Origin of the sequence: Duganella sp. CT11-25, assembly GCF_047302815.1 — a bacterium.
Lineage (GTDB): Bacteria > Pseudomonadota > Gammaproteobacteria > Burkholderiales > Burkholderiaceae_D > Rugamonas.
This window is the reverse complement of record NZ_JBKBFD010000001.1, coordinates 4,051,190-4,166,532: the sequence shown is the minus strand read 5'-3', so window position 1 is coordinate 4,166,532 and position 115,343 is coordinate 4,051,190. Positions and strand designations below refer to the sequence as shown.

At 67.0% G+C, this 115,343-nt stretch carries 66 protein-coding genes (2 of these 66 running past the window's edge); 33 read left to right on the top strand and 33 right to left on the bottom strand.

The features are described from left to right. The 6 genes from ACEN9F_RS17705 to ACEN9F_RS17680 form a co-directional block, all read right to left on the bottom strand. Positions 1-679, bottom strand: the 5' portion of a protein-coding gene (locus ACEN9F_RS17705) for a GlxA family transcriptional regulator (protein ID WP_413421779.1). Its footprint begins 302 nt before the window's first position; 679 of the gene's 981 nt are visible here — the first part of the coding sequence; it begins with the start codon at positions 677-679; its stop codon lies off the left edge, out of view. A gap of 89 nt (positions 680-768) precedes the next feature. Further along, positions 769-2,535, bottom strand: a complete 1,767-nt coding sequence (locus ACEN9F_RS17700) for a tetratricopeptide repeat protein (protein WP_413421777.1) — start codon at positions 2,533-2,535, stop codon at positions 769-771. Positions 2,536-2,645: 110 nt separating this feature from the next. After that, entirely contained in the window at positions 2,646-3,383 is a 738-nt protein-coding gene (locus ACEN9F_RS17695; RefSeq protein WP_413421775.1) for a hypothetical protein, read from the bottom strand. After that, on the bottom strand, positions 3,380-4,003 hold the full coding sequence (locus ACEN9F_RS17690; RefSeq protein ID WP_413421773.1) for a hypothetical protein: 624 nt from the start codon (positions 4,001-4,003) through the stop codon (positions 3,380-3,382). The genes ACEN9F_RS17695 and ACEN9F_RS17690 overlap by 4 nt, the downstream gene beginning before the upstream one ends. A 45-nt stretch (positions 4,004-4,048) precedes the next feature. After that, entirely contained in the window at positions 4,049-5,995 is a 1,947-nt protein-coding gene (locus ACEN9F_RS17685) for a phosphatase PAP2 family protein (protein ID WP_413421771.1), read from the bottom strand. 99 nt (positions 5,996-6,094) lie between these two features. Then, complete coding sequence (locus ACEN9F_RS17680; RefSeq protein ID WP_413421769.1) at positions 6,095-6,850, bottom strand: PEP-CTERM sorting domain-containing protein; 756 nt, start codon at positions 6,848-6,850, stop codon at positions 6,095-6,097. Positions 6,851-7,075: 225 nt separating this feature from the next. Between ACEN9F_RS17680 and ACEN9F_RS17675 the strand changes: the two genes are divergently transcribed. The 7 genes from ACEN9F_RS17675 to ACEN9F_RS17645 are packed head-to-tail and all read left to right on the top strand — an operon-like array spanning position 7,076 to position 16,798. After that, entirely contained in the window at positions 7,076-7,546 is a 471-nt protein-coding gene (locus ACEN9F_RS17675; RefSeq protein WP_413421767.1) for a (2Fe-2S)-binding protein, read from the top strand. A 1-nt stretch (position 7,547) separates the two neighbouring features. Then, entirely contained in the window at positions 7,548-9,710 is a 2,163-nt protein-coding gene (locus tag ACEN9F_RS17670; RefSeq protein ID WP_413421765.1) for a molybdopterin cofactor-binding domain-containing protein, read from the top strand. Then, positions 9,707-10,819, top strand: coding sequence for an alpha/beta fold hydrolase (locus tag ACEN9F_RS17665; RefSeq protein ID WP_413421763.1), 1,113 nt, complete (start codon positions 9,707-9,709; stop codon positions 10,817-10,819). The genes ACEN9F_RS17670 and ACEN9F_RS17665 overlap by 4 nt, the downstream gene beginning before the upstream one ends. 12 nt (positions 10,820-10,831) lie before the next feature. Beyond that, a complete protein-coding gene (locus ACEN9F_RS17660; protein ID WP_413421761.1) occupies positions 10,832-11,191 on the top strand; it encodes a hypothetical protein in 360 nt (119 codons plus the stop codon). 57 nt (positions 11,192-11,248) lie between these two features. Then, on the top strand, positions 11,249-12,469 hold the full coding sequence (locus ACEN9F_RS17655; protein WP_413421760.1) for a TolC family protein: 1,221 nt from the start codon (positions 11,249-11,251) through the stop codon (positions 12,467-12,469). Further along, on the top strand, positions 12,462-13,637 hold the full coding sequence (locus ACEN9F_RS17650; RefSeq protein ID WP_413421758.1) for an efflux RND transporter periplasmic adaptor subunit: 1,176 nt from the start codon (positions 12,462-12,464) through the stop codon (positions 13,635-13,637). Before ACEN9F_RS17655 ends, ACEN9F_RS17650 begins: the two co-directional genes overlap by 8 nt. A 14-nt stretch (positions 13,638-13,651) precedes the next feature. Beyond that, on the top strand, positions 13,652-16,798 hold the full coding sequence (locus tag ACEN9F_RS17645) for an efflux RND transporter permease subunit (protein WP_413421756.1): 3,147 nt from the start codon (positions 13,652-13,654) through the stop codon (positions 16,796-16,798). A 48-nt stretch (positions 16,799-16,846) separates the two neighbouring features. On the opposite strand, the gene ACEN9F_RS17640 is transcribed toward ACEN9F_RS17645, so the two are convergent. The 4 genes from ACEN9F_RS17640 to ACEN9F_RS17625 all read right to left on the bottom strand — a co-directional run bounded on the left by ACEN9F_RS17640 (position 16,847) and on the right by ACEN9F_RS17625 (position 24,688). Next, positions 16,847-18,910, bottom strand: a complete 2,064-nt coding sequence (locus ACEN9F_RS17640; protein ID WP_413421754.1) for a glycoside hydrolase family 97 protein — start codon at positions 18,908-18,910, stop codon at positions 16,847-16,849. Positions 18,911-18,923: 13 nt separating this feature from the next. Continuing rightward, entirely contained in the window at positions 18,924-20,429 is a 1,506-nt protein-coding gene (locus ACEN9F_RS17635) for a tryptophan halogenase family protein (RefSeq protein ID WP_413421752.1), read from the bottom strand. Positions 20,430-20,431: 2 nt separating this feature from the next. After that, entirely contained in the window at positions 20,432-21,796 is a 1,365-nt protein-coding gene (locus ACEN9F_RS17630) for an alpha-amylase family glycosyl hydrolase (RefSeq protein ID WP_413421750.1), read from the bottom strand. Positions 21,797-21,859: 63 nt separating this feature from the next. Beyond that, entirely contained in the window at positions 21,860-24,688 is a 2,829-nt protein-coding gene (locus ACEN9F_RS17625; RefSeq protein WP_413421748.1) for a TonB-dependent receptor, read from the bottom strand. A 228-nt stretch (positions 24,689-24,916) separates the two neighbouring features. Between ACEN9F_RS17625 and ACEN9F_RS17620 the strand changes: the two genes are divergently transcribed. Together ACEN9F_RS17620 and ACEN9F_RS17615 are read left to right on the top strand one after the other, a co-directional pair. Then, positions 24,917-25,570, top strand: coding sequence for a response regulator transcription factor (locus ACEN9F_RS17620; protein ID WP_413421746.1), 654 nt, complete (start codon positions 24,917-24,919; stop codon positions 25,568-25,570). Next, positions 25,563-26,951 (top strand): sensor histidine kinase, encoded by a 1,389-nt coding sequence (locus tag ACEN9F_RS17615; RefSeq protein WP_413421744.1) that lies wholly within the window; start codon positions 25,563-25,565, stop codon positions 26,949-26,951. The genes ACEN9F_RS17620 and ACEN9F_RS17615 overlap by 8 nt, the downstream gene beginning before the upstream one ends. 70 nt (positions 26,952-27,021) lie before the next feature. Here the strand turns inward: ACEN9F_RS17615 and acpA are convergent, their stop codons facing one another. After that, positions 27,022-29,160, bottom strand: coding sequence for an acid phosphatase (gene acpA, locus ACEN9F_RS17610; protein WP_413421742.1), 2,139 nt, complete (start codon positions 29,158-29,160; stop codon positions 27,022-27,024). Between the two features lie 149 nt (positions 29,161-29,309). Here acpA and ACEN9F_RS17605 point away from each other — a divergent pair, with 149 nt between their 5' ends. Both ACEN9F_RS17605 and ACEN9F_RS17600 read left to right on the top strand, forming a co-directional pair. Further along, positions 29,310-30,533 (top strand): cytochrome-c peroxidase, encoded by a 1,224-nt coding sequence (locus tag ACEN9F_RS17605; protein ID WP_413421740.1) that lies wholly within the window; start codon positions 29,310-29,312, stop codon positions 30,531-30,533. 50 nt (positions 30,534-30,583) lie between these two features. Then, complete coding sequence (locus tag ACEN9F_RS17600) at positions 30,584-33,244, top strand: polysaccharide deacetylase family protein (protein WP_413421738.1); 2,661 nt, start codon at positions 30,584-30,586, stop codon at positions 33,242-33,244. 1 nt (position 33,245) lies between these two features. Here ACEN9F_RS17600 and ACEN9F_RS17595 read toward each other — a convergent pair whose 3' ends face one another. Then, entirely contained in the window at positions 33,246-33,557 is a 312-nt protein-coding gene (locus ACEN9F_RS17595) for a cupin (RefSeq protein WP_413421736.1), read from the bottom strand. Beyond that, positions 33,554-34,138, bottom strand: coding sequence for a DJ-1/PfpI family protein (locus tag ACEN9F_RS17590; RefSeq protein WP_413421734.1), 585 nt, complete (start codon positions 34,136-34,138; stop codon positions 33,554-33,556). The genes ACEN9F_RS17595 and ACEN9F_RS17590 overlap by 4 nt, the downstream gene beginning before the upstream one ends. 92 nt (positions 34,139-34,230) lie before the next feature. Between ACEN9F_RS17590 and ACEN9F_RS17585 the strand changes: the two genes are divergently transcribed. From ACEN9F_RS17585 to ACEN9F_RS17555, 7 genes are all read left to right on the top strand, one after another. Then, entirely contained in the window at positions 34,231-35,208 is a 978-nt protein-coding gene (locus ACEN9F_RS17585) for a GlxA family transcriptional regulator (protein ID WP_413421732.1), read from the top strand. Positions 35,209-35,220: 12 nt separating this feature from the next. Next, a complete protein-coding gene (locus ACEN9F_RS17580) occupies positions 35,221-35,613 on the top strand; it encodes a hypothetical protein (protein WP_413421730.1) in 393 nt (130 codons plus the stop codon). Between the two features lie 505 nt (positions 35,614-36,118). Beyond that, the gene (locus ACEN9F_RS17575) at positions 36,119-49,849 is read left to right on the top strand and encodes a hypothetical protein (RefSeq protein ID WP_413421728.1); all 13,731 of its coding nucleotides are present in this window, start codon (positions 36,119-36,121) and stop codon (positions 49,847-49,849) included. 437 nt (positions 49,850-50,286) lie between these two features. Then, a complete protein-coding gene (locus ACEN9F_RS17570; protein ID WP_413421726.1) occupies positions 50,287-60,165 on the top strand; it encodes a beta strand repeat-containing protein in 9,879 nt (3,292 codons plus the stop codon). A 203-nt stretch (positions 60,166-60,368) separates the two neighbouring features. Then, positions 60,369-62,519 carry a peptidase domain-containing ABC transporter gene (locus ACEN9F_RS17565; RefSeq protein WP_413421724.1) on the top strand — a complete coding sequence of 717 codons (2,151 nt, stop codon included), beginning with the start codon at positions 60,369-60,371 and terminating at the stop codon, positions 62,517-62,519. Beyond that, entirely contained in the window at positions 62,492-63,856 is a 1,365-nt protein-coding gene (locus ACEN9F_RS17560) for an HlyD family type I secretion periplasmic adaptor subunit (protein WP_413421722.1), read from the top strand. The genes ACEN9F_RS17565 and ACEN9F_RS17560 overlap by 28 nt, the downstream gene beginning before the upstream one ends. Positions 63,857-63,878: 22 nt before the next feature. Beyond that, positions 63,879-64,664, top strand: a complete 786-nt coding sequence (locus ACEN9F_RS17555; protein WP_413421720.1) for a glycosyltransferase family 2 protein — start codon at positions 63,879-63,881, stop codon at positions 64,662-64,664. 5 nt (positions 64,665-64,669) lie between these two features. Here ACEN9F_RS17555 and ACEN9F_RS17550 read toward each other — a convergent pair whose 3' ends face one another. The 8 genes from ACEN9F_RS17550 to ACEN9F_RS17515 all read right to left on the bottom strand — a co-directional run bounded on the left by ACEN9F_RS17550 (position 64,670) and on the right by ACEN9F_RS17515 (position 73,701). Then, a complete protein-coding gene (locus ACEN9F_RS17550; RefSeq protein ID WP_413421718.1) occupies positions 64,670-65,584 on the bottom strand; it encodes an NAD-dependent epimerase/dehydratase family protein in 915 nt (304 codons plus the stop codon). Beyond that, positions 65,581-66,138, bottom strand: coding sequence for a dTDP-4-dehydrorhamnose 3,5-epimerase (gene rfbC / locus ACEN9F_RS17545; RefSeq protein ID WP_413421716.1), 558 nt, complete (start codon positions 66,136-66,138; stop codon positions 65,581-65,583). Before rfbC ends, ACEN9F_RS17550 begins: the two co-directional genes overlap by 4 nt. 10 nt (positions 66,139-66,148) lie before the next feature. After that, a complete protein-coding gene (locus ACEN9F_RS17540; protein WP_413421714.1) occupies positions 66,149-66,916 on the bottom strand; it encodes a hypothetical protein in 768 nt (255 codons plus the stop codon). Beyond that, complete coding sequence (locus ACEN9F_RS17535; RefSeq protein WP_413421712.1) at positions 66,916-67,533, bottom strand: hypothetical protein; 618 nt, start codon at positions 67,531-67,533, stop codon at positions 66,916-66,918. Before ACEN9F_RS17535 ends, ACEN9F_RS17540 begins: the two co-directional genes overlap by 1 nt. Before the next feature lie 7 nt (positions 67,534-67,540). Next, positions 67,541-68,866 carry a lipopolysaccharide biosynthesis protein RfbH gene (rfbH, locus tag ACEN9F_RS17530; protein ID WP_413421710.1) on the bottom strand — a complete coding sequence of 442 codons (1,326 nt, stop codon included), beginning with the start codon at positions 68,864-68,866 and terminating at the stop codon, positions 67,541-67,543. 10 nt (positions 68,867-68,876) lie between these two features. Beyond that, entirely contained in the window at positions 68,877-69,959 is a 1,083-nt protein-coding gene (rfbG, locus tag ACEN9F_RS17525) for a CDP-glucose 4,6-dehydratase (protein ID WP_413427092.1), read from the bottom strand. Continuing rightward, positions 69,956-70,729 carry a glucose-1-phosphate cytidylyltransferase gene (gene rfbF, locus ACEN9F_RS17520; RefSeq protein WP_413421708.1) on the bottom strand — a complete coding sequence of 258 codons (774 nt, stop codon included), beginning with the start codon at positions 70,727-70,729 and terminating at the stop codon, positions 69,956-69,958. Before rfbF ends, rfbG begins: the two co-directional genes overlap by 4 nt. A gap of 131 nt (positions 70,730-70,860) precedes the next feature. After that, positions 70,861-73,701, bottom strand: coding sequence for a glycosyltransferase (locus tag ACEN9F_RS17515; protein ID WP_413421706.1), 2,841 nt, complete (start codon positions 73,699-73,701; stop codon positions 70,861-70,863). Positions 73,702-73,804: 103 nt separating this feature from the next. On the opposite strand from ACEN9F_RS17515, the gene ACEN9F_RS17510 reads away from it, so the two are divergent. Beyond that, positions 73,805-74,290 carry a VOC family protein gene (locus ACEN9F_RS17510; RefSeq protein WP_413421704.1) on the top strand — a complete coding sequence of 162 codons (486 nt, stop codon included), beginning with the start codon at positions 73,805-73,807 and terminating at the stop codon, positions 74,288-74,290. Between the two features lie 9 nt (positions 74,291-74,299). On the opposite strand, the gene ACEN9F_RS17505 is transcribed toward ACEN9F_RS17510, so the two are convergent. From ACEN9F_RS17505 to ACEN9F_RS17480, 6 genes are all read right to left on the bottom strand, one after another. Beyond that, a complete protein-coding gene (locus ACEN9F_RS17505) occupies positions 74,300-74,860 on the bottom strand; it encodes a GNAT family N-acetyltransferase (protein WP_413421702.1) in 561 nt (186 codons plus the stop codon). Further along, on the bottom strand, positions 74,857-75,975 hold the full coding sequence (locus tag ACEN9F_RS17500; protein ID WP_413421700.1) for a DegT/DnrJ/EryC1/StrS family aminotransferase: 1,119 nt from the start codon (positions 75,973-75,975) through the stop codon (positions 74,857-74,859). Before ACEN9F_RS17500 ends, ACEN9F_RS17505 begins: the two co-directional genes overlap by 4 nt. Continuing rightward, entirely contained in the window at positions 75,972-76,859 is an 888-nt protein-coding gene (locus ACEN9F_RS17495) for a WxcM-like domain-containing protein (protein WP_413421699.1), read from the bottom strand. The genes ACEN9F_RS17500 and ACEN9F_RS17495 overlap by 4 nt, the downstream gene beginning before the upstream one ends. Before the next feature lie 26 nt (positions 76,860-76,885). Then, positions 76,886-77,761 (bottom strand): glycosyltransferase, encoded by an 876-nt coding sequence (locus ACEN9F_RS17490; protein ID WP_413421697.1) that lies wholly within the window; start codon positions 77,759-77,761, stop codon positions 76,886-76,888. A 21-nt stretch (positions 77,762-77,782) separates the two neighbouring features. Beyond that, the gene (locus ACEN9F_RS17485; protein WP_413421695.1) at positions 77,783-80,983 is read right to left on the bottom strand and encodes a methyltransferase domain-containing protein; all 3,201 of its coding nucleotides are present in this window, start codon (positions 80,981-80,983) and stop codon (positions 77,783-77,785) included. 251 nt (positions 80,984-81,234) lie between these two features. Further along, positions 81,235-96,138 carry a beta strand repeat-containing protein gene (locus ACEN9F_RS17480; protein WP_413421693.1) on the bottom strand — a complete coding sequence of 4,968 codons (14,904 nt, stop codon included), beginning with the start codon at positions 96,136-96,138 and terminating at the stop codon, positions 81,235-81,237. A gap of 207 nt (positions 96,139-96,345) precedes the next feature. Between ACEN9F_RS17480 and nudC the strand changes: the two genes are divergently transcribed. From nudC to ACEN9F_RS17465, 3 genes are all read left to right on the top strand, one after another. Then, positions 96,346-97,164 carry an NAD(+) diphosphatase gene (gene nudC, locus ACEN9F_RS17475; protein ID WP_413421691.1) on the top strand — a complete coding sequence of 273 codons (819 nt, stop codon included), beginning with the start codon at positions 96,346-96,348 and terminating at the stop codon, positions 97,162-97,164. 61 nt (positions 97,165-97,225) lie between these two features. Then, positions 97,226-97,792 (top strand): GTP cyclohydrolase I FolE, encoded by a 567-nt coding sequence (folE, locus tag ACEN9F_RS17470; RefSeq protein WP_413421689.1) that lies wholly within the window; start codon positions 97,226-97,228, stop codon positions 97,790-97,792. Between the two features lie 5 nt (positions 97,793-97,797). Then, complete coding sequence (locus ACEN9F_RS17465) at positions 97,798-99,111, top strand: thioredoxin family protein (RefSeq protein ID WP_413421687.1); 1,314 nt, start codon at positions 97,798-97,800, stop codon at positions 99,109-99,111. Positions 99,112-99,179: 68 nt separating this feature from the next. Here ACEN9F_RS17465 and ACEN9F_RS17460 read toward each other — a convergent pair whose 3' ends face one another. Then, a complete protein-coding gene (locus ACEN9F_RS17460) occupies positions 99,180-100,874 on the bottom strand; it encodes a M20/M25/M40 family metallo-hydrolase (RefSeq protein WP_413421685.1) in 1,695 nt (564 codons plus the stop codon). Positions 100,875-100,903: 29 nt separating this feature from the next. After that, on the bottom strand, positions 100,904-101,812 hold the full coding sequence (locus tag ACEN9F_RS17455; protein ID WP_413421683.1) for a LysR family transcriptional regulator: 909 nt from the start codon (positions 101,810-101,812) through the stop codon (positions 100,904-100,906). Between the two features lie 102 nt (positions 101,813-101,914). Here ACEN9F_RS17455 and ACEN9F_RS17450 point away from each other — a divergent pair, with 102 nt between their 5' ends. From ACEN9F_RS17450 to ACEN9F_RS17440, 3 genes are all read left to right on the top strand, one after another. Next, positions 101,915-102,913, top strand: a complete 999-nt coding sequence (locus ACEN9F_RS17450) for an aldo/keto reductase (RefSeq protein ID WP_413421681.1) — start codon at positions 101,915-101,917, stop codon at positions 102,911-102,913. 125 nt (positions 102,914-103,038) lie between these two features. Next, a complete protein-coding gene (locus ACEN9F_RS17445) occupies positions 103,039-103,398 on the top strand; it encodes a DUF4148 domain-containing protein (protein WP_413421679.1) in 360 nt (119 codons plus the stop codon). Between the two features lie 213 nt (positions 103,399-103,611). Further along, complete coding sequence (locus ACEN9F_RS17440) at positions 103,612-105,237, top strand: methyl-accepting chemotaxis protein (RefSeq protein ID WP_413421677.1); 1,626 nt, start codon at positions 103,612-103,614, stop codon at positions 105,235-105,237. Positions 105,238-105,240: 3 nt separating this feature from the next. On the opposite strand, the gene ACEN9F_RS17435 is transcribed toward ACEN9F_RS17440, so the two are convergent. The 3 genes from ACEN9F_RS17435 to ACEN9F_RS17425 all read right to left on the bottom strand — a co-directional run bounded on the left by ACEN9F_RS17435 (position 105,241) and on the right by ACEN9F_RS17425 (position 108,083). Then, positions 105,241-105,708, bottom strand: a complete 468-nt coding sequence (locus ACEN9F_RS17435; RefSeq protein WP_413421675.1) for a hypothetical protein — start codon at positions 105,706-105,708, stop codon at positions 105,241-105,243. Positions 105,709-105,739: 31 nt separating this feature from the next. Next, complete coding sequence (locus tag ACEN9F_RS17430; protein WP_413421673.1) at positions 105,740-107,317, bottom strand: methyl-accepting chemotaxis protein; 1,578 nt, start codon at positions 107,315-107,317, stop codon at positions 105,740-105,742. 145 nt (positions 107,318-107,462) lie between these two features. Beyond that, positions 107,463-108,083 carry an OmpW/AlkL family protein gene (locus tag ACEN9F_RS17425; protein WP_413421671.1) on the bottom strand — a complete coding sequence of 207 codons (621 nt, stop codon included), beginning with the start codon at positions 108,081-108,083 and terminating at the stop codon, positions 107,463-107,465. 171 nt (positions 108,084-108,254) lie between these two features. On the opposite strand from ACEN9F_RS17425, the gene ACEN9F_RS17420 reads away from it, so the two are divergent. From ACEN9F_RS17420 to ACEN9F_RS17385, 8 genes are read left to right on the top strand one after another with little or no spacing between them, the layout of a single operon-like run. Then, positions 108,255-108,758, top strand: coding sequence for a (2Fe-2S)-binding protein (locus tag ACEN9F_RS17420; protein ID WP_413421669.1), 504 nt, complete (start codon positions 108,255-108,257; stop codon positions 108,756-108,758). Next, positions 108,755-110,935, top strand: a complete 2,181-nt coding sequence (locus ACEN9F_RS17415; RefSeq protein ID WP_413421667.1) for a molybdopterin cofactor-binding domain-containing protein — start codon at positions 108,755-108,757, stop codon at positions 110,933-110,935. The genes ACEN9F_RS17420 and ACEN9F_RS17415 overlap by 4 nt, the downstream gene beginning before the upstream one ends. Before the next feature lies 1 nt (position 110,936). Continuing rightward, positions 110,937-111,335 carry a sulfur oxidation c-type cytochrome SoxX gene (gene soxX / locus ACEN9F_RS17410; protein WP_413421665.1) on the top strand — a complete coding sequence of 133 codons (399 nt, stop codon included), beginning with the start codon at positions 110,937-110,939 and terminating at the stop codon, positions 111,333-111,335. Beyond that, on the top strand, positions 111,332-111,772 hold the full coding sequence (locus ACEN9F_RS17405; RefSeq protein ID WP_413421663.1) for a SoxY-related AACIE arm protein: 441 nt from the start codon (positions 111,332-111,334) through the stop codon (positions 111,770-111,772). The genes soxX and ACEN9F_RS17405 overlap by 4 nt, the downstream gene beginning before the upstream one ends. Beyond that, positions 111,772-112,098: a thiosulfate oxidation carrier complex protein SoxZ gene (gene soxZ, locus ACEN9F_RS17400; RefSeq protein WP_413421661.1), complete on the top strand. Its 327-nt coding sequence runs from the start codon at positions 111,772-111,774 to the stop codon at positions 112,096-112,098. Before ACEN9F_RS17405 ends, soxZ begins: the two co-directional genes overlap by 1 nt. After that, the gene (gene soxA / locus ACEN9F_RS17395) at positions 112,095-112,844 is read left to right on the top strand and encodes a sulfur oxidation c-type cytochrome SoxA (protein ID WP_413421659.1); all 750 of its coding nucleotides are present in this window, start codon (positions 112,095-112,097) and stop codon (positions 112,842-112,844) included. The genes soxZ and soxA overlap by 4 nt, the downstream gene beginning before the upstream one ends. A 22-nt stretch (positions 112,845-112,866) precedes the next feature. After that, a complete protein-coding gene (locus ACEN9F_RS17390) occupies positions 112,867-113,175 on the top strand; it encodes a c-type cytochrome (protein ID WP_413421657.1) in 309 nt (102 codons plus the stop codon). Between the two features lie 9 nt (positions 113,176-113,184). Continuing rightward, positions 113,185-114,447 (top strand): FCSD flavin-binding domain-containing protein, encoded by a 1,263-nt coding sequence (locus ACEN9F_RS17385; RefSeq protein ID WP_413421655.1) that lies wholly within the window; start codon positions 113,185-113,187, stop codon positions 114,445-114,447. Here the strand turns inward: ACEN9F_RS17385 and ACEN9F_RS17380 are convergent. Then, on the bottom strand, positions 114,444-115,343 hold the 3' portion of the coding sequence (locus ACEN9F_RS17380; protein WP_413421653.1) for an Ig-like domain-containing protein. The gene runs 3,171 nt beyond the window's last position; the window shows 900 of its 4,071 coding nt (coding positions 3,172-4,071); its start codon lies off the right edge, out of view; the stop codon is at positions 114,444-114,446. The genes ACEN9F_RS17385 and ACEN9F_RS17380 overlap by 4 nt on opposite strands.

Genomic DNA, 115,343 nt, shown 5'->3' with positions numbered 1-115,343 from the left:
TGATATGGTCGGTCACGTACTTCAAGACCTTGGCGACCAGCGAGTCCTCGTCCGGGCCGACCGCCAGATAGGGGCTGTATTGCGATTGCCCGCCGTCGCGGCGGATGTAGACGATCAGGCGCTTCGCCACCTTCATCGCCAGCTCATGTCCCCAGTCCTCGGCAACCAGCGCCAGGCACAGGTCGATGCCCGCGGTGACGCCGCCGCACGTGAACAGATTGCCGTCGCGCACGAATATCTTGTCGGGCCTCACGTTTGCGTCGGGGAATTGGTTGGAAAGCCGCTCCGCATGATCCCAGTGCGTCGTGATTTCCCTGCCGGCGAGGAGGCCAGCGTGCGCGAGCAGGAACACGCCGTTGCAGACGGCGCCAAACCTGCCGGCGTTCCGCGCGCGTTCGCTCAGCCAGGCGATGAAGGCCGGCTCCGGCCGGTATTCGGGGAAGCGCGGCCCGCCGGCGACCAGCAGCAGGTCGCTCTCCGAGTGGAAGTTCAGGTAGTCGCAATGGACCTTGAACTCCATGCCACTGGAGCACATGACGCTGTCCGGACGGCCGCCGACCAGCGTCGTTTCGTAGTGGTCTTTCTTGGGCAGGAGGTGGTTCGCTTCGGCGAAAACGTCCAGCGGGCCCGCCACGTCAAGCGCTTGCACCCCGTCCAGTACCACCAAAGTGAGCTTCATCGTATCCTTCTTCTTTTCTCAAGTCACAGCAGCTTCGCCTGACAATGATAAAGCATACGTTGAGCACGCAGTTGCCCGAGCTGGTTTTCCTATTTCTTCGTCGGCATCACGAACTGGCTTTTTTCGGAGACCGGATCGGCCAGCCGCATGCTCTCCAGGTACTTGCGCGTGTTCTCGATGCCGGCGTTGTATTCCACGATCTGCATCAGGTTCTCGCCGGCCACGGTCCATTCCTTGAAGGCGTCGGGGGCGCCGGATTCGCGCCGCATCTCCGCCAGCACGTCGGCGAGCGTGACGCCTTTGCCTAGCCGCGCTTGCCAAGCCTGCGCCCATGTGGCCATGTCGGGATCGAGCGCGTTGTGCCCCAGCAGCGTCAGCGCATTGTCGGCCTCCTGCGTCTTGCCGGAATACGCAAACGCCAGCGCGGCCGCGCGCGCGTAGCGGTTGACCTCGTGCGCGTTGCGCCAGGCGGCGATGGCGGCCTCCAGCGTTGCCGGATCCGGCTTGTCGTTGACCGCCATCAGCGCCTGGTAGAGCGCATAGGCCGCCTCGGCGGAGTCGGGATCCAGGCTGCGCGCGCGCTGCAGGTGGCTGATCGCCGCCTGCAGATGCGAGGCCGCGTCGGCGTCCTTGCGTTGTCCCGCCAATCGCAAGTTGGCCGCGCCGAGCAAATAGAACGCCTCGGCGCCGGCCTTCTCCTTGCCGACCGCCTCGGTCAGATAGGGCAGCGCTTCCTCCGCCTTGCCCCAGTCGATCTGCGCCCTGCTCAAGGCGAGCTTGGCGATGTCGTGGTTCGGAACGCCGCCGGCATGCTGGCTGAGCGCCTTCAGCAGCGACTCGCCGCGCTGCTGGCCGGGGCAGGATTTCAGCGCCGCGTCGGCCAGCATGAAATCGGTGACGGCGTCGGGCAGGCTGGCGAAATCGATGCGTGCCGACGGCAGCGACGGCACTTCCAGTTGTGTGACCTGGATGCCTTGGTTCCGGTAGCGCCACATCGCCGTGTCCAGCTCGGGCAGCTTCTGGCCGAAGGCCTCGGTGTAGGCCTGGCCGGCCGGGACATCCAGATGCATCTGGTTCAGGTACTGGTCGCGCCGCGCCAGGTTGTCGCCGGACGACAGCATGTAGTGGGTGAGCAGCCAGGACTTGGTCAGGAATTCCAGCCGCACCGCCGGCGCCGCCGCGACCCCCGTGTCCTGGGACGCGGCCGGCTCCAACACGTCCTGGTATTTCAGGCGATAGCCGTGGCCGTTGTCGAGGAAGTAGATGTAGCGCGCCACGCTGGCCGGCACGCGGCCCAGCGACATCTGGTTGCCGGCGAAGCGCACGGTGGAAAAATACTGCGCGAAGCCGTCGACGTAGGCGGCCGGCGTGCGGATGTCGGTGTAGCGGTAGAGGAAGTGCCGCGCGTAGGCTTCGAAAATCTGGGACTGGCTGCTGTTGAGCGGATACTTGGCCAGCTGCTCCGGGCGCAGGCTGGCGATGCTGTCCAGGCGCACCGCGTAGCCCTGTACGCCATGGCCGCAGCTGTTGTAGAGGCCGACCGCCTCTTGCGGCGCGTCGGCGACGGCGTCGTTGAAGCTGCCGATGCGGTCGTGATAGTAGAGCGTGATTTTCTGGCGTGGGCTGACGGCGATGCGGTAGCCCTGGGTGTAGAGACGCAGCACATGATCGAGCTTTTCCAGGTTGTCCAGCAGCTGGCGCACGTCGTCGTTGCCGGTGTTGGAAAACACGATGAAGTGCTGGCTCTCGGCCTTCAACCACGGCGAGGCGTTTTTCAGCCCGCTGACGGTCACGCTTTGCTGCGCGCTGGCGCCGCTGCTCGCCAGGACGGCGAGCACGATCAGTTTTTTCATCATGGAATAGCCGTCTCTGTTGTGCGCCGGTGCCATGCCGGCGCTGTTTCCGCCAGTCTGCGTAAAAATTAGCCGGATGGCAATTCCAAAAATCACCAAATCACTGAATGATATTAATCAGGCAATGCGGCGGTGCTTGAGCAGGTCGGGCAAGGCTCCGCCTTGCACTGGGCTTTTGGGGGCTGGGGCTTAGGCGGCAGAGGTTTGGGCGGTTGCGGTACCGGTGGCTTGGGCGGTGTCGGGGCAGGCGTAGCGGCACAGGCCACGTTCACATTCAAGTTGCCGAGAAATTCCTTGCTGTCTTTCGCTGCTGGTTTTTCCTTGGTCTCCAGAAGCTTGGCGGTTATTTGCTTGATCACATCGGTGGTCACAGCGATGCCCGCGTCAAACAGCTTTTTGCGCGTGTCCGAGACGGCTTCCTTGACTTCGTTGGCCAGCGAGCCGGAGCCCAGCAAAGAATCGAAAAAGTTCAGCACCTCCTTAAGCGGTACCGCCGACGATTTCTGCTCTGTTTCCCTGTCCTTGGACTGCGCCATCAGGAAATTTTTTACCAAGACCGCGGTCTGCTCTTTCGACAACGTGTCGGACTGCGCTTCGTTGGGGACCGGGCCATTGGCGCGCGCGGGCGACGGCATCGCCACGGGCCGTTCGGTTGCTTGTTTCAGGCGGCGCAGTTCCAGATCGTATTTCATGACCATCCCCAGGCCGATCACGCAGAGGGACAAAATGACGAAGGTAAAAACGTAAAACAGGATGACCCGAAAATGGTGCTGGGCACGCCGCTCCCATTCCTCTTGCCGCTCCTCCTGCCTGTGCCGCTCTTCCCATTCCCTATACTGTTCCTCGTTCATTGAATAAAGCCTTGTGTGAGTTGATACATTTGATAGAGGAAGATGCCTATCCAGCCGGCGCAAAACGCCAGCACCAGATACATCATCGACAAGGTGACAGAGGGCTTGGAGAGCACCTGCGCCGCGACGATCGATTCAAATACCGAACGCGGTTTCGTCCCCATGCTGCGGGCCACGTAGCCGTGGCTTTCCTGCCAGGTCGAAGTGAACAGCTTGATCCTGGAGGGAAAAGTCTTGTCCGCTTTGAATATGGTCTCGACCTCGTTCAGCTTGGCCTCCCAATGTTCCTGCCAGTACTTGCTGCCGAGGGCGACGCGATACCAGAACACGCAGACGATAAAGCCGAGGATAGCGATGGGCAGCGACAGGTTTTTGTCGGTAGCGGTGACGTAGGCGTAAGCCAGCGCGGAATTGAGGATCAGGAAGTAATTGCAACGCTGCCAGAACAGGTTGATCTCAAGATTGCGCGTAGTGAGCGCCATTTTGTAGATTTCGCCGCTGCTGATCCTGGCGGGCGGCTCCGCTTTTTTTCGCTGAAAACGCATGGCGGCAATTGTTGTTATAAAAAACAATTCTAAGACATGATTTTCAATATGGCAATAAAAATTGGTAACTTGCAATAAAAAAGTGCCGGCGGACAGGCCGGCACTTTGGTGCGGACGGGTTTAGCCGCCGATGGTCAGCGACAAGGTGGTGGCGCTGTACACCGGCGCGACGTTGGCGTAGCCGTCCACCGTGACGGTGCTGAACTTGCCTTTCAGGCTGCCGGCCGTCAGCACGGTGATGCTGTCGCCCGCTTTCGGCTTGTAGCCGCTGGCGAACTTCACGCGCAGCGTGCCGCCGGCGATGGTGGCGGTGCCGGCCACCGTCATGCTGCCCTGGCCGCCGTTGCCGCCGATATCCAGCTCCAGCGTGGTGGCGCCGTTCAGCTGTGTGTACTTGCCGGCCAGCTTCAGCGCCGCCGGCGCGTTGGCGATCAGGGTGCCGCCGCTGACGTAGACGTCGCCATTGCCGAAGGCGGTGGCCGAGTCGCCCTGCAGCGCGCCGGCCGTCAGTTCGGTGCCGCCGCTCCAGCTGTTGGCGCCGGCCAGCTTGAGCGTGCCGCTGCCCTGCTTGACCAGCTTGCCTGTGCCGGCGATGTCGTTGCGCCAGCGGTCGACCGCGTTGAAGCCGCCCTTGCCGGCATCCATGACCAGCACCACGTTGCCGCTGAAGGCGCCGTAGCCGTCGGCCGCCGCGAACAGGTTCAGGCGTCCCCAGCCCTCGGCGTCGTCCATCACCGGATAGCCGGACGCCAGCGCGGTGGTCTTCAGCACCACGCGGCGCTGGGCGTCGGAGAGGTAGGGCTGGCGGGTTTCCAGCAGCACTTCGGCGCCCTTGGGCACCACGGCGGCGGCGTTGGTGGCGGCGATCGGCGCGAAGCCGTAGGTGCTGCGGCGCAGGTAGTTGGCCTTGTTGGTGGCGTAGTCGGCGAAGCGGTCGCTGGCCGGCGAGCCCGATTGCGCATAGGCGGCGAAGGTGTCGGCCGTGGTGCCGGTGGCGGCCATCAGCGTGGCGTGCGCCTGCGCGACGGCGGCGGCTTTCTTGGCGGCGTTGGCGGCGTCGGCCAGGTTGGCGGCGGCGCTGGCCTGGCCGAGGATGCGGCCGCTGAGCACGTCCAGCGGCGAGTGCATGCCGGCCAGGATGCGCGATTCGCCCAGCTCCAGGCCGCGGCTGAGCAGCTCCTGGTAGCGTTCCGGCAGCGCGTAGGCCATCGCCACCGCGTCGCGGGTCGCTTCGGCCGAGTGGCCGCTGGTGAAGCCGCCGTCGGTGGCCGGGGTGGAGCTCTTGGCCGGCACCAGCGCCGGCAGCAATTGCACGCTGCTGCTCCAGCGGTAAGGACGGGCGTATTTGTAGAAGCGCTTGGCCGGTTCGGTCGAGGCGTTGTTGCCGACCAGGTTGACCAGGTCGACCACGCTGCCGAAGCCGGCGTTGGCGCTGCCGGCCACGCCGGTGTTGTTGCCGCCGTCGTTGTACAGCACCGTGGTGGCGTCGGCCGCGACCGAGGTGATGGTGGTGGTCTGCTGCGCGGCCGCGCGCCAGGCGGCGGTCAACGGGCCCAGGCCTTCGGTCACGCTGTAGCCCTTGCCGCGGCGGTCGTCCAGGTAGGCTTGCGTGGCCTGCTCGGCGGTGCGGCCGGCGGTGGCCTTGACCACGTAGTCGATGTTGGCCGCGTGCACGGCGGCGTTGACGATGGTGCCGTCCGGGCTGCCGTCGTTCGGCACGCCGGTCCAGGCCGAGGCGGTGACGGCCGGGAAGGCGTCGACGGCCGGCGCGGTGACGCCGGCGTCGACGATCTCGGTCAGCGGTTTCCAGACCGACAGGAAGCCGCCCAGGACGCGCACGCCGGCGTTGGTGGCCAGGGTGGCGTAGCGGGCGTCGCCGCGCTGGTTGGTGGCGATGGTGTCGACAAAGGCGCTGGCGGCCGGCACGGCGGCGACGTCGGCCGCGCCCTGGTCGGCCGGCGCGGCCGGGATCACCAGGGTCTGGTCTTCGGAGCTGGAGCCGCAGGCGCTCAGGGCGAGCGCGATGCTGACGGCGAGGACGAGTGGGCGCGATGGAACGAGGTGCATGTCGAAATCCGTGGGTCGTTGAGAAGAGGCCACAGAGTAATGACGTCATATGACATGCCGGTTACGCAATCCTGCTGGCAGCGCTTCCACGCAAAAATATTATCGGGCGATACCGAAATGTCTGCGCCGCGTGAGACCGATCCATCCCAGGCCGGCCAGCAGCATGGCATAGGTGGCCGGCTCCGGTACGGCGGGCACCGGGCTGCCTGTCGTGGCCCAACTGCCGGCGGTGGCGGTGGCGGCTTGCCGCACGTCCCAGCAGCAGCGCGGGTGCGAGCTGGCCAGATCGGTGTAGTCGCCGTTGACGCTGGATCCGGACAGGCTCTGGTTGTAATAGGTCCAATACCAGAGCGGACCGGGTTGCACGGAAAATTCCCACGCATCGATGACGTTGTTGGCGCCCACGTGCAAGGATACCGACAGCGTGCTATCCCGACCCGGGTCGAAGGATGACGGATCGAAGTGCAAGGCCACGGTGCCGCTATCGCCCCACAGCGCCGAGTCGGCGTTCCAGGACACGCCTGGATTGTTCGCTCCATGTTGCTGTTCAAAAGCGGTCATCGAGTTCAGCAGGGCGCCGGTGTAGCCGCCGGTGGTATTGAAGGTGCTCCATCCGGCGGGCAGGACGACCGGCGCGGTGAAGCTGAAGGTCAGCTGCTGATCGCGCAAGGCTGCGGTGGCTGCGGCTGCCCTCGCGTCGGTGACGGCCGGGTCTTCATCCCACTGGTACAAGCTGACGCTGGCCTGGTCGTACTTGGCGCCCGTGTACGAGTAAGTAACCTGGGCCAACGCTGCCAGAGGCGCGCTCAAGGCAAAAGCAACGGCGGTCAAACTGATTTTGATGACTGGTTTCACGATGGCTCCTGTGGTTTCGGTGCACGTAAAACATTATTACTATTTTTATAAAACAATGTATAACTTATTAAAAAGATATTTTAATGCGTGTATGGGCGACAACAGATTTACAACTATTAGTTGTTTGTGTATCACCTTAGACCAGTGTTCTCCAGCGTACATATCTGGCTATAGTGCTGTATTGCCCACACTGGGCGAGTTGCGCAATTCGATAAGGAGCCGCACATGGTCAAGTTACAAATCAATGGGAAGACGCGAGAGTTCGACGTGCCGGGCGACATGCCCCTGCTGTGGGTGCTGCGCGACGAGGCGCACATGACCGGCACCAAGTTCGGTTGCGGCATGGCCCTGTGCGGCGCCTGCACCGTGCACGTGGACGGCGAGCCGACCCGTTCCTGCGTGCTGCCGATATCGGCGGTCGCCGGCAAGAAGATCACCACCATCGAAGGCGTGTCCGCCACGCCGGCCGGCAAGGCGACGCAGCAGGCGTGGCTGAAGGCCGAGGTGGTCCAGTGCGGCTACTGTCAATCGGGCCAGATCATGTCGGCCGCCGCGCTGCTGGCCAAGAACCACAAGCCGACCGACGCCGAGATCGACGATGCCATGTCCGGCAATATCTGCCGATGCGGCACCTACACGCGCATCCGCGAGGCGATCAAGGATGCCGCCCAGTCGCCACTGCTGAAAGGAGCCTGAGATGAACGCTCCTGACATCGCAGGCCGCCGCGGCTTCCTCAAAGTGGCCGCCGCCGCGGGCGGCAGCCTGATGGTCGGCTTCTGGACCCTGCCGGGCGAGGCCCTGGCCGCCGCTGCCGCCAAGGGCACCACCGCGCCCGCCGACCTGAACGCCTACATCGCCATCGGCGCCGACGACTCGATCACGCTGACCATGCCCAAGGTCGAGATGGGCCAGGGCACCTACACCTCGATCCCGATGCTGATCGCCGAGGAGCTGGAAGTGGACATGGACAAGATCGTGCTGCGCCACGCGCCGCCCGACGCCAAGGTCTACGGTGCGCCGTTCGGCGACCAGTTCACTGGCGGTTCGCTGACCATCCGCACCATGTTCGAGCCGATGCGCCAGACCGGCGCCGCCGCGCGCATGGTGCTGATCCAGGCCGCCGCCGACCAGTGGCGGGTGGCGCCGGACAGCTGCCGCGCCGAGCACGGCGAAGTGGTGCACGCGGCCAGCGGCCGCCGCATCAAGTACGGCAAGCTGGTGGACGCGGCGGCCAAGCTGCCGGCGCCCACCAAGATCGCGCTCAAGGACGCCAAGGACTTCAAGTTGATCGGCAAGCCTCTGAAGCGCCTGGACGCCAAGGGCAAGACCGACGGCAGCGCGCAATTCGGCATCGACGCCCAGGTCAAGGGCATGAAGGTGGCGGTGGTGGCGCCCAGCCCGGTCATCGGCGGCAAGCTCAAATCCGTCAACGACGCCAAGGCGCGCAAGCTGCGCGGCGTGCGCCAGGTGGTCAAGCTGGATAACGCGGTGGCCGTGGTGGCCGACAACTACTGGTACGCCAAGCAGGGCCTGGCCGCGCTGGACATCGTCTGGGACGAAGGCAAGTACGCCAAGCTGTCCACCGAGGACGTGCGCAACACCATGCTGGCCGCGCTGAAGAAGCCGGGCAAGGTGGCGCGCAACGACGGCGACGCATTGAAAGCCATCGCCGCCGACGGCAAGCGCATCGAGGCGACCTATCTGAATCCGATGCTGGCCCACGCGACGATGGAGCCGATGAACTGCACGGTGCACGTCAAGGGCGACGGCACGGCCGAGATCTGGACCGGCTCGCAGGTGCCGGCCCGCGCGCGCGACGACGCGGCCAAGGCGCTCGGCCTGGCGCCGGAGAAGGTCACGCTGCACAACCACCTGATCGGCGGCGGCTTCGGGCGCCGGCTGTACACCGACTATGTGGTGCAGGCGGCCGCCATCGCCAGGCAGGTCAAGGGCCCGGTCAAGCTGGTGTGGAGCCGCGAGGAAGACATCCAGCATTGCCTGTTCCGCGGCCTGTACGCGCACTCGGTGTCGGCTTCGCTCGACGCGGCCGGCAAGCCGGTGGCGTTCTCGCACAAGATCGCCGGGCCGTCGAACCTGGCGGCCTTCGCGCCGGGCTGGCTCAAGGACGGCCTGGATATCGACAACGTCGAAGGTTCGGACATCTTCTCCTACGATATCCCGAACATGCGCAGCGAGTACACGCAGGAAGACGGCCCGGTGCCGACCGCGTTCTGGCGCGGGGTCGGCCCGACCCGCAACATGACGGTGCTGGAGAGCTTCATGGACGAACTGGCGCTGCAGGCCGGCCAGGATCCGCTGGCCTATCGCCTGTCGCTGCTGTCCAAGGAGCCGCGCGCGGCCAATGTGCTGAAGATCGCCGCGCAGAAGGCCGGCTGGGGCGAGAAGCTGCCGGCGCGTTCCGGCCGCGGCATCGCGCTGATGCGCGCCTGGGGCACTTACCTGGCGCAGGTGGTCGATGTCAGCGTCAACGACGACGGCGAGGTGGCGGTCAAGCGTGTGATCTGCGCGGTGGACTGCGGCCAGGTGGTCAATCCGGACACGGTCGCGGCGCAGATCCAGAGCGGCATCAACTACGGCCTGACGGCCGGGCTGTTCGGCGCCATCACGGTCAAGGACGGCCGCGTGGAGCAGAGCAATTTCCACGACTACCGTATCCTGCGCATGAGCGAGGCGCCGAAGATCGAGGTGGAGATCGTCAAGAGCGGCGAGGCGCCGGGTGGCATCGGCGAGCCGGGGACGGCGGGCGTGGGCGCGGCGCTGACCAACGCGGTGTTCGCCGCCACCGGCGTGCGCGTGCGCGAAATGCCGCTGCGGCCCGAACTGCTGAAGAAGGCATGACGCGCCGCAGTCTGGGCGTGGCCCTGTTGCTGCTGACCTGCCTGTGCGCCGGCGCGCGCGCCGGCGGACCGGCCAGCCGCGCGGAGGCGGTGCAAATCATCGCCGAGATGCGCCGCGTGGTGGCATCGCAAGGCATCGAGCGCAGCCAGATGGTGCGCATCGGCGGCATCGACCAGGCCATCACGGTGCGCGGCGCCGACCGCCGCAATCCCATCCTGTTGATGGTGCACGGCGGCCCGGGCTACGTGGCCATGCCGACCAGCTGGTATTTCCAGCGCGGCTGGGAAGACTATTTCACCGTGGTGCAGTGGGACCAGCGCGGCGCCGGCAAGACCTACGCGGCCAACGATCCGGCCGCCGTGGCGCCGACCATGACGCGCGCGCGCATGCTGGCCGATACCGAGGAAATGGTGGCGTGGCTGCGCAAGGAGTTCGGCAAGGAGCGCATCTTCCTGCTGGCGCATTCCTGGGGCAGCTCGCTCGGCATCGAGGTGGCCAGCCGGCATCCGGACTGGCTGCACGCTTATATCGGCATGGGGCAGATCGCCAATTCGCCCGAAAGTGAGCGGCGCGGCTGGCGCTTCGCTCTGGACGCGGCCAAGCGCGAGGGCAACCAGCAGGCGGTGCACGACCTGGAGGCGATCGCGCCGTATGCGGAGCCGGGCCGGCCGGTGCCGTTGAAGGACCTGTATGCGCAGCGCAAGTGGCTGGGCTATTACGGCGGCGCGGTGCATGGCCGGCGTGGTTTCGACGCCGAATCGGCGGCGGTGAAGCTGGCGCCGGAATATTCGGACGCGGAGCTGCGCACGCTGTGGGAGGCGGGCGATTTTTCCGCCAGCCGCTTGCTGGCGGACGTGGTGGCCACCGATTTCAGCCACCTGACGCGGTTCGGCTGCCCTGTCATCATTTTCAATGGGCGGCACGACTACAACGTGTCCGCCACGGTGACGGCGGAATGGTTTGACAAGGTGCAGGCGCCGTCGAAGTCGCTGGTCTGGTTCGAGAATTCGGCGCATGAGATGTTCAACGAGGAGCCGGGCAAGATGCTGGTCTCGCTGGTGCGCTACGCCCGTCCGTTTGCCGAGCGTGCGGGCGATGTGGCGCCCTGATACAATGGCGTTGTGAAAAAAATACTGCTCATCCTGCTGCTGACGATCCTGCCCATCCAGTACTCCTGGTCGATGGCTGCCGTCTATTGCCAGCATGAGCCGGCCAAGGTGTCGCACTTCGGCCATCACGGCCATGCGCATGAGGCCCTGTCCGACGACGGCGCCGACAAGAGCAAGCCGTCCAAGGCACATGCCGATTGCGAGGTCTGTCATCACGCGGTGCAGGCTTCGGTGCCGGCCGCCGACGCGCCGCTGATGGCGGTTGTCGCGCGTGCCTATGCGCCGTCGCTGCCGTCGCAGTACCTGTCCCATATCTCCGAAGGGCCGCCCCGGCCCAACTGGCTGCTCGTCGCCTGGCGCGACGAGGCCTGATCTCTTCTTTCCTGTTTAAGCCTCGTCGAATTCCTTTCCCTTTGTTTGGAGAATTCGATGTTCAAGTATTTTTTGCCGCTATGCGTAGCGGCGTGGCCGGCCTATGCGCTGGCCGAAATCGAGCCGGCCGCGCCGCTGACGCTGCAAACGGCGCTGGCGCTGGCCGCCGGCGCCAACAGCGAGCTGTCCGCCGCGCGCCATGAAGTGCAGGCGGTGGAAGGCGCGGTACAGCAGGCCGGCCTGTCGCCCAATCCCTCGCTGTCGATGGAGCGCGTCGATACCCGTCGCGATACGCGGGAAACCACGCTGCAATTGAGCCAGCCGCTGGAACTGGGCGGCAAGCGCGCCGCGCGCGTGCAGGCGGCCGAGCGCGGACGCGACACCGCGACGGCGGAACTGGCCGTGAAACAGGCGCAGGTACACGCCGACGTCATCGCCGCATATTTTGCGGTGCTGGCCGCGCAGGAGCAGCTGCGGCTGGCGCGCGAGGCCGATGAGCTGGCGCAGCGCGCGGCGGCGGCGACCGGACGGCGCGTGGTGGCCGGCAAGGTGTCGCCGGTGGAGGAGACGCGGGCGCGGGTGGCCGCGTCCTCGGTGCAGCTGGAGCTGATGCGCGCCGCCAGTACGCTGGCGACGGCGCGCAAGCGGCTCGCCGGCCTGTGGGGCAATACCGCACCCCGCTTCGAGCGGGCCGAAGGCGCGGTGGATGCGTTGCCGGCGCTGCCAGACCAGGCCGCGCTGCAACAGCGGCTGGCGCGTTCGCCGGCGATGGCGCTGGCGCGCTCGCAGTTGGGCCGGGCGCAGGCGCTGGCGCAGGTCGAGCTGTCGCGCCGCACGCCGGACGTCACGCTCAATATCGGTAGCAAGCGCTCGGAGGAACTGGGGCGCACGCAGGCGGTGTTCGGCGTTTCCGTGCCACTGCCGTTCTTCGACCGCAACCAGGGCAACGTGCTGGAGTCGGCGCGCCGCGTCGACAAGGCGCGCGACGAACTGGCGGCGACGGCGCTGCGGCTGGACGCGGAACTGTCGCAGGCGCGCGAGGAGTTCGAGCTGGCGCTGCGGCAGGCGCACGCGCTGCGCAACGACATCCTGCCGGGCGCACAAAGCGCGTATGACGCGGCCAGCACCGGCTTCGAATACGGCAAGTTCGGCTTTCTCGACGTGCTCGACGCCCAGCGCACTTTGCTGCAGGCGAAATCCCAATATCTGAACACGCTGGCGGAGGCGCACCGCGCCATGGCCGCCATCGACCGCATTCTCGGAGTAAGCCATGAGTAAATTCGTGAGTAAAAAACAAACCATCGCCATCGCTGTCATGGCGGCGATCGGCCTGCTGCTGGCGGCGCTGCTGCTGATGCCCAAGCGCGAGGCCGCCCCGGCTTCGGAGCCGGAGCACGCCGAAAGCGCGCAAGAGGAAATCGTCAAGCTGGACGACGCGCAGGCCAAGGCGGCCGGCATCGTGCTGGCTGCTGCGGCGCCGGCCAAGATCGGCACCGCCATCACGCTGCCCGGCGAGATCCGCTTCAACGAAGACCGCACCGCGCACGTGGTGCCCAAGCTGGCCGGCGTGGTGGTCAGCGTCAGCGCCGAGTTGGGGCAGAATGTGCGGCAGGGCCAGGTGTTGGCCGTCGTCGCCAGCAGCGGCCTGTCCGACCAGCGCAGCGAACTGCTGTCGGCGCAACGCCGGCTGGCGCTGGCCGGCACCACTTTCGAGCGAGAACGCAGGCTGTGGCAGGACAAGATCTCCGCCGAGCAGGATTATCTGCAAGCCAAACAGGCGTTCAACGAAGCCGAGATCGCGGTGCAGAACGCGCGCCAGAAGCTCAATGCTTACGGCGCGGGGGCAGGCGCCGGCGGCTCGCAACTGAACCGGCTGGAGCTGCGCGCGCCGTTCGACGGCGTCGTGATGGAGAAGCACCTGGCGCTGGGCGAGGCGGTCAAGGAGGACGCCAATGTCTTCACCATCTCCGACCTGTCCTCGGTGTGGGCCGAACTTGCAGTGCCGCCCCGTGACCTGAATCGCGTGCGCGTCGGCGAAACGGTGCTGGTGAAGGCCGCCGCATTTGATGCGCAGGCCAGCGGCAAGATCACCTACGTCGGCTCGCTGCTGGGCGAGCAGACCCGCACCGCCAAGGCGCGCGTGGCGCTGGCCAATCCGGAGCGCGCATGGCGCCCGGGCCTGTTCGTCAATGTCGAGGTACAGGCCGGCCAGTCCGATGTCGCCGTCACGGTCGTCGCCGACGCCATCCAGACCGTGGAAGACAAGCCTACGCTGTTCGTCAAGACGGCAGGCGGCTTCCGCGTGCAGCACGTGGTGACCGGCCGCAGCGACGGCAGGCTGGTCGAGGTACTGCAAGGCCTGAAGGCGGGCGAGCGGTACGCCTCGGCCGGCAGCTTCGTCCTCAAGGCGGAGCTGGGCAAGGGCAGCTCCGAGCATGAACATTGAGGCGGGAGGACAGCATGTTTGAACGCATCATACGATTCGCTATCCACCAGCGCTGGTTGGTATTGCTGATAGTCGCCGCGATGGCGGCGCTGGGCGTCTACAGCTATCAAAAGCTGCCGATCGACGCCGTGCCGGACATCACCAACGTGCAAGTGCAGGTCAACACCGCCGCGCCGGGCTACTCGCCGCTGGAAACCGAGCAGCGCGTGACCTTCCCGCTGGAGACGGTGATGGCGGGCCTGCCCGGACTGGAGCAGACCCGCTCCCTGTCGCGCTATGGCCTGTCGCAGATCACCGTCGTGTTCAAGGACGGCACCGATCTGTTCTTCGCGCGCCAACTGGTCAACGAGCGTATGCAGCAGGCCAGGTCCGAGCTGCCGGACGGCGTGACGCCGGCGCTGGGTCCCGTGTCGACAGGGCTGGGCGAGATCTACCTGTGGACGGTGGAGGCCAAGCCGGGCGCGAAGAAGGCCGATGGCACGCCATACACGCCGACCGACCTGCGCGAGATCCAGGACTGGATCATCAAGCCGCAGTTGCGCAACGTGGCAGGCGTGGCGGAGATCAACTCCATCGGCGGCTACGCCAAGGAGTTCCAGGTCGCGCCGGACCCGGGCCGGCTGGCATCGCACGGACTGGCGCTGCCGGACATCGTCGCAGCGCTGGACCGCAACAACGGCAACGCCGGCGCTGGCTACATCGAGAAGCGCGGCGAACAGTTGCTGGTGCGCGCGCCGGGGCAAGTCAGGTCGCTGGACGACATCCGCAACATCATCCTCGGCAATGTCGACGGCGTGCCGGTGCGCATACAGGACGTGGCCGATGTCGACATCGGCCGCGAACTGCGCACCGGCGCGGCCACCGAGAATGGCGAAGAAGTGGTGCTCGGCACAGTGTTCATGCTGGTCGGGCAGAACAGCCGCGCCGTGGCGCTGGCGGTGGACAAGAAGATGGTCGCCATCAACCGCACCCTGCCCGCCGGCGTGCAGGCGGTGACGGTGTACGACCGTACCACGCTGGTCGACAAGGCCATCACCACGGTCAAGAAGAACCTGCTGGAAGGCGCGGTGCTGGTGATCGCGGTGCTGTTCCTCTTCCTCGGCAACCTGCGTGCGGCGCTGATCACGGCGATGGTGATCCCGCTGGCGATGCTGTTCACCTTTACCGGCATGGTCTCGTACAAGGTCAGCGCCAATCTGCTCAGCCTTGGCGCGCTGGACTTCGGCATCATCGTCGACGGTGCGGTGGTCATCGTCGAGAACTGCGTGCGGCGTTTGGCGCATGCGCAGGCCCGCCTTGGCAGGCCGCTGACCCGCACCGAGCGTTTCGACGAAGTCTTCGCAGCAGCCGGCGAGGCGCGCAGGCCGTTGCTGTTCGGGCAGTTGATCATCATGGCGGTCTACCTGCCGATCTTCGCGCTGGCCGGCGTTGAAGGCCGCATGTTCCATCCGATGGCGCTGACGGTCGTGATGGCGCTGGCTGGCGCGATGATCCTGTCGATCACCTTCATCCCGGCGGCGGTGGCGCTGTTCATCGGCGACAACGTCGTGGAGAAGGACCATCCGCGCATCACCGGCTGGTATGCAGTGGCTCTCGAACGCGTACTGGCCAACACACCGGTGGTGCTGACCTTTGCCGGAATCGCGGTGGCGTTGTCGGTGCTGCTTGCCACGCGCATGGGCAGCGAGTTCGTGCCCAGCCTGAACGAAGGCGACATCGCGATCCAGACGCTGCGCATACCCGGCACGGCGCTGGTGCAATCGGTGGAGATGCAGAAGCAGATCGAAGTGACCTTGAAGCGCAAGTTCCCCGAGATCGAACGGGTGTTCGCGCGCATCGGCACCGCGGAAATCGCCTCCGATCCGATGCCGCCGAATATCTCGGACGGCTACATCATGCTCAAGCCGGAATCGCAATGGCCCAAGCCGAGAAAATCGCGCAGTGGGCTGCTGGCGGAGATCCAGCAAACCGTCGAGCGTTTGCCGGGCAATTCCTATGAGTTCTCGCAGCCCATCCAGTTGCGCTTCAACGAACTGATATCGGGCGTGCGCAGCGATGTCGCCGTCAAGTTGTTCGGCGACGACATGGCGGTGCTCAACGAGACAGCGGGCCGCATTGCGGCTTCGCTGAACAAGGTGGAAGGCGCGACCGAAGTCAAGATCGAACAGACCAGCGGCCTGCCGATGCTGACGGTCGACATCGACCGCGGCAAGACGGCGCGCTATGGCCTCAACGTCGGCGACGTGCAGGAGACCATCGCCACGGCGGTCGGCGGCAAGCAGGCCGGCACCATGTTCGAAGGCGACCGCCGCTTCGACATCGTGGTGCGGCTGCCGGAAGCGATGCGCAACGACCTCGATGCGCTGGCGCGATTGCCGGTACCGCTGCCGCGCGCCTCCGGCGGCGCAGCCAACTTCATCCCGCTGGGCGAGGTAGCGACGTTCAGCATCGCACCGGGTCCGAACCAGGTCAGCCGCGAGGATGGCAAGCGGCGTGTCGTCATCAGCGCCAATGTGCGCGGGCGGGATATCGGGTCGTTCGTCGAAGAAGCGGAAGAACGTCTGCAGAAAGTGACGATCCCGCCGGGCTACTGGACCACGTGGGGCGGGCAGTTCGAGCAACTGCAATCGGCGTCGCGGCGCCTGCAGATCGTGGTGCCGGCGGCGCTGGTCCTGGTGATGGTGCTGCTGTTCGCGATGTTCGGCAATTTGAAGGATGGGCTGCTGGTCTTCAGCGGCATACCGTTCGCGCTAACGGGCGGCATTGCCGCGCTGGCGCTGCGCGGGATACCGCTGTCGATATCGGCGGCGGTTGGCTTCATCGCGCTGTCGGGCGTTGCCGTGCTCAATGGGCTGGTGTTGATCTCCTTCATCCGCAAGCTGCGCGAGGAAGGCCGCACAGTGGAACAGGCGATCCGCGAAGGATCGTTGGGCCGCTTGCGTCCCGTCTTGATGACAGCCTTGGTAGCATCGCTGGGCTTCATCCCGATGGCGATCGCCACCGGCACCGGCGCCGAAGTCCAGCGCCCGCTGGCGACGGTCGTCATCGGCGGCATCCTCTCCTCCACCGCCCTCACGCTGCTGGTGCTGCCGCTCCTGTATCGCATCGCGTACCTCAACTCCGGGGTCAGGTCCAGAATGCGGACACGGACTCTACCTTAGATGCGTTAAGGCAGAGGCTGTGTCCAGATTCTGGACCTGATCCCGGATTTAGTTGCTGATGGGCGTCAGGCGGATCGCCTGGCCGCCGCCGGGGGCGAGCTTGAGCTGGAGGATCGTTTTGGCGGTGACGATCTTCTTTTCGATGACGATGTCGAAGCGGTGGCTGGTGCGGTAGTCGGCTTTGTCGCCGTCGCGGTAGATCTCGGCGGTATAGCGCTTGCCGGGATCAAGGAAGGCAAGCGGCAGCGGCAGCGCGCGCGCCGAGCCGTCCGTTACCGAGCCGACGTACCAATCGTCCGAGCGTCGATCCTTGCGCGCGATGGTCGCATACTCGCCCATCGCGCCATTGATCACCCGCGTGTCCGACCAGTCGGTCGGCACGTCCTTGATGAACTTGAACGGGCCCGGATACTTCTCGTAGTTTTCGATCAGGTCCGCCGCCATCACGATGGGCGAATAGATCACCACGAAGCTGGCCAGCTGCTTGGCCTGCGTCGAGTTGATCGGCCGGCCCTTGACGCCTTCCAGGCTCAGGATGCCCGGCGTGTAGTCCATCGGCCCGCTTAGCATACGCGTGAAGACCAGGTTCACTTCATGATCGACGCTGTTAATCGGGTTGCCCCAGGCGTTGTACTCCATGCCGCGCGCACCTTCGCGCGAAACCCAGTTCGGATAGGTGCGGCGCAGGCCCGTGTCCTTGATCGGTTCATGCGTATCGATGGCCAGCTTGTAGCGCGCCGCCTCCGTCACCGCTTTCAGGAAGTGACGCGAGCCTTCCTGCGAATCGGTATAGCCGAAATGCGTCTTGCCGTCAGGGCCCGCAAATAGCGCCGCACCGGCATCGACTACGTAACCTGACTTGATGCTGTCAACGCCATGGCGAGCGTAAAGCTGGTAGCCGGCGTCCATCTGCTGTTCATAGCGCGCCACATTGCCGCCGGTTTCATGATGGCCGATCAGGCGCACGCCCTTGCTGATGGCGTAGGCGCTGGCAGCCGGCAGGTCGAAGTCCGGATACGACTCGGTGAAGCTGAACGCCGAGCCGCTGCCCGACCAGTTGCCGTCCCATCCCAGGTTCCATCCCTCCACCAGCACGCCCCGGAAGCCGTTCTTCGCGGCGAAGTCGATATAGCGCCTGGTGTTTGCCGTGGTGGCGCCATGCTTTGCGCCCGAGCCCCAGGTGCTTTTCTCCAGGTGCATCTCCCACCACACGCCGACAAACTTCGACGGCTTCACCCACGAGACATCACCCAATTTATTTGGCTCGTTCAGGTTCAGCACCAGATCCGACATATACAGGCCGCCCGCGCTGTCGGCGATCTGCATGGTGCGCCACGGGGTCGTGAACGCGCCCTGCCGCTCCACCGGCGCGCCAATGGCCGACGGCGTCAGGTGCGCGCGCAGCTTCTGGCCTTCCACCTTGCGCAGCCACATCGACGCATAATCGACCAGCGCCGCCTCGTGGAAGGCGATGTGCGTGCCATCCTTGGTGCGGATGGTCATCGGCGTGTTCGCCATCCCCACTTCGCTCAGCGGCGACTTGTGCGTCGCGTACTCCAGCGCCGCCTGTTCGCCCGCCTGCTGCCACCAGGCGGTGGCCGGCGACGCGACGACGAACTCTGTCAACTCGTCGCTGATTTTGGTTTCCTTGAGTTGCGGCTGGTCCGGAATCTCGTAGCGGAAGCCGACGCCGTCGTCGAACACGCGGAATACCAGCGCCATGCGCCGGTTCTCGAACGCTTTCTGCACCAGCTCCAGCCGCAGTTCCTTGTAGTGGTTGCGCACGTAGCGGCGCTCGCCCCACGGCTGTTCCCAGGTGTCGTCATGCTCAGTGACGAACTGCTTGTCCAGCGTGAAGCCGTTGTCCAGCTGCGGAGCGTTCGCCAGCAGGAAGCCCAGCCGCGACGGCGCGATCAGCTGCTTGCCGCGCCGCTGGATCTCGTACGCCAGCCGGCCGCCGTCACCCAGCTGCACGGCGACGCTGATGGCCTGGTTGGGTGAGGTCACGGTGGCCAGCACTTCATCGGCCCACACACTGCCGGAGCTGGCATACACGCCCAGCATCATGCAGGCGGCGGAGATCCAGCGGATTCGAACGGGATTGGTTTGCACTGATGGTTCCTTGTTATCTGGATGCGCAGCGCGCCGCGATGTAGGCGGCGTGCGACGGCATCTGGTTGACGCATTGTCCGATCACCGAGGCGATGTCGTCCAGGTATTCGGCGACTTCTCTTTCCGACAGCAGGTCGGCCAGCGGATGGTAGCCGTCGGCCTGGACACGCTGGCCATGCAGCACCTGCAGCCAGCCGACTTCGGCGAATAGTTCGTTGTCGACGCGGACGATGCGGCCGCGCGAGCGGTACAGCTCCATCTTCTCGCGCAGCGTGTCCGGCACGTCCATGGTGCGGCAGTAGTCCCAGAAAGGCGTGTCGTTGCGCTCCGTCGCGTGGTAGTGCAGGATCAGGAAGTCGCGGATGCGCTCCACCTCGAAATCGCACTGGCGATTGAACTCGGCGATGTCCGCCGCGCGGAAACCCTTGTCGGGGAAGAAGGTGATCAGCTTGGCGATGGTCGACTGGATCAGGTGAATGCTGGTCGATTCCAACGGCTCCATGAAACCGGACGACAGGCCGACCGCCACCACGTTCTTGTTCCACACCTGCTTGCGCTTGCCGGTGGTGAAGCGCAGCAGCTTCGGTTCCCCCAGCGCGCGGCCGTCCAGGTTGGACATCAAGATGGACGCCGCTTCGTCGTCGCTCATGAACTTGGACGAGAACACATGGCCGTTGCCGGTGCGGTGCTGCAGGCCGATGCGCCACTGCCAGCCGGCCGGCCGCGCGGTCGCGCGCGTGTACGGCGTCAGTTCGCCACCCAGCTCACACGGCACGGCATAGGCGCGGTCGCACGGCAGCCAGTGGGTCCAGTCTTCGAAACCGGTGTGCAGCGCCTGTTCGATCAGCAGGCCGCGGAAGCCGGAGCAATCGATGAACAATTCGCCGCCCAGCAGTTCGCCGCTCTCCATGCGCACCGCGTCGACGTGACCATCCGACGCGCGCACCAGCGTATCGACCACCTTGCCCTCGATGCGCACTACGCCATTGGCTTCGCTGTACTTGCGCAGGTAGCGTGCGTAAAGCCCGGCGTCCAGGTGGAAGGCGTGCACGATATCGCCCAGCGGCGAGTTGCCGTGCGAACGGTCGGCACGCATGAATTTATTCGCCTTGGCCGCCATGCGGTTGATCGAGTATTCTTCGATATCGGGCGCCTTGCCCGCCTGGTGCATGCGTAGCCAGTACTGGTAGAACGGCAGCGTCGCCAGGTCCTGGCCGAAGATGCCGAAGCCGTGCATGTAGCTGTCGCCGATCCGGCCCCAGTCGCGGAACTCGATGCCCAGCTTGAAGGTGGCCTTGGTCTCGCGCATGAACTCATCTTCGTCGATGCCCAGCACAGTGTTGAACAGCTTGATCATCGGGATGGTCGATTCGCCCACGCCGACGGTGCCGATATCTTCCGACTCGATCAGCGTGATCTTCACTTTGCCGCCCAAGACCCGCGACAGCGCCGCCGCCGTCATCCAGCCGGCCGTGCCGCCACCGACGATCACCACACTGCTGATGTTCCGTTGTTCCATTCTTAGTCTACCTTCACCAGGATACGATAGCTCCATGGCGCCAGGTCGAAGCGGCTATCGCCATCCACGCGCACCGTCTCCCCGGTGGTGAAATCGCGATAGCCGCCGACGTGCAGGTCGTCGCGGAAGCCGGCTTGCACCGGTTGTCCGCTCAGGTTGAACACCGCGAACACCTTATCTTTGGCGTTCTGCCGCACGAAGCTGAAGACCTGCTTCGGCGCGCTGTTCGGCACCTGCACCATGGTGGCGCCCCATTGTCCATTCCATAATGCCGTATTTTTCTTCTTCAGTGCCAGCAGCTTTTTATACAGCACGGCATATGGCGACGGCTGCCACTGTATCGCATCGCGCTCGAAGAAGGCCAGCCGCTTGCGGTTGCCGGCCTCCTGGCCGTTGTAAATCATCGGCATGCCTTCGCTGACGAAGGAGAACACGATGGCCGCATCCACCGCCGCGCCGAAGATCTCGAACTCGGTGCCGTCCCAGGCGTTCTTGTCGTGGTTGGTCGTGTACAGCATGCGGTAGGCCTGCTTGGGATAGAACTTCTGGTTCCAGGCGTAGTAGGTGTAGAGCGAGGTGGCGTCGGCCTTGCCCTCGGCGATGGCGCGCAGGCCTTCCCACCAGGTCCAGGCGTAGCTGGCGTCGAAGGCATAGGCATGCATGTCGCGGCTCTCCCACTCGGCCAGCATGAACACCGGCTTGATGGCGCGCAGCTCGCGGCTGGCGTTGTCCCAGAAGTCCTGCGGTATCAGGCCGGCGGCGTCGACGCGGTAGCCGTCGACGCCGGCCTCGCGCACCCAGTACGCCATCGCCTGCGTCATGTAGCGGCGCAGGCCGGGCTGGGTGTAATCGAGGTCGATGATGTCGTCCCAGTCGTACCACGGTGTCGGATGCGGATTGCCCTTACGGTCCTTCTCGTACCACTCCGGATGGCTGGTGCGCAGCACGTTGTCCCACGCGGTGTGGTTGCCGACCCAGTCGAGGATCACATGCAGGCCCAGGCCGTGCGCCGCCGCGACGAAGTGCTTGAACTCGTCCGGCGTGCCGAACTCCGGATTGACGGCCATGTAGTCGCGCACCGCGTAAGGGCTGCCCAGCGCGCCCTTGCGCTTGACCTGGCCGATCGGGTGGATGGGCATCAGCCACAGGATGTCGACGCCCAGTTCCTTGAGGCGCGGCAGCTGCTGTTCGGCGGCGCGGAAAGTGCCCTCGGGCGTAAACTGGCGGGTGTTGATCTGGTAGATGCTGGCGTTGCGGGTCCACTCGGCGTTCTGGAAATGGACATAGGGTTGCGGCTGATACGGATCGGCGGCGTTGGCCGCGCCAGCGGCGGCGAACATCAGCGCAAGGAATAGGGATTTGATCATGGGGGGCCAATAAAAAAAGCCGGATGCCCCGCGAGGGAACGGGGCATCCGGTAAAGTACTACCTTAGAACTTGACGTTGAGGCCAGCCGTGTAGGTCCGTCCGTAGACCACCGTATTGGTGATCTGGTTCGGATCCGAGGTGTATTCGCGGAACGGGGTATTGGTCCAGTTATGCCCTTGCAGGAAGACCGACACGCCTTTCAGCCAACCGCTCTGGAACTCGTAGGACGCCTGCAGGTCGACGATGGTCTCGCCCTTGATGAAGGTGAACTGCGAATCGCTGCGGTAGTCCAGGATCTGGCCGACAAAGCTGGAGCGGCGGTGCGCGGCCCACGCCAGCTGCAGGCCGTGGTTCTCGTAGTAGACGCGCACGCTGCTGACATCCTTCGACAGGCCCGGCAAGCTGATCTCGCTCACACTGCCGTTGAACACGGGGCTGTTCTGCGGCGAGACGAAGCCGCTGGTCGGCAGCCTCACCGAGCTGTCGGTGTGCGAGTAGTTGGCCGCCACGCCGAAACCGTCCAGCCACTGGGTCGCCAGCGAGAACGGCACGTTGAGCGCCAGCTCGTAGCCATGCATATTGCCGCCCGAGCCGTTCTGCGGCTTGGTCAGGAAGCCGACGGTGGAACCGGCATATGGGCCGGTGGCCGGCAGCGGCGTGTTGGCGCTGGTGTAGGGCTTGAAGTCGAACTGCTGCGGTGCGTTGATGATGTAGTTGTCCAGCTTCTTGAAGAAACCGGCCACGCTGATGTAGCCCTTCTTGCCGAAGTACTTCTCGTACGACAGGTCGAGCGAGCGCGCCGCGTAGGGCTTCAGTTCCGGGTTGCCGGCAAAGCCGGTCAGCGCCGGCGCTACCGAGGTGGCGTTCTGCACCGCGAAGTCCATGCTGGCCTTCATGTTGTCCAGGTTGGCGCGCGAGATCTGCTTGCCGGCGCCGAAGCGCAGCTTTTGCTCGCTGCCCAGGTCGAAGGCCAGGTTCATGCTCGGCAGCACGTTGGTGTAGCTGGTGCCGCCGGTGCGCACGCTGTACGGGCAGGTGTCGAAGGTGATGCCGGTGCAGCGCGCCAGGTCGACCTGGTTGCCCGACGAGTTCTGCTTGGTGTTGACCACCTGCAGGCCGATGTTGCCGCTGTACGGCAGCGCCATCAGGTTGCCATCCAGGTCGGCCATCGCATAGGCGGTGGTGACTTTCTCGCCGACCGACCAGTCGCGCGCCAGCACGGTGGCGTCGACCCAGCGGTTCAGTTCATAGATGGTGCCCAGCGTGCCGGTGGGATCGAACGACGCCACCATGATGCCCGAGGCGCCGGCCGCTTCCACCGCGGTGCCGGGGATGGCGGCGCTGGCGTAGCCGTCGCCGCCCTTGACCGAGAGCCGGCCTTCCTGGCCGGTGCGCGACTTGTCGCGCTTGGTGAAGTTGAGGCCGAAATGGGCGTTGGTCAGCGGGCCCCAGTCCAGTTCGCGGTGCGCGGTCAGGCGCGCGCTCTGGACGGTATCGTCGATGTTGGGCAGGCTGACATAGCCGGCCTGCGGCGAGTTCGGTCCGCCGCCCCAGCCGTCGACGTCGGTCAGCAGCGCCACCTTGCGATCCGAGTAATCCAGGCTGGGCTTGTATTTGACGTCGGCGAAGTTGCTGCCGTTGAAGCCGCTAAAGGTGACCGAACCCAACTGGCTGGCCGGCGTATTGCCCGGCTGGCCGGCGGTGGTTTCGTAGTTGGAGATGTTCTTCACGCCGTGCGAATACGACAGGTCGGCCTCGGCGCGCCACTTGTCGTCGAGCTTGAGTTCATTGTTCCAGCCGAAGGAGGCCAGGCGGTCCGTGTTCGAATACACGTGGTTGCGGACGTCGGCCTTGTAGTTGCTGATGGTGCCGCTGGTGGCGATGCCGTTGGCCACCACGGCGTTGGACAGCACGCCGTTCGGGTCGTACAGGCCGGTGCTGCCGGCCACCGAGCCTTCGATGCCGGTCTTCTTGGTGCTCTCGTCGCCGCGCGAGTAAAACACGTCGACGGTCGAGCGGAAGTTCTGGTTGGGCTTGTACTGCAAGGTCAGCGAGGCGCCGTCGCGGTCGTTCTTGCGGCGCGAGGTCTCGGCCAGGAAGCCGCTCGGCGCCTTGGCGATGCCGCCGTTGTAGGCCATGTCGGTGGTGCCGCCGCCCCAGCTGTCGAACTTCAGCTCGCCGCCGTTGTCCTGCTTGAACTTGGTCAGGCCCAGCGACAGGCCGATGGTGCGGTTGGCGAACTGGTCGACGTAGGTGAAGGTCACGCGGTGGCCCGAGCCCAGGTCCGAGCCGGAATCGTAGCCGATGCGCTCCTTGCGCGCGCTGGCTGCCAGCACGCGCTTGCCGAAGTCCAGCGGGCGCAGGGTGCGCAGGTCGATGGTCGAGGCCAGGCCCTGGCCCATCAGGCTGGCGTCCGGGGTCTTGTAGACCAGCACCGAGGCGGTCAGCTCGGATGGGAACAGGTCGAATTCGGGGCTGCGGGCGTCGCTGGTGGAGGCTTGCTCGCGGCCGTTGAGCAGGGAGCCGTTAAAGCTCGGCGACAGGCCGCGCACGCTGACGTCGGTGGCCTTGCCGTTGGTCTTGTTGCGCTGGGTGGTCACGCCGCTCAGGCGCGAGATCGACTCGGCCACGGTATTGTCGGGCAGCTTGCCGATGTCCTCGGCCGAGATGGCCTCGACGATGGAGCTGGAATTCTTCTTGATCGAAATCGCTTCCTCGATGCCGCGGCGGATGCCGGACACGGTGACGATGGCGATCTCGCCGTCGGCCTTTTTCTTGGCTTCGGCTTTGGTCTCGTCGGTATCGGCCTGCTGCGCGTGGACGGCGCCGGACAGGCTGAGCATCAGCAGCGTGCATGCCGCCGCCACCGGCTTGAGTCGGAATGTGGTCATATGTCTCCCTAAGAATTATTTTGATTGCGGGACTGATGATGTAATAGAAGAAAAACAGGGTCAATTGCTCAGTGCGGCGAAAATAAAGAAAGCCTGAAGATTGGCCGCCAAGTGCCTGATTTCGCGCCGAATGCCTTGTGGAATGCGGTTGTGGCGTTTTCCAGACGTCCGCGTAATTCAACTACAAAGCGCCAAAACCGCTGCTACACTGCGCACATGAAAATACTGATGATCGAAGACGACCTGGCCATCGGCCGGGCGCTGCTGGCGGTGTTCCAGGACGAGGGACACGCGGTGGTCTGGGTGCGCATGGCGGCCGGCGCGGTGGTCCGCGTGCAGGCCGAGCCGTTCGACGCCGTGCTGCTCGACCTCGGCCTGCCGGACGGCGACGGCGCCACGCTGCTGCGCGACATGCGGGCGCTGGGGCTGGGCTTGCCGGTGTTGATCATGACCGCGCGCGACAGCCTCGAAGACCGCCTCAACGGCTTCAACACCGGCGCCGACGACTATCTGATCAAACCGTTCGAGATCCCGGAACTGCTGGTGCGGCTGCGCGCCATCGTGCGCCGTGCCAGCGGCAATGTCGACGGCGCCGAAGCGCTATGGACCTCGGGCGAGCTGGTGCTCGACGAAAGCCGCATGCTGGTCACGCGCGCCGGCGCGGCGGTGTCGCTGTCGCGCACCGAGTTCGCGCTGCTGCTGACCTTGATGAAGGAATCGGGCCGGGTACTGACGCGCACCGAACTGGAGCAAGGCGTGCTGCCACACAGCGAAGGGCAGACGCTGGACGTGCACATCTCCAATCTGCGCAAGAAGATCGGCGACCGCGTGATCCGCACGGTGCGCGGGGTCGGCTACATGGTGCAGCGCGGCCATGAATAAGCCCTCGTCGCTGTTCCGCCGGCTGATGCTGGGTTTCAGCGGCGTCATCGCGCTGGTTGCGCTGGCCGGGTTCACCTATGTCGCCTTCGAAGCCAAGGCCACGCAGCGCAACCGCACCGCCACCGAAAACGCCGCGCACACGCGCGAAGTGCTGCTGCACATGACGGAGATCGCCGGCCGGCCCGAGCAGATGCGCAAGGCAGGCGCCGAGCTGGAGGCGGTGCGCAAGGAAATGTTCCGCGAGCTGGACTACCACTCGCGGGTGCGGCTCCGCGTCTGGAAGGATGGCGCGCTGGTATTCAACTCGCAGCCGGCGCTGCCGGACACCTTGCCGGCGCCGGGCAGCGCCGCCGCGCACAAGGCCAACGCCTGGGTCAGCGCGGTCGAGCGCGACGCCGGCAGCGGGCTGGTGGTCGAGCGCAGCCACGAGGTGGACGATGAATGGATGCTGAGTTTTTCCGGCGTCAGTTTTTTGCTGTCGTCGACGATCTTCAGCCTGCCCCTGCTGTTGTTGCCGGCCTGGCTGATCGTCGGCATCGGGCTGCGGCCGCTGCGTTCGATCGCCGAGCAGATCGAAGCGCGTTCGGTATTCGACCTGACGGCGCTGCCGGACTCCAAGTATCGCGAACTGTCGCCGCTGGTCACGGCGATCAACCGGCTGATGATGCGGCTCAGCCAGCGCATCGAGCGCGAGCATGAATTCCTCACCGACGCCGCGCACGAACTGAAAACGCCGCTGGCGGCGATCCAGATCAACGCCCACCTGCTGCTGAGCCGCAGCGTGGCCGAGAACGCCGAACGCAGCGCCGAAGCGGGGCAAGGCCTGCGCGACGGCGTCGCGCGCGCCACGCACATGGTGCATCAATTGCTCGCGTTCGAACGCGCGCGCGCCGAGCCGAACGCCGAACCCTTGCCGCAGACCGACCTGTGCGGCTTCGTGCGCAGCCGGTTGGCGTCGGCGGCGCCGCTGGCGTTGCAGAGGGGGATAGATATCGAATTCCAGTCGGAAGCAGCGTGCGGCATGCCGATGCACGCGGAAAGCATGGCGGCGCTGCTGGATAACCTGATCAGCAACGCCATCAAGTACTCGCCGGAATCGGGGCGGATCGCGGTGAAGCTGGCGGCGCGGGAACAGGGCTACCGGCTGACGATCGCCGACCAAGGACCGGGCATTGCTCCGGCCCTGCATCAAAAAGTATTCGAGCGCTTCTACCGCGTACCGGGCCAGGAGCAATCCGGCAGCGGCTTAGGGTTAGCGATCGCCGAACGCGCAGCCGAGCGCAACGACGGCCACATCACGCTCGCCAGCGACGGCGACGGCCTGACCGTCACCGTCGACTTCCCACTCCGGGGTCAGGTCCAGAACCCGGACACGAACTGAGCTGTATTGCCGCTCTAGCGTCGAGCTCGTGTCCGAATGTCGGCACTGACACCGGGGTTGGACACCGGGGTTACTCTTGCGGGGTGAGGGCGAGGGCGGCGCTGAAGTCGCCCATCGGCTTGGCGCCGTTGGCGGCTAACGCTTTGTCGCGCACGCTCAGGCCGTCCAGTACCGGCAGGTTGAAGCGGTGCGTGATGGCGCGCAGGATCGAGGCGGAGTCGTATTGCGTGTGATCCACTGTCCCTTTTTTCACGTACGGCGAGACGATGATCGCCGGTACCCGCGTGCCCGGACCCCAGCGGTCACCCTTCGGTGGGCTGGCGTGGTCGTAGAAGCCGCCGTTTTCATCGTAGGTGACGATGACCAGCATGTTCTTCCACTGCGGGCTCTTCTTCAGCTTGGCGATGACGTCGGCGATGTGGGCGTCGCCGTCCGCTACCGAGGCGTAACCCGCGTGCTGGTTCAGGTTGCCCTGCGGTTTGTAGAAGGCGACCGGCGGCAAGGTGCCGTTGGCGGCGTCGGCGATGAATTGCGTGTCGTAGTCCTTCAGGTGCGCCGCGCGGTAGGCCGGGTTCTTGACCGGATCCATGTTGGCGAAGTAGTTGAACGGCTGGTGGTGGAACTGGAAGTTAGGCGGATTGCTGATCGTGCCGCGCGTGGCGCCGGTGGTGGCGGCCGTGGTGTCCTTCCAGGCGCCGGCGTACCAGGCCCAGTCGATGCTCTTGCCGGTCAGCATGTCGCCGATGTTCTTCTGCGTCTGCGGCGGCAAGGTCGTGGCCTTGCTGGTGTCGGCGTACAGGTGGGTGGTGTCGTCGGCCGCGAAGCTGTTGCTGCTCGGCTGGAACGGCGGCTGCATGGTGTTGACCGCGTAGAACATGCCGGTCGCGTCGGCCGGCGTGATGGCGCCGTCGTTGGCGTAGGCCGGCGCGCCGTTCAGCACGCTGGTCGGCGCGGTGGCCGACGGCGTCAGGCGCACGAAGTTGCCTTTCGAGTCGACGTCGATCTTGGCGATCGAACCGGATGCGACCGATTTGTCGGCGTTCGGGTATTGCGGCGCGCAGGCACAGATCAGGTACTGGTGGGTCAGGAAGGAGCCGCCGAAGGCGCCGATGTACAGGTTGTCGGCCAGCGCGTATTGCTTGGCGATGTCCCACATCTTCATCTTGCTGCCATCGTAGTAGCCCATGGTCAGGCCGCCGGCGTCGGTGTAGGCCGCGAACTTGTCGTTGGCGCCGCCGTTGATCTGCATCTGGTTGTTGTAGAAGCGGTGCACCAGGTCGCGCGTGATGACCGATTGGGCCATCGCGATTGGGCTGTTGGCGTCGTCGATCTGGAACGGCTTGTTCGGCAGGTTGGCCGATTGCGCCTGCGTGATCACCACGCTCTGGCCGGCGGCGGCCATGCCGCCCCAGGTCGGCGGCAGCACCGGCAGCGTGCTGCCGTCGAAGTCTTTCTGCGGCACGTAGGCGGACGTCGAGGTCGGGTTCACGCCCGGCACGCCGTTGGCGCCGGGGAACAGGCCGTACAGATTGTCGAAGCCGCGGTTTTCCGCGTAGATGACGACGATGTTCTTGATGTTGTTGAGCGCCAGGCCGCCGGTCAGCGTGGCGGCGATGTCGGCCGGCGCGCTCTGCGTGCTGGCGGCGGCGATCAGGTCGGTGATGCTGGCGTTTTCCGCCTTCAGCCTGGCCTGGTCGTCGCCCGTGACCTTGTTGATGTCGGCCAGCAGATTGGCTTCGCTGACGCCGACCTTGGCGGCCAGCTGGCTGCTGGCGGCGTTGAAGTCGCCGCCGTTGGCGTCCATCAGCGTGGTCAGTTCGGTGGAGATGGCGTCGACGATGCCGGTATGGCCGCTCGGCGCGCGGAACAGCAGCTTTTGCGTGACCTTGGTGCCGGCGTCGCCGATGGCGTCGTGGCGGATGGCGTCGGTGCCGACGGTGACCAGCAGCGCGCCCTTGTCGACGCCGGTGACGGCGAAGCTGCCGTCGGCGCCGGTGCGCACGGTGCCGGAGTTGCTGTCGCAGGTCAGCTTGGCGGTGGCGCTTTCCAGGCAGACCACGGCGTTTTCATAATAGCTGCCGACCACCTGGCCGGTGATGCTCGGCACGCTGTCGGAGGAGCTGCCGCACGCGATCAGGCCGGCGCCCATGCCTAGCGATGCCAGCAGCAGCGGCAATGGCCGCAGTGCCAATTGCAATTTCGTTTTCATCTTCTTTGCCTTGTGGGTGGGGTGTGAAAACGGCTCATGCTATGGAGCAAATATGTCAGGACGATGAAATCAAAGCGACATAAAAGTATCGTTTTGTATCGCTTTCTAACAGTCATGTAGCGGTAACGTCATATTGCTAAGCTGCGTGCATGAAAACGATTTATGCACTGTTGATTGCCGCGCTGCTCGGCGCCTGCCATTCCGAACCGCCGCCGGCCGCCGCGGCGGCCGCCTACGCGCCCAGCCAGAAACGCCAGCCCACCGTGCCGGAGCTGACGGCGATGGGCCGCGCCATGTTCAGCGAACCGAGCCTGTCGGCGTCGGGACGCAGTTCCTGCGCCAGCTGCCACAGCCCGGACAACGCCTTCAGCCCGTCCAACCGGCTGGCCGTGCAGCTGGGCGGCGACGACATGGCGACGCAGGGCACACGCGCCGCGCCGTCGCTGCGTTACATCCAGAACGTGCCGCCGTTCACCGAGCACTATCACGACGACGACGGCGACGACAGCGTGGATGCCGGTCCGACCGGCGGCCACAACTGGGACGGCCGCGTGCAGTCGGCGCACGAGCAGGCGCTGGGCCCGCTGCTGTCGCCGCGCGAGATGGGCAACAAGGATGCGGCGGCGGTGCTGGCCAAGTTGCGCGGCGGTCCGCTGGCCGCGCAGTTCCGCCAGACTTTCGGCGCCGATATCTTCGACCGTCCGCAGGCGGCGATGCAGGGCGCGCTGATGGCGCTGGAAGTGTTCCAGGAAAGCCCGGCCGACTTCTATCCCTACACCAGCAAGTACGACGCCTACCTGCGCAAGCAGGCCACGCTGACCGCGCAGGAGCTGCGCGGCCTGTCGCTGTTCAACGACGAGACCAAGGGCAATTGCGCCTCCTGCCATATCAGCCGGATCATGCAGGGCGCCTTCCCGCAGTTCACCGACTACGGCTTGATCAACCTAGGCGTGCCGCGCAACGGCAAGCTGGCGGTGAACGCGAATCCACAGTATTTCGATCTCGGGCTGTGCGGCCCGGACCGCACCGACCTGCGCGAGCACAAGGAATACTGCGGCCGCTTCAAGACGCCGTCGCTGCGCAACGTGGCGCTGCGCAAGGTCTACTTCCACAACGGCAGCTTCGACAGCCTGGAGCAGGTGGTGCGTTTCTACGTCCAGCGCGATACGGCGCCGCAGAAGTGGTATCCGAAAAATCCCGACGGCAGCGTCCACAAGTTCGACGACCAGCCGGCCGGCATGGACGCCAACGTCAATATGGAAGCGCCATTCGGCGGCAAGCCGGGCGACAAGCCGGCGCTGGACGACAAGGAAATCGCCGACGTGGTGGCTTTCCTGAAAACGCTGACCGACGGCTACACGGTGAAAAATTAGCAAATGTGTCATAGAATGCTGATTCCGTTGCTCAAGAGAATCGCATTCATATGAAATACGCCAAGCATTTGACGATCGCCGCCGTGGTGCTCGCCGTGGCCGGCGCCGGCGCCTACGTCGCGCTGCGACCCAAGCCCGCCGCCGCACCGGCCGGTCCCGCCGTGGTGGCCGGCCCGACGCCGCAGGTCCTGCCGGAGTTGCACAATATGCTGGCGGCCTACCGCAAGATCATCGTGCTGTTCGCCGACGAGAAAAACTTGTCCGAGAGCGACCGCAAGGCCGCCGCGCAGGTCGGGCAATCGCTGTTCCATGAAAACCTGGAACGGCTGGCCGGCGTGCAGAAAATGCTGGAGCAAACCCAGGTGCTGCCGCAGTCGCAGCGCGACGCCGCCGACGATGCGCTGCTGTCGTACATCGAGTCGGCCGGCGACCTGTTCGACGCCGACCGGCTGGCCTTCCGCGAAGTGCTGATCACGCTGCAGAAGCTGGCCGCCGCCGACCAGACGCTGCCGGCGATCAAGCTGCACAAGCGCGTCAGCGAAGACCTGGCCGCGCTGGAAGATATCGAGAAGCAGTACGACAAGGAGTTGAACGGCATTTTCGCCCGCTTCGAGACCCGCGCCATCGTGCCCAAGCGCGAGCGCTGGGACGACTACGTCGCCCACCTGCGCAAGCTGTACAGCCGCGAGCAGATCATGAAGGACTACGGCGTCATCGTGCCGTATCCGGAGCCGCCGAAGACGGTAGAGCAGGAAGCGGAGACCAAGGAAATCTTCGGCAACGGCTTGCCGGCCAAGACCGTCGTGCTGACCTTCGACGACGGCCCGCACGGCACCTACACCGAGGAAGTCGCCGCCATCCTCAAGCAATACAATGTGCCGGGCGTGTTCTTCCAGGTCGGCCAGAACGTCGGCCGGCTCGACGCGCAGGGCAAGCAGACGCTGGGCAAGAACGCGGCCGAGAGCCGCCGCCTGATCGACGCCGGCCATACCGTCGGCAACCATAGCTTCAGCCACGCCCAGCTGTCCAAGCAAAAGGGCGACGCGCTGTACGGCGAGATCGCCAACGCCGACCAGATGCTCAAGGCCGCCGACCCGCGCCGCTCGCAGCTGTTCCGCTTCCCTTACGGCGCCCGCAACGCCGAGGGCATGGCGGTGCTGTCCAAGCTGGGCCTGCGCTCGGTGATGTGGAATATCGATTCGCTGGACTGGGCCGATCCGGTGCCGAGCTCGATCGCCAACCGCGTGCTGACCACGCTGGGCAAGGAGCAGCGCGGCATCATCCTGTTCCACGACATTCATGAGCGCAGCGTCAAGGCGTTGCCGATGGTGCTCGACAAGCTGATCGCCGACGGCTACAGCTTCGCCGGCTGGGATGGCCAGTCGTTCAAGGTGGCCCAGGGCAGCCGGCCGGAGCCGGAGAAGATCGCCGTCAGCACCGGCTACGCCAACAGCTATGCGGTGGTGATCGGCATCAACGATTACCAGAAATGGCCGAAGCTGCAATACGCGGTGCAGGACGCCAAGGCGATCCGCGATACGCTGGTCAACCGCTTCGGCTTCGCCAACGAGCGCGTGTTCACGCTCAGCAACGGCGAGGCCACGCGCAACAACATCCTGGCGCTGTTCCACGACAAGCTGGCCGACGCCCGCTTGAACAAGGACGACCGCATCTTCGTGTTCTTCGCCGGCCACGGCGCCACGCGCCAGCTCAGCTCGGGCCGCAACCTGGGCTACATCATCCCGGTCGATTCCGATCCGCAGCAGGTCAGCGTCGACGCCATCCCGATGACGGACTTGCAGAACATCGCCGAAAGCCTGAACGCCAAGCATGTGCTGTTCGTCATGGACGCCTGCTACAGCGGCCTGGGCCTGACGCGCGGCGGCGGCAACAGCGCCTTCCTGCGCGACAACGCGCGCCGCATGGGGCGGCAGATGCTGACCGCCGGCGGCGCCGACCAGATGGTGGCCGACGGCGGCCCGAACGGCCATTCGATCTTTTCGTGGACGCTGCTGCAGGCGCTGGGCGGCAAGGCCGACCTCAACGGCGACGGCCTGATCACGGCGACCGAACTGGCGGCCTACGTGGCGCCGGCGGTGGCCAGCGTCTCGCAGCAGACGCCGGCCTTCGGCAGCCTGCCGGGCTCGGAGGGCGGCGAGTTCGTGTTCCAGCTGCCGGCCGAGGCGGAATTCCTCAGCGCCCAATCGAGCCAGCTGTCGCCGGAGGCGATCGCCATGAACAGCAAGCTGGACACGGGCCGCAGCCAGCAGGCCGACGGCAACACGGTGGTGATCAAGAACCTGCAGGGCGGCGAGCAAAAGATCGCCGCGCCCAAGCCGGTCGATGCGTCCAACCGCCAGCTGGCGCAGCGCGCCAACGACAAGGGCTTGCAGCTGTATAAGGAGAAGCAGTACGCGCAGGCGGAAGCGGCTTTCACCGAGGCGCTGAAGTACCGCCCGGACTTCGGGCTGGCGGCCAACAACCTCGGCTTCGTCTATTACAAGCAGGAGAAATACGCGGAAGCGGCGCGCTGGTTCGAGAACACCATCCAGATCGACGCTTCGCGCGCCATCGCCTACCTGAACCTGGGCGATGCCCGCATGCACCAGGGTGACGGCGACAAGGCCAGGACGGCCTACACCAGCTTCATCGAACTGGCGCCCAACCATCCGAACGCCGCTTATGCGCGCGAGCAGCTGAAGAAGCTGTAAATCAGTCGCTGCCGGCCCGCTCGATGACCAGGATGCGGGCCTGGCCGCGCGGGTGGGCCGAGTGGGCGTCGCCTTCGGCGGCGAAGAACAGGTCGCCGGCCTGCAGCGTGACGACTTGTTCGGCGCCGTCCTGGCGGTAGTGCATGTCGACCACGCCGTCCATCACGGCGAATACTTCCTCGCCGTCGTTGACGTGCCAGCGGTAGGGCTGGTCGGTCCAGTGCAGGCGCACCGTGGCGTCCCGCATGGCGGCGATCAGCTCGGCGCCCCAGGCGCGCGCGGCGGTGAAGTCCTTGCTGCGCACCACCCTCATGCTTCATTCCAGTCGTATTCCATCTGGCGCGCGGTGCGCAGCGCCAGTTCGCGTCCGGCCAGCCGCTCGACCAGGTGCAGCGACATGTCGATGCCGGCCGAGATGCCGCCCGAGGTGACGGTGCGGCCATTGTCGATCCAGCGCCGGTCCTCGCGCACCCGGACCTGCGGCCAGCCGGCGCGCAGGTCGGCGACGTCTTCCCAGTGGGTGGTGACTTCCTGCCCGTCCAGCAGTCCGGCCTGCGCCAGCAGGAAGGCGCCGGTGCAGACCGAGGCCACCAGCTCGCAATCGGGCGCCATGCCGGCGATCCAGGCGATCACCTCCGGCTTGGCCAGCTCGGCCGTCACCACGCCGCCGGGGATGATCAGCACGTCGATCTTGCCGGCGCCGGCGAAATCGGCTTCAGGGTGGACGCTCAGTCCGGCGCGGGCACGCAGCGGCGCCTGGCTGGCGCCGATGGTGCGGACCTGGAATAGTTCGCCGCCGCCAACCCGCTCGGCGCAGGTGAAGACTTCATACGGTCCGGCGAAGTCGAGAACTTCAACATTGTCGAATACATAAATGCCTATGGTGCGTGTCATGCCGTGCTCCTGTGATGGGGATGAATAGGGATGAGGCATCGTCGCACGAAGGCGGTTGACACAAATGACATCGATGGTGGAATATCTGCCAGATGAAACCCATCGATATCTGGCTGCTGGTCTTTCCCGGCTTTGTGCTGCTGGACGCCACCGGTCCGGCCCAGGTCTTTTCCACCGCCAACGACGAAGCGCGCGATGCCGGCCAGGCCGAGCCTTACCGCATCCACGTGATCTCGCCCGATGGCGGCGCGGTGGCGTCGACCGCCGGCGTCACGCTGCTGACCGAAGCGCTGCCGGACCCGGCGCAGCTGGCCGGCGCCACGCTGGTCGTGTCCGGTGGGCGCGGCCTGGAAACCGGCGCCAGCGCGGCGCTGGATCCGGCCGTGGTCGGCTGGGTGCTGCGCGCGGCCGGCCAGGTGGCGCGCTGCTGCGCGGTCTGCACCGGCGCCTTCGTGCTGGCCCGCGCCGGCCTGCTGGACGGCCGCCGCGCCGTCACCCACTGGATGGATGCGCAACAGTTGCAGATCCAGCATCCCGCGATCGAGGTCCAGGACGACGCCATCTATATAAGAGACGGCGCGTTCTACACCTCGGCCGGCATCGCGGCCGGCATGGACCTGGCGCTCAGCCTGGTCGAGGAAGACCGGGGCCGCGCCGCCGGCCTGGGCGTGGCCAAGCGGCTGGTGGTGTTTTTCAAGCGTCCCGGCGGCCAGCGCCAGTTCAGTTCGGAGTTGCTGGCCCAGGCCGATCCGCAAGGCTTGCACGGCCAGTTGACCGGCTGGCTGCGTCCGAGGCTGAAGCAGCAGATCGACGTCGAGCAGATGGCGGCCGCGTTTGCCTTGTCGGTGCGCACGCTGCACCGCCGCCTGCAGCAGGAAGCGGGCATGTCGCCGGCCCAGCTGCTGCTGCGCCTGCGCATGGAAACGGCCTGTGCGCTGCTGGAGCGGCCCGGCATGACGGTCAAGCAGGCCGCCAGCCAGAGCGGCTTCGGCAGCGAGTACAATCTGCGGCGCGCCTTCGCCGCGCAGTTGGGCGTGGTGCCCAGCGAATATCAGGCGCGCTTTGGATGAATCGGAACCGTGATGCTGGAATTTGAAAAGTGGGTCGCCCGCGTGCTGCTGTTGAACAGCGGCTTGGCCTTGGCCGTCAGCCTCGGCCTGCTGGGCCAGCCGCTGGAAGGCGCGGCCGCGTCGTGGGTGTTCGGCGCCGCGCTGCTGGGCTTCCTGGCCGCCGTGCTGTCGCTCAAGCGCTGGCGCAGCGGCTTGTGGGGCGGCCTGCTGTATTACACGCTGCAGCTGGTCAGCTACTTCCCGGCCGCCGGCGGCTGGGCGTTCAGCGTCAAGGCCGGCGTCAGCGTCGGCCTGGTGATGCGCTTCCAGTCGGGCGTACTGGTCATTAATATGGTCGCGCTGGCCCTGCTGGCGGCGACCGCCGCGGTGCTGGCTTGGCGGCTGCGCCGTCCCGAACCCGCCTGAATTGTCAAATTGGCAGCGGTTAACCCCGCTGTTCCGTCATCCGCTTGTCACAGCTTCCCGTCAAAATAGCCACACGGATACATTTCCGCCGTCTCGGCTTGCCAGTAAATCTATTGATTTGAATTAATGGCATTTTATAAAACGCAACTTTTTTAATATATAAATATTCCAGCAAAAGTGGTTGCGTAGGAGAGACATCGAGTCAAAAAAGTTCTTTTGGGAAATTAGGTCAGATATAATGAACGATCAAAAATCCCGGCCCAAGTCACGTCCGGGAGCTGTTACAAAGTGTTGCAGACGTTAATTTGTTGCTATAAAAATAGTTTACTTAATGGAAGCATGGTTCCCGTCGTTATATACACGGCGGACTGCATTTTTTCTGGCAGTGCGAACAATAATATTGCCATTTAAGTAAAAATCCAAACAGGGCTCGGGCGTCGGATCAGGCTGATAGCCGGGGTTGCTTTCTGAGCAAAATACTAGTTGTACCTCCAGGAGAAATAGAATGAGTTTCGCTACCGGCCTAACCACCGCGCAGATCGCGGGTTTGAGTACTGATCTGATTGTTTCGTTGACCACGGCCGATATCGCGGCATTCAACTCGGATCAGCTGGGGGCGTTCACCACCGGTCAAATTCCTGCATTTACAACCGCTCAGCTGGTTGGCGGCATCACCACCACCCAGGCTACCTTCCTGACTTCGCTGCAAGTGAGCGTGCTCGGTTCCAACCAGCTTGGCGCGCTGCAAACGGCCAGCTTCGGCGTGTTGAGCACCGCCGACATCGCGGCGCTGGCAACCGGCGCCATCGCCGGCATCACCACCGCCCAGATCAAGGCCCTGAGCACCAATCAAGTCGTGGCGCTGACCACCGGCCAGGCGGCGCAACTGAGCACCGCCCAGGTGGTGTCGTTGAGCACCACCTCGATCGCCGCGCTGGAAACGGCGGACCTGGCGGCGATCACCACCGCATCGATGGCGCAACTGAACAGCGCGCAAGTGTCGGCCCTGAGCACCGCGCAGATCAATTCCTTGTCGACCGCCGCCGTGGCCGCGCTGAGCACCGCCGGCATCGCCGCGCTGGACAGCGAACAGGCCATCGCCCTGACTTCGGCGGAAATCGCCAGCATGAGCACCGCGCAGATCGCCGCGCTGTCGACCAGCGCGCTGAGCGCCATTGAAACGGCCGACCTGGTCGGTCTGAGCACCAACGACGTGGTGGCCTTGCGCACCGCGCAGGTAGCGGCCCTGGCCACCGGCCAGGTCGCGACGCTGTCGACCAACCAGGTGAGCGCGCTGGGCACCGCCGCCATCGCCGCACTGAACTCCGCGCAAGTGGTCGCGCTGACCACCGCCCAGGCCAGCATCCTGAGCAGCGCGCAAGCCGCCGCCCTGACCACCAACGCCGTTGGCGCGCTGGAAACGGCCGACCTGGCCGCGCTGTCGACCGCCGCCATCGCCGCCCTGAGCGTGGCGCAAGTCAAGGCGCTGGACTCCGAACAAATCGTCGCCCTGACCACCGCCGCCGCCGCCACGCTGAGCACCGCGCAAGTGGCCGCGCTGTCGGCCAGCCTGGTCGCCGCGCTGGAAACGGCCGACCTGTCGGCCATCAAGACCGCCGCCATCGCCGTGCTGAGCACCGCGCAGGTCGCCGCGCTGACCACCGCCCAGATCAACTCGCTGCCGACCGCTTCGGTGGCCGCGCTGAGCACCGCCGGCGTGGCCGCGCTGGGCACCGACCAGGTCGTCGCATTGACCTCGGCCCAGTTCGCCAGCCTGAGCACCGCGCAGGTTGCCGCGCTGTCCGTCAACGGCGTCGCCGCCATCGAGACCGCCGACCTGGCGGGCCTGAGCACCAACGATATCGCCGCCCTGCGCACCAGCCAGGTCGCCGCGCTGACCACCGGCCAGATCGTCGCCCTGTCGACCGCCCAGCTCAGCGCCCTGAGCACCGCCGGCGTCGCTGCCCTGAGCACCAATCAAGTCGTCGCGCTGAGCACCGCGCAGGCGAGCACCCTGAGCGCCGCCCAAGCGGCCGCGCTGAGCACCAACGCCGTCGCCGCGCTGGAAACGGCCGACCTGGCCGCGCTGTCGACCGCCGCCATCGCCGCCCTGAGCGCTGCGCAAGTCAAGGCACTGGGCACCGACCAGATCGTCGCGCTGACCACCAACGACGCCGCCGCGCTGAGCACCGCGCAAGTGGCCGCGCTGTCCGCCAACGCGGTTGCCGCGCTGGAAACCGCCGACCTGTCGGCGATCAAGACCGCCGTCATCGCCGTCTTGTCGTCGGCGCAGGTCGCCGCGCTGACCACCGCCCAGATCAACTCGCTGGCCACGGCCTCGCTGGCCGCGCTGAGCACCGCTGGCATCGCCGCGCTGACCACCAACCAGGTCGTCGCGCTGACCTCGAACCAGATCGCCAGCCTGAGCACCGCGCAAGTCGCGGCGCTGACCAGCAACAGCATCGGCGCGATCGAGACCGCCGACCTGGCCGGCTTGAGCACCAACGACATCGCCGCGCTGCGCAGCGCGCAGTTGAACGGCCTGACCACCGGCCAGGTGGCCGCGCTGTCGACCAACCAGGTTGTGGCGCTGACCACGGCCGGCATCGCCGGCCTGGACACCGACCAGATCGCCGCGCTGACCACCGCCCAAGCGAGCGTGCTGAGCACCGCGCAAGTGGCCGCGCTGTCGACCAACGCGGTCGCCGCGCTGGAGACCGCCGACTTCGCCGCGCTGTCGACCAATGCGGTTGGCGCGCTGAGCGTCAACCAGGTCAAGGCCCTGACCACCAATCAAGTGGTGGCACTGACCACCGGTGAAGCCGCATCGCTGAGCACCGCGCAAGTGGCCGCGCTGTCGGCCACCGCCGTCGCCGCGCTGGAAACGGCCGACCTGTCCGCCATCAAGACCGCCGCCATCGCCGCGTTGTCGTCGGCGCAGGTCGCCGCACTGACCACCGCCCAGATCAACTCGCTGGCCACGGCCTCGCTGGCCGCGCTGAGCACCGCCGGCATCGCCGCGCTGACCACCGACCAGGTCGTCGCGCTGACCTCGAACCAGATCGCCAGCCTGAGCACCGCGCAAGTTTCCGCGCTGACCAGCAACAGCATCGGCGCGATTGAAACCGCCGACCTGGCCGGCTTGAGCACCAACGACATCGCCGCACTGCGCAGCGCCCAGCTGGTGGGCCTGACCACCGGCCAGGTCGCGACGCTGTCGACCAACCAGGTTGCCGCGCTGACCACGGCCGCCATCTCGGCGCTGAGCACCAACCAGATCGTCGCGCTGACCACCGCGCAGGCGAGCGTCCTGAGCACCGCGCAAGTCGTCGCACTGGGCACCAACGCGATCGCCGCGATCGAAACCGCCGACTTCGCCGCATTGTCGAGCAACGCGGTTGCCGCGCTGAGCGTCAACCAGGTCAAGGCCTTGACCACCAACCAGGTGGTGGCGCTGACCACCGCCGAAGCCGCCGCGCTGAGCACCGCGCAAGTGGCCGCTTTGTCGACCGATGCGGTCGCCGCGCTGGAAACGGCCGATCTGTCGGCGATCAAGACCGCCTCGATCGCCGCGCTGACCACCGCGCAAGTCGCCGCGCTGACCACCGCCCAGGTCAACAATCTGGCCACGGCCTCGCTGGCCGCGCTGAGCACCGCCGGCATCGCCGCGCTGACCACCAACCAGGTCGTCGCGCTGAGCTCGGCTCAGATCGCCAGCCTGAGCACCGCGCAAGTCGCGGCGCTGACCAGCAACAGCATCGGCGCGATCGAGACCGCCGACCTGGCCGGCCTGAGCACCAACGACATCGCCGCGCTGCGCAGCGCGCAGTTGAACGGCCTGACCACCGGCCAGGTGGCCGCGCTGTCGACCAACCAGGTTGTGGCGCTGACCACGGCCGGCATCGCCGGCCTGGACACCGACCAGATCGTCGCGCTGACCACCGCCCAAGCGAGCGTGCTGAGCACCGCGCAAGTGGCGGCCCTGAGCACGGGCGCGGTCGCCGCGCTGGAAACGGCCGACTTCGCCGCGCTGTCGACCAATGCGGTTGGCGCGCTGAGCGTCAACCAGGTCAAGGCCCTGACCACCAACCAGGTCGTGGCACTGACCACCGCCGAAGCCGCGTCGCTGAGCACCGCGCAAGTGGCCGCGCTGTCGGCCACCGCCGTCGCCGCGCTGGAAACGGCCGATCTGTCGGCCATCAAGACCGCCGCCATCGCCGCGTTGTCGTCGGCGCAGGTCGCCGCACTGACCACCGCCCAGATCAACTCGCTGGCCACGGCCTCGCTGGCCGCGCTGAGCACCGCCGGCATCGCCGCGCTGACCACCGACCAGGTCGTCGCGCTGACCTCGAACCAGATCGCCAGCCTGAGCACCGCGCAAGTTTCCGCGCTGACCAGCAACAGCATCGGCGCGATTGAAACCGCCGACCTGGCCGGCTTGAGCACCAACGACATCGCCGCACTGCGCAGCGCCCAGCTGGTGGGCCTGACTACCGGCCAGGTTGCCACGCTGTCGACCAACCAGGTTGCCGCGCTGACCACGGCCGCCATCTCGGCGCTGAGCACCAACCAGATCGTCGCGCTGACCACCGCGCAGGCGAGCGTACTGAGCACCGCGCAAGTCGTCGCGCTGGGCACCAACGCGATCGCCGCGATCGAAACCGCCGACTTCGCCGCATTGTCGAGCAACGCGGTCGCCGCGCTGAGCGTCAACCAGGTCAAGGCCCTGACCACCAACCAGGTGGTGGCGCTGACCACCGCCGAAGCCGCCGCGCTGAGCACCGCGCAAGTGGCCGCGTTGTCGACCGATGCGGTCGCCGCGCTGGAAACGGCCGACCTGTCGGCGATCAAGACCGCCTCGATCGCCGCGCTGACCACCGCGCAAGTCGCCGCGCTGAGCACCGCCCAGGTCAATAATCTGGCCACGGCCTCGCTGGCCGCGCTGAGCACCGCCGGCATCGCTTCGCTGACCACCAACCAGGTCGTCGCGCTGAGCTCGGCTCAGATCGCCAGCCTGAGCACCGCGCAGATTTCCGCGCTGACCAGCAACAGCATCGGCGCCATCGAAACCGCCGACCTGGCCGGCCTGAGCACCAACGACATCGCCGCGCTGCGCAGCGCGCAACTGGTGGGCCTGACCACCGGCCAGGTCGCCACGCTGTCGACCAACCAGGTTGCCGCGCTGACCACGGCCGCCGTCGCCGGCCTGACCACCAGCCAGATCGTCGCCCTGACCACCGCGCAAGCGAGTGTGTTGAGCACCGCGCAAGTGGCCGCCCTGAGCACGGGTGCGATTGCCGCGCTGGAAACGGCCGACTTCGCCGCGTTGTCGACCAACGCGGTTGGCGCGCTGAGCGTCAACCAGGTCAAGGCCCTGACCAGCGACCAGGTGGTTGCCCTGACCACCGCCGAAGCCGCCGCGCTGAGCACCGCGCAAGTGGCCGCGCTGTCGGTCACCGCCGTCGCCGCGCTGGAAACGGCCGACCTGTCGGCGATCAAGACCGTCGGCATCGCCGCACTGACCACCGCGCAGGTCGCCGCCCTGACCACCGCCCAGATCAACAATCTGGCGACGGCCTCGCTGGCCGCGCTGAGCACCGCCGGCATCGCCGCGCTGACCACCAACCAGGTTGTCGCACTGACCTCGGCGCAACTGTCCAGCATGGGCAGCGCGCAGATCGTCGCGCTGACTTCCGGCAGCATTGCCGCCATCGAGACCGCCGACCTGGTGGGCCTGAGCACCAACAACGTCGCCGCGCTGCGCAGCGCCCAGCTGGTGGGCCTGACCACCGGCCAAGTCGCCTCGCTGTCGACCGGCCAGGTTGCCGCGCTGACCACGGCCGGCATCTCGGCGCTGGGCACCGATCAGATCGTCGCGCTGACTACCGCGCAGGCGAGCGTGCTGAGCACCGCACAAGTGGCCGCGCTGTCGACCAACGCGATCGCCGCGCTGGAGACCGCCGACTTCGCCGCGCTGTCGACCAATGCGGTTGGCGCGCTGAGCGTCAATCAGGTCAAGGCCCTGACCACCAACCAGGTGGTGGCACTGACCACCGCCGAAGCCGCGTCGCTGAGCACCGCGCAAGTGGCCGCGCTGTCGGCCACCGCCGTCGCCGCGCTGGAAACGGCCGACCTGTCGGCGATCAAGACCGTCGCCATCGCCGCACTGACCAGTGCGCAAGTGGCGGCACTGACCACCGTCCAGATCAACACTCTGGCCACGGCCTCGCTGGCCGCGCTGAGCACCGCCGGCATCGCCGCGTTGAGCACAGACCAGGTCGTCGCGCTGACCTCGAGCCAGATCGCTAGCCTGAGCACCGCGCAAGTCTCCGCGCTGAGCAGCAACAGCATCGGCGCCATCGAGACCGCCGACCTGGCCGGCTTGAGCACCAACGACATCGCGGCGCTGCGCAGCGCCCAGCTGGTGGGCCTGACCACCGGCCAGGTCGCCACGCTGTCGACCAACCAGGTTGCCGCGCTGACCACGGCCGCCATCTCGGCGCTGAGCACCAACCAGATCGTCGCGCTGACCACCGCGCAGGCGAGCGTACTGAGCACTGCGCAAGTCGTCGCGCTGGGCACCAACGCGATCGCCGCGATTGAAACCGCCGACTTCGCCGCATTGTCGAGCAACGCGGTCGCCGCGCTGAGCGTCAACCAGGTCAAGGCCTTGACCACCAATCAGGTGGTGGCGCTGACCACCGCCGAAGCCGCCGCGCTGAGCACCGCGCAAGTGGCCGCGCTGTCGACCGACGCGGTCGCCGCGCTGGAAACGGCCGACCTGTCGGCGATCAAGTCCGCTTCGATCGCCGCGCTGACCACCGCCCAGGTTGCCGCGCTGAGCACGCTGCAGATCAACACCTTGGCGACGGCCTCGCTGGCCGCGCTGAGCACCGCCGGCATCGCTTCGCTGACCACCAACCAGATCGTGGCGCTGACCTCGGCGCAACTGTCCAGCATGGCCAGCGCGCAGATCACCGCGCTGTCGAGCAACAGCATCGGCGCCATCGAGACCGCCGACCTGGTGGGCCTGAGCACCGCCAACGTCGCCCTGCTGCGCAGCGCGCAGCTGGCCGGCCTGAGCACCGGCCAGGTCGCCTCGCTGTCGACCGGCCAGGTCGCCGCGCTGTCGACCGCCGGCATCTCGGCGCTGGGCACCGATCAGATCGTCGCGCTGACCACCGCGCAGGCCAGTGTGCTGAGCACCGCACAAGTGGCGGCGCTGTCGACCAACGCGATCGCCGCGCTGGAAACCGCCGACTTCGCCGCGCTGTCGAGCAACGCGGTTGCTTCGCTGAGCGTCAACCAGGTCAAGGCGCTGACCACCAACCAGGTCGTGGCGCTGACCACCGCTGAAGCTGCCGCGCTGAGCACCGCGCAAGTGGCCGCACTGTCGACCAACGCCATTGCCGCGCTGGAAACGGCCGACCTGTCGGCGATCAAGACCGCTTCGATCGCCGCGCTGACCACCGCGCAAGTCGCCGCGCTGAGCACCGCCCAGATCAATAATCTGGCCACGGCCTCGATCGCCGCGCTGAGCACCGCCGGCATCGCTTCGCTGACCACCGCCCAGATCGTCGCGCTGACCTCGGCGCAACTGTCCAGCATGGCCAGTGCCCAGATCGTCGCACTGTCGAGCGGCAGCATCGGCGCCATCGAGACCGCCGACCTGGTAGGTTTGAGCACCGCCAACGTCGCCCTGCTGCGTAGCGCGCAGCTGGCCGGCCTGAGCACCGGCCAGGTCGCCTCGCTGTCGACCGGCCAGGTCGCCGCGCTGTCGACCGCCGGCATCTCGGCGCTGGGCACCGACCAGATCGTCGCGCTGACCACCGCGCAAGCCAGTGTCCTGACCACCGCGCAAGTCGCGGCGCTGGGCACCAACGCGATCGCCGCGCTGGAAACCGCCGACTTCGCCGCGCTGTCGAGCAACGCCGTCGCCGGCCTGAGCGTCAACCAGGTCAAGGCCTTGACCACCAACCAGGTGGTGGCGCTGACCACCGCCGAAGCCGCCGCGCTGAGCACCGCGCAAGTGGCCGCGCTGTCGACCGACGCGGTCGCCGCGCTGGAAACGGCCGACCTGTCGGCGATCAAGTCCGCCTCGATCGCCGCGCTGACCACCGCGCAAGTCGCCGCGCTGAGCACGCTGCAGATCAACACCCTGGCCACGGCTTCGCTGGCCGCGCTGAGCACCGCCGGCATCGCTTCGCTGACCACCAACCAGATCGTGGCGCTGACCTCGGCGCAACTGTCCAGCATGGCCAGCGCGCAGATCACCGCGCTGTCGAGCAACAGCATCGGCGCCATCGAGACCGCCGACCTGGTGGGCCTGAGCACCGCCAACGTCGCCCTGCTGCGCAGCGCGCAACTGGCCGGCCTGAGCACCGGCCAGGTCGCCTCGCTGTCGACCGGCCAGGTCGCCGCGCTGTCGACCGCCGGCATCTCGGCGCTGGGCACCGACCAGATCGTCGCGCTGACCACCGCGCAGGCCAGTGTGCTGAGCACCGCACAAGTGGCCGCGCTGTCGACCAACGCGATCGCCGCGCTGGAAACCGCCGACTTCGCCGCGCTGTCGAGCAACGCGGTTGCTTCGCTGAGCGTCAACCAGGTCAAGGCCCTGACCACCAACCAGGTCGTGGCGCTGACCACCGCTGAAGCCGCCGCGCTGAGCACCGCGCAAGTGGCCGCACTGTCGACCAACGCCATTGCCGCGCTGGAAACGGCCGACCTGTCGGCGATCAAGACCGCTTCGATCGCCGCGCTGACCACCGCGCAAGTCGCCGCGCTGAGCACCGCCCAGATCAATAATCTGGCCACGGCCTCGATCGCCGCGCTGAGCACCGCCGGCATCGCTTCGCTGACCACCGCCCAGATCGTCGCGCTGACCTCGGCGCAACTGTCCAGCATGGCCAGTGCACAGATCGTCGCACTGTCGAGCGGCAGCATCGGCGCCATCGAGACCGCCGACCTGGTAGGTTTGAGCACCGCCAACGTCGCCCTGCTGCGTAGCGCGCAGCTGGCCGGCCTGAGCACCGGCCAGGTCGCCTCGCTGTCGACCGGCCAGGTCGCCGCGCTGTCGACCGCCGGCATCTCGGCGCTGGGCACCGACCAGATCGTCGCGCTGACCACCGCGCAAGCCAGTGTGCTGACCACCGCGCAAGTCGCGGCGCTGGGCACCAACGCGATCGCCGCGCTGGAAACCGCCGACTTCGCCGCGCTGTCGAGCAACGCCGTCGCCGGCCTGAGCGTCAATCAAGTGAAGGCGCTGACCACCAACCAGATCGTGGCCCTGACCACCGCCGAAGCCGCCGCGCTGAGCACCGCGCAAGTGGCCGCGCTGTCGACCGATGCGGTCGCCGCGCTGGAAACGGCCGACCTGTCGGCGATCAAGACCGCCTCGATCGCCGCGCTGACCACCGCCCAGGTTGCCGCACTGAGCACGCTGCAGGTCAACACCCTGGCCACGGCCCAGCTGGGTGCCCTGAGCACCGCCGGCATCGCCGCGCTGACCACCAACCAGATCGTCGCGCTGACCTCGGCGCAACTGGTGAGCATGACTTCGGCGCAGATCGTCGCGCTGTCGAGCAACAGCATCGGCGCGATTGAAACGGCCGACCTGGTGGGCCTGAGCACCAACGCCGTCGCCGCGCTGCGCAGCTCGCAACTGGTTGGCCTGAGCACCGGCCAGGTCGCTTCGCTGTCGACCGGCCAGGTCGCCGCGCTGTCGACCGCCGCCTTGTCGTCGCTGGGCACCAACCAGATCGTCGCGCTGACCACCGCGCAAGCCAGTGTGCTGACCACCGCACAAGTGGCTTCGCTGGGCACCAACGCGATCGCCGCGCTGGAAACCGCCGACTTCGCTGCGCTGTCGAGCAACGCTGTCGCCGGCCTGAGCGTCAACCAGGTGAAGGCGCTGACCACCAACCAGATCGTGGCCCTGACCACCGCCGAAGCCGCCGCGCTGACCACTGCACAAGTGGCCGCGCTGTCGACCGATGCGGTCGCCGCGCTGGAAACGGCCGACCTGTCGGCGATCAAGACCGCCTCGATCGCCGCGCTGACCACCGCCCAGGTTGCCGCACTGAGCACGCTGCAAGTCAACACCCTGGCCACGGCCCAGCTGGGTGCCCTGAGCACCGCCGGCATCGCCGCGCTGACCACCAACCAGATCGTCGCGCTGACCTCGGCGCAACTGGTGAGCATGACTTCGGCGCAGATCGTCGCGCTGTCGAGCAACAGCATCGGCGCGATTGAAACGGCCGACCTGGTGGGCCTGAGCACCAATGCCGTCGCCGCGCTGCGCAGCTCGCAGCTGGCCGGCCTGAGCACCGGCCAGGTCGCTTCGCTGTCGACCGGCCAGGTCGCCGCGCTGTCGACCGCCGCCTTGTCGTCGCTGGGCACCAACCAGATCGTTGCGCTGACCACCGCGCAAGCCAGTGTGCTGACCACCGCACAAGTGGCTTCGCTGGGCACCAACGCGATCGCCGCGCTGGAAACCGCCGACTTCGCCGCGCTGTCGAGCAACGCCGTCGCCGGCCTGAGTGTCAACCAGGTGAAAGCCTTGACCACCAACCAGGTGGTTGCGCTGACCACCGCCGAAGCCGCTGCGCTGACCACCGCACAAGTGGCCGCGCTGTCGACCGACGCGGTTGCCGCGCTGGAAACGGCCGACCTGTCGGCGATCAAGACCGCCTCGATCGCCGCGCTGACCACCGCCCAGGTCGCCGCCCTGAGCACGCTGCAGGTCAACACCCTGGCCACGGCGCAACTGGGTGCCCTGAGCACCGCCGGCATCGCCGCGCTGACCACCAACCAGATCGTCGCGCTGACCTCGGCGCAACTGGTGAGCATGACCTCGGCGCAGATCGTCGCGCTGTCGAGCAACAGCATCGGCGCGATCGAGACCGCCGACCTGGTGGGCCTGAGCACCAACGCCGTCGCCGCGCTGCGCAGCCAGCAGCTGGCCGGCCTGAGCACCGGCCAGGTCGCTTCGCTGAGCACCGGCCAGGTGGCCGCGCTGTCGACCGCCGGCATCGCGGCGCTGGGCACCGACCAGGTCGTCGCGCTGACCACCGCGCAAGCCAGTGTGCTGAGCACCGCACAAGTCGCGGCGCTGGGCACCAACGCGATCGCCGCGCTGGAAACCGCCGACTTCGCCGCGCTGTCGACCAACGCGGTTGCCGCGCTGAGCGTCAACCAGGTGAAAGCCTTGACCACCAACCAGGTGGTGGCGCTGACCACCGCCGAAGCCGCCGCGCTGAGCACCGCGCAAGTGGCCGCGTTGACCACCAACGCCATCGCGGCGCTGGAAACGGCCGACCTGTCGGCGTTCAAGGTTGCCTCGATCGCCGCGCTGACCACCGCGCAGGTCGCCGCACTGAGCACGCTGCAGATCAACACCCTGGCCACGGCCTCGCTGGCCGCGCTGAGCACCGCCGGCATCGCCGCGCTGAGCACCAACCAGGTTGTCGCGCTGACCTCGGCGCAACTGGCCAGCATGGGCACGTCGCAGATCGTCGCGCTGACCAGCAACAGCATCGGCGCGATTGAAACCGCCGATCTGGCCGGCCTGAGCACCAACAGCATCGCCGCCCTGCGCACCAGCCAGCTGACCGGCCTGGCGACCGACCAGATCGCGAATCTGTCGACCAACCAGGTGGCCGCGCTGAGCACCGCCGGCATCGCCGCGCTGAGCACCAGCCAGGTTGTCGCGCTGACCACCGCGCAAGCGAGCGCGCTGAGCACCGCACAAGTGGCGGCGCTGACCACCAACGGCATTGCCGCGCTGCAGACCGCCGACTTCGCGGCCTTGTCGACCAATGCGGTCGCCGGCCTGAGCGTCAACCAGGTCAAGGCGTTGACCAGCGACCAGATCGTCGCCTTGACCACCGCCGAAGCGGCCGCGCTGAGCACCGCGCAGGCAGCCGCGCTGACCGTCGGTTCGGTGGCCGCGCTGGAAACGGCCGACCTCAACGCGTTCAAGACCGCCGCGATCGCCGCGTTGACCACCGCGCAGGTGGCCGCCCTCGGCACCGCCCAGGTCAACACGCTGGCCACCGCGTCGCTGGTCGCGCTGAGCACCGCCGGCATCGCCGCGCTGACCACCAACCAGGTTGTCGCGCTGACCTCGGCGCAGATCTCCAGCCTGAGCAGCGCGCAGCTGAACGCACTGACCAGCAACGGCATCGGCGCGATTGAAACCGCCGACCTGGCCGGCCTGAGCAGCGCCGACATCGGCACGCTGCGCACCAGCCAACTGGCCGGTCTGTCGACCGACCAGGTGGCGGCGCTGTCGACCGCGCAAGTGGCCGGCATCAGCACCGCCGGCATCGCGGCGCTGAGCACCAACCAGATCGTCGCGCTGACCACCGCGCAAGCCAGCGCGCTGACCGCCGCCCAGGCCGCAGCGCTGACCAGCAACGGCGTCGCCGCGCTGGAAACGGCCGACCTCGCCGCATTGTCGACCGCCGCCATCGCCGCGCTGAGCGTGACGCAAGTCAAGGCGCTGAGCACTAACCAGGTGGTGGCGCTGACCACCGCCGAAGCGGCTGCGCTGAGCACCGCGCAGGTTGTGGCGCTGACCGTCAACGCGGTGGCCGCGCTGGAAACGGCCGACCTGGCGGCGATCAAGACGGCCGCGGTTGCCGTACTGACCACCGCCCAGATCGCCGCGCTGACGACGGCGCAAGTCAACACGCTGGCGACCGCCACCGTGGCCGCGCTGAGCACCGGCAGCATCGCCGCGCTGAGCACCGACCAGGTGGTGGCGCTGACCTCCGGCCAGATCGGTACGCTGAGCACGACGCAAGTCGTGGCGCTGACCACCAACAGCATCGGCGCGATCCAGACCGCCGACCTGGCTGGCCTGAGCACCAACGACGTCGCGGCGCTGCGCACCAGCCAACTGGCCGGCCTGGCCACCAACCAGCTGGTCTCGCTGTCGACCAGCCAGATCGCCGCGCTGGGCACGGCGGCCTTCGCGGTCGGCCTGAGCACCAGCCAGATCGGCGCCCTGACCACCGCGCAGGCGGTGTCGCTGAGCACCACGCAAGTGGCGGCGCTGTCGACCCGCAACCTGGTGGCCTTGTCGACCGCCGCCGTGGCCGCCCTGACCACCCAGGAAGTGGCTGCGCTGAGCACCGCTCAGGTGGCCTCGCTGACCTCCGACCAGGCGGTGGCGCTGACCTCGGCCCAGGTGGCGTCGCTGAGCACCGCCCAGGTGGCCAATCTGTCGACCACCGCGATCGCCGCGCTGGATACGGCCGACCTGGTGGCGTTGGGCACCAACGCGATCGCCGCGCTGACCACCAAGCAGATCCGCAGCCTGACCACGGCCGAGGTCGTATCCATGACGACCAACCAGATCCACGCGCTGAGCACGGTCCAGTTCCACGCCATGACCTCGGCGCAATCGTCGGTCATGACCGTGGCGCAGATCAACGCGCTGAAGTCGCTGACCCCGATCGTGCTGGACCTGAACGGCGACGGTGTCCAGACCGTGGGCCTGGGCAACGGCGTGCAGTTCGACCTGGCCGCCACCGGCACCAAGGTCAACACCGGCTGGATCGCCGGCGGCGACGGCTTGCTGGCACTGGACCGCAACCATGACGGCGTGATCAACGACGGCAGCGAACTGTTCGGTTCGGGCACGACGCTGGCCAACGGCCAGAAAGCCGGCACCGGTTACGAGGCGATGGCTGAGCTGGACACCAACGGCGACGGCACCATCGACGCCAAGGACGGCGCCTTTGCCGACCTGCGTGTCTGGGTCGACGGCAATGCCGACGGCGTCAGCCAGGCCGACGAGCTGAAGTCGCTCGACCAGCTGGGTATCACCAAGCTGAACCTGGACGTGAAGAAAGATGTCACGGTCAACAACGGCAACGTCATCGGCCTGACCTCGACCTTCGAGACGGCCGACGGCGCCACCCACGCCGCCGCCGACGTCTGGTTCGCGGTCTCGCCGGTCAACAACCTGAGCAGCAATGTCAGCGGCCTGGCCCAGGCGCTGTCCTCGTTCTCCGGCGACAGCACGACGACGGCCGCGCCTAAGCTCGATATCCCGGGCAACGGCACGACCGGCGGCGCGGCCCAGTTGGCCGACGCGCTCAAGCAGTACGGCGCCGATGGCAAACCGGTGCTGGGCGGCGAGAGCATGACGTCCAGCGACAGCGCCCTGCGTCTCAAGGCATTGCAGTCGGGCACCTCGCACGGCTTCCTGGCTGTACCAAGTAAGTAAGCCGTCACTTCGGCCGCAAGCGGCGGCGGAGCGTAATCGCTCCGCCGCCCGCTGCAAAAGATTGCAACTAAGCAAATATGGCCCGCTTTTTGCATTGCTTGAAATAAACAAAAAGACTTAATGCAGTTAGGAAAAAAGTCGCTTTGTACGTATAGGCCCGCTAGCCCCTCCAAATTTCGCCCCTGATTAACTGAAACTATGTGCATGTCGGACGCCATTGGAATGTTAACCAGAGGAAAAAATCATGACTGGCGGATCCTAAAGTTGCCCTGAATATTGACGTTAAGAACTAAAGCGCGTGGCTTCGTCGTTCCTCGTGCCAATAATTCCGCAAGAAATACCGAAACAACCAATTCAAGCTGGAGCCGCAGGGAACAATCCCGCTGGCTCCAACACCTGTCTGTCTAGAACTGTGTAGTGCCCCAAGGAGAATGGAAATGAGCCTGATTACAAGCATGAGTACCGACCAGATTGCCGCGCTGACCACTGCGACCATTGCCGGTCTCGCGACTGCGGATCTCGTTGCACTCAATTCCGCTCAAACGCGGGCGCTCACCACCGACCAGGTGTCCGTGCTGACCACCGTCCATATCGGCGCGCTGACCACCAAACAGCTGACCAACGGCTTGACCACCGACCAGGTGGTCGCGCTGTCGGCCAACCAGGTGGGCGTGTTCAATTCCGCCCAACTGAACGCGCTGGCCACGGCGTCGATCGCCGCCATCGAGACCGGCGACTTCGCCGCCTTGAAGACCGCCGCCATCGCCGGCCTCGCCACCGCGCAATTGGCCGCGCTGACCACCGACCAGATCGTCGCGCTGACGACCGCGCAAACCGCGGCACTGAGCAGCGGCCAGATCGCCGGCCTCAGCACCAAAGACCTGGTCGCCATTGAAACCGGCGACTTTGTCGCATTGAAAACGTCCGCGATCGGCGCCCTGAGCACCGCCCAGTTGGCGTCGCTGAGCACCGACCAGATCAGCGTGATGACCACCGGCCAGGTGGCGTCCCTGAGCACCAGCGCGTTGGCCAGCGGCTTGACGACCGACCAGGTTGTCGCCATGACCTCGAACCAGCTGGGTACCCTGAGCACCGCGCAATTCAGCGTGCTGGGCACCGCCGCCGTCGCCGCCATCGAGACCGCCGACATCGTCGGCCTGAAAACCAGCATCATCGCCGCGCTGAAAACCTCGCAGCTGGCAGCCCTGACCACCGACCAGCTGTCGAACCTGACCACCAACCAGGTCACCGCGCTGACCACCGGCAGCATCGCCGCACTGAGCACCGACCAGGTGGTGTCGCTGTCGGCTACCCAGGCCGCCGCCCTGAGCTCGGCCCAAGTCGCCGCCCTGAGCACCAGCGCCGTCGCCGCGCTGGAAACGGCCGATATCGCCGCGCTGAAATCGGCCGCCATCGCCGCCCTGACCACCAACCAGGCCAAGGCCCTGACCACCGATCAAATGGTGGCCCTGTCGTCGGCCCAGGTCGGCGCCCTGAGCAGCCAGCAAGTGGCCGCCCTGAGCAGCGCCGCCGTCGCCGCGATTGAAACGGCCGACATCGGCGCGCTGAAGACCGCCGCCATCGCCGCCCTGACCACCCAGCAAACCGCCGCGCTGGGCACCGACCAGATTTCCGTGCTGAGCACCGCGCAAGTGGCCGCGCTGAGCACCGCCAACCTGGCCTCGGGCCTGACCACCGACCAGGTCGTCGCCATGACCTCGAACCAGCTGGGCGCCCTGAGCACCGGCCAGTTCGCCGCGCTGGGCACCGCCGCCGTGGCCGCGATCGAGACCGCCGACATCATCGGCCTGAAAACCAGCATCATCGCCGCGCTGAAAACCTCGCAACTGGTAGCGCTGACCACCGACCAGCTGTCGAGCCTGAGCACCGGCCAGGTCACCGCGCTGACCACCGGCAGCATCGCCGCGCTGACCACCGACCAGGTCGTCGCACTGTCGTCGAACCAGATCGGCGTACTGAGCAGCGCCCAGATCGCCGCCTTCAGCACCAACGACATCGCCGCGATTGAAACGGCCGACATCGGCGCGCTGAAATCGGCCGCCATCGCCGGCCTGAGCACCAACCAGACCAAGGCCCTGACCACCGACCAGGTCGTTGCCCTGTCGTCGAACCAGATCGGCGCCCTGAGCAGCCAGCAAGTCGCAGGCCTGAGCAGCGGCGCGATCGCCGCCATCGAGACCGCCGACATCGGCGCCTTGAAAACCGCCGCCATCGCCGCCCTGACCACCCAGCAGACCGCCGCGCTGGGCACCGACCAGATCACCGCGCTGAGCACCGCGCAAGTGGCTGCGCTGAGCACCGCCAACCTGGCCTCGGGCTTGACCACCGACCAGGTCGTCGCCATGACCTCGAACCAGCTGGGCGCCCTGAGCACCGGCCAGTTTGCCGCACTGGGCACCGCCGCCGTGGCCGCCATCGAGACGGCCGACATCGTCGGTCTGAAAACCAGCATCATCGCCGCGCTGAAAACCTCGCAGCTGGCAGCGCTGACCACCGACCAGCTGTCGAGCCTGAGCACCGCCCAGGTGTCGGCCCTGACCACCGGCAGCATCGCCGCACTGACCACCGACCAGGTCGTCGCTCTGTCGTCTAACCAGTTCGGCGCACTGAGCAGCGCCCAGATCGCCGCCTTCAGCACCAACGACATCGCCGCGATTGAAACGGCCGACATCGGCGCGCTGAAATCGGCATCGATCGCCTCCCTGACCACCAACCAGACCAAGGCCCTGACCACCGACCAGGTGGTGGCCCTGTCGTCGGCACAGATCGGCGCCCTGAGCAGCCAGCAAGTGGCCGCCCTGAGCAGCGCCGCCGTCGCCGCGATTGAAACGGCCGACATCGGCGCGCTGAAGACCTCGGTCATCGCCGCCCTGACCACCGCGCAAACCGCCGCGCTGACCACCGACCAGATCTCGGTACTGACCACCGCGCAAGTGTCGGCCTTCAGCACCGCCGACCTGGCCTCGGGCCTGACCACCGACCAGGTCGTCGCCATGACCTCGAACCAGCTGGGCGCCCTGAGCACCGGCCAGTTCGCCGCACTGGGCACCGCCGCTGTCGCCGCCATCGAGACGGCCGACATCGTTGGTCTGAAAACCAGCATCATCGCCGCGCTGAAAACCTCGCAACTGGCAGCGCTGACCACCGACCAGCTGTCGAGCCTGAGCACCGCCCAGGTGTCGGCCCTGACCACCGGCAGCATCGCCGCGCTGACCACCGACCAGGTCGTCGCACTGTCGTCGAACCAGTTCGGCGCACTGAGCAGCGCCCAGATCGCCGCCTTCAGCACCAACGATATCGCCGCGATTGAAACGGCCGACATCGGTTCGCTGAAATCGTCCGCCATCGCCGCGCTGACCACCAACCAGACCAAGGCCCTGACCACCGACCAAGTCGTTGCCCTGTCGTCGAACCAGATCGGCGCCCTGAGCAGCCAGCAAGTGGCCGCCCTGAGCAGCGCCGCTGTTGCCGCGATTGAAACGGCCGACATCGGCGCGCTGAAGACCTCGGTCATCGCTGCCCTGACCACCGCGCAAACCGCCGCGCTGACCACCGACCAGATCTCGGTACTGACCACCGCGCAAGTGTCGGCCTTCAGCACCGCCGACCTGGCCTCCGGCCTGACCACCGACCAGGTCGTCGCGATGACGTCGAACCAGCTGGGCGCCCTGAGCACCGCGCAATTCAACGCGCTGGGCACCGCCGCCGTGGCCGCCATCGAGACGGCCGACATCGTCGGCCTGAAAACCAGCATCATCGCCGCGCTGAAAACCTCGCAACTGGCAGCGCTGACCACCGACCAGCTGTCGAGCCTGAGCACCGCCCAGGTATCGGCCCTGACCACCGGCAGCATCGCCGCGCTGACCACCGACCAAGTCGTCGCACTGTCGTCGAACCAGTTCGGCGCACTGAGCAGCGCCCAGATCGCCGCCTTCAGCACCAACGATATCGCCGCGATTGAAACGGCCGACATCGGTTCGCTGAAATCGTCCGCCATCGCCGCGCTGACCACCAACCAGACCAAGGCCCTGACCACCGACCAAGTCGTTGCCCTGTCGTCGAACCAGATCGGCGCCCTGAGCAGCCAGCAAGTGGCCGCCCTGAGCAGCGCCGCCGTCGCCGCGATTGAAACGGCCGACATCGGCGCGCTGAAGACCTCGGTCATCGCCGCGCTGACCACCGCGCAAACCGCCGCGCTGACCACCGACCAGATCTCGGTACTGACCACCGCGCAAGTGTCGGCCTTCAGCACCGCCGACCTGGCTTCCGGCCTGACCACCGACCAGGTCGTCGCCATGACGTCGAACCAGCTGGGCGCCCTGAGCACCGGCCAATTCGCCGCACTGGGCACCGCCGCCGTCGCCGCCATCGAGACGGCCGACATCGTCGGCCTGAAAACCAGCATCATCGCCGCGCTGAAAACCTCGCAACTGGCAGCGCTGACCACCGACCAGCTGTCGAACCTGACCACGGCGCAAGTCTCGGCCCTGACCACCGGCAGCATCGCCGCGCTGACCACCGACCAGGTCGTCGCATTGTCGTCGAACCAGTTCGGCGCGCTGAGCAGCGCCCAGATCGCCGCCTTCAGCACCAACGACATCGCCGCGATTGAAACGGCCGACATCGGTTCGCTGAAATCGTCCGCCATCGCCGCGCTGACCACCAACCAGACCAAGGCCCTGACCACGGATCAAGTGGTGGCCCTGTCGTCGAACCAGATCGGCGCCCTGAGCAGCCAACAAGTGGCCGCACTGAGCAGCGCCGCCGTCGCCGCGATTGAAACGGCCGACATCGGCGCGCTGAAGACCTCGGTCATCGCCGCCCTGACCACCGCGCAAACCGCCGCGCTGACCACCGACCAGATCTCGGTACTGACCACCGCGCAAGTGTCGGCCTTCAGCACCGCCGACCTGGCTTCGGGCCTGACCACCGACCAGGTCGTCGCCATGACGTCGAATCAGCTGGGTGCCCTGAGCACCGCGCAATTCAGCGCGCTGGGCACCGCCGCCGTGGCCGCCATCGAGACCGCCGACATCGTCGGCCTGAAAACCAGCATCATCGGTTCGCTGAAAACCTCGCAACTGGCAGCCCTGACCACCGACCAGCTGTCGAACCTGACCACGTCGCAAGTCTCGGCCCTGACCACCGGCAGCATCGCCGCGCTGACCACCGACCAGGTCGTCGCACTGTCGTCGAACCAGTTCGGCGCGCTGAGCAGCTCGCAGATCGCCGCCTTCAGCACCAATGACATCGCCGCGATTGAAACGGCCGACATCGGCGCGCTGAAATCGGCATCGATCGCCGCCCTGACCACCAACCAGACCAAGGCCCTGACCACGGACCAGGTGGTGGCCCTGTCGTCGAGCCAGATCGGCGCCCTGAGCAGCCAGCAAGTGGCCGCCCTGAGCAGCGCCGCCGTCGCCGCGATTGAAACGGCCGACATCGGCGCGCTGAAGACCTCGGTCATCGCCGCGCTGACCACCGCGCAAACCGCCGCGCTGACCACCGACCAGATCACCGCGCTGAATACCGCGCAAGTGTCGGCCTTCAGCACCGCCGACCTGGCCTCGGGCCTGACCACCGACCAGGTTGTCGCCATGAGCTCGAACCAGCTGGGCGCTCTGAGCACCGGCCAGTTCGCCGCGCTGGGCACCGCCGCCGTGGCCGCCATCGAGACCGCCGACATTGTCGGCCTGAAAACCAGCATCGTCGCCGCGCTGAAAACCTCGCAGCTGGCAGCGTTGACCACCGACCAGCTGTCCAACCTGACCACGGCGCAAGTCTCGGCCCTGACCACCGGCAGCATCGCCGCGCTGACCACCGATCAGGTCGTCGCCCTGTCGTCGAACCAGATCGGCGCGCTGAGCAGCTCGCAGCTCGCCGCCTTCAGCACCAACGATATCGCCGCGATTGAAACGGCCGACATCGGCGCGCTGAAATCGGCCGCCATCGCCGCCCTGAGCACCGCTCAGACCAAGGCGCTGACCACCGACCAGGTCGTCGCACTGAACAGCAACCAGATCGGTTCGCTGAGCAGCCAGCAGGTTGTCGCCCTGGGCAGCGCCGGCATCGCCGCGATCGAGACCGCCGACATCGGCGCCTTGAAAACCGCCGCCATCGCTGCCTTGACCACCAGCCAGACCGCCGCGCTGAGCACCGACCAGATCACCGCGCTGAGCACCGCGCAAGTGTCGGCGCTGAGCACCGCCGACCTGGCCTCGGGCCTGACCACCGACCAGGTTGTCGCCATGAGCTCGAACCAGTTGGGCGCCCTGAGCACCGGCCAGTTCGCCGCGCTGGGCACCGCCGCCGTGGCCGCCATCGAGACGGCCGACATCGTCGGTCTGAAAACCAGCATCATCGCCGCGCTGAAAACCTCGCAACTGGCAGCGTTGACCACCGACCAGCTGTCGAGCCTGAGCACCGCCCAGGTCTCGGCACTGACCACCGGCAGCATCGCCGCGCTGACCACCGACCAGGTCGTCGCACTGTCGTCGAACCAGCTGGGCGCGCTGAGCAGCTCGCAGATCGCCGCCTTCAGCACCAACGACATCGCCGCGATTGAAACGGCCGACATCGGCGCGCTGAAATCGTCCGCCATCGCCGCCCTGAGCACCAACCAGGCCAAGGCGCTGACCACCGACCAGATCGTCGCACTGAACAGCACCCAGGTCGGCTCGCTGAGCAGCCAGCAGGTCGTTGCCCTGGGCAGCGCCGGCATCGCCGCGATCGAGACCGCCGACATCGGCGCGCTGAAAACCACCGTCATCGCCGCGCTGACCACGCAGCAGACCGCCGCGCTGACCACCGACCAGATCACCGCGCTGAACACCGCGCAAGTGTCGGCACTCAGCACCGCCGACCTGGCTTCCGGCCTGACCACCGACCAGGTTGTCGCGCTGAGCTCGAACCAGCTGGGCGCCCTGAGCACCGCGCAATTCAACGCGCTGGGCACCGCCGCCGTGGCCGCGATCGAGACCGCCGATATCGTTGGCCTGAAAACCAGCATCATCGCTTCGCTCAAGACCGCGCAACTGGCGGCCCTGACCACCGACCAGCTGTCGAACCTGACCACCAACCAGGTCACCGCGCTGACCACCGGCAGCGTCGCCGCCCTGACCACCGACCAGGTGGTTGCCTTGACGGCCAACCAGGTAGGCGCGCTGAGCTCGGCTCAAGTGTCGGCCTTCAGCACCAACGCCATCGCCGCGATTGAAACGGCCGACGTCGGTTCGCTGAAAACCGCCGCCATCGCCGGCCTGACCACCAACCAGGCCAAGGCGCTGACCACCGACCAGGTTGTCGCACTGTCGTCGAACCAGATCGCATCGCTGAGCAGCCAGCAAGTCGCCGGCCTGAGCAGCGCCGCCATCGCCGCCATCGAGACCGCCGACATCGGCGCCTTGAAAACCGCCGCGATCGCCGCGCTGACCACGCAGCAGACCGCCGCGCTGACCACCGACCAGATCGCCGCGCTGAACACCGCGCAAGTGTCGGCCTTCAGCACCGCCGACCTGGCCTCGGGCCTGACCACCGACCAGGTCGTCGCGCTGTCGAGCAACCAGCTGGGCGCCCTGAGCACCGCGCAATTCAACGCGCTGGGCACCGCCGCCGTGGCCGCCATCGAGACGGCCGACATCGTCGGCCTGAAAACCAGCATCATCGGTTCGCTGCGTACCGCGCAACTGGTGGCGCTGACCACCGACCAGCTGTCGAGCCTGAGCACCGCCCAGGTCACCGCGCTGACCACCGGCAGCATCGCCGCGCTGACCACCGACCAGGTCGTCGCCCTGTCGTCGAACCAGATCGGCACGCTGAGCAGCGCCCAGATCGCCGCCTTCAGCACCAACGACATCGCCGCGATTGAAACGGCCGACGTCGGCGCGCTGAAATCGGCATCGATCGCCGCCTTGAGCACCGCCCAGGCCAAGGCGCTGACCACCGACCAGATCGTCGCCCTGAACAGCAGCCAGATCGGTTCGCTGAGCAGCCAGCAGGTCGTCGCCCTGGGCAGCGCTGGCATCGCCGCCATCGAGACCGCCGACATCGGCGCCTTGAAGACCTCGGTGATCGGCGCGCTGACCACCAGCCAGACCGCCGCGCTGGGCACCGACCAGATCACCGCGCTGAGCACCGCGCAAGTGGCGTCGCTGAGCACCGCCGACCTGGCCGCCGGCCTGACCACCGACCAGGTCGTCGCGCTGTCGAGCAACCAGCTGGGCGCCCTGAGCACCGCGCAATTCAACGCGCTGGGCACCGCCGCCGTGGCCGCCATCGAGACGGCCGACATCGCCGGCCTGAAAACCAGCATCATCGGTTCGCTGCGTACCGCGCAACTGGTGGCGCTGACCACCGACCAGCTGTCGAGCCTGAGCACCAACCAGGTGAGCGCGCTGACCACCGGCAGCGTCGCCGCGCTGACCACCGACCAGGTCGTCTCGCTGTCGTCCACCCAGGTAGGCACGCTGAGCTCGGCTCAAGTGTCGGCCTTCAGCACCAACGCCATCGCCGCGATTGAAACGGCCGACGTCGGCGCACTGAAGTCCGCCGCCATCGCCGGCCTGACCACGGCGCAGACCAACGCGCTGACCACCGACCAGGTCGTCGCCCTGTCGTCGAGCCAGATCTCATCCCTGAGCAGCACCCAGGTGGCGGGCCTGAGCACCGCCGCCATCGCCGCGATCGAAACGGCCGACATCGGCGCGCTGAAAACCGCCGCCATCGCCGTGCTGAAGACCGCGCAAATGGCGGCGCTGACCACCGACCAGATCACCGCGCTGAACACCGCGCAAGTGGCTTCGCTGAGCACCGCCGACCTGGCCTCCGGCCTGACCACCGACCAGGTCGTCGCGTTGTCGAGCAACCAGTTGGGCGCCCTGAGCACCGCGCAAGTGAACGCCTTCGGCACCGCCGCCATCGCGGCGATCGAGACGGCCGACATCGGCTCGCTGAAAACGGCGATCATCCAGTCGCTGCGCACCGCGCAACTGGCTGCGTTGACCACCGACCAGGTGTCCGTGCTGTCGACCAACCAGATCGCCGCCCTGACCACGGCCAGCCTGGCCAGCGCGCTGAGCACCGACCAGATCGTGGCGCTGACCACGGCCCAGGTTGGCGTGCTGAGCTCGTCGCAAGTGGCGGCGCTGTCCACCGCCTCGATCGCGGCGCTGGGCACCGAAGACATCACCGTGCTGAAGACCGCCGCCGTGGCCGCGCTGCAGACCGCGCAACTGGCCGCGCTGACCACCGACCAGGTGGTTGCCCTGTCCAGCTCGCAAGTCGGCACGCTGTCGAGCAGCCAGGTCAAGGCGCTGACGACCAACCAGCTGGTGGCCATCGAGACCGCCGACCTGGTGGGCCTGAAGACCGCCGCGATCGCCGCGCTGAGCACCTCGCAGCTGGGCAGCCTGACGACCGACCAGATCCATTCGCTGACCAGCTCGCAAGTCTGCGCGATCACCAGCGCCCAGGTGCCTGGCCTGACGACCGACCAGGTCGCCGCGCTGAACTCGCCACTGGGTACGCCGATCGTGCTGGACCTGAACGGCGACGGCATCAACACCCTGGGCCTGTCGGCTGGCGTCAACTTCGACCTGCTGGCTAACGGCAACAAGACCAACGTCGGCTGGGTGGGCGGCGGCGATGGCCTGCTGGCCCTGGACCGCAACGGCGACGGCGTGATCAACGACGGTAGCGAACTGTTCGGCTCGGGCACCACGCTGGCCAACGGCAGCAAGGCCACCCAAGGCTACGCCGCGCTTGCCGAGCTGGACACCAACGGCGACGGCGTCGTGGACGCGAAAGACAGCGCCTACGCCGACCTGCGCGTGTGGGTGGACGGCAACGCCGACGGCGTCAGCCAGTCGGACGAGCTGAAGTCGCTGGAAGCGCTGGGCATCACCAAGCTGAACCTCGATGCCAAGCAGAACGTCTCGCTGAACAACGGCAACTTCGTCGGTATCACCTCGACCTACGAGACCGCCGACGGCGCCAGCCACACCGCGGCCGACGTCTGGTTCGCGATGGGCAACACGGCGAGCAACCTGACCAGCTCGGTCAACAGCCTGTCGGCAGCGATGTCCAGCTTCGACGCCGCCGCGGCCGCCGCGGCCGCCAACGCGACCAAGCTGGAAATGCCTACCACCACCAGCACCGCGGTGGCGGCGATGGCCGATGCGATCAGCAGCTACGACAACAAGCTGACCGCGGTGACCAACTCGGCCGCCAGCGAAGACACGCTGCGCCTCAAAGCGCTGCAAGGCAACCAGAACCAGGGCATCCTGGCTGCAAGGTAAGCCGCGCTGAGCTGCTTGCTTGACGGAAGTCAGGACGGCAAGACCTTCGGGTCTTGCCGTTTTTTTTTGAGCGGCCGAACAGCGGGGTAAAACAGGCGGTGTTTCTACAACACAAAAGGCTCCGGCAAGCACTGCGCTGGGTTAGAATCCGAAGGCTGGCACGATAGTGCGCCTATGCAAGCTTTTATCCCTTATTCAGGCCTATGCAAGATAAATTCCCCCATACCGCGATCCAGTGTCTGACTGCCATCGCCCAGCACCATGGTCTGCAAATCAATCCGGAACACCTGATCGACGAGAACGCGCTGCGCGCGGAAGAACCGAGCACCGGCGCGTTGCTGCGCATCGCCTCCGACATCGGCCTGAAGGCCAAGGCGGACCAGCTGACCTGGTCGCGCCTGATGGCGCAGGGCGGCGTGTTCCCGCTGATGGCGCGCCTGGTCAACGGCAATATGGTGATCGTGGTCGGCGTCAAGCCGGGCGAGAACGGGGCGGAAGACCAGGTCGCCGTGCTCAACCCGGTCAACGCCAACGCCAGCGTGACGCTGGTGGCGCGCAGCGATTTTGAAAAGCACTGGCAGGGCGACGTGCTGTTCATCAAACGCCAGCACAAGCTGACCGATCCCAACCAGCCGTTCGGCCTGCGCTGGTTCATCCCCGAAATCCTGAAGCAGAAGGCGGCCTTCCGCGACATCTTCATCGCCGCCATCGCCATGCAGATGCTGGCGCTGGCCTCGCCGATCTTCTTCCAGCTGGTGATCGACAAGGTGCTGACGCACCAGAGCGTGACCACGCTGCAGGTGCTGGCGGTCGGCATCGTGCTGGCCCTGCTGTTCGACGCCACCTTCGGCTTCCTGCGGCAGACGCTGACCCTGGCCGTCGGCAACAAGATCGACATGACCTTGACGCGGCGCGTGTTCGCGCACCTGCTGTCGCTGCCGATCGACTTCTTCGAGACCACCAGCGCCGGCGTGGTCACGCGCCACATGCAGCAGCTGGAAAAGATCCGCAACTTCCTCACCGGCCGCTTGTTCGTCACGGCGCTGGACCTGATCGCGCTGCTGGTGTTCCTGCCGGTGCTGTTCAGCTACTCGTTCAAGCTGGCCTGCATCGTGCTGCTGTTCGCGGCGCTGATCGGCGGCGTGGTGCTGGCGATGGTGCCGACCTTCCAGCGCCGCCTCAACGCGCTGTATTCGGCCGAGGGCCAGCGCCAGGGCATGCTGGTCGAGGTGATCCACGGCATGCGCACCGTCAAGGCGCTGGCGATCGAGCCGTCGCAGCGCCGCGTCTGGGACCAGCGCTCGGCCGAGGCCATCACCATGCACTTCCGCGTCGGCCAGATCTCGATCGCCGGCAACGCCATCACCGACTTCCTCGGCAAGCTGCTGCCGGTGATGCTGATCATCATCGGCGCCGCCGACGTGTTCGACAGCACGCTGTCGGTCGGCGCGCTGATCGCCTTCCAGATGCTGTCGGGCCGCGTCACCCAGCCGCTGATCTCGATCGTCGGCCTGGTCAACGAGTACCAGGAAACCGCGCTGTCGGTGAAGATGCTGGGCGAGGTCATGAACCGCGCCTCGGAAGGCCGCGCCGGCGCCAACGGCCTGCGTCCGGTGCTCGAGGGCGAGATCAAGTTCGACGCCGTCACCTTCCGCTATCCGGGCGCGCAGGCGATGGCGCTGAACAAGGCCAGCTTCACCATCGAGCAGGGCACGGTGGTCGGCATCGTCGGCCGCAGCGGCTCCGGCAAGACCACCTTGACCAAGCTGATCCAGGGACTCTACCCGGTGCAGGAAGGCATCGTCCGCTTCGACGGCATCGATGCGCGCGAGATCGAGCTGTCGCACCTGCGGCGCCAGATCGGCGTCGTGCTGCAGGAAAACTTCCTGTTCCGCGGCACCGTGCGCGAGAACCTGTCGGTGACCAAGCCCGACGCCACCTTCGAGGAACTGGTGGCGGCCGCCGCGGCGGCCGGGGCCGACGAATTCATCGAGCGCCTGCCGCAGGGCTACGACACCGTGCTGGAAGAGAACGCCTCCAACCTGTCCGGCGGCCAGAAGCAGCGGCTGTCGATCGCCCGCACCCTGGTGGCGCGGCCGCGCATCCTGATCCTCGACGAGGCGGCCTCCGCGCTGGATCCGGAAAGCGAAGCCATCTTCATCAGCAACCTGTCGAAGATCGCCGTCGGCCGCACGGTGGTGATGATTTCGCACCGCCTGTCGACGCTGGTCAACGCCGATAAAATCATGGTCATGCAGCAGGGCACGCTGGTCGATGCCGGCCGTCATGAAGAACTGCTTACCCGTAGCGAAACTTACCAGCACTTATGGAACCAGCAAACAAGTCACCTGTAACCAAGCGCCGCGGCAAGGACCAGACCGAGATCGAGTTCCTGCCGGACGCCGACGCCATCGAGCGCGGTCCGCTGCCGAGGTTCGTGCGCATCACGCTGCACGTGCTGCTGGGCGCCTTCGTCACCTTCATCCTGTGGGCCAGCTTCTCGCCGGTCGAGACCATCGTGGTGGCGCACGGCCGCCTGGTCAATCCGCTGCCGAACATCGTGGTGCAGCCGCTCGACACCTCGATCATCCAGAGCATCGACGTGCGCGTCGGCCAGGTGGTGAAAAAAGGCCAGGTGCTGGCGACGCTGGACCCGACCTTCACCGCCGCCGATGAAACCCAGCTCAAGGTGCGGCTGGACAGCCTGGACACCCAGGCCGCCGGCCTGCGCGCCGAGCTGGCCGGCAAGCCGGGCGCCAGCGTCGGCGGCGGCTCCAGTGCCGACGCCCTGCTGCAGGCCCAGCTGTCGACCGAGCGCAAGGCCAACTTCGAGGCCCAGAAGACCAAGATGGACCAGAACATCGCGCGCCTGAAGGCCGGCCTGGAAACCAACAAGCACGACCAGACCATCCTGGCCCAGCGCGTCAAGTCGCTGCGCGAGGTGGAAGCGATGCAGGAGCAGCTGATGGCCGAGCAGTTCGGCGCCAAGATGCACCTGCTGGAAGCGCGCGACCGCCGCCTCGAAGTCGAGCGCGACATGGACCTGCAACGCAACAAGGCGATCGAGATGGCCAGCGAGCTGGCCTCGGCCCAGGCCGAGCGCGCCGCCTTCGACAAGAGCTGGCGGCAGAAATCGATGGAAGACCTGCTGAGCGCCTCGCGCGAGCGCGACGGCATCACCGAGCAGCTGGCCAAGGCCGACAAGCGCCACAAGGCGGTGCGGATGGTGGCCCCGGCCGACGCCGTGGTGCTGGAGATCGGCAAGCTGTCGGTCGGCTCCATCGTGCGCGAGGCCGAGCCGTTGTTCACCCTGGTGCCGCTGGGCGCCGACCTGGAGGCCGAAGTGCAGATCGACTCGGTCGACATCGGCTTCATCAAGACCGGCGCCGACGTCCACCTCAAGGTCGACGCGTTCTCGTTCCAGAAGCACGGCATGTTGGTCGGCAAGGTCCGCACCATCAGCCAGGATTCCTTCAAGCGCGACAGCGCCGACAAGAACGGCGGCGGCCTCGACGCCTATTACCTGAGCCGGATTCCGTACAGCGGCACGCTGAGGAAGCTGACGCCGGGCACCCAGCTGCTGCCGGGCATGACGGTGTCGGCGGAGATCGTGGTCGGCCACCGCACCGTGATGTCCTACCTGATGTATCCGCTCACGCGCGCGCTGGACGAATCGATACGCGAACCCTGATCAACCCGCCGGAGCCCCGCCCGTGTTCACCATCATCATCCCCACCCACGACCGGCCGCTGCTGCTGACCCGCACGCTGCAATCGCTGGCCGCGCAGACCTGCCAGGACTTCAAGCTGGTCATCGTGTCCGACACGGCGGGCTATCTGCCGCCGTACCAGGAGCTGGCCAAGTTCGACCAGCGCTTCGACTATGTGCTGCGCTGCAGCGGCACGCCGGGGCCGGCCGCCAGCCGCAACCTGGGCCTGGCGATCGCCGACGCCGAATACATCCTGTTCCTCGACGACGACGACACCTATCGCCCGGACCACCTGGCCAGGCTGAAGGCGCGCCTGCTGCGGGACAAGCCGGAACTGCTGTTCTGCGACTTCCAGATCCAGAACGAAGACCGCACGGTGTTTCCGCCGACGCCGATGCCGGGCGGCCAGCCGGTGTCGATCGCCGACGTCAGCTTCGACAGCGTGTACGTGCGCAACCGCATCCCGAACAGCTGCGTGGCCTACCGCCGCGACGTGCTGGCGGGCGTGCGCAACGAGACCGACCTGATTATTTACGAAGACTGGGATTTCCTGCTGGCCGCCATGCACGGCCGCACGCTGGTGCACTACGCCACCGACGGCGTGGTGATCCACAAGAGCCAGGCGACGGCGCCGGAGAATATGCGTCGCGGCAATTCGCGCGACGACAAGATCGTCGAAGTGATGCTGCAGCTATACCGCAAGCATCCGGCGCCCAACCCGGAAACCCGGCAGGCCCGGCAGGCGCTGATGGCCAGCGCCGGCGTGGTGCTGGACCTGGCGTACTTCTAGGCGCTTCAAGCGGCGTTGTGGAATAGCGCCAGGCCTTGCGCCAGGCCGACCTTCGGCTGCCAGCCGGGCACGCTACGATAGCTGTGCCACGGCACCATCACCTCGCGCTCGCGGTACGGGCGCCCGCCCCACGCGATGTCCAGCGGCTTGCCGCTGACTTGCGCATACAGCGCGGCGACCTCGCGCAATGGCAGCGGAGCGCCGCACGACACGCCGTACTCCGCCATCGCCTCCCGCTGCCGGCCGTCGGCCAGCTGTTCATACGCCATCAGGAAGGCGTCGATGACGTCGTCGATATACACCAGGTCGACCAGTTGCTCGCCCGGCGACATGCCCAGCGACGTTCCTTCCAGCGCCACCCGCTTGAGCAGGTTCAGCACCTTGGGCCGGGTGTCGCCGGCGCCGTAGGTGTCGAACAGCTTGAGCGTGACCACGCGCAAACCGTGCACCTCGACGTAGTAGCGCAGCAGCGCGCTGAAGGCTTGCTTGGTGGCGGCGTACAGGCAGACCGGGTTGTAGTCCGCGTCCTCGTAGTGCTCCCACGAGGTGCCGGTGTTGATCAGGTGGCGCACGCCGCAGGCCGCCATCGCTTCCACCAGCTGGGTGGAGAACAGCAGGTTGGAATTGATCAGGCGGTCGACGTCTTCCGGCTTGTGCACGGCCAGGAACAGCGAGGCCAGGTGGAACACCGCTTGCGGCGCGGCGGCGCGCATGATCCCGATCAGCTGCAGCGTGCCGCCGTCGTGGCGGTGCAGGCGCAGCCGCGGGCCTTCGGCCGGCAGGCCGGCGGTGGACGAGCCGGCGCGCAGCAACAGGTGGACTTCCCAGCCGTCGGCCAGCAGGCGGCGCGCCAGCGCGGCGCCGACGAAGCCGGAGGCGCCGGTCAGCAGCGCGCGGCGCGGGGCGGCGACGGCGCTCATGCCGGCGCGCCCTGGTAGACGAACGGCGAGTCGAAATCGGCCAGCGCCGGGAAGGTGCGGTCACGCGGCGACATGACCGGATCCTGCGCCGGCCATGGAATGCCGGCCGAGTTCCACAGCACGCCGCCGTCGTTGTCGGGCGCGTACGTCGTGGTGACCTTGTAGACCATCAGCGACTGCTCGCTGAGCGAGCAAAAGCCGTGCGCCAGCCCGGCCGGCAGGTACAGCATGTGGCCGTTCTCCGCGCTCAGCTCCAGCGTGATGTGCCGGCCGTAGCTTGGCGAGCCGCGCCGCAGGTCCAGCGCCGCGTCCAGCACCGCGCCCTGCACGCAGTACACCAGCTTGGCGTGGTCGTGCGGCGGGGTCTGGAAGTGCAGGCCGCGTATCACGTTGCGCTGCGAGGTCGAGTAATACTCTTCGGCGAAATCGGTGGCCAGGCCGTGCTGGCGGAAGATATCCTCATGGAACACTTTGACGAAGCTGCCGCGCTCGTCGCGGCGGATGTCGGTGATGATCTGGAAGCAGCCGGGGATGGCGGTGGGAACGATGTTCATGGTGGCGGTATCAGGTCCGTGGGTAGGCTTCGTCCAGCCGCACCAGCGCGCGCGAGATCACCTGGTCGGGACCCCAGGCGGCGATGCGCTTGGACAGCAGGAAGGCTTGCAGGCGCTCGCAGCAGAAGGCCATGCTGCGGTCCGTATAGCCGGGCCGCTGCACATAGTGATGGCGGTAGTAGCGCGACATCACCAGCTCCAGGTCGTGCACGATCTCGACGAACCATTGCACCGGGATATAGGCCACGGTGGGCGCGGTGATGAACGATGGGTTGCTGAGGAAGTTGGCCGCTTCCAGATTGGTGATCACGCCGCAATCGACGGCGTCGCCAAAGAACATCAGCATGTCGCGCGCCGTGCCGTTGGCATCGTATTGCTGCAGCACGCTGCCGGCAAAGGTCACCGAGATCGGCACGATGGGGGTCTTGCCGTCGCCGTAGAAATGCTCCGGCTTGACTTGCGCCAGCAGGTCCGGGTGGGCGTGATAGTTGAAGCCGGTCAGCACGCCGATGGGATCGGTCAGCGCGAAGCGGCGGTAGTGGCAAAAGCCGACGAAGCCTTGGGCGCCATCGGCGATCAGGCGGCGGCGGATTTCAAACAGCGCCAGGTACTCGCCCAGGTAGCGGTTGGCCATCGCCTTCTCCGGCGTCAGCAGCTTGCTCATGGCCAGCCCGGTGTCCGGCACGTAGTCGCCGGAGCCGACCATCGTCATGAACTCGGGCATCTTCCAGTTGAACGGCGCATGGGCGATGCAGTAGTAGTGCATGGTGTCGTTCATCACGCGGGCATGGCTTTAATCAGGTAGTGGGATGGCTGGACCGCTTCCATCAACAGTTCCGGGGCGACGTCCGTTTGCGCCGCCTGCGCGCGCAGCGCGGCCTCGACGTCGGCCGGCAGCGGCGCCGGATTGAGCAGGATGCCGTTGACCACGCGGAAGCCGCTGCGTTCGAACAGGGCCAGCATGGTGGCGATCTCCAGCCGGTGGCGCGCCGGCGTGTCCGGCTGCTTCCAGTGGGCGCCGTTGACGATGCGGGCCAGCACGCAGGCGTCGTACTGGATCACCTTGCGCACCTGCGCCAGCACGCGCAGCGGCTGTTCGAACTGCTCCAGCGTGCCGTCGAAGAACCAGCCGTCGGCCCATTCCAGCTGCCGGTAGAAAGCCTCGCCGGCGGTGTCGAGGTCGGCCTGGTAAACCCGGTCCGCATACGCGCGCGCCTGCTGGGCGCCGGCCGGATCGGCATCCACCGCCAGTATCGACGAGGCCGGATATATCGCGCGGTAGTGGCGCGCCAGTTCGCCGTCGCCGGCCCCGGCCTGCACCAGCAGGCGGGCGTTCGGCGGCAGCAGGTTGGCGAACGGCGCGACGTAGGCCGCGGCGGAATCCGCTTGGCTCATGACGGACTTAGAAATTGACGCCGAAGAAGGCTTCCAGCTTGTCGACCGCGAAGTCCAGCATCTCGCGCGTCAGGCCCGGGTAGACGCCGATCCAGAAGGTGTCGTTCATCACGCGGTCGGTGTTGGTCAGCTCGCCGGAGATGCGGTAGTTGCGGCCCTGCATGTACGGCTGGCGCGTCAGGTTGCCGGCGAACAGCAGGCGGGTGCCGATCTTGTGCTGGTCCAGGTAGGTCAGCAGGTCGACGCGGGCGATGTTCGCCTCCGGCTTCAGGGTCATCGGGAAACCGAACCACGACGGGTCGGAATTCTCGGTGGCCTGCGGCAGGATCAGGAACTCGCTACAGGACTGCAGGCGCTCGGTCAGGTAGGCGAAGTTGTCCTTGCGGGCCTGGATGAAGCCGGGCGCGCGGTCGATCTGCGCCAGCCCGCAGGCGGCCTGCATGTCGGTGATCTTCAGGTTGTAGCCCAGGTGGCTGTAGGTGTACTTGTGGTCGTAGCCGGCCGGCAGCGTGCCGAAGCACTGGCAGAAGCGCTTGCCGCAGGTGTTGTCCTTGCCCGGCGGGCAGTAGCAGTCGCGGCCCCAGTCGCGGAACGATTCGGCGATCAGCTTCAGTTCCGGGTTGTTGGTGAACACGGCGCCGCCCTCGCCCATCGTGATGTGGTGGGCCGGGTAGAACGACATGGTGCCGATGTCGCCGAAGGTGCCGACCATCTTGCCGTCGTAGGTCGAGCCCAGCGCGTCGCAGCAATCCTCGATCAGCCACAGGTTGTATTTCTTGCAGATGGCGCAGATCACTTCCAGGTTGTACGGATTGCCCAGCGTGTGCGCCAGCATGATGGCCTTGGTCTTGGGCGAGATCGCCGCTTCCAGCTGCGTCACATCGATGTTGTAGGTGCCCAGCTCGACGTCGACGAACACCGGCACCGCGCCGAACTGGATGATCGGGTTGACGGTGGTCGGGAAGCCGGCCGCCACGCCGATCACTTCATCGCCGGGCTGGATCGCGCGCGGGCCCAGCTTCGGCGAGGTCAGCGTGTTGAAGGCGACCAGGTTGGCCGAGGAGCCGGAGTTGACGGTGATCAGGAACTCGACGCCGATCAGCTTGGCCAGCCTGGCTTCGAACTGGTCGTTGAAGCGGCCGGTGGTCAGCCAGGCGTCCAGCGAGGCTTCGACCATCAGTTCCATTTCCGGCGCGCCGACCACCTTGCCGGCCGGCGGGATCACGGTCACGCCCGGCTCGAAAGGCTTCGGTACGCTGGCCAGCGCGCCGTATTCGGCCACCAGCTTGTTGATCTGTGCGCGGAGTTGTTCTTTGGTTTGTGCTTCACTCATGATTGCTGCCTTAGATATGTGCGGTGTTTTGATAGGTGTCGATCTGGCCCAGCGTCAGCGCGCGCATGTCGGCGCCGGCGGCGTGGGCCTGGTGCCATGCGACGATCATGTCGATGGTGTGTCCCAGGTGCCAGCGCGGCTGCCAGTCGAGGCGGCCGCGGGCCTTGGAACAGTCCAGCTTGAGATAGTGGGCTTCGTGCGGCTGCACGGCGGCGGAGCCGTCCAGCTCCCAGGCCGCGCCGTCGCCCCAGCTGGCGCACAGGCGCGCGATGATCCATTCGACCGGGCGGGCGTCGATGTCGTGCGGGCCGAAGTTGAAGCCTTCGGCGAACGCGGCGCCGTGCTGGTACAGGTGCTCGGCCAGCGTCAGGTAGCCCGACAGCGGCTCCAGCACGTGCTGCCACGGACGGATCGCGTGCGGGCTGCGGATGCGCACCGGCTCGCCGGCGGCGATGGCGCGCACCATGTCCGGGATCAGCCGGTCCTCGGCCCAGTCGCCGCCGCCGATGACGTTGCCGGCCCGGCCCGAGGCCAGCGCGACGCCGTGCTCGGCGTATTTCCCGGGATTGAAGAAGGACGAGCGGTAGCCGGCCGTGACCAGCTCGGCGCAGGCCTTGCTGTTGCTGTACGGGTCGTAGCCGCCGAAGGCTTCGTTCTCGCGGTAGCCCCAGGCCCATTCCTTGTTCTCGTAGCACTTGTCGCTGGTGACGTTGACCACCGCCTTGACGCCGGGCGTGTTGCGCACCGCTTCAAAGAAGTTGACCAGGCCCATGACGTTGGTGGCGTAGGTCTCGACCGGATGGGCGTACGAGTAGCGCACCAGCGCCTGCGCCGCCATGTGGATGACGATCTCGGGCCGGGCCTTCAGCATCGCTGCGCGCAATGCGGCGCCGTCGCGGATGTCGCCGATGACCGAGGTCATGCCGGCGCCGACCCGGGCCGTCTCAAACAGGCTGGGCTTGCTTGGCGCATCCAGCGCGTAGCCGGTCACGTGCGCGCCCAGCTGCTGCAACCACAGGCTGAGCCAGCTGCCCTTGAAGCCGGTGTGTCCGGTCAGGAAAACGCGCTTGCCTTGCCAGAACGACGGATTCATGGCCAGCGCTTCCACGGCGCCTTGCCGCTTTCCCACAGCTCTTCCAGGTGGATCTTGTCGCGCAGCGTATCCATCGGTTGCCAGAAGCCGTGGTGGAAGAAGGCATCCATCTGGTTGTCCAGGGCCAGCGTTTCCATCGGCTCTTTTTCCCAGATGGTGGCGTCGTTGTCGATGTAGTCGATCACTTTCGGCGACAGCACGAAGTAGCCGCCGTTGATCCAGGCGCCGTCGCCGCGCGGTTTTTCCTTGAAGCTGACGATGCGCTGGCCGTCGATGTCGATGGCGCCGAAGCGGCCCGGCGGCAGCACGGCCGACATGGTGGCCAGCTTGCCGTGCGCCTTGTGGAAGGCGATCGAGGCGGCGATGTCGATGTCGGCCACGCCGTCGCCGTAGGTGAAGCAGAACGCCTCTTCGCCCTTCAGGTGTTCGCGCACGCGCTTCAGGCGGCCGCCGGTCATGCTGTCGGCGCCGGTGTCGATCAGGGTCACGCGCCACGGCTCGGCGTGCCGTTCGTGCACTTCCATGCTGTTCTTCTGCAGGTCGAACGTGACGTCCGAGGTGTGCAGGAAGTAGTTGGCGAAGAATTCCTTGATGATGTAGCCGCGGTAGCCGCAGCAGATGACGAAGTCGTTGATGCCGTGAGCGGAATAGCTCTTCATGATGTGCCACAGGATCGGCTTGCCGCCGATCTCGACCATCGGCTTCGGCTTGACGGTCGTTTCCTCGCTGAGTCGTGTGCCCAGGCCGCCTGCCAAAATCACTGCTTTCATGCTGTCTCCGGGTTGGTAATGAGTATGCTCGCAGACTGCATTGTCAGCCACTGCCGTTGTATTTTAAACGAAAAGAACCGTGTGTTTGGCCCCTCAGCTAGGCTGATGACGCTTTTCAGCGTGGAATTTTTCTAGGGCTGGGCCAGTAGCAAATGGTAACCCTGCCGCAGCGTCTGCTGGAGCGCCTCGTTCTGCTGCGGATCGCCTGCCGCCAACTGGCTGTAATGGGCGTTGACCAGCGCCGACAGCGCGTCGAGGCGGGCCGCCAGCAGCGCCTTGAACTTCGGCGTATCGGTCAGGAAATGCTGTCTGGTGTGGGCCTCATACAACAGGTGCAGCCGCTCCAGCGCGGGCGCCAGCAATTCCGGCAGCGCCGGCGGGCGCGGGGCGGCCGCGCCGGGCGCGGCGGCGGCCGGCTGGTAGCTCGACAACGGGGCCGGCAGGTAGGCGCATTCGCGGCCGGCCAGCGCGGCCAGCGCGGTGGCGACGCCGGACAGCGCGCGGTAGCGGCGGCCCTGGTAGTGGCCGAAGGCGGCGCCCAGGTGCGCGCGCCGCAGCAGCAGGCCGGCCGGCTGGCACAGGGCGTCGCCGGCGCCGCGCTCGTTGGCCAGCAGCAGCGCCGCCAGCGAGGCACCGCCGACTGCGGTTTCCACCGGCAGCAGCGGTGCGGCCGGCAGCGCGGCGCCGTCGGCCGCCAGCGGCTGGCGCCAGCAGGCCACCAGGCCGATGCCGGGATAGGTTTGATAGAAATGCATCATCCGGCTGATCTTTTCCGCATGCAGCAGGTCGCCGGCCGGGGCCACGGCGATGTATTCGCCCAGCGCCAGGGTCAGGCAATGGTCGAGGTTGTCTTCCGCGTCCAGCGCCGGCGCGCGGTTGTAGCGCAGCCGCGGATGGGCCGCCAGCAGCCTGGACAGCTTCCGGCGGCGGCCCTCGCCGGCGCCGCTGTCGCTGACGATGATTTCGCAGCGGCCGTAGTGCTGGCCGAGCGCGCTGCGGACCGTGCGCTCCAGCGCCTCGGGGCTGTCGTGGTCGCCGGTCGGGACCAGGATGCTGACCAAGGGCAGCGTGATGTCGTCGCTTGCCGTGGCCGTGTCCGGTTGCAGGGTGCCGCGCGCGACCTGCAGGTACAGCTGCTCCAGCCCCGCGACCAGCTTCGGCGTATCGAACAGCGGGCCGCGGTCGCGGTTTTTGGCGAGGCGGCGGCGCAGCCGCGCCAGTTCCTCGGGGCGGTTGGCGAGGCGCACCGCCTTGTCCTCGTAGGCGCGCGCCGAGCGGGTCACCAGTTCCGGCAGGCCGATCGCGTGCAGCAGGCTGCCGCCGAGCCGGCCGGCATAGCTGCGGCCGGCCTGGGTCAGCATCGGCACGCCGGCCCACAGGGCGTCGCCGGCGCCGGCGCCGCCGCTGGACGGCAGCGTGTCCAGGCACAGGTCGGCCAGCTGCAAGCGCGCCAGGTAGTCGGCTTGCGGCAGGTGCGCGGCGAAGACCAGGCGGTCGCTGGCGACGCCGTGGCGCAGCGCGGCCACGCGCAGGTTGTCGCGCACCGGCTCGCTGTCGGCGGCCAGCCACAGCACGCCGCGCGGCACGCGCTGCAGGATGCGCATCCATGCGGCGAACTGCGCCGGCGCCAGCTTGCGGCTGCTGTTGAAGCTGCAAAACACGAAGGCGTGCTCCGGCAGGCCGCAGGCGGCGCGGGCCGGCGCCGGGCCGACGGCGCGGCGGCGGTCGTGGATTTGCACGCTGTCCGGCAGGTACAGCGGCTGTTCGGTAAACGACGGCGTCAGTTCGGGCGGCAGCACGAAGGCGTCGGCCAGCACGTAGTCGACGGCGGCCATGGCGCTGCTGCCGGGGTGGCCCAGCCAGGCGATCTGCACCGGCGCCGGACGGTGCGCCAGGATGCCGGGGCGGCCGTCGGCGGCCAGGCCGTGCAGGTCGACCAGGATATCGATCTCGTGGGCGCGGATGGTTTGCGCCGCCTGCAGGTCGCTCATCACGGTCAGCGGAATGTGATGGTCCATCTGCGGCGCCACCCGCGCGCGCAGGCCGCTGCGGTCTTCCTCGTTCCAGCTGAAGCCGTAGACTTCAAACCGCCCGCGCCGGTGCAGGCCGTACAGTTCGGCGCTCAGGCGCGAGGCCGCGTGGGCGCTGAAGTCGGACGACAGATAGCCGATGCGCAGCTTGCGGTGCACATAGCCCTGCTGGTCGGCCAGCGGCGGCAGCGGCGCGGCGCGGTTGACGGCGTGGCGTTTGGCGGCGGCCAACTGCAGCGCCGGGTCGTCGCTGATGCACAGCATGGACGCGGCCGAGGCGGCGTCGCCGAGGTCGGCCTCGGCCAGGCCCGGCAGCGGCGCGCAGACCGGCCAGGCGCACTGCTGCTGGCGCAGGCTGATCCATTGGGCCGCGACCTCGGGCTGCTTGGGATCGAGCAGCAGGCTGCGGGCACAGGCGTCCTCGGCCTCCGGGTAGTGGCGGCGCAGCGCGGCCACGCGGGCCACGCTGTTGAGCGCCTGGATCTGCTGCGGCCGGCTGGCGGGGTGGTCGGGATCGATCTGCGCCAGCGCCGCGCGCCAGGTGGCCAGCGCGGCCTCGTGCTGGCGCAGGCGTTCCTGCAGGGTGCCCAGCGTCATGCGGGCGTCGATGAAATCGGGCTTGATGGCCAGCGCCGCGCGCAGCGACTGCTCGGCTTCCTGCTGCTCGTCGGACTGGATCTGCAGCACGCCCAGGTTGTACCAGGCGGCGAACAGCAATGGCGATTCGGTGCAGCGCAGCCACAGGTGGTACAGCTCGGCGGCGCGGGCGGCCTGGCCGGCGTGGCCCATCAGGCCGGCCAGGCCGATCAGCTGCATGATGGGCAGGACGCCGCGCTTGGCCAGCACAAAGGCCACCTTGGCCGCTTGCGTCAATTCATTGGCGGCAAGGGCGCGGTTCAGTTCCTGCAGTTGCGATTCATCGCTGGGGCGGCTGGCAGTCATAGCTGGTATTGTCGGCTGAATCCGTCTAGGATTCAATCTGGAATTGCGTGTCGCGCAGGCTGCGGCGCCCCGGAGACGATTTCAATACGAAAGTGAGACACTCATGCGGCAAAGACCATTCGAAATCCTGGGCCTGCAGCAGATCGCCGTCGGCGCCAGCTCCAAGGAGCCGCTGCGGCGGTTGTGGGTCGACATGCTGGGCTTGACGCCGGGCGGCTATTTCGTCAGCGAGCAGGAAAACGTCGACGAGGATATCGTCTTGATAGGCTGCGCGCCGTTCCAGGTCGAGGTGGACCTGATGCAGCCGCTGGATCCGGCGCGCACGCCGTGCGTGGACAAACCCTCGCTCAACCATGTCGGCCTGTGGGTGGACGAGCTGGCGGCGGCGGTGACGTGGCTGACGGCGCACGGCGTGCGGTTTGCGCCGGGCGGCATCCACAAGGGGGCGTCCGGGCACGACCTGATATTCCTGCATCCGGAAGGCAATGAAGAGTTTCCCATCGGCGGCGCCGGCGTGCTGATCGCGCTGGTGCAGGCGCCGGAAACGGTGAGCGAGGCCTACCGCACGATCGCGGCGGCCTCTTACTAGCCGGCGGCCTTAGAACTCGACCGTGGCGCCGTTCGGCAAGAACTTGCGATATTGGGCCATGGCGCCGTGGATGGCTTCGTTGCTCATCTCGTAGTGGTACTCGGTGTCGAACTCCGCCACCTGCACCGCGCCAAAGCGCAGATGGAAGCTGATCACGCCGTCGTTGCCTTTGCTGACCTGGAAGTGCGCGCGCTGGAAGCCCAGCTGCAGCGCGTAGTCGTAGATGATCAGCGCCGACTCCACCCCGAAGCCGGACGGCGCCTCGTCGCTCTTGATCCAGGAGCCCCAGCAGAAGGAATCGCCTTGCTGGTCGTACAGGCGCACGGTGCCGACCGGCTGGCCGCCGTCCAGCTTGCAGATGATGAAGTAGATCTGGCTGTCGTCGGCCGCGTAGCGCGCCAGCCAGTCGCGCTGCTGCCGCACGTCGGACGAGGTGGCCGACAGATAGCGGTTTTTTAATTCGTCGGTGCGCAGCGAGAGGATGAACTCGGCATCTTCCTGGGTGGCGTCGCGAAACATCAGTTTATGGCCGCGCACCGCCTTCGGCTTGACATAGCGCGGCGCGCTCATGCTGTCTCCAGCGCGGCCACGGCGGCGCGCACGGCGGCCACCACCTGTTGCGCCTCGGCCAGCGTCATGGTCGGCCCCATCGGCAGGCTCAGCACCTCGCGGTGGATCGCTTCCGCGATCGGGAAGGCGCCGGCGCGCAAGCCCAGTTCCGCGTAGGCGGGTTGCAGGTGCGGCGGCAGCGGGTAGTGCACCAGCGTGCCGACGCCGGCTTCGGCCAGCCTGGCCGCCAGCGCATCGCGCCGCGCATGGCGCACCACGTACAGATGCCACACCGGCGCGGCCCATGGCGCGACCTCCGGCAGGCGCAGGCCGGGAATGCCGGCCAGGCCTTCGGTATAGCAGGCGGCGATGGCGGCGCGGGCGGCGTTCTGCTGGTCCAGCACCGGCAGCTTGACCGAGAGGACGGCGGCCTGCAGCTCGTCGAGCCGCGAATTGAAGCCGGCCAGCTCGTTGTGGTATTTCTTTTGCGAACCGTAGTTGCGCAGCGTGCGCAGCGTCTGCGCCAGCGCGTCGTCGTCGGTGGTGATGGCGCCGGCGTCGCCGAGGGCGCCCAGGTTCTTGCCCGGATAGAAGCTGAAGGCGGCGGCATGGCCCAGCGCGCCGGCCTTGCGGCCGTGGTACAGCGCGCCGTGCGCCTGGGCCGCGTCCTCGATCACCTTCAGCTTGTGCTCGCGCGCCAGCGCCATCAGCGGTTCCATGTCGGCCGCCTGGCCGTACAGGTGGACCGGGATGATGGCGCGGGTGCGCGGCGTGATGGCGGCGGCTACGCGCTGCGGATCCAGGTTGTAGGTGCCTTCCACCGGCTCGACCGGCACCGGCGTGGCGCCGCAGTGCGAGGCCGCCAGCCAGGTGGCGATATAGGTGTTGCTGGGCACGATGACTTCGTCGCCCGGCCCCACGCCATAGGCCTTCAGCAGCAGGAAGATGGCGTCCAGGCCGTTGGCCACGCCGATCGCGTGGCGCGTGCCGCAATAGGCGGCGTAAGCCTGCTCGAAGGCCTCGACTTCCTTGCCCAGCACGTACCAGCCGGAATGCAGCACGCGCCGCATGGCCTGCTCGATGTCTTCCTGCTGGGTCAGATTGATGGCCTTCAGGTCGAGAAAGGGGATCGTCATGCTTGCTCCTGGGAGAGGGCGGCGCGCTTCTCGGCGACGAATTCGTCGTAGTCGCGGATATAGTCGTCGGCCGCGTAATAATCGGAAGCGAATACCAACAGCACGGCATCGCTGGAATACTTGTACTGGATGCCCCAGGTCATCGGCGGCAGGTAGACCCCGAGGTCGGGCGAGTCGAGCTGCACCTCGCAGCGCTGGTCCAGGTCGTCCACCACCACCGCGCAGCTGCCCTTGACGCAGACCAGGAACTGGTGGCACTGGCGGTGGGCGTGCTCGCCGCGCGTCTTGTCGCTCGGCACGTTCATCACCAGGAAGTAGCGCTTGGGCAGGAACGGGATCTCCTTGTCGAACTCGCCCACCGACAGGTCGCCGCGCGGATCCTGCAGGAACTTGAAGCGGTGCAGCGTGACGCCGCCCACGCCCAGCGGCACCACCGAGGGTTGCTGCGGGAAGGTGGCGCGCTGGTGCCAGGCCATGGCGGGGGCGCCGCTGGCGTTCTGCACATAATCGGTGATGCGGGCCGGCGAGCCGCTGACCACGGCGTACGGCGGCACGTCCTGCGCCACCACGGCGCCAGCCGCCACCACCGCGCCCTGGCCCAGGCGCACGCCGCGGCAGATCAGGGCGCCGGCGCCGACGCGGGCCTGGGGACCGATGACGATGCCGACCTGCGCCTGCGGGCTTGCCGGCGCCTCGAGCGTGACGCCGGGGCCGAGTTCGGCGCCGGCTTCCAGCCGCACGCCCGGCCACAGCTGGGTAAAGCCGTGCACGCGGCAGTGCTCGCCCACTTCGGCGCCCGGATAGGCGACCACGAAATCGCCCAGCATGGCGCTGGCGGCGACGGCGGCGCCTGGGTGCACGCGGGCGGTGTCGGAATGGGACATGCTGGCTCCGGCGGTTGAGGGTGGGGTCACAGCAGCTTGCCGCGGTAGGCGGTGTAGCGCTCGAAGGCCTCGCCCATCTGCGGGAACACGCCGCCCAGGCGCTGGTTCACCGACACCAGCACCTCGTGCATGGCGAGCAACTCGTCACTGGTGATGGCGCCCGTCTCATGGGCCGAGACCGCCAGGTCGATGTAGTCGGAGAAGTTGTAGCCGAAGTGGGGATTGGAATGGGCGTTCGAATTCGACTGCAGGCGCTGGTCGTGGCGGAAATAGCTGAGTTCCTCGTCGACGTAGAACAGGGCGCCGTTCTCGGTGAAATTGATGTAGCTGGCGATGTCGGCCAGGCCCTTGGTGAAGTCATGGCTGCCGCGCTTGAACAACTGGTGCCAGCCCAGTTCCCACAGGCGGGCGCGGCGGAACATCACCGTGGCCAGCTCGCCGATATGGTTGGTCAGGTTCATCGCCATGTGGCGGTGCATATCGAGCCCGCTCATGTGGCCGCTGGCCTGGTAGGGGCGGCGCGTCTCCACCCGCATGTTCGAGATATCGATCACCTGCGAGGCCGAGAACACCAGCTGGATGTCCGGCGCCGACTGGAAGGCGGCCACCATGCGCTCGACGCAGAACGGGTGCAGCAGGTCGTCGTCGTACAGGGGCTTGATGAACTCGCCCTTGCCGGAGTAGAAGGCCGAGATCACGTTCTGCTCGCGCAGCGCGGTCGAGCGCTGGTAGATCACGCCCGGGAAGCGCTTGCAGATCTCGTGGATCTCCTCGGTCGGGCAATTGTCGCTGACCAGGATCTCGGTGTTCGGATAGGTCTGGCCGATCGCCGAGCGCAGGCACATCTCGAAGTGGGCCGGCTTGTAGGAGGGAATGACGATGCTGACTAGTGGAAAACTCATGACTCTCAAGCTCCTGAAGACTTAGGCCGCGACCGCGGTGATGATGTATTGCCAAGGCAGCGCGTCCTCGACCGCGACCACCGGATCGATGCCGCTGGCGCCGGCCATCATGCGGATCGCGGGCAGGTATTTCTCGCGCGCCGGCTCGTCGACGATGCGCGCGCTGCCGCCGCTGATCTGGAAGCCGGCCTGCTGGAACATCTCCAGCATCACGCCGCGGGTGAAGATGCGCTTGCGCGCCTTCTCGATGCCGCCGGGGCCGTAGCGCAGGTCGCCGGCGTTCAGGCGCGCCTGCAGGCTCCAGTGCTGGAAGTTGCGGATGGTGGCGACGATCTTGCCGCCCGGCGCGATGTTGGTGCGGATCTTCTGCAGCACCGTCCACGGATCGTCCATGTGCTCCAGCGCTTCGTCCAGCACCCAGCAATCGGCGCCGCGCACGTGGTCCCACAGGTCCGGGCCGGCGTGTTCGATGTCGAGGTTGAAGACGAAGTCGCAATGCGGACGGGCGGCCTGGGCCGGCGCCGGATCGGCTTCGACGCCGGTGTAGTTGCAGATCGGGTTGCGCTGCTTGTAGGCCTTGGCGAAGGCGCCGTCGCGGCAGCCCGCCTCGACGATCCGGCGCGCCTCCAGCGGCACGAACTGCAGCAGGTCGGTGTTGACCACGGCGGTGGCGCTCGGCAGGTCGTAGTGGTAGCCGCCGGTGCGGATCACGGTGCCCTGCCACGGGTGCTTGATGTAGTGCGGCGTCTTGTCGCCCTCGAAGTCGTCGCGCACCCACTGGATGTGCTTGAACAGATGGGTATTGCCGCTGTGGTTCAGGGCCAGCATGGTGGCGATCATCGGCGCGCCGTGCTTGATCGGCAGCGGCCACTGGCGCACCACCTCGATATTGGTCAGCATGCACGCTGGGTGCAGGTAGTTGATGGCGCCGTCCGGACGGTCGTAGCCCTGCTCGTTGACCGGCTGCGTGCTGCCGACGCCGTACATGCCGGGCAGCAGGTGCTCGTGCAGCGCTTCCAGGAAGCCGGCCTTGAGGATCTCGACGTCGGAATCGAGGAACAGCACCTCGCCCGACAGGCCGAGGTGGTTGATGGCCCAGGTCAGGCCGGGGCCGTGGTGGATGTTGTAGCCGAACGGGATGAACTCGACGTTGTCGTAGCCGTCGGTGATGGCGCGGATCTTTTCCGCCACGTCCGGGTTCGAGCCGTCGATGATGTAGACGCGGTTGGTGTAGAACTGGCGCAGCGTGCGCAGCAGCGCCTCGATCAGGTCCGGCGCGTTGTAGGACACGGTGACGATCGGGATCTGGTCGATGCGCACCGGCGCCGGCGGCGTCTCTTCCGACGGATGCACGGCGTGCTCGGGCACGGCCAGGCGCGGCGCGGCCGGCTTGGCGACCTTCTGCAGCACGGTCTCCAGGTTGCGCACGAAGCGCGGGCTGTCGAACAGCGCGCAGGTCATGCGGTTGGCCATCAGCTGGCGCTTCATCGAGGCGATGCGGGCCGGATCGGCGGCCAGCGCCACGGCCTTCTCTTCGTAGTCCTCGAAGTTATAGGTGATCAGCTGCGGCAGGTCGACCGCGCGCAGCAGGCTGCCGGCCATGCGCGACGAGAAGGTCTGGCCGGCGCAGGTCAGCAGCGGCAGGCCGGCCCACAGGGCGTCGCTGGCGGTGGTGCCGGCGTTGAACGGGTAGGTGTCGAGGAACAGGTCGGCCAGCTGGTAGCGCGCCAGGTATTCGGCCGGCACCGCGCGGCTGTTGAAGATGATGCGGTTGCGGTCGATGCCGGCCTGCTCGGCGTAGCGGTACAGGTTCTCGCGCACTTCCGGATAGTCGGCCACCAGCCACAGCACGCTGTTCGGCACGCGGCGCAGGATGTTCATCCACACGCTGAACAGGTCGGGCGTGAACTTGAAATTGTTGTTGAACGAGCAGAAGACGAACGCATCCTCCGGCAGGTTGACCGAGGCGCGGCTCGGCTTGGCCGCGATCAGGCGCTGGCGGTCGTTGATCTGGAAGGTGTCCGGCAGGTACAGCGGCTTCTCGGTGAAATGCTCGGCCATCTCCGGCGTGATCAGGAACTCGTCGGCCAGCACGTAGTCGACGCCCGGCAGGCCGGTGCTGCCCGGGAAGCCGAGGTAGGTCAGCTGCACCGGCGCCGGGCGGAAGGCCAGGATGTTCGGGCGCGCGCCCAAGGTCAGGCCGTGCAGGTCGACCAGGATATCGATTTCGTGGGCGCGGATGGTGCGCGCGGCCTGCTCGTCGGTCATCGCATCGATGCGGATGTAGTGGTCCATGGCCTTGACCACGCGGGCGCGGATCGGCGAGCCGTCCTCGCGGCTCCAGCTGAAGGCGTAGACCTCGAACTTGCTGCGGTCGTGCAGCTCATACAGCTCGGCGGTCAGGATCGACACCGCGTGCGAGCAGAAGTCCGACGACAGGTAGCCGATACGCAGGCGGCCGTGGCCATAGCCGTGGGCGCCGGTCAGCGGGGCGACGGCGGCGTTGACCTTTTCGTTGACGAAGCGGCGCGCGGCGGCCAGCTGCTGGGCCGGATCGCCGGACGCGCTCAGCATCGCCAGCGCCGAGGTGCCTTCCATCATGGTGGCGACCGAGATGTGTTCCAGGCCGCTGTAGACCGGCCACTCGCACTGCTTCTGGCGCAGGTGGACCCAGTGGGTCATCACGTTGGCCTGTTGCGGATCGACGCGCAGGCTCATGGCCAGCTTCTCTTCGGCCTCCGGGTAGCGCTTGCGGATTTCCAGCAGGCGGCCCAGGTTGTTCAGGGTTTGCACGTACAGGGTCGGATTGGTCTTGACGTCCGGCTCGATGGGATCGGTCAGGATGGTGTTCCACATCGCCAGCGCGTCGTCCGGGCGGCCGGTGCGTTCCAGCAGCGTGCCCAGGTTCAGGCGGGCCTCGATGAAGTGCGGATTCTGCGCCATCGCCTTGCGCAGCACCGCCTCGGCGCCGGCATCGTCGCCGGCGTTGGACAGCACCACGGCCAGGTTGAAGCAGGCGGCATAGATCAGCGGCGATTGGGAATGGTCGATCCAGGCGCGGTACAGGGCGATGGCGGCCGGCAGCTGGCCGCTTTCCTGCAGCACGGCGGCGGCGCCGAACAGGTCGCCGATCGACAGCGAGCCTTTGACGGCCATGGCCATGACGGTGCCCAGCGGGCTGTTATCGGTGGGGACGGATGCGGCAGGTGCTTGTGCGGTCATAGCTGAGCTTTGAGTTGGATCGGTCCGGCATGCGGCAAACGGCCCGCAGCGCCCTGAAAGGTAGGCACTATCATACCTTTTTGTCGCAGGGTAAGGTGCAACTTTTGGCTCTGGAGCAAGACCGTAAACCTCCGCCTGCTCAAGCGATAGGCAACTCCGGGGTCAGGTCCAGTTTCCGGACACGGGCTCTACCGTAGCGACGCTACGGTAGAGCCCGTGTCCGGAAACTGGACCTGACCCCGGAGTCGGGGTTAGCGGTTGGGGACGCTGAACCAGTTGCCGCCGTGGTCGGCGCCCGGGACGGCGTCGCGCTGGCTGGCGCCGAAGCCGGCCGCGCCTTGCAGGCCGTGCGCGCCGCGGTATTGCCTGAGCGCGTCGGCCAGCGCTTGCGCGCTGGTGTCGGCGGCCGCGGCCTCGCTTGCCGGCGGCGTCGTCAACTGTTGCGTCTGCGCCGCAGTCGGGACGGCGCTGGCCGCGCTGAAGCCGGCGATGGCGTTGCTCAGGCCGCTGACTTGTTGTTGCAAGGTGGCAGCCGTTGTTGCCGTATCTGCCGGTTTTTGCGCCAGGAACCAGACGTCGGCGCTGTCGTGCACGCTGCCGTCGGTGCTGGTGTAGCTCGACGTCAGGCCGATGGCGTTGCCGTTTTGTAGCGTCAGCGCCTTGTCGGCGCCGGTGCCGATGGCGGCGATCTTCAGCTGTTCCAGCGTTTTCAGCTCGTCCGCCTGGCTGATGCCGTCGGAGTTGCCGTCCACCCACACGCGCAGCGCGCCGTAGGCCGCGTCGGCGCTGGTGATGCTGCCGTCGCCGTTGCTGTCCAGCGCGGCCAGCGCGGCGTAGCCGTCGGCCGCCTTGCCGCCGCCGGCCAGCGCGGTGGCGCTGCCGAACAGCTCGCTGCCGTCGTTGATGATGCCGTCACCGTTGCGGTCCAGGGCCAGCAAGCCGTCGGTCGGGGCGACCCAGCCGGTGTTGACCGCCTGGCCCTGCGCCCGGATGTCGAAGCGCACGCCGGCCGCGATGCTGAGCGTGCTGACGCCGTTGCCGTCCAGGTCGAGCACCAGCGGCGTGGCGTAGTTGACCGACGAGGCGTTGAACGCCATCGTCTGCGTGACCGTCATCGCGGCGATCTGGGCGCCGGTGAAGGCGTCCGCCTGCGCCACGCTGAGCGCGGCCAGGCCGGCCGTGGCCAGCGCCGGTACCTGGGTGGCCGTGAAGGCGGCGATCTGGTCGTTGGTGAAGACGATCAGCTGGCTGGTCTTCAGGCCGGCGACCTGCGCCGTCGTCAGGCCGGCGATCTGGTTGGTGGACAGGTAGCCGACCTGCGCGTTGGTCAGCGAACCGAGCTGGCTGGTGCTCCAGGCGGCGATCTGCGCGGTGCTGAAGCCGTAGATCTGGGTCGCATCCAGCGCGCCGATCTGGGCGTTCTTCAGCGCCCCCATCTGGGTGGTGGTCAGCGCACCCGATTGCTGGCTGGTCAGCGCGGTCAGCTGGGTGACCGACAGCGTCTGGATCTGTGCCGTGGTCAGCGACTGCAACTGGTCCGAGCCGAGCACGCCCATCTGGTCGACCGTCAGCGCGGTGATCTGGCTGAGCTTGATCGATGCGATCTGGTCGGTGCTCAGCGCCTGGACCTGGGTGTTGGACAGCGCGGCCAGCTGGGTGGTGTTCAGGTAACCGATCTGCGCGGTGCGCAGCGCGGCGATCTGGCTGGTGCTCAGCGCGAACATCTGGTCGGCCGTCATCGCGCCCAGCTGGACGCTGGTGAGCGCCTGGACCTGGGCGGTATTCAGGCCCGGCAGCTGGCCCAGCGTGAGGCTGGCGATCTGCAGGCTGCCGAGGGCAGCGATGTCGGCCGTCAGCAGCGCGCCCAGTTGCTGCGTCGACAGCGAAATCACGGCGTTGACGCTCAGCGCGGCGGCCTGCTGCGTGCTCAGCGCCTGCAGCTGGTCGCTGCTGAGCACCGTCATCTGGCCGGCGTCGATGGCGGCCACCTGCGCCGTCTTCAGGCCGCGCACCTGGGCCGTGGTCAGCGCCACCGTCTGCGCGGTGGACAGGCCGGTGAACTGGCCGGCCGTCAGCGCCGCCAGGTCCTGGGTGTCGATGGCGGCGATCTGGTCGCTACCGAAGGCGGCGATCTGGTCGGCCGTCAGCCACGGCATTTGCGCGGTGGACAGGCCGGTGATCTGGGCCGTGGCCAGCGCGGCGATCTGGGCCGTGGTCAGGCCGGCGGCTTGCGCGGTGGTCAGCGCGGCGATCTGGGCGGTCTTGAGGGCCTGGATCTGGTCGCTGGTCAGCGCCGTGAGGCTGTCGATGCTGAAGCCATACGCCAGCTGCGCGGTGGTCAGCGCGGCGATGTGGTCGGTGTCCAGCGCCGCCACCTGGGCGGTGCCCAGGCCGTTGACCAGCTGGGCGGTGCCGAAGGCGGCGAACTGCGCCGTGCTCAGCGCGTTCAGCTGGCTGGCGGCCAGCGCGCCCACTTGCAGCGCGTTCAGCGCGGCCACCTGGCGCGTGCCCAAGGCGTTGAGGTCCACCGTTTCCAGCGCAATGACCTGGTCCGTGGTCAGCGAAGTGATCTGCTGCGTGCTCAAGGTCGCGGCCTGGGCGGTGCTCAGCGCGACGATCTGGTCGGTGGTCAGCGCCTGCACCTGGTTGGTGGTCAGGATCGACGCTTGCGCGGTGCGCAGCGCGGCGATCTGGTCGGTGGTCAGCGCGGCGATGCTGTCGGTGCCCAGGCCGTAGGCCAGTTGCAGCGTGCTCAGCGCACTGATGTGGGCGGCGTCCAGCGCGACCAGCTGGTCGGTGCCCAGGCCGTTGCTCAGCTGGCTGGTGGTCAGCGCCGCCAGTTCGGCCGTGGTCAGGCTGTTCAGCTGGTCGCTGCCGAGGGCGGCGATCTGGTCGCTGCCCAGCGCCACCATCTGGCGCGTGCTGAAGCTCGACAGGTCGATGGTTTCCAATGCCCTGACCTGGTCGGTGCCCAGCGCGGCCACCTGCTGCGTGGTCAGCGTCGCCGCTTGCGCGGTGCTCAGCGCGACGATCTGGTCGGTGGTCAGCGCCTGCACCTGGTTGGTGGTCAGGATCGACGCTTGCGCGGTGCGCAGCGCGGCGATCTGGTCGGTGGTCAGCGCGGCGATGCTGTCGGTGCTCAGGCCGTAAGCCAGCTGCTGCGTGCTCAGCGCGCTGATATGGGCGGCGTCCAGCGCCGCCACTTGCGCGGTGCTCAGGCCGTTGCTCAGCTGGCTGGTGGTCAGCGCGGCCAGTTCGGCCGTGGTCAGGCTGTTCAGCTGGTCGCTGCCGAGGACGGCGATCTGGTCGCTGCCCAGCGCCACCATCTGGCGTGTGCTGAAGCTCGACAGGTCGATGGTTTCCAGCGCCCTGACCTGGTCGGTGCCCAGCGCCGCCACCTGTTGCGTGGTCAGCGTCGCCGCTTGCGCGGTGCTCAGCGCGACGATCTGGTCGCTGGTCAGCGCCTGCACCTGGTTGGTGGTCAGCGTGGCCGATTGCGCGGTGCGCAGCGCGGCGATCTGGTCGGTAGTCAGCGCGGCGATGCTGTCGGTGGTCAGGCCGTAAGCCAGTTGCTGCGTGGTCAGTGCGCTGATATGGGCGGCGTCCAGCGCCACCACTTGCGTGGTGCTCAAGCCGTTGATGAGCTGGCTGGTGGTCAGCGCGGCCAGTTCGGCCGTGGTCAGGCTGTTCAGCTGGTCGCTGCCCAGCACGGCGATCTGGTCGCTGGTCAGCGCCACCATCTGGCGCGTGGCGAACGAGGCCAGGTCGGCCGTTTCCAGCGCGACGATCTGGTCGCTGGTCAGCGCGGCAACCTGCCTGGTGGCCAGCGCGGCCGCTTGCGCCGTGGTCAGCGCGGTGATCTGGGCGGTGCTCAAGCCGCTGCTGATCTGGTCGGTGGTTAGCGTCGACACTTGCGCGGTCGACAGCGAGGCCAGCTGGTCGGTCAGCAGCGCCTGCACCTGGTCGGTGGTCAGCTGGCTGAGCTGGGCCGTGGTCAGTGCGGCGAGATCGGCCGTTTCCAGCGCGGCGACCTGGTCGCTGCGCAGGGCGATCAGCTGCACGCTGCCCAGCGCGCGTACCTGCTGCGTGCTCAGCGCGACGATCTGGTCGGTGGTCAGCGCGCCGAACTGGTCGGACTGCAGGCTCTTGATGGCGCTGGTGCTGATGGCGACGAACTGGTCGCTGTTGAGCGCGGTCAGCTGGTCGGTGTTCAGCGAGCTCGCCTGGGTCGACGTCAGCGCCGCCACCTGCTGCGTGCTCAGGTGGGCGAACTGGTTGGCGGTCAGCGACGACAGCACTTGCGTGGTCAGGCCGCTGACGGCGCTGGTGGACAGCGCGTTCAACTGGTCGCTGGTCAGCGCGGCGAATTGCGCGCTGTTGAACATGGCCAGCTGGTTGCTGCGCAGCGTGACGAAGTCTTCGGTGGCCAGCGCGCTGACCTGGTCGCTGGTCAGCGCGCTGATCTGCGCCGTGCCCAGCGAGGTCACCTGCGCGGTGTTCAGCGCGACGATCTGGTCGGTCTGCAGGGCGGCGATCTGGTTGCTGCCCAGGCTGGCGAACTGCGCGGTGGCCATCACGCTGACCTGGTCGGTGGTCAGCGCCGCGATGTTGGCGGTGGTGATGGCGGCGATCTGCGTGGTCTTCAGCGCAACGAAGTCCGCCGTTTCCAGCGCGTCGAGCTGGTCGCTGCTGAGGGCGGCGACTTGCGCGGTGCTCAGCGACACGGCCTGGTCGCTGCTCAGCGCGACCATCTGGTCGGTGGTGATGGCGCCGAATTGGGCGGCGTTCAGCGCGCCGATCTGCGTGCTCGACAGCGTGACGAAATTGTCGGTGCTGATGGCGGCGATCTGCGTGCTGGTCAGCGCGTTGAGCTGGCGCGTGGCCAGGTTATCCATTTGCAGCGTGGTCAGCGCGGCGATCTGGTCGGTGGTCAGCGAGGCGGCCTGGGCCGAGGTCAGCGCGTCGAGCTGGCTGGTGGTCAGGTGCTGCAGCTGGTCCACCGTCAGCGAGGTCAGCTGGTTGGTGGTCAGCGCCGCCACTTGCGCCGTCTTCAGCGCTTGCAGGCCGTCGGTGCCGATCGCCTGGAACTGGTCGGTGCTCAGCGCGACCAGCTGGCCGCTGCTCAAGGTCGAGGCTTGCAGCGTGGTCAGCGCGCCGATGTGCGCCAGGTCCAGCTGGCTGATCTGTTGCGTGCCCAGCGCCAGGATCTGGCCGCTGGCCAGCGCGGCCAGGTCTTCCAGTTCCAGCGCCGCCAACTGGTCGGAGCTCAGCGCGGCGATCTGCGCAGTGGCCAGCTGGCTCACTTGCGCCGTGGTCAGCTGGATCACCTGGTTGCTGCCGAGCGCATTGAATTGCTTGGTGGTCAGCGCGTTCAGCTGGGCCGAGCCCAGGTTCTGCACCTGGTCGATCAGCAGCGCGTTCAGCTGGTCGCTGCCGAGCGCGATCAGCTGCGCGGTTTTCAGCGCGGCCAGGTCGTCGGTTTCCAGCGCCTGGATTTGCGTGGTGGTCAGCGCCGCCAGCTGCGCGCTGCTCAGCGCTTGCGCCTGCGCGGTGGTCAGTGCGGCGATGCGGTCGACCGTCAGCGCTTGCAGCTGGTCGCTGCCGAGCGCCAGGATCTGCGCGGTCTTCAACGCCGCCAGGTCGTCCAGTTCGATCGCGCCCAACTGGGTGGTGGTCAGCAGGGCGATTTGCGTCGTCGTCAGCAGGCCGAATTGTTGCGTGCTCAGCTGGATGATCTGGTCGGTGCCCAGCGCTTGCAGCTGGGCGCTGCTCAGCGCGCCGAGCTGGACCAGGCCCAGGCTTTGCAGCTGGTCGACCAGCAGCGCGTTCAACTGGTTGGTGCCCAGCGCGACGATCTGCGTCGACTTGAGCGCGGCCAGGTCGTCGGTGCTGAGCGCCTGCACTTGTGCCGAGGTCAGCGCCAGCAGCTGGTGGCTGCCCAGCGCCTGCGCTTGCGCGGTGGTCAGCACGGCGACGCGGTCCGGCGCCAGCGCCTGGATCTGATCGGTGCTCAGGATGGCGATCTGCGCGGTCTTCAGCGCGGCCAGGTCTTCCAGCTCGATGACGCTCAGCTGCCTGGTGGCCAGCGCCGCCACTTGGGCCGTGCCCAGCGCGGCGAACTGCTGCGTGGTCAGGCCGATGATCTGGTCGGTGTTCAGCGCCTGGACTTGCGCGCTGCTGAAGGTGTTGAGCTGGCCGGAGGTCAGCGCCTGCACCTGCGCCACCGCCAGCACGGCGATCTGGTTGCTGCCCAGCGCGGCCACCTGCGCGGTCTTCAGCGAGGCGACTTCATCGGTGGACAGTGCCAGCATCTGGTCCGTGCCCAGCACGGCGATCTGCGCGGTCGCCATATTGCCGAATTGCAGAGTGGTCAGGGACTGGATCTGGTCGGTGCTCAGCAGCACCACTTGCGCGGTGCTGAGGGCGGCGATCTGCGCGGTCTTCATCGCGGCCAGGTCTTCCAGTTCCAGCGCCTTGAGCTGGTTGCTGCTCAGCGCGGCGACGCCGTTGGTGCTGACGGCGCCGATCTGGCGCGTGGTCAGGGCGACGATCTGCGCGGTGTTCAGCGCGGCGATCTGGGCGGTGGTCAGGCCGGCGACCTGGGCCGTGGTCAGCGCCTGGATCTGGTCGGTGCTCAGGTTGCTCAGCGAGCCGAGCGCGGTCAGCTGCGCGGCGCTCATGGCGGCGAAGTCGTCGGTGCTCAGCGCGCCGATCTGGTCGGAGTTCAGCGCGGTCAGCTGGTCGGTGCTCATCGACGCCACCTGGCTGCTGGTCAGCGCGACGATCTGGTCGGTGCTCAGCAGCGCCACTTGCGCGGTGCGCAGCGCGTTGATCTGCGCCGGCTTCAGCGCCGCCACTTCATCGGTGTTGAGCGCGGCCAGCTGGCCGGTGGTCAGGCTGGCGATCTGGCCGGTGGCAAGGCCGCCGACCTGCAGCGTGGTCAGCGCGGTGATCTGCGAAGTCAGCAGCGACTGGAATTGCAGCGTGCTCAGCGAGGACAGCTGGCTAGCGGTCATGCCCTGCAGCTGGTCGGTGGTGATGGCGTCCAGCTGGGCGCTGCCCAGCGCCTGCAGCTGCGCGGTTTTCAGCGCGGCCAGGTCTTGCGTTTCCAGCGCCTGGATCTGGTTGCTGCCCAGCGCGCCGACTTGCTGCGTGCTCAGGTTGCCCACCTGCAGCGTGTTCAGGCCGGCGATCTGGGCGCTGTTCAACAGGACGATCTGGCTGGTGCTCAAGGCGGCCACTTGCGCCGTCTTCATCGCGGCCAGGTCGTCCGTTTCCAGCGCGGCCAGCTGGCCGGCGCTGAGTGCCTGCACCTGGCTGGTGGCCAGGTTGGCCGCCTGCAGCGTGGTCAGCGCGACGATCTGGTCGCTGCTCAGCGACTGGAACTGGCTGGTGCTCAGCGCACCCAGTTGTGCCGTGCTCAACGCGCGGAACTGGTCGGTCAGCAAGGCGTCGAGCTGGTTGTTGCTCAGCGCGGCCACTTGCGCGGTCTTCAGCGCGGCGATGTCGCCGCTGGTGAAGACCTGCAGCTGGTCGCTGCCAAGCGCGCTCAGCTGCGCCGTGCTCAGGCTGCCGATTTGCAGCGTGCTCATGGCGTCGGCCTGGGCGGTGCTCAGGCCGGCGATCTGGCCGGTGCCCAGCGCGGCGATCTGCGCCGTCTTCAGCGAAACGAAGTCGACGGTTTCCATCGCGTTCAGCTGCGCGCTGCCGAGGGCGGCGACTTGCTGGGTGCTCAGGTTGCTGACCTGCAGCGTCGACAGCGCGACGATCTGGTCGCTGTTCAGCGTGGCGACCTGACTGGTCTTGAGCGCGGCGATCTGCTGCGTCTTCATCAGCGCCAGCATGTCCGTGCCCAGCGCGACCAGCTGATTGCTGCTCAGCAGAGGGATGTGCGCGGTGGCCAGGTTGACGACTTGCAGCGTGCTCAGGGCGGCGATCTGCTCCGTGCTCAGCGCTTGCAGTTGCTGGCTGCCCAGCGCGGTCAACTGGGCGGTCGTCAGCGCCTGCACCTGGTCGCTGTTGAGCGCGTTCAGGCCGTCGCTGCCGAGGCCGGCGATTTGCGCAGTCCGCAGCGCGGCCAGGTCGCGCGTTTCGAGGGCGGCGATCTGGCTGGTGGTCAGCGCGGCCAGCTGTTGCGTGGCCAGGCTGGACATCTGCAGCGTGGTCAGCGCGACGATCTGGTCGCTGGTGAGCTGGCCGACCTGGGCGGTGGCCAGCGCGGCCAGCTGCGCGGTCTTCAGCGCGGCGAAGTCGTCCTCTTCCAGCGCCCGCAACTGGTCGCTGCCGAGGGCGGTGATGTGGGCGGTGCTCAGATTGCTTGCTTGCAGCGTGGTCAGCGCGGCGATCTGCGCCGTGTCCAGCGCGCGCAACTGGCTGGTGCCGAGGGCGGCGATCTGGGCCGTGGTCAGCGCTTGCAATTGTTCGCTGCTCAGCGCGTTCAGGCTGGCGGTGCCGAGGCCGGCGATCTGCGCGGTCAGCAGGGCGGCCAGGTCGCGCGTTTCAATGGCGGCGATCTGGTCGCTGCTCAGGGCGGCCAGCTGGCGCGTGCTGAGGCCGGCGAACTGCTGGGTGTTCAGTGCGACGATCTGGTCGGTGCCGAGCTGGCTGATCTGGCCGGTGGTCAGGGTGGCCAGTTGCGTCGTTTTCAGCGCGGCCAGGTCGCGGGTTTCCAAGGCCAGCAGCTGGTCGCTGCCCAGGGCGGCGATTTGCGCGGTGCCCAGGTTGCTTGCCTGCAGCGTGCTCAGCGCAACGATTTGATCGGTGCTCAGCGCGCGCAGCTGGCCGGTGCTCAGCGCGGCCAGTTGGGCCGTGGTCAGCGCCTGCAGTTGATTGCTGTCGAGCGCGTTGAGGCTGTCGGTGCCCAGGCCGGCGATCTGCGCGGTCTGCAGGGCGGCCAGGTCGCGGGTTTCGATGGCGACGATCTGGGCGGTGGTCAGGGCGGCCAGCTGGCGCGTGCTGAGGCCGGCGAATTGCTGCGAGCTCAGCGCGACGATCTGGTCGGTGCCGAGCTGGCTGATCTGGCCGGTGCCCAGCGCGGCGATCTGCGCGGTCTTCAGCGCGGCGAGGTCGGCGGTTTCCAGCGACAGCAGCTGATCGGTCGTCAGCGCGGCGATCTGCGCGGTGCTCAGGTTACTCACCTGCAGCGTGCTCAGAGCGATGATCTGCGCCGTGTCCAGCGCGCGCAGCTGGTTGGTGCTCAGCGCGGCCAGTTGGGCCGTGGTCAGCGCCTGCACTTGCTTGCTGTCGAGCGCGTTCAGGCTGTCGGTGCCCAGGCCAGCGATTTGCGCGGTCGGCAAGGCGGCCAGGTCGCGGGTTTCGATGGCGACGATCTGGTTGGTGGTCAGCGCGGCCAGCTGCTGGCTGCTCATGGCGGCGAACTGTTGCGAGCTCAGCGCCACGATCTGGTCGGTGCCGAGTTGGCGTACCTGGGCGGTGCCCAGGGCGGCGACCTGCGCGGTTCTCAGCGCGGCCAGGTCGGCGGTTTCCAGCGCCTGCAGCTGATCGCTGCTCAGCACGGCGATTTGCGCCGTCGTCAGATTGCTTGCCTGCAGCGTGCTCAGTGCGGCGATCTGGTCGGTGCCCAGGGCCAGCACTTGCGCGCTGCCCAGCGCGGCGGTTTGCTGGGTCTTCAGCACGGCCAGCAGGCCGAGGTCCAGCGCGGCGATGGCGGCGGTGCTCAGGCCGGCCATCTGGTTCGAGGTCAGCGCGACCAGGTCGGCCGTTTCCATGGCGTTCAGCTGGTCGGTCGACAGCGCCGCCAACTGGCGGGTCGACAGCGCGCTCGCCTGCAGCGACGTCAGCGCGATGATCTGGCTGGTGGTGACGGCGGCGATCTGGCCGGTGCTCAGCGCGTTGAGCTGGCTGGTCTTCAGCGCGGCCCAGTCGGCGGTGGTCAATACCGCGACCTGGTCGGTCAGCAGGTAGGTGATCTGCGCGGTGCTGAAGGCGTTCACCTGCGCCGTGGTCAGCGCGCCCAGCTGCTTGCTGCTGAGGATCTGGATCTGGTCCGAACTCAGTTGCGCGATCTGTTCGGATTTCAGCGCGGCGATCTGGTTCGGCGTCAGCGTGGCGATGCCCTTGGTGCCCAGGCCCAGCAGCTGGCTGGTCTTCAGCGCGCCGAAGTCCTGCGTTTCCATCGCGTTCAATTGGTCGGTGGACAGCGCGTTCAGCTGGTCCTGCGTCAGCGCGGCGGCCTGGGCCGTGGTCAGCGCGACGATCAGGTCGGTGTTCAGGGCGCCGACCTGGTTCGAGGTCATGGCGACGATCTGCGCGGTCTTCAGCGCGGCGAAGTCGCGCGTTTCCAGCGCGTTGACCTGGTCGGTGGACAGCGCGGCGATGGCGCGCGTGGCCAGCGTGCCGATCTGCGCGGTGCTCAAGGCAACGATCTGGTCGGTGGTCAGCGCCGCGACCTGGCCGGTGGCCAGGGCCACCAGCATATTGGTGGTCAGCGCGGCGACTTGTCCGGTGGTCAGCGCGGCGACGGCGTTGCTGCTCAGCGCGGCCACTTGCTGCGATTGCAGCGCGGCCAGGTCGGCGCTCTGCATCACGGCGACTTGTTCGGTGCTCAGCGTCGCCACCTGGGCGGTGGTCAGCGTCGCCACTTGCTGCGTGCTCAGGGCGACGATCTGCGCGCTGTTCAGCGCGGCGATCTGGGCGGTGCCGAGGGCGGCGGTCTGGCTGGTCTTCAGCGCGGCCAGGTCCTGGGTTTCCAGCGCGTTCAACTGGTCGGTCGACAGCGCGGCGATCTGGCGCGTGGTCAGCACGGTGCTTTGCGCGCTGGTCAGCGCGACGATCTGGTCGGTCGTCACGGCGGCCAGCTGGCCGGTGCCGAGCGCGCCCAGCACGGCCGAGGTCAGCACGGCGAATTGCGCGGTGGTCAGCGCCGCCACGGCATCGCTGCCCAGCGCGGCGGCTTGCTGCGACTGCAGCGCGATCAGGTCGGCGGTCTGGATCGCGGCGACTTGTTCGGTGCTCAGCGCGGCCACTTGCGCGGTGGTCCATGCGGCCACGTGCTGCGAGCCCAGGCCGGCGATTTGCGCGGTGCTCAGCGCGGCGACCTGGGCGGTGCCCAGGGCCACGGTCTGGCTGGTCTTGAGCGCGGCGAGGTCCTGCGTTTCCAGCGCGTTCAACTGGTCGGTCGACAACGCGGCGATCTGGCGCGTGCTCAGCACGGTGCTTTGCGCGGTGGTCAGCGCGACGATCTGGTCGGTCGTCAGCGCGGCGACCTGGGCGGTGCCGAAGGCGCTCAGCACGGTCGAGGTCAGCGCGGCGAATTGCGCGGTGGTCAACGCCGCCACGGCATTGCTGCCCAGCGCGGCGGCCTGCTGCGATTGCAGCGCGGCCAGGTCGGCGCTCTGCAGCGCGGCGACCTGGTCGGTATTGAGCTTGGCGATTTGCGCGGTGCTCAGCGCGGCCACCTGCTGCGAGCCGAGGCCGACGATCTGCGCGGTGTTCAGCGCGGCGATCTGGGCGGTGCCGAGGGCGGCGATCTGCGCGGTCTTGAACGCGGCCAGGTCTTGCGTTTCAAGCGCGTTCAGCTGGTCGGTGGTCAGGGCGGCGACCTGGCGCGTGGTCAGCGCGCCGCTTTGCACGGTGGTCAGCGCGACGATCTGGTCGGTCGTCAGCGAGACGATCTGGCCGGTGGTGAAGGACCCCAGCACGGTGGTGCTCAACGCGGCGAACTGCGCGGTGGTCAGCGCGTTGACGGCGGCGCTGCTCAGTGCGGCGACCTGCTGCGATTTGAGCGCGGCCAGCGCCGACGGCTGCATGGCGAGGATTTGGTCGGTGCTCAGCACCGCCACTTGCTGCGTGGTCAGCACCGACACTTGCAGCGAGCTCAGGCCGCCGATCTGGTCGGTGCCCAGCACGTCGAGCTGGCGGGTGGTCAGCGCGGCGATCTGCGCGGTGGTGAGCGCGGCGAGGTCGCGGGTTTCCAGCGCGACGATCTGATCGGTGCTCAGCGAGGCGACTTGCTGCGTCGTCAGCGTTGCGGCCTGGGCCGTGGTGAGGCTGAGGATCTGGCCGCTGTTCAGCGCGCCCAGTTGCTTGGTGGTCAGCGTCGACAGCTGGGCCGTGGTCAGCGCGGCGACCTGGCCGGTGCCGAGCGCGGCGATGTTGCTGGTGCTCAGTCCGACCAGCTGCTGGGTGCGCAGCGCGGCCAGGTCGGCCGTTTCCAGCGCGGCCAGCTGGTCGGTCGACAGCGCCGCCAGTTGTTGCGAGCTCAGCGCGTTGGCTTGGGCGGTGGTCAGTGCGACGACCTGGTCGGTGCTCAGCGCGGCCACCATGCCGGTGGCCAGCGCGGCGATCTGCTGGGTCTTCAGGCTGGCCAGCGTGGCGGTGTTCAGGGCGGCGGTTTGCAGCGTCGACAGCGTGGCGATGTGCTGGGTGCCGAGACCGGCGGCCTGGGCCGTGGTCAGCACGGCGACCTGGTCGCTGCCGAGGGCGGCGATCTGCCTGGTTTGCAAGGCGGCGATCTGGGCCGAACCCAGCGCGGCGATCTGGCTGCTGTCCAGCGCGGCGATGCCGGCGGTGCCGATGACGGCCACTTGCTGCGAGCGCAGCGCGGCCAGGTCCTGTGTTTCGAAGGCGGCGATCTGCGCGCTGCCGAAGGCCGCGACTTGCTGCGTGCCCAGGCTGGCGGCTTGCGCGGTGGTCAGCGCGGCCAGCTGGTCGCTGCCCAGCGCGGTCAACTGCGCGCTGCCCAGCGCGGCCAGTTGCTGGGTCTTCATCGCGGCGATGTCGCGGGTTTCGATCGCGGCGACCTGGGCGCTGCTCAGGGCCAGCACCTGCGCGGTTTGCAGCGCGGCGATCTGGGCGGTGTTCAGCGCGACGATCTGGTCGGTGCTCAGCGTGCGCACCTGGGCGCTCGGCATGGCGGCGATCTGCGCGGTGGTCAGCGCGGCGATCTGGTCGGTGCTCAATACGGCGGTGGTGGCGGTGCTCAGCACGGCGACCTGCTGGCTCTTGAGCGCGGCGAAGTCCTGGGTTTCCATCGCGGCCAGCTGGGCGCTGGACATCTTGCTCAACTGCTGGGTGGTCAGCGCCGTCACTTGCGCGGTGGTCAATGCGACGATCTGGTCGGTGCTGAGGGCGGCGAATTGCGCGCTGGTCAGCGCGGCGACCTGCAGCGTACCCAGGCCGGCGATCTGGTCGGTGCCCAGTGCGCCGATCTGGGCGGTGGTGAGGGCGGCGATCTGTGCGGTCTTGAGCGCGGCGAGGTCGCGGGTTTCCAGGGCGGCGACCTGGTTGCTGCGCAATGCCGCCACTTGCTGCGTGGTCAGCGAGGTGGCCTGGGCCGTGGTCAGGCTGAGGATCTGGCTGCTGTCCAGCGCGGACAACTGGCCGGTGGTCAGCGTCGACAATTGCGCCGTGGTCAGCGCGGCGACCTGGTCGGTGCTGAGCGCGGCGAGGTTGTTGGTGTTCAGTCCGACCAGCTGCTGGGTGCGCAGCGCGGCCAGGTCGGCCGTTTCCAGCGCGGCGATCTGGCTGGTGGACAGCGCGGCCAGTTGTTGCGAGCTCAACGCGTTGGCTTGCGCGGTTTTCAGCGCGACGATCTGGTCGGTGGTCAGGGCGGCCACCATGCCGGTGGCCAGCGCGGCGATCTGCTGGCTCTTCAGGCTGGACAGGGTGGCGGTGTTCAGCGCGACGGTCTGCAGCGTCGACAGCGCGGCGATGTGCTGGGTGCCGAGGCCGCTGGCCTGGGCCGTGCTCAGCACGGCGACTTGGTCGCTGCCCAGGGCGGCGATCTGCCGGGTTTGCAGCGCGCCGATGTGCGCCGAGGTCAGCGCGGCGACCTGGCTGGTGCCGAGCGCGGCAATACCGGCGGTGGTGATGACGGCCACTTGCTGCGAGCGCAGCGCGGCCAGGTCCTGGGTTTCCAGCGCGGCGACTTGCGCCGTGCTCAGGGCGGCGATCTGCTGCGTGCCGAGGTTGGATGCCTGGGCCGTGGTCAGCGCGGCGATCTGGTCGCTGCCCAGCGCGCCCAGCTGTGCACTACCCAGCGCGGCCAGTTGCTGGGTCTTCATCGCGGCGATGTCGCGGGTTTCGATCGCGGCCAGCTGGGTGCTGCTCAACGCCAGCACTTGCGCGGTTTGCAGCGCGGCGACCTGGGCCGTGGTCAACGCCACGATCTGGTCGGTGCTCAGCGTGCGCACCTGGGCGCTCGGCAGGGCGGCGATCTGCGCGGTGGTCAGCGCGGCGATCTGGTCGGTGCCCAGCACGGCGGTGGTGGCGGTGCTCAGCGCGCCCAGCTGCTGGCTTTTCAGCGCGGCAAAGTCCTGGGTTTCCATCGCGGCCAGCTGGGTGCTGGACATCTGGCCCAGTTGCAGCGTGGTCAGCGCGACGGTTTGCGCGGTGGTCAGCGCCACGATCTGGTCGGTGCTGAGGGCGGCGAATTGTTTGGTGGTCAGCGCGGCGATCTGCGCGGTCTTCAGCGCGGCAAAGCCGTCGGTGCCGAGCGCGGCCAGTTGCGCGGTGCTCAGGGCGCCGATCTGGAGGGTCGACAGGCTGGTGGTCTGCGCCGTGCGCAGCGCCGCCACTTGGCCGGTGGTCAGCGCGCCCAGCTGGTCGGTGCCCAGCGCGTTCAGCTGCAGCGTGGTCAGCGCGTTGATGTCTTCGGTGTCGATGCTGGCCAGTTGGCCGCTGCCGAGGGCGGCGATCTGGCGGGTTTGCAGCGCGACGGCCTGGCCGGTGCTCAGCGCGACGATCTGGTTGCTGCCCAGCGCGCGCAGCTGCGCGGTGCTGAGGGCGACGATCTGCGCGGTTTTCAGCGCGGCGATGTCGTCGGTCTCGAGCACGGCGACCTGGGCCGTGGTCAATGCGCCGACCTGGGCCGTGGCAAGCGCGGCGAACTGGTCGGTGGTGAGGCCGGCGGTCAGCTGCGCCGTGGTCAGCACGGTCATCTGCGAGGTGGTCAGCGACTGTACCTGTTTCGTGGAGAAACCCGTGCTGAGCTGCAGCGTACTGAGCGCCTGCAGGCTGGCGACGGTCAATGCCCGTATCTGGTTGCTGCCGAAAAATCCCAGCTGGTCCGTGGTCCATGCGCTCATCTGCAAGGTCGACAGCAGCGCGACGTCGGACGTCAGCATGCCGGCAATCTGCATGGATTGAAGGCTACGGATTTGATCGGTATTTAAATCGGATACTTGCAGTGTCATAAAATAATCTCCCCACGGAAATATATAGTACCGCCAAACGGGCTTATGCAGAGAGAAAGCGCCTAAAAGTAGTTCAAATCTTGGCCTGAAAACAATGACTTAGCATCGTTTTTGTCATCAGCTTGTCATCAATTTCGATATACCAAAATAAGCAATTAGGAAACACTGTAAGATTATGTTTCGCCATCATCCTTTATTCCCCCCGCTATGCTGCATACGCCCGCCACATTTACCCCCGTGATACGTCCCCAAGACCATGAGCAAGCCCTGACCTTCGTGGTCCACCGGGGGGAGTTGCTTTTACGCAACAGTATTCTAGGCTTGCCGGACGCGGCGGACGTGGCCGCGCTGGCGTTGGCGCCGGAGCGCATCCACGCGCTGGGCCTGCTGGAGGGGCGCTACTACCAGATGGCGTGGCTGGACGAGGCGGCGTCGCCGGGGCCGGAATACGGCTATCACGGCCTGCGTTCGCTGTTCGGCGTGGTGGACGATGGCTTCCTCGGGCTGGCCAGCCGGGCGCTGCAACTGGCCGAATGGGCGCGCACCCACCGCTATTGCGGCGTGTGCGCGACGGCCATGCAGCAGCTGGAAGGCGAGCGCTGCTACAAATGCCCGGCTTGCGGCCACAGCGCCTACCCGCGCATTTCGCCGGCCATGATGGTGTTGATACGCAAGGGCGACTCGGTGCTGCTGGCGATGCACACCAATTCGCCGTACAAGCGCTACACGGCGCTGGCCGGTTTCCTGGAGGCGGGCGAATCGATCGAGGAAGCCATCCACCGCGAGGTCTACGAGGAAGTCGGGCTGCGGGTGCACAACCTGCGGTATTTCGACAGCCAGTCGTGGCCGTTCCCGCATTCGCTGATGATCGCCTACACGGCCGACTACCTGGACGGCGAGATCCGCATCGACGAGAGCGAAATCGCCGACGCGCGCTGGTTCGGGCCGGGCGACGAATGGCCGGATCTGCCGATCAAGGTGTCGGTCGCGGCGAAGTTGGTCGACGCCCACCGGCCCAAGCCTTAGCCGATGCGGACCGGCGGTTTTCTATATACTGTCGGCAATCGTAAAAAAAAGGTGTTTCATCATGTCTCAAGAAGAATTCTCGGAAAACGACTGGCGCCGCCTGCTGGCCAGCTTCGGTGAAGATCCGAACCGTCCCGGCCTGCTGGAAACCCCGGCCCGCGTGACCAAAGCGTGGAAACACTGGACCTCCGGCTACGGCCAGGACCCGGTCGAACTGCTGAAGGCGTTCGAGGACGGCGCCGAGCAATACAACGAACTGATCGTGGTGCGCGGCATCCCGGTCTACAGCCACTGCGAACACCACCTGGCGCCGTTCTTCGGCAAGGCCACGGTCGGCTACGTTCCGAACGGCAAGATCGTCGGCCTGTCCAAGCTGACCCGCCTGGTGGACTGCTTCTCCAAGCGGCTGCAGGTGCAGGAACGCATGACCATGCAAATCGCCAACGCGCTGATGGAAGTGCTGGAGCCGAAGGCGGTCGGCGTGGTCGTCAAGTGCCGCCACCTGTGCATGGAAAGCCGCGGCATCCGCACGCCGGGCGAAGAAACCGTCACCTCGGCCATGCTGGGCGAGTTGCAGCCCAACCTGGCGATGCGCACCGAATTCCTGGCACTGGCCCGCGAGAGCTAGGCGGCATGGCGGCGATCGCATGGTTCAACGGCGACCTCGACGCCGCTTTTGCGCTGGCGCGCGCGCAGCAGCGTCCGCTGTTCCTGTACTGGGGCGCGGTCTGGTGCCCGCCGTGCAACCGCGTCAAATCCGACATTTTTGCGCGCGACGAGTTCATCCGGCGCAGCGCCTCGGTGCTGTGCTTCCATCTCGACGGCGACAGTGCCGGCGCGCAGGCGCTGGCCGCGCGCCACCGGCTGCGCAGCTATCCGACGCTGGTGTTGTTCGCGCCGGACGGCGGCGAAATCACGCGCCTGCCGTGCGAACTGGACGGCGAACTGTTCGCGGCCGCCTTCGACGCCGCGCTGGCCGTGCATGCGGCCGGTTCCGGCGCGGCGGCGGCCATGCAGGCCGCGTTGTCCGGCGCGCGCGCGCTCAGCGCCGACGAATGGTCGCTGCTGAGCCACTATTCCTGGGACACCGACGAAGGCAAGCTGCTGGGCGCGCGCGAACTGGCGGCGACCTTGTCGGCGCTGGCCGCCGCCGCGCTGGCTGGCGCCAATGCCGACGCCGCCGTGCGGCTGCAACTGCACGCGCAACTGGCGGCGGGCAGGGCCGATGCGGCGGCCTTGCTGGCGGTGTTCAGCGATGCGCGCCTGGCGCGCTCCAACATGGACATCCTCGGCAACAGCGGCATCAACCTGATCAAGATCGCCAGCCGCCGCGAGGAACTGGTGGCCGCCCTGAGCGGCACGGCGGCGCAATGGGCCGACGACTTCTGGCTCAGCGCGCCGGACCGCTTGACGGCGGTGCGGCTGCAGATGCGCCTGGCGCGCCTGCTGGCGCCGACGCAAGGGCTGCAGGAACAGGTACGCCAGCGGGTGGAGGCCGCGTTGGCCGAAGCGAGCGATCCCTACGAGCGCCACACGCTGGTCAACACGGCGGTCAGCGCGCTCAACGACGCCGGCCTGGCCGCGCAGGCGGAGCAAGTGCTGCTGGCTGAATTGCCGCGTTCACACGCCCAGTACTACTTCATGCTCAGCCTGGCGAGCAGCGCCAAGCGGCGCGGCGACACGGCGGACGTGCTGGCGTGGTATGGCAAAGCATGGCAAGCCGCCGTCGGCCCCGCCACGCGGCTGCAATGGGGCGTGACCTACCTGGGCAGCCTGATCGAACTGGCGCCGCAGGACGCGGCGCGCATCGCGCAAGCCACACAAGGCCTGCAAGCCGACATCGCCGCCGCCGGCGCCGACGCCTACCAGCAGCGCAACCTCGCGCAACTCCAAAAGCTGGAAAAACTCGGTGTCAGTGCCGACATTCGGACACGAGCCCAGCTTTAATCCGCTGATACGGTTGAGTTTGTGTCCGAATGTCGGCACTGACACCGCGGTTTGACACCGCGGTTTTTTTAGCGGCGCTGGAATTCGGCGCCGGCTTTCCATTTCGGCTGGTCTTTGCTTTGCGCGGCCTGGTAGCCGGCCTGGAACAGCAGTTCGATGTCTTCCACCGCGCCGCCGGTGTCCCATTTCGGCTGCACGGTGTCGTTGACCGTGTGGTATTGGTTCGCGGTGTAGTGCAGCAGCTTTTCCTTGCCGTAGGCGGCGGGCTTGCCGATGTAGTTGATGCTGCTGCGCAGGTAGATCACCGGTACGCCGGCCCGCGCAAATTCAAACTGGTCGCCCCGGTAGTAGCTGCCGTAATCGACATTGCTGTCCGGCCGCACCGCGCGTCCCTGCTGCTCCGCGACGGCGGCGACGATGTCGTCGGCGCTGGATTTGCCCATGCCGCTGAGCTCGACATCGCGTGTCCGGCCCCACATATTCAAGCCGTCGACGTTGATGTTGAGTACCGTCTTGCTGATCGGGTAGAGCGGATTGCGCGCGTAGTATTGCGCCCCCAGCAGGCCGCGCTCTTCCGCCGTGGTGAGCACGAACAGGATGGTGCGCTTGGGCGCGGTCGGCAGCGACTTGTAGGCCCTGGCGATCTGCAGCAGCGCGGCGACGCCGCTGGCGTTGTCCACCGCACCGTGGAAGATCTGCTGCGTGCGCGGGCCCGGCAGCGTTTCATCGATGCCGAAATGGTCCCAGTGCGCGGTGTAGAGCACGACCTCGTTTTTCAATTGCGGATCGGAACCCGGTAGCTTGGCCACCACGTTGTGCGAGGCCAGGTCGCGCCAGGCGTTCGGCATGGCGAGCTTGAGCTTGAGACCCAGCGGCACCGGCGTGAAGCCGCGCGACAGCGCCTGCTTCTTCAGCGTCTCGAAGTCGAAGCCGCCGGCCTTGAACAAGGCGCGCGCGCGGTCCTGCTGCAGCCAGCCCGGCACGGCCGGCAAGTCCGGCGCCGGCGTCTTGCTCTTGATGGCGAAATTCTCGCGGCCCCAGCTGTTGACCACCACTTCGTACGGATAGGTCGCGGCCTTGGTCTCGTGCACGATCAGCGCGGCGGCCGCGCCCATCTTCGCGGCCATCTCGAACTTGTAGGTCCAGCGCCCGTAGTAGGTCATGGCGCTGCCGCCGAAGACGGCCGGGTCCAGCAGCTTGGGGTGTTTGGGGTCGGGCACCGGCGGGTCGTTGATCAGCATGACCAGCGTCTTGCCTTTCAGGTCGGCGCCCTTGTAGTCGTCCCATTTGAATTCCGGCGCCTGCACGCCGTAGCCGACAAACACCAGCTCCGAATCGGCGATCTCGATTTTCTTTTCCGCGCGCGCGGTCCAGGCCACGTAGTCGTCGCCGAACGTCAGGGGCGTGACCTGACCGTCCTTGCTATAGCTCAGCACCGGATGGCTGGAGATGCCGACCAGCGGCACCGCCTGCAGATAAGTGCCGTCCGGGTTGCCCGGCTCCAGGCCCAGCTTCTTGAATTGCTGTTGCAGATAGTCGATGGTGACCGCTTCGCCATGCGTGCCGGGCGCGCGGCCCTCGAACTCGTCCGAGGCCAGCGTCGTGATCTGGTCCAGCAGCGTGGCGCCGTCGATTTTTTGCAAGGCCGCGTCCATGATCTGGGCCGGTGTCAGCGGTTTCGCGACCTTGTGCACCTTGGGCGTGGCTGCATGGGCATGGCTTATGCAGAACGCCAACAGGGCTGTTGGCAGAATCAGTTTCATGGAAGATAAGTTTGTTAAGGAGTATTACCTTATTCTGACACAGTTTGTTTCTCAAGAACACTACCAAGCCAGTCCACAAAGACCTTTACCCGTGGCGACAAGTGGCGGTTATGCGAATAAACGATGTTCAGCGGCATCGGCGCCGGCTTCCATCGCGGCAGCACTTCCACCAGCGCGCCGCTGGCCAGCAGCGGCGCCAGACCCTGGCGCGGCGCCTGGATCAGCCCGAGCCCGGCGACGCAGCTGGCGATGAAGGCTTCCGTGCCGCTGACCGAGACCTGGCTGCGCATGGCCAGTGTGCGCTCGGCACCGTCGGCGTCGACGTATTCCCAGTCCATGTCGCGCCCGCTCTGGCTGGAGAAGAAATTGACCGCCATGTGGTGCCGCAAGTCGTCCAGCGTGTGCGGCGTGCCGTACTGTGCCAGATAGCCGGGGGAGGCGACATTGATCTGCTCCATGGCGGCGATGCGGCGCGCCACCAGCGTCGAATCGCGCAGCGTGCCGCCGCGCACCGCGCAGTCGATGCCTTCGCCGACCAGGTCGGCAAAGCGGTCGTTGGAACCCAGCCGCACCTGGATCCGCGGGTGGCGCCGGAAGAACTCCGGCAACGCCGGAATCACGTACAGGTGCGCCAGACGCTCCGGCAGGTCGACCCGCACCGCGCCGCTGAGCAGTCGGCCGTCGCCGATGAACAGGCCGTTGATGTCCTCCAGGTCGTTGAGCAGCGCGGTGCAGCGCTCGAGGTAGAGCGCGCCTTCCACCGTCAGGCTGACCTTGCGCGTGGTGCGCTGGAGCAGGCGCACGCCCAGTTGCTGCTCGATGGCTTGCACGGCGTTGGTGACGCTGGGCTTGGGCAGGTCGAGCCGCTCGGCGGCCTGCGTGAAACTCTTGCAGTCGGCGACGGCCTTGAAGATCTGCATGGCTTTGAGCTGATCCATTGTTATCTCTGGTCGAATAAAGTAATAGGAAATGCGCTATTTATTGCGCTGATCGATAACAGCATAATGGATTCATCCACCACACACCATTGGAGAATCATCATGCAAACACGCAAACTTGGCCGCACCGGCCCGCAAGTCGCCCAACTGGGCCTGGGCCTGATGGGCATGTCCGACCTGTACGGCCCGGCCGACCGCGCCGAAAGCCTGGCCACCATCCGCGCCGCCATGGACGCCGGCGTCACCCTGCTCGACACCGGCGATTTCTACGGCATGGGCCACAACGAATTGCTGCTGCGCGAGGCGCTGCAGGCCGGCGGCCGCGACCAGGTGCAGATCAGCGTCAAGTTCGGCGCCCTGCGCGATCCGAACGGCCAGTGGGGCGGCATGGACACGCGCCCGGCGGCGGTGAAGAATTTCGCCGCCTATACGCTGCGGCGCCTGGGCGTCGGCCACATCGACATCTACCGCCCGGCGCGGCTGGATCCCAACGTGCCGATCGAGGAGACCGTGGGCGCCATCGCCGAGCTGATCAAGGCGGGCCACGTCAGGCACATCGGCCTGTCCGAGGTGGGCAGCGAGACCCTGCGCCGCGCCCATGCGGTGCACCCGATCGCCGATCTGCAGATCGAGTATTCGATGATCTCGCGCGGCATCGAGAACGGCATCCTGCAGACCTGCCGCGAGCTGGGCATCGCCATCACCGCCTACGGCGTGCTGTCGCGCGGCCTGATCAGCGGCCACTGGAGCAGGCAGCGCGAAGGCGAGGCCGACTTCCGCGGCCTGGCCAGCCCGCGCTTCCAGGGCGCCAACCTGGAGCACAACCTGGGGCTGGTGGAAAAGGTGCGCGCGATCGCCGACGAGCTGGGCGTGTCGGTGGCGCAGCTGGCGATCGCCTGGGTGGCGGCGCAGGGCGAGGACATCATTCCGCTGGTCGGCGCGCGCACCCGCGTCCGCCTGGAGGAGGCGCTGGGCGCGAACCAGGTGCGGCTGTCGGCCGCCGACCTGGCGCGGCTGGCGCAGGCGGTGCCGGCCGACGCGGCGGCCGGCGAGCGCTACAACGCCCACTCGGCCTCGACGCTGGACAGCGAAAAGCGCTGATCCGGCGCCTGCTGAGGCCGACAGATCGGATAAACGGATGAATTAGACCGGATATTTGCGCTTTTTTATCCGGTTTTTTAATACTAAGATGACTCCATCGACTTCACACATTCAAGGAGCATCAAATGAACGCCAAATCCATCATCGCATCGGTTTCCCTCCTGCTGGCTGCTGGTGCCGCCTTCGCAGCCCCTTCGGAACAAGTGACGCGCGAGCAAGTCATCGCCCAAACCGTCGCCGCCCGCAATGCCGGCGAACTGGACCAGAGCGAAGCGGGCCTCGACCGTGCTTTCCTCAACCAGGCCAACAGCGGCAGCGGCCTGACCCGCGCCCAGGTGATCGCTGAAACCATCGCCGCCCGCAACGCAGGCGAACTGGACATCAACGATGCCTACGCCGACCCCGCCTTCCAGGCGCCGCGCAAGGCCGCCAGCGTCAAGGCGCAACTGGCCGCCAAAGCGGTCAAAGGCAGCAGCGCGCAATAAGCGGCAAGCAGCGGCAAGCAGCAGCAAGCAGCAGCAAGCAGCAGTAACAGTTCTGGCAAGCGGGTGCAGCGATGAAGATCGCCGCGCCCGTTTTCCTTTTCCGGGCCGGGCTTGCAAATAAACGACAGCGTTAAACTTCGTGCATCTACTTTATGCATGCGGCATCGCTTTGGGAGTATTCTGGTTTCTACAAGACAATAGGAGACTCCCGCCATGAATAAATTGTCGTTCCAGCAGAAACTCTGGGTTCCACTGATTTGCAGCCTGCTGTGCATCACCGCGATTTTTCTGTTCGAAACCATCCAGACCCGCAATGTCCGCGTCGAAGAGCGCCGCAGCGATTTGCGCAATGTCGACGACATGGCGCTGAACATCGTCAAACAGTTCGGCGACAAGGCCGCCTCCGGCGCGCTGAGCCAGCCGGAAGCGCAGAAGCAAGCCATGGCGATCATCAAGGACTTGCGTTACGCCAAGGACGGCTACTTCACCATCAGCAGCGGCACCCTGTCGGTGATGCATCCGATCAAGCCGGAAAACAACAACAAGGATCTGGCGGACCTGAAGGACCCCAAGGGTACCTACGTCTACCGCGCCATCGCGGCCACCGGCGCCTTGCCCGAGGGCGGCGGCTTCGTCAACTACTACTGGTCGCGGCCGGGCTCGACCGAGCCGGTGCCGAAAATGAGCCGCGTGGTGCACTACGGGCCCTGGAACTGGGATCTGACCACCGGTGTGTACATGGACGACATCGACGCCGCCTTCCGCGACTCGCTGCTCAAGTCGGCCGGCATGCTGGCCGTGGTGTGCGCGGTGCTGTGGCTGATCGTCAGCCTGGTCAACAAGAGCCTGCGCCACACCATCGGCGGCGATCCCGAATATGTCGGCGAGATCGCGCAGCAGATCGCCGGCGGCGACCTGAGCGCCGTGATCAAGACGCACGCGTCGGACCAGGCCAGCATTTTGTACGGCATGAAGTCGATGCAGGCGCGGCTGGCCGATACCATCGGCGAAATCCGCCGCAGCGCCGACACCATCGCCACCGCGTCGAGCGAGATCGCCTCCGGCAATATGGACCTGTCGGCGCGCACCGAGTCGCAGGCCAGCTCGCTGGAGGAGACGGCGGCGTCGATGGAGGAGCTGACCTCGACCGTCAACCAGAATTCCGACAACGCGGTGCAGGCCAACCAGCTGGTGATCTCGGCGTCGGCGGTGGCGGAAAAAGGCGGCAGGGTGGTGTCGCAGGTGGTGCAGACGATGGAGACCATCAACGCCTCGGCCACGCGCATCGTCGACATCATCTCGGTCATCGACGGCATCGCTTTCCAGACCAACATCCTGGCGCTGAACGCGGCGGTGGAAGCGGCGCGCGCCGGCGAGCAGGGACGCGGCTTCGCCGTGGTGGCGTCCGAGGTGCGCAACCTGGCGCAGCGTTCGGCCAGCGCCGCCAAGGAAATCAAGGAACTGATCAACGCTTCGGTCGAGAGCATCGGCGCCGGCAGCGCGCTGGTGGCGGAAGCCGGGACGACGATGGATCAGGTGGTGGCCAGCGTGTCGCGCGTGACGCAGATCATGTCGGCGATCACCGAGGCGTCGCACGAGCAGAGCACCGGCATCGGCCACGTCAACATGGCGATCACGGAGATGGATTCGGTGACGCAGCAGAATGCCGCGCTGGTGGAGGAAGCCGCCGCGGCCGCGGGCAGCATGCAGGAACAGGCGGGGATGCTGGCGGAACTGGTGAGCCGCTTCAAGCTCAATGGCGACCAGCAGCAGGCGGCCGCCCATGCGGCACGTCCGGCCGCGCGGCCGGCCGCGCGCCGCATGGCGCTGGCGCGCTAGGCCTTACTGCGCCGGCGCCGCTTGAGGCGCTGGCGCTTCCCCGGCAGCGGATGCAGGGGCGGGCGCCGCTTCCAGCACCGCCGCTTCGTACACCAGCTTTCCTTCGTCGACGCGGAACACGCCGAGCAATTCGCCGCCGTCGCCTTTCACGTCCGGGTACATGGTGCAGGTCTGCGTCTCGACCTGCCACATCTCTTTGCCGGCGCGCAGCGTCCAGACGTTGTCGCCGCCGGACAGCAGTTCGATCTCCACTTCATCGGCCGGCATCTCGCCCAGTTCGACGCGCCGCAGGCAATCGGGCAGGCGCTGCATGACCAGTTCGACGCGGCTGTCCTTGCTCCAGAAATGCTTCTGCGCCCGATGGATGGTCAACGCGTGGTTGCCGGTGCTGCCGTCCGCGTAGTACGACGCGGTGTCGTCGGCGCAGGCGGCCAGCATCAGGGGCATCAGGACGATCAGGATCTTGCGCATGGGCTTTCCGTGGTTGGCTATCTGTCAGCTATTAATTTCGTAACATTATAGCGGTGCCGCGCGCTTCCCCCGTTTTGAAGAAGCCCACCACCTCGGCCAGCGCCGCCGCCTGGTCCTGCATGCTCTGCGAGGCGGCCGCCGCCTGCTCCACCAGCGCCGCGTTCTGCTGCGTCACCTCGTCCATCTGCGTGATGGCCATGTTGATCTGTTCGATGCCCATGGTCTGCTCCTGGCTGGCCGAGGTGATCTCGCCCATGATGTCGGTCACGCGCTGGATGCTGGCGACGATGTCGCCCATGGTGTTGCCCGCTTCGGCCACCAGGCGCGAGCCGTCGTCGACGTCGGCCACCGAGGCCGTGATCAGCTCCTTGATTTCCTTGGCCGCCGCCGCGGAACGCTGGGCCAGGTTGCGCACTTCGGAGGCGACCACCGCGAAGCCGCGCCCCTGTTCGCCGGCGCGCGCCGCTTCCACCGCCGCGTTCAGCGCCAGGATGTTGGTCTGGAAGGCGATGCCGTCGATGACCGAGATGATGTCGACGATCTTGCGCGACGAGGCGTTGATGCTGCCCATGGTGGTGACCACCTGCGTGACGATGTCGCCGCCCTTGGTCGCCACTTCCGACGCGCTGCGCGCCAGCGTATTGGCCTGGCGCGCGTTGTCGGCGTTCTGCTTGACGGTGGAGGTCAACTGCTCCATCGACGATGCGGTTTCCTCCAGCGAGCTGGCTTGTTCCTCGGTGCGCGAGGACAGGTCCAGGTTGCCGGCGGCGATTTCATTCGATGCGGTGGCGATGGTGTCGGTCCCCTGCCGCACCTGGCCGACCACCTTGAGCAGGCTGTCGTTCATGCGCTTGAGCGCGTCGAGCAGGCGGCCCGTTTCGTCGCTGGCGCCGGTGTCGATGTGCGAGGACAGGTCGCCCGAGGCCACCGTCTCGGCCACATGCACCGCCTCGTTCAGCGGCACCGTGATCGAGCGCGTGATGAACCACGCCACGCCGCAGCCCAGCGCCACGGCCGCGATGCCCAGGCCGATCATCAGCATCTGCGCGCTGGCCTGCACGGCTTCGGCCTCGTCGCCGGCCTGCTTGGCTTGCGCGGTTTCGTAGACGAGGATGTCGTCCAGCGCCTTGAGCACGCCGTTCAGGCTGGGCGCGGCGACCTCGGTGAGGTGGGTGGTGGCGTCCTGCACCTCGCCCTCCTTGCGCAGTTCGATCACCTTGTTGTTCTTGACGGCGCCTTCCTTGAGCAGCTGGTCCAGGCTGGCCAGCATGGCTTTTTCCTTGTCGTCGGCGGCGCGCTCGATCAGGATCTTGCGGGCTTCGCCGTACTTCTTGCGCGACTCGCCGATCTTCACCAGTTCCGCGTCGACCTGCGCGGTGCTGGGCACGACCACGATATAGGTCAGCGACAGCGTGATGTTGCGGACGTTGTCCACCATGTGGTTGGCCGCCTCCATCTTGACGTTCTTGTCGTAGATGATGTCGTGCGTGCGCTTGCCGATGCGGCTCATGGAGCTCAGTCCCAGCACGATGGTGAGGACCAGCAGGGCCAGGACGATGGCGAAGCCGACGCCGAGACGGGTGCCGATCTTGAGGTGGGTAAGCGACATGGCGGCATTCCTTATGAAGAGACGGGCAATCGGGGAACTTGATTGTTCCTCAATATACCCGTCCATGCCACCGGAATGCGCGCATTGTCGCGGTGCTGCAACGCCAGCCGAACCTTGCGGGCATCAGCGGCGCAAACCTTCCAGGTCAGAAGCGGTAGCCGACGCCGACGCCGAGCATCAGCGGATCGACCTTGACGCGGCTGGCCTTGGCGCCGCCGATGTAGACGTCGCTGCGGATACGCACCTTCTTCAGGTCGAAGTTGAGCGACCATTTTTTATCGATGGCGTAATCGGCGCCCGCCTGCAGCGCCAGGCCGACGCTGTCGTGTTCCAGGCTGGCGGCGCCGCCGAGCAGGTTCACCTTGGACATGGTGGTGTAGTTCACGCCCGCGCCGACGTAGGGCTTGAGCGGCGCGTCGGGCACGAAGTGATACTGCAGCAGCAGCGTCGGCGGCAGATGCTTGAAGGTCCCGATCTTTTGGCCGTCGAGCGCGACGTCATGCTTTTGCGGATAGGTCAGCACCAGCTCCGCCGCCAGGTTGGGCGTGAAGAAGTAGGAGACGTCGAATTCGGGGATGGTCTTGCTGCTGACGGTCAGGCGGTCCGAGGCGCCGACGCCGCCGACCGGATCGGATTTGCCGGCCGTGTCCAGGTGGACCGCGCGCACGCGCACCAGCCACGGCGCCTCTTGCGCCATGGCGTTGCCGCCGATGGTGCTGGCGGTACCGATTGCTGCGAACATCAATGCTGCTAAGGTCTTGCTCATTTCACTTCCTCTTTGTCGTCGTTGGGTACGGAGGAAAGTCTATTGACGCGGCTCAGTAAAAACTTTGATCCAAGTCAAAATGCCAGAAACAATCCGTAATGCAAAGTTTCAGTAGCGGGTGTAGTATGACCAGCGGTCAATTCCGGCAACCAGTAAATTCAGGAGATCTGCATGGCTAAGCTCAACGTCAACGGCGTCGCAAGGGAATATGAGGCGGAGGAGGACACGCCGCTGCTCTGGGTCATACGCGAACAGCTGGGACTGACCGGGACCAAGTTCGGTTGCGGCATGGCGCAATGCGGCGCCTGCACCGTGCATATCGACGGCCAGCCTGTCCGCAGCTGCGTCTATCCCGCCGCCGCCGTTACCGCCACGCAGAAGATCACCACCATCGAGGGCCTGTCCAAGGACGGCTCGCACCCGATCCAGAAAGCCTGGGCCGCGCTGGACGTGCCGCAATGCGGCTTCTGCCAGTCCGGCATGATCATGGCCGCCGCCGCGCTGATACGCGAGAAACCCAAATGTACCGACGCCGACATCGATGCGGCGATGACCAACATCTGCCGATGCGGCACCTATAACCGGGTGCGCAAGGCGATCCACGTGGCGGTGCGCGGCGGCGATCCCGCTTCCGCCGGCCTGTCGATCCAGCGCATCGAAGGGAGCAAGGCATGAGCACCTCCCGTCGTGGTTTCCTGAAAAGCGCGATCGCCGGCAGCCTGGTGGTCGCGTTCCATATCCCGTTCGACGAGGCGCAGGCGCAGGAGCCGATAGCGCAGGGCGCATCGACCGCCACGCCGGAGGTCAACGCCTGGGTGGTGGTCAAGCCGGACGACACCATCGTGATCCGCATCGCCCGCTCCGAGATGGGCCAGGGCACGCTGACCGGCCTGGCGCAGCTGGTGGCCGAGGAACTGGATGCCGACTGGAGCAAGGTCGTCACCGAATATCCATCGCCGGGCCAGAACCTGGCGCGCAAGCGCGCGTGGGGCAGCTTCTCCACCGGCGGCAGCCGCGGCATCCGCGAGTCGCATGAATATGTCCGCAAGGGCGGCGCCATCGCCCGCACGATGCTGGTGCAGGCCGCAGCCGATGCGTGGCAGGTGCCGGCCTCGGAATGCGGCGCCGCCGCCAGCGTGATCACGCACAAGCCGAGCGGCCGCACCGTCAGCTACGGCAAGGTGGCCGAAGCCGCCGCCAAGCTGACGCCGCCGGCAGATGTCGCGCTGAAGGATGCCAAGGACTGGAAGCTGGCCGGCAAGCGCCTGGCGCGGCTCGATACGGTGGACAAGACCACCGGCGCGCAGATCTACGGCATGGACATCACCATGCCGGGCATGCTGAACGCGGCGATCAAGGATTGTCCGGTCTTCGGCGGCACGGTGAAGAGCTTCGACGCTTCGGCGATCGAGAAGCGTCCCGGCGTCAAGAAGGTGTTCAAGCTGGGCGACACCGCCGTGGTGGTGGTGGCCGACACCTGGTGGCGCGCCAAGTCCGCCCTGGATGCGATGACCATCGAGTGGGACAAGGGGCCGAACGCCAAGCTGTCGAGCAAGGACGTCGCCGCCACGCTGAAGGCCGCGCTGGATGCGCCGGAGGCGGTGGTCGGCAATGCCAATGGCGACGCCAAGGCGGCCATCTCGTCGGCCGTGCGCAAGATCGAGGCGGTGTATTCCTTCCCGTGGCTGAACCACGCGACCATGGAGACCATGAACGCGACCGTGATCTGGACGCCGGAGCGCTGCCAGGTGTGGACGCCGACCCAGAACGGCGAAGCCGCGCTGGCGGCGACGGCGGAAGCGGCGGGCCTGCCTGCCGCCAAGTGCGACGTCTACAAGATGCACCTGGGCGGCGGCTTCGGCCGGCGCGGCGCCACCCACGACTGGGTGACGCAGGCGGTCAAGATCGCCAGGGAGATGCCTGGCACGCCGGTCAAGCTGATCTGGACCCGCGAAGAGGACATGCTGCACGGCCGCTACCATCCGATCACCCAGTGCAAGCTGACCGCCGGCCTGGATGCCAAGGGCAACGTCACCGGCCTGCACATGCGCATCGCCGGCCAGTCCATCCTGGCTTCGCTGGGGCAGACGCTCAAGGACGGCAAGGACCCGGTGGTGTTCCAGGGCCTGAACGCGCCGGGGCCGGAAGCGTCGATCGGCTACAGCTTCCCCAACCTGCTGGTGGACCATGCGATGCGCAATCCGCCGGTGCCGGCGGGCTTCTGGCGCGGCGTGAACCTGAACCAGAATACGATCTACCTGGAATGCTTCATGGACGAGCTGGCGCATGCGACCAAGCAGGATCCGCTGGCCTTCCGCCGCAAGCTGATGGCCGACCATCCCAAGCACCTGGCGGTGCTGAACGCGGTGGCCGAGAAAGCCGGCTGGGGCAAGCCCGCCAAGAAGGGCGTGTATCGCGGCCTGGCGCAGACCATGGGCTTCGGCAGCTACGTGGCCGCCTGCGCCGAGGTCTCGGTCGACAGCAAGACCGGCAAGGTGAAGATCCTGCGCATCGTCGCGGCGACCGATCCCGGCTACGCGGTCAACCCGCAGCAGATCGAGGCGCAGGTCGAGGGCTCGTTCGTCTACGGCCTGTCCGCCGCGCTGTACGGCGAGTGCACGCTGAAGGATGGCCAGATGGAGCAGCAGAACTTCGACACCTACCAGGTGATGAAGCTGGACGAGATGCCGAAGGTCGAGTCCATCATCATGCCGTCGGGCGGGTTCTGGGGCGGCGTGGGCGAGCCGACGATCGCGGTTGCCGCTCCGGCGGTGCTGAACGCGATCTTTGCCGCCACCGGCAAGCGTATCCGCGACCTGCCGCTGAAGAACCATAGCTTGAAGAAGGCCTAGCATGCTGGGCGCGGCGGCGTTGCTGATGTCGGCGTTGTCGCTGCCAGCGCCGCTGCCCGGCACGGCGGCCGGCGATCCGGCGCGCGGCCGCGCCATCGTCGCCAATCGCCAGGTCGGCCTGTGCCTGCTGTGCCACACCGGTCCGATACCCGAGGAGCGTTTCCAGGGCAACCTGGCGCCGGACCTGCAGGGTGCGGGCCGGCGCTGGAACGCGGCGCAGCTGCGGGCGCGCATCGTCGATGCCAGCCAGTTCAACCCGGACACCATCATGCCGTCCTATTACAAGACCGAAGGACTGAACCGCGTCGCCGCCGCCCACCAGGGCAAGACCATCCTCAGCGCGCAGCAGATCGAGGATGTGGTGGCCTGGCTGCAAACGCTGACCGGGGATACGCCATGAAGCGCCGCGACGTGCTGGCCGCCGGCGCCGGGCTGGCCATGCTGGCGCTGGTGCGTCCGGCCTCCGCCACGCCGGAGGAGATGGCGGCCGCCATCAAGGCCTTTACCGGCGGCGCCGCGCCGCAGGAAGGCAAGGTCGGTTTCGATATCGCCCAGCTGATCGACAACGGCAACGCCGTGCCGGTGACGGTGGCCGTCGACACCGGCGCCGGACACGTCGCGGCGATCGCCATCTTCAACGAGAAAAATCCGCACACCGATGTCGCGGTGTTCACGCTCGGCCCGCGCGCCGGCAAGGCCGAAGTATCGACGCGCATCCGGCTGGCCACCTCGCAGCGGCTGGTCGCGATCGCCCGCATGGACGACGGCAGCTATTGGTCCAAGTCGGTGGACGTGATCGTCACGCTGGCGGCCTGCATCGAAGGCGAGGCTCCCTGATGGCGCGCGCGCTGATACACATGCCGGCAAGCGCGAAGCGCGGCGAGGTGATCGAGATCCGCGCGCTGATCGGCCATCCGATGGAGACCGGCTACCGGCCGGGCGCCGATGGCCGCATCGTCCCGCGCGACATCATCCGTCATTTTGTTTGCAGGTACAACGGCGAACAGGTCTTCGGCGCCGAGCTGCACCAGGCGATATCCGCCAATCCCTATATCGGCTTCTTCACCATCGCGACCGAGAGCGGCACGCTGGAATTCACGTGGGAAGGCGACAACGGTTTTGCGCAGACCGAGAGGATGCAGCTGGCGGTGAGCGCGCCATGAGACGCGCCGCCTTATTGATGCTGGTATGCGCGGCCGCCGTGGCCGATGAGCGCCGCTCCGGCAGTGAATTCATGAGCGCCTCGACGCAGGCGATGCAGCGCGACGACACGCTCAATCCCGGCATGCTGTGGATCAGCGGCGGCGAAGCGCAGTGGAATGCGGCGGCGGGCAAGAGCGGGAAGTCGTGCGCCAGCTGCCATGGCGATGCGGCCAAGAGCATGCGCGGCGTGGCCGCGCGCTTTCCGGCATTGGATGCCGCCAGCAAGATGACCGTCAACCTGGCGCAGCGGATTAACCTCTGCCGCGAACGCAAGCAGCAGGCGCCGGCCTTGAAGCCTGAGAGCGAGGAGCTGCTTGGGCTGGAGGCTTACGTGGCGCTGCAGTCGCGCGGCATGCCGGTCGCGCCGCCGCAGGACGCGGCAACCAAAGCCGCCGCGGCGCGCGGCAAGCGGATGTATTTCCAGCGCATCGGACAGTTGAACCTGTCGTGCGCGCAGTGCCACGACCAGCAGTGGGGCAAGCGCCTGGCCGGCAGCACGATTCCGCAGGGACATGCGGCGGCGTATCCGATCTACCGGCTGGAGTGGCAGGCGATGGGATCGCTGCAACGGCGGCTGCGCAACTGCATGAGCGGCGTGCGCGCCGAGGTACCGCCGCTCGGCGCGCAAGAGCTGGTGGACCTTGAGGCGTGGCTGGCCGCGCGCGACAAGGGCATGAAGATGGAGTCGCCGGGTGTGCGGCCATAACCAGGAAATCCAGGAGGTATCGATGCTGTCGAAGACAATCTTGATTGCGATGGCGCTTGCCGTCGGCGGCGCGGCGCGGGCCGAGGGCGCGGCCATTCCGCCGGCCGCGCGGCTTGCCGCCACCTGCGCCGCCTGCCATGGCACCAACGGCGCCACCCAAGGCAACACGCTGCCGTCGCTGGCTGGCCAGCCGCGGCAGGCGCTGGCCGCCGCGCTGCGCGACTTCAAGGCCGGCAAGCGCCAGGCGACCATCATGACGCAGATCGCCAAAGGCTACACCGACGAACAGATCGAACAGCTGGCGGCCTGGTTCGCCGTCCAGAAAAAATAGGAGACCGCCATGAAACGCCGTCAATTCCTGCAAGGCGCCCTGCTGGCCTCCACCGTCGGCTGCGCAAGCATCCCCGGCGCCGCCAAGCCGCAAGTGGTGGTGATCGGCGGCGGCTACGGCGGCGCCACCGCCGCGCGCTACGTGCGCCTCTGGAGCGCGGGCGCCATCGACGTCACGCTGGTCGAGCCGAACGCCGCCTTCATTTCCTGCCCGCTGTCGAACCTGGTGCTGGGCGGCTCGCGCCGCATCGGCGACCTGACCATGTCCCTCGATGCGCTGGCCGCCAGACATGGCGTACGCCTGGTGCGCGATACCGTCACTGCCATCGACACAGGCAAACGCACGCTGGCGCTGGCCGGCGGCCAGACGCTGTCATACGACCGCCTGATCGTCTCGCCGGGCGTGGACTTCATGTGGGACCAGCTGCCCGGCATGCTGAAGGCCGGCGCGCAGGACACCGTACTGCATGCGTGGAAGGCCGGTGCGCAAACCGTCGCCCTGCGCGCGCAGCTGGAGGCCATGCCGGACGGCGGCGTATACGCGATGACGATTCCGCCCGCGCCCTACCGCTGCCCTCCGGGACCGTATGAACGCGCATCGCAGGTCGCCTTCTACTTCAGCCGCCACAAGCCGAAATCCAAGGTGCTGATCCTGGACGCCAACGACGACGTGGTCTCCAAGGGGCCGTTGTTCAAGAAGGTATGGAAGGAGCGCTACGGCGGCATCATCGAATACCGTCCGTCGTTCCGCGCCGCCGACATCGACGCGGCATCGCGCACCGCCGTCTCCGAGCTGGGCGACCAGGTAAAGGCCGATGTGCTGAACGTGATCCCGCCGCAGCGCGCCGGCGCCATCGCCGTGCGGAGCGGCCTGGCCAACGCCAACGCGCGCTGGTGCGCGGTGGATTTCCTCAGTTTCGAATCGACCCAGGCGAAGAACATCCACGTGCTGGGCGATGCGATCGCGGTGGCGCCGCTGATGCCCAAGTCGGCCCACATGGCCAACCAGCACGCCAAGGTGTGCGCGGCGGCCGTGGTGGACCTGCTGAACGGCCGCGCGCCGGATCCGCATCCGATGCTGACCAACACCTGCTACAGCTTCGTCTCCGACACCGATGTGATCCACGTCGCCTCGGTGCACGCCTACGACGCCGACAAGAAAACGCTGCTGGTGGTGTCGGGTTCCGGCGGCGTGTCGGCCGGGCCCAGCGCGCTCGAAGGCGAGTACGCGATGAACTGGGCCCGCAACATCTGGGCCGACACCCTGGCCTAGACCAGCACCAGTCCGGTGCCGGCGAACTGCGCGGCGACGACGTCCGGGCTGCCGATCAATGCCGTCACCATCTCGGCGCGGCTGTGCGTGTCGAGGTAGGCGGTCCATGACTGCACGCTGGCGGCGTCCGGCGCGTGGTTCAGCGCGTTGGTCTCCATCAGCGTGGCAAAGGCGGCGTTGTCCAGCGCGCCGAAGCGGGCCTGGAATTCCCTCGAGCCGACGAACTGCTGCGCCAGCGCGGCCGCGCCCATGTTGTGCGCGTTCCAGAACACCATGCCGCCCAGGTCCGCCGCCCGGTCCAGCACCGTCTGGTACAACATGCCGATCTGCTGCAGGCTGGCGCCCCCGCTTTGGGTGAAGCCCAGGTCCACCGTACCGTCGCCGAACTGGCCTTTCTCGATCGACACCAGGGTGTCGATGTCGCCGCCGGTCCTGGCTTCGTGGATGGTGATCTCGCCTTGCGCGTCCAGCACGATGCGGTAGTCGGCCAATTTGCCGGCATAGACCACGGTGTCGATGCCGTCGCCGCCGACCAGGCGGTCGTTGCCGGCGCCGCCTTCCAGCACGTCGTTGCCGCTGCCGCCGATCCAGCCCTGTTCAGTCGCCAGCGTGGTGCCGGTGATGACGATGCCGTTGGCGGTGGTCCAGTGCGCGGCGGTGGCGCTGTCTTGCGACAGCGACAGCAGCAGCTCGGCGCGGGCGGCGGCTGGATCGCCGGCCGCGTCCAGCTTGGCGATCCATGCCGTCTGCTCGGCGGCGGCGGCGGCGGCGCCGGCCGTGCCCAGTGCGTTGTCGTACAGCGCGTGCACCAGGCCGGCGTTGCCCAGGGCGCCGGCGCCTTTCGTGAATTCAGCGGAGGTGGCGAAGCCGTGCGCCACCTTGGCCAGCGAGGCGCC

What these genes read in the sequence shown, in the direction of transcription:
- ACEN9F_RS17700 (WP_413421777.1), bottom strand. Translation starts at nt 2,535, where the DNA reads ATGATGAAAAAACTGATCGTGCTCGCCGTCCTGGCGAGCAGCGGCGCC.
- ACEN9F_RS17695 (WP_413421775.1), bottom strand. Translation starts at nt 3,383, where the DNA reads ATGAACGAGGAACAGTATAGGGAATGGGAAGAGCGGCACAGGCAGGAG.
- ACEN9F_RS17685 (WP_413421771.1), bottom strand. Translation starts at nt 5,995, where the DNA reads ATGCACCTCGTTCCATCGCGCCCACTCGTCCTCGCCGTCAGCATCGCG.
- ACEN9F_RS17675 (WP_413421767.1), top strand. Translation starts at nt 7,076, where the DNA reads ATGGTCAAGTTACAAATCAATGGGAAGACGCGAGAGTTCGACGTGCCG.
- ACEN9F_RS17670 (WP_413421765.1), top strand. Translation starts at nt 7,548, where the DNA reads ATGAACGCTCCTGACATCGCAGGCCGCCGCGGCTTCCTCAAAGTGGCC.
- ACEN9F_RS17665 (WP_413421763.1), top strand. Translation starts at nt 9,707, where the DNA reads ATGACGCGCCGCAGTCTGGGCGTGGCCCTGTTGCTGCTGACCTGCCTG.
- ACEN9F_RS17655 (WP_413421760.1), top strand. Translation starts at nt 11,249, where the DNA reads ATGTTCAAGTATTTTTTGCCGCTATGCGTAGCGGCGTGGCCGGCCTAT.
- ACEN9F_RS17650 (WP_413421758.1), top strand. Translation starts at nt 12,462, where the DNA reads ATGAGTAAATTCGTGAGTAAAAAACAAACCATCGCCATCGCTGTCATG.
- ACEN9F_RS17645 (WP_413421756.1), top strand. Translation starts at nt 13,652, where the DNA reads ATGTTTGAACGCATCATACGATTCGCTATCCACCAGCGCTGGTTGGTA.
- ACEN9F_RS17635 (WP_413421752.1), bottom strand. Translation starts at nt 20,429, where the DNA reads ATGGAACAACGGAACATCAGCAGTGTGGTGATCGTCGGTGGCGGCACG.
- ACEN9F_RS17630 (WP_413421750.1), bottom strand. Translation starts at nt 21,796, where the DNA reads ATGATCAAATCCCTATTCCTTGCGCTGATGTTCGCCGCCGCTGGCGCG.
- ACEN9F_RS17625 (WP_413421748.1), bottom strand. Translation starts at nt 24,688, where the DNA reads ATGACCACATTCCGACTCAAGCCGGTGGCGGCGGCATGCACGCTGCTG.
- ACEN9F_RS17620 (WP_413421746.1), top strand. Translation starts at nt 24,917, where the DNA reads ATGATCGAAGACGACCTGGCCATCGGCCGGGCGCTGCTGGCGGTGTTC.
- ACEN9F_RS17615 (WP_413421744.1), top strand. Translation starts at nt 25,563, where the DNA reads ATGAATAAGCCCTCGTCGCTGTTCCGCCGGCTGATGCTGGGTTTCAGC.
- acpA (WP_413421742.1), bottom strand. Translation starts at nt 29,160, where the DNA reads ATGAAAACGAAATTGCAATTGGCACTGCGGCCATTGCCGCTGCTGCTG.
- ACEN9F_RS17605 (WP_413421740.1), top strand. Translation starts at nt 29,310, where the DNA reads ATGAAAACGATTTATGCACTGTTGATTGCCGCGCTGCTCGGCGCCTGC.
- ACEN9F_RS17600 (WP_413421738.1), top strand. Translation starts at nt 30,584, where the DNA reads ATGAAATACGCCAAGCATTTGACGATCGCCGCCGTGGTGCTCGCCGTG.
- ACEN9F_RS17595 (WP_413421736.1), bottom strand. Translation starts at nt 33,557, where the DNA reads ATGAGGGTGGTGCGCAGCAAGGACTTCACCGCCGCGCGCGCCTGGGGC.
- ACEN9F_RS17590 (WP_413421734.1), bottom strand. Translation starts at nt 34,138, where the DNA reads ATGACACGCACCATAGGCATTTATGTATTCGACAATGTTGAAGTTCTC.
- ACEN9F_RS17585 (WP_413421732.1), top strand. Translation starts at nt 34,231, where the DNA reads ATGAAACCCATCGATATCTGGCTGCTGGTCTTTCCCGGCTTTGTGCTG.
- ACEN9F_RS17580 (WP_413421730.1), top strand. Translation starts at nt 35,221, where the DNA reads ATGCTGGAATTTGAAAAGTGGGTCGCCCGCGTGCTGCTGTTGAACAGC.
- ACEN9F_RS17575 (WP_413421728.1), top strand. Translation starts at nt 36,119, where the DNA reads ATGAGTTTCGCTACCGGCCTAACCACCGCGCAGATCGCGGGTTTGAGT.
- ACEN9F_RS17570 (WP_413421726.1), top strand. Translation starts at nt 50,287, where the DNA reads ATGAGCCTGATTACAAGCATGAGTACCGACCAGATTGCCGCGCTGACC.
- ACEN9F_RS17565 (WP_413421724.1), top strand. Translation starts at nt 60,369, where the DNA reads ATGCAAGATAAATTCCCCCATACCGCGATCCAGTGTCTGACTGCCATC.
- ACEN9F_RS17560 (WP_413421722.1), top strand. Translation starts at nt 62,492, where the DNA reads ATGGAACCAGCAAACAAGTCACCTGTAACCAAGCGCCGCGGCAAGGAC.
- ACEN9F_RS17550 (WP_413421718.1), bottom strand. Translation starts at nt 65,584, where the DNA reads ATGAGCGCCGTCGCCGCCCCGCGCCGCGCGCTGCTGACCGGCGCCTCC.
- rfbC (WP_413421716.1), bottom strand. Translation starts at nt 66,138, where the DNA reads ATGAACATCGTTCCCACCGCCATCCCCGGCTGCTTCCAGATCATCACC.
- ACEN9F_RS17540 (WP_413421714.1), bottom strand. Translation starts at nt 66,916, where the DNA reads ATGAACGACACCATGCACTACTACTGCATCGCCCATGCGCCGTTCAAC.
- ACEN9F_RS17535 (WP_413421712.1), bottom strand. Translation starts at nt 67,533, where the DNA reads ATGAGCCAAGCGGATTCCGCCGCGGCCTACGTCGCGCCGTTCGCCAAC.
- rfbH (WP_413421710.1), bottom strand. Translation starts at nt 68,866, where the DNA reads ATGAGTGAAGCACAAACCAAAGAACAACTCCGCGCACAGATCAACAAG.
- rfbG (WP_413427092.1), bottom strand. Translation starts at nt 69,959, where the DNA reads ATGAATCCGTCGTTCTGGCAAGGCAAGCGCGTTTTCCTGACCGGACAC.
- rfbF (WP_413421708.1), bottom strand. Translation starts at nt 70,729, where the DNA reads ATGAAAGCAGTGATTTTGGCAGGCGGCCTGGGCACACGACTCAGCGAG.
- ACEN9F_RS17515 (WP_413421706.1), bottom strand. Translation starts at nt 73,701, where the DNA reads ATGACTGCCAGCCGCCCCAGCGATGAATCGCAACTGCAGGAACTGAAC.
- ACEN9F_RS17510 (WP_413421704.1), top strand. Translation starts at nt 73,805, where the DNA reads ATGCGGCAAAGACCATTCGAAATCCTGGGCCTGCAGCAGATCGCCGTC.
- ACEN9F_RS17505 (WP_413421702.1), bottom strand. Translation starts at nt 74,860, where the DNA reads ATGAGCGCGCCGCGCTATGTCAAGCCGAAGGCGGTGCGCGGCCATAAA.
- ACEN9F_RS17500 (WP_413421700.1), bottom strand. Translation starts at nt 75,975, where the DNA reads ATGACGATCCCCTTTCTCGACCTGAAGGCCATCAATCTGACCCAGCAG.
- ACEN9F_RS17495 (WP_413421699.1), bottom strand. Translation starts at nt 76,859, where the DNA reads ATGTCCCATTCCGACACCGCCCGCGTGCACCCAGGCGCCGCCGTCGCC.
- ACEN9F_RS17490 (WP_413421697.1), bottom strand. Translation starts at nt 77,761, where the DNA reads ATGAGTTTTCCACTAGTCAGCATCGTCATTCCCTCCTACAAGCCGGCC.
- ACEN9F_RS17485 (WP_413421695.1), bottom strand. Translation starts at nt 80,983, where the DNA reads ATGACCGCACAAGCACCTGCCGCATCCGTCCCCACCGATAACAGCCCG.
- ACEN9F_RS17480 (WP_413421693.1), bottom strand. Translation starts at nt 96,138, where the DNA reads ATGACACTGCAAGTATCCGATTTAAATACCGATCAAATCCGTAGCCTT.
- nudC (WP_413421691.1), top strand. Translation starts at nt 96,346, where the DNA reads ATGCTGCATACGCCCGCCACATTTACCCCCGTGATACGTCCCCAAGAC.
- folE (WP_413421689.1), top strand. Translation starts at nt 97,226, where the DNA reads ATGTCTCAAGAAGAATTCTCGGAAAACGACTGGCGCCGCCTGCTGGCC.
- ACEN9F_RS17465 (WP_413421687.1), top strand. Translation starts at nt 97,798, where the DNA reads ATGGCGGCGATCGCATGGTTCAACGGCGACCTCGACGCCGCTTTTGCG.
- ACEN9F_RS17460 (WP_413421685.1), bottom strand. Translation starts at nt 100,874, where the DNA reads ATGAAACTGATTCTGCCAACAGCCCTGTTGGCGTTCTGCATAAGCCAT.
- ACEN9F_RS17455 (WP_413421683.1), bottom strand. Translation starts at nt 101,812, where the DNA reads ATGGATCAGCTCAAAGCCATGCAGATCTTCAAGGCCGTCGCCGACTGC.
- ACEN9F_RS17450 (WP_413421681.1), top strand. Translation starts at nt 101,915, where the DNA reads ATGCAAACACGCAAACTTGGCCGCACCGGCCCGCAAGTCGCCCAACTG.
- ACEN9F_RS17445 (WP_413421679.1), top strand. Translation starts at nt 103,039, where the DNA reads ATGAACGCCAAATCCATCATCGCATCGGTTTCCCTCCTGCTGGCTGCT.
- ACEN9F_RS17440 (WP_413421677.1), top strand. Translation starts at nt 103,612, where the DNA reads ATGAATAAATTGTCGTTCCAGCAGAAACTCTGGGTTCCACTGATTTGC.
- ACEN9F_RS17435 (WP_413421675.1), bottom strand. Translation starts at nt 105,708, where the DNA reads ATGCGCAAGATCCTGATCGTCCTGATGCCCCTGATGCTGGCCGCCTGC.
- ACEN9F_RS17430 (WP_413421673.1), bottom strand. Translation starts at nt 107,317, where the DNA reads ATGTCGCTTACCCACCTCAAGATCGGCACCCGTCTCGGCGTCGGCTTC.
- ACEN9F_RS17425 (WP_413421671.1), bottom strand. Translation starts at nt 108,083, where the DNA reads ATGAGCAAGACCTTAGCAGCATTGATGTTCGCAGCAATCGGTACCGCC.
- ACEN9F_RS17420 (WP_413421669.1), top strand. Translation starts at nt 108,255, where the DNA reads ATGGCTAAGCTCAACGTCAACGGCGTCGCAAGGGAATATGAGGCGGAG.
- ACEN9F_RS17415 (WP_413421667.1), top strand. Translation starts at nt 108,755, where the DNA reads ATGAGCACCTCCCGTCGTGGTTTCCTGAAAAGCGCGATCGCCGGCAGC.
- soxX (WP_413421665.1), top strand. Translation starts at nt 110,937, where the DNA reads ATGCTGGGCGCGGCGGCGTTGCTGATGTCGGCGTTGTCGCTGCCAGCG.
- ACEN9F_RS17405 (WP_413421663.1), top strand. Translation starts at nt 111,332, where the DNA reads ATGAAGCGCCGCGACGTGCTGGCCGCCGGCGCCGGGCTGGCCATGCTG.
- soxZ (WP_413421661.1), top strand. Translation starts at nt 111,772, where the DNA reads ATGGCGCGCGCGCTGATACACATGCCGGCAAGCGCGAAGCGCGGCGAG.
- soxA (WP_413421659.1), top strand. Translation starts at nt 112,095, where the DNA reads ATGAGACGCGCCGCCTTATTGATGCTGGTATGCGCGGCCGCCGTGGCC.
- ACEN9F_RS17390 (WP_413421657.1), top strand. Translation starts at nt 112,867, where the DNA reads ATGCTGTCGAAGACAATCTTGATTGCGATGGCGCTTGCCGTCGGCGGC.
- ACEN9F_RS17385 (WP_413421655.1), top strand. Translation starts at nt 113,185, where the DNA reads ATGAAACGCCGTCAATTCCTGCAAGGCGCCCTGCTGGCCTCCACCGTC.